Below are 115,343 nucleotides of genomic sequence, written 5' to 3'. Positions count from 1 at the left end.
AAAGGTTATATGATTAGCATCAGATATTCTATCCCATCCTCCATCATAAACATTTTCATCAAAAAGACTTTGAAAACTAAAATCAACTAAGTTTGTATCGTAACAAGGCACATCTTCCTGATTATAATATGGAATATATAAATAAGAGAATTTTGGTTCTATAATTTGTTTAAAAGACTTTTTGAATATATTCACATTGTTAATACAAAAAGCACCACCACTTAAAGAACATATTGGAACAACTCTGGATTTATAACAAGAGTTAATATTATATTCTGACAGATGTACTCCGAACTTAGGTGTTATATAATAAGAGCCATTTATTATATTATAGTGAACACTTGGGTAAAACTGTAAACGATTACCACTGTCATTTAATAAATCTCTAACATAACTAGACCTGACTAGTTTTACCATATTGATATCAAAATCAAGACCTAGCTTTTCACAAAAGTAATCATGATACCTAATAGAAATTTCTGGTAATCTTTTATAGTAAAAATTACTTTCAATCCCATCTACCAATATTTGATAAGAAGATAATTTTATATAGCTATCGAAATGATTACCAAACCAACTCAATTTACTGATTTGAGACAAATATTTCTGATCATTGTTATCTTTTATATCTATAAAGAAATAATTATCTGATGCTCTTGAAATATCAAGATCTAATATTAGGTTATCTCTTATATAAAAACAATTCCTAAATTTATAATACCAACGATTACAACCAGTTACCCTATCTTTATGTATATAACTACCATCAACCATACCATAGTAATTGTCATTTACATATCTAAACTCGCTTGAAATAATAAATCCTCGTTTACTTGAAACTCTATTATGAATAGTAGCATCGCAGTACCTAGAAATATTCATGTAATATGGGATAACAAATTCATAACCATTTCCAGATACTAAACTATAGTTTGGCATTAAAAATCCAGATTTAGGCTCATCTTTTATTGGAAAACTCATGTAAGGCATATAAAAAATTGGTATATTACATAAATATAAACGAGCATTAATAAAATGAGCTATATTTTTATCAAAATCGAGTGTTACAGAACTAGACTTTGTGTACCATGATTCATTATAGTTTTCTAGTCCTGAATAAATAACATTATATAACTTAATTTTCGATTTATTGATTAAATCAACTTTGTCTGCTTCAGCATAAGCTTCATTATAATGTGACCTAAATTTAACATTATTTATATATCCATTAATCGCATCTATATTTATAAAAGCATCAGATCCAACTAATGTGCTGCTACCCAATCTAATATAGACATTACCATCAACATATATGTTACCTTTATCACTATAAAATTTAATATAATTTCCATTTATAACAGAATCCATTCTGCGAAATTGAGCATTGCCTACTAGGCTAAATGATCCATCTTTATTATTATTTATCTGATCAGCAGTCAAAAATAATGGTAGATCGCTAGATAATGAGTCATTATAACCAATTGAATCATTATTAATTATCGAGAAAGTCTGCAAATGATTAAAATCATCAACATGTGAGTGTTCAATCTGCTTTAGATCTTTTGAAATTATAGCTGATGATGCTGCATCAAAAAAAGTTAGCAAAAATAAAAAGACAGACGCTAAACTTATAAAAAAACGCACTGATCTGAGTCGCTTAAAAATATATATAGTTTAAATAACAATCATAAATAAAGATTGGATTATGCACAGTAATAGTAGAGCAACTTTAAAAAATATAAAATGCAAATAACCATATGGTGGGCTGTGAGTGACTCGAACACTCGACCTACGGATTAAGAGTCCGCTGCTCTACCAGCTGAGCTAACAGCCCAATTTCAAGCTAAGTTCTTTAATTCTACCTAATTAATCAAATAGTTTCAATAAATTTTAGTAAGATTTATTGAAAGAAGAAAAATCAAATCTTATAAAAAATAATTTCTCTCCCCTCTTGAATAAAAAAATATAGACCATACATAGTTCATATGGCTGGTTCATAATAAGCAACCAGTAATTTTTGATTAATGTAAAATTTAAACAGGAGTTTCTTATGGCTCTACGTCCCCTACACGATCGAGTAATCGTAAAACGTTTGGACAACGAAAGAAAAACTGCTTCTGGTATCGTTATACCAGAAAGTGCGACAGAGAAACCTGATCAAGGAGAAGTACTTGCTGTCGGTCCAGGTAAAAAAACAGAAGATGGTAAAATTTTACCGGTAGATTTAAAAGTTGGAGACAAAGTATTGTTCGGTAAGTATGCTGGACAATCGGTTAAGGTAGATGGTGAAGAATTGCTAGTAATCAGAGAAGATGAAATTCTTGCTGTAATTAACTAAACCATATTTATTTAATAAATTTATTTCCGAGGAAGCTAAAATGGCTGCCAAACAGGTTTTATTTGGAGATGACGCACGTGTTCGTATAGTGCGTGGTGTAAATACACTAGCTAATGCTGTAAAAACAACCCTAGGACCAAAGGGTAGAAATGTAGTTATTGAAAGGTCTTTTGGTGCTCCTATTGTTACAAAAGATGGAGTATCAGTTGCAAAAGAAATAGAATTAAAAGATAAATTTGAAAATATTGGCGCACAATTAGTCAAAGATGTTGCATCTAAAACATCTGATAGTGCTGGCGATGGTACAACAACAGCAACAGTGTTAGCTCAATCAATAGTACAAGAAGGATTAAAGTATGTTGCTTCTGGCTACAATCCTATAGACTTAAAAAGAGGAATAGACAAAGCAGTTATAGCTGCTGTAGAAGAACTAAAAAAGCAATCCAAGCAAATAACAACAAGCAAAGAGATAGCACAAGTTGGTTCAATTTCTGCTAATAGCGATGAGTCAATTGGTGACATAATTGCAAAAGCAATGGATAAAGTTGGTAAAGAAGGCGTTATAACTGTCGAAGATGGTAAGTCTTTAGAAAATGAGCTAGATGTAGTCGAAGGAATGCAATTTGACCGTGGATATCTTTCTCCATATTTCATTAATAATGCTGACAAACAAGTTTCAACTCTAGAAAACCCTTATGTTTTAATATATGACAAAAAAGTCAGTAACATTCGTGATCTTTTACCAATATTAGAACATGTTGCAAAATCTAGTAGACCATTATTAATTATAGCTGAAGATGTTGAAGGTGAAGCTTTAGCTACTTTAGTAGTAAACAATATTCGTGGAATACTAAAGACTACTGCAGTTAAGGCCCCTGGTTTTGGAGACAGAAGAAAAGCAATGCTAGAAGATATTGCTATACTTACTGGAGGTGTAGTAATCTCTGAAGAAACAGGAATGACTTTAGAAAAAGCATCTTTAGATGATTTAGGTCAAGCAAAACGTATAGAAATTGGTAAAGAAAATACTATAATAATAGACGGAGCTGGTGATAGCAAATCCATAGAAACTAGAGTTAAGCAAATTAGAGTTCAGATAGAGGAATCTACATCTGACTATGATCGCGAAAAGCTACAAGAAAGAGTTGCTAAGTTAGCTGGTGGAGTTGCTGTTATAAGAGTAGGAGCAGCTACAGAAGTAGAAATGAAAGAAAAGAAAGCAAGAGTAGATGATGCTCTGCATGCTACACGTGCTGCTGTAGAGGAAGGAGTTGTTGCAGGTGGTGGAGTAGCTCTACTTAGAGCAAAACAAGCTATTGCAAACTTAAAAGGAGATACTCCTGATCAGAATGCAGGAATTAAACTCATACTGCGTGCTGTGGAAGAACCTCTTCGTACTATAGTTAATAATGCAGGAGAAGAAGCTAGTGTTGTAGTAAACAATGTATTAAAGGGTACTGGTAATTATGGTTATAATGCTGCTACCGGAGAATATACTGATTTAGTTGCACAAGGCGTATTAGATCCAACCAAAGTTACAAGGACTGCATTACAAAATGCAGCTTCAGTTGCTAGCTTATTATTGACAGCAGAAGCAGCTATTGCTGAATTAGTTGAAGATAAACCATCATCAGCTGCACCTTCTATGCCAGGTGGTATGGGTGGTATGGGCGGTATGGGTGGCATGGGTGGCATGGATTTTTAATTATTAAATAATCTAGCTTTTAATATACTGCTATTTTGAAACATTATGATGCAATTTTTTATTTTTAAGAAATTGCATCATTTTTTATAACCACCACCTAATTAAATAGGCAAAATGAATACTGCAATATATCCAGGAACATTCGATCCCTTAACATTAGGACATGAAAATATAATTCTTAGAGCATCAAATCTATTTGATAGAATAATAGTTGCTATAGCCTCTAGCAGAAAAAAAAATCCTTTCTTTACTGTAGAGGAAAGAGTGAATATGGCTAAAAATATATTAGAAAAATATCCAAATATCGAGGTTGAGGGTTTTAGTGGATTATTGAAAGACTTTGTTTGCAAAAAAAATGCAAAATTAATAATAAGAGGATTAAGAGCTGCTTCTGATTTTGAATACGAATTCCAAATGGCAGGCATGAACCGTCAATTAATGCCAGACATAGAAACATTTTTCATGACAACATCTCCTGAATATCAATATATTTCTGGAAGCATAGTAAGAGAAGTTGCCCAGTTTGGAGGAGATATTAGTAAATTCGTTTGTCCTTATGTTGAGAATTGTTTTCTAAAAAAACAAGAAGAATCAAACAATGAAAACGAATCTAAATTTATGAATCATATATAATCAGCACTAGACATTAAATAAGAAATTCATTATATCTCCATCTTTTACAACATAATCCTTACCTTCAGAACGAACTTTACCAGCTTCTCTAGCTTTTATTTCTCCATTATATTTGATAAAATCTTCATAAGAGATAGTTTGTGCTCTTATAAATCCTTTCTCAAAATCTGTATGTATAACACCAGCTGCTTTGCTAGCAGTAGATCCTACCGGTATAGTCCACGCGCGAACTTCTTTAGATCCAACTGTGAAATAAGTTTGAAGACCAAGAAGAGAAAAAGCTGCTCTAATTAATCTGTCTAATCCTGGCTCTTTCAAACCCATGTCTTCTAAAAAAATCTTTCGATCTTCTTCAGACATATCGGCTATATCTTGCTCAACAGATGCGCATATTGTAACCATTGGGATATCTCTACTTAGAGAAAAATTTTTTAGTTTATCTAATAAAGGATTATTCACAAAACCATCCTCACTAACATTACCTATATACATAATCGGCTTCACAGTTAAAAAAGAAAAATTTCTTAATAAAGCCCAATCATCAATAGATAAACTTAAATCTCTAAGTGATTTATTATCGTTTAAATGTTCTAAACATCTATTTAACAGATGTATTGGTACGTTAGAAGAATTTTTTTGATTTTTAGATATAATTTTTTCTATAGTATTTAAATCTGCAAGAATTAATTCTGTTTCTATTACTTCTATTTCATTTATTGGGTCTACGTATCCGCTATAATGAATAATATTTGGATCATCAAAACAACGAACCACATTTAATATAGCATCAGTCTCTCTAATATGAGACAAAAACTGATTCCCTAGACCTTCGCCTTGACTAGCTCCTGATACTAATCCAGCTATATCAACAAATTCCGCAGTTGAATATATAATTTTTTCTGGATTTGCTATATTAGCCAAATTAACTAAACGAGTATCAGGAACCTCGACAATACCAACATTTGGCTCAATGGTACAAAAAGGATAGTTTTCTGCAGCTATCCCTGCTTTCGTTAGAGCATTAAAAAGAGTAGATTTACCAACATTTGGCAGACCAATAATACCGCATTGCAGAGCCATTTAAACTCCTTTAATAATTTTATTAAATTTACTACAAATTAACATGCTTTTTAACCGATGAAATTGCTAGTGCTTCTTAAAAAGAACCATATAATAATAGCAGGAGCAGCATTAAATATAGAATGTAATGATATAGAAGGTAAGATGCCTTTAGTCAATCTAATCCATCCAAGTACAAGACTAGTACACCATTGAGGCAATACAAGCAAAGGAATTAAATACCAATTATTAAAACTATAAAAAACAAAATTATTTATGTGTAATATAGCAAATATTATATTAGAGAAATGAAATAATGCTGGGAAACAATTGTATTTAACAATTACTGGATATCTGAACGAAATTAAAAATTTACTTATAAAAAAACATATTGCTAATAGCATAACTAAAGAGGCTATTGTAAAATAACTAGGGCCCATAAACAATATGAAAATAAAAAATGGAATCACTAATAGAACATGAATAGAACTAACCATCCAATATCTAAATAACATTTCCTCAATTATAGGAGCCCATACGATAGCAAAAAACAAAGGTATACTAGATTCAATCTTATGCCTAGCACCTATGATTTTGGCAGCGCTACACGCCAATGGTCCTAATATAAGTATATTTAAAAACCACAATAAGCAAGCCCATTTTACTAAATTAGTTATTGAAAATGTTTCAATGAAATTACTTTCATTATGTAACCAACCTGTATTTTTAGATAAAACTGTACTAGGATTCCTTATAAAATAAAAGAAATCATGCAATTCTGAATTAGAAATAATATTCATATATTCATATATTCATTATTGAAATTTTAACTACCTTTTTAAATATTTTCGTAGAAAATCAAAATCACCTTTTGCGAGACTATCAATTGAATTTCTAAAACAGTCTATGGCTAATTTAATATAGGAAAATTCCTCGTTATTTGGTTTGCTAAGTACAAAATCAGAAACATCTTGTCTTGAATTGAATAATCTAGGATGCCCAACACCAATACGTATCCTCCAAAAATCACTACTAGAAATTGAGTGCTGAATAGATCGTAGTCCATTGTGTCCTGCAGAACCACCACCCTGTTTGAGACGGATATCACCTGGCAATATGTCTAGTTCGTCATGTATAACTATCAGTTGTTTCGGTAATAATTTATAAAAATTCATTACCGAAACAACTGAAATCCCAGAGTTATTCATATAAGTGACAGGCTTTAACAAAAGCAAAGTATAAGATGGAGTCTTTACTTTAGATATTTGGCCAGAGAAAGCATTTTCATGACTAAATTTCACTTGAAAATCTTCCGCTACACTATCCACAACGCTAAATCCTATGTTGTGGCGAGTACCAATATACCTTTCTCCTGGATTACCCAAGCCAACTAACAAAGATATGTTACCATTACTCATTTATAATAAATAAAAAGATATTAAAATTGGTAATATATTTTTTTATTCTCCAGAATCAGAAGACTCAGATGAAGTTCCTGATTCTAATAAACCATCATCACTGCTTATAGCAGAAGCAAGTAACGGATTAGTATCTATACTATGAGAATTATAACTAACTCCAATAGGAAGTTTGACATCAGACAAATGTACAGAATCTCCTAAACTGACACCAGATAAATCTACATTTATGAATTGAGGTAGAAGAGCAGGCATACAAGTAATATCAAGCTCTGTTATAACATGCCTAATAATAGCACCGCCAATCTTAACCGCCGGAGAAATATCTTCATTTAGAAAATGTAATGGTACTCTTGTACTTATTTCCTGATTAGACTCAACACGTTGAAAATCAATATGAAGAACTTGCTGTTTATATGGATGCCATTGAACAGATCTCAATATTACCTGCTCGGCATCTTTGCCATTTATTTTAATATTTAGTATTGAGGAATGAAACTTCTCTTTCCTCAAAGCATGGTATATTTCATTATGATCTAACTCTATGGTCATAGGTAAAGAACTACCACCATAGATTATAGCAGGAACTCCACCAACATGACGCAGGCGGCGGCTCGCACTCGTACCATGCATATCTCTCAATAAAGCGTTAATTTCCACAGGGGGTAACTCCAAATAATAATGTTATTAATAAAATAAAGTATTATGCCGCGACCAACATAATATAGAACAAAACATAGAGCTAAATTAAAAATAAAGATGCTAACGACTCAGCATTGGAAATCCTAGAAATAGTATCTCCTAAAAGAGAAGCACAAGATAATTGTCGTATTTTATTTGAAGACAACCCTTCTTCAGATAAAGGTATAGTATCTGTAACTACTATCTCATCTAATAATGATGATTCTATCGATTTGATAGCATTACCTGATAGAACTGGATGAGTGCAATAGGCATACACAGATTTTGCACCATGTTCTTTTAAAGCTTGAGCTGCTTTACACAGTGTTCCAGCTGTGTCAACTATATCATCAACTAACACACAAGATCTACCTTTCACATCACCTATTATATTCATTACTTCAGATACATTAGGAAAAGGTCTACGCTTATCTATTATTGCTAACTCTATATCTAAGTGTTTTGCCAATGCTCTAGCTCTAACTACTCCTCCTATATCTGGAGAAACAATTACTAAATCACTTAGATTTTTACTTTTAATATCATTTAAGAGAATAGGACTGGCATAGATATTGTCAACTGGAATATCAAAAAAACCTTGAGTTTGTTCTGAGTGTAAATCCATTGTCAAAACATGATCTACACCAACTATCTGTATCATATCAGCAACTACCTTAGCTGATATAGAAACTCTAGATAAACGAGATCTACGATCTTGCCTAGCATATCCAAAATATGGAAGAACTGCACTGATACGGGATACAGAAGATCGCCTTAGTGCATCTACTATTACCATTAACTCCATGAGATTGTCATTAGTTGGAGCACAAGTTGATTGAATAACAAAAATATCCCTGCCTCTGACATTTTCATTAATCTCAACCATGACTTCTCCATCTGAAAAACGACCTATAGTCATCTTTCCTAAGGAACAACATAAATGGCTAGCAACATCCAAAGCTAATTTATCATTGGCAGTGCCCGTGAAGAGCATAAAGCTACGTTTCGTCATGATAAGCACACAGTAATAGTTTTAACAATGTAACAAAATAAAGCCAACAAAAGTTGGCTGGGAAGGAAGGATTCGAACCTTCGAATGCCGGAATCAAAATCCGGTGCCTTAACCAGCTTGGCGACTCCCCAATTTTTACTTCGCAACCCAATATTTCAATGGATGTTCTATAAGACCAACACAAGAACCTGTAAAAAGTAAATTGCTAGGCTTAAGAGATCCATATACTCTGCTCATTATATTATCTATTTTGCTCAATGCCAAAACAGATTCTGAAATATTATCATACTCCATGAAAAAACAAGACCCTGAGCCTGACATTTTGAATGAGAAACCAAATTGTTTAAAAAAAACAACGGTACTGTAAATATCAGGATATCTAATAAAAACAACATTCTCTAGATCATTTTTACCAAATAAATAGCTAGGATTATTCATAAACTGGGATATTGTAACACGTCTAGTATCTCTTTTCAAAATAGAATCTGAAAATATATCTTTAGTCTTCAAACTAATACATGGTTGAATGATAAGATAAGAGTTTATAGGTAAATTAACCTTATTTAATATATCTCCTGTGCCACTAGCAAAAGCATTATCTCCAAATATAAAAAATGGAACATCTGCGCCTAAAAGGCTAGCTAAATTCATTAATTCATTTCTATTAAGACCAGCAGACCATAATTTATTTAGAGCAATTAAAGTACTTGCTGCATCACTTGATCCACCACCAAGACCTCCTCCAATAGGAATTTTTTTCTCTAAGATAATATGAGCTCCTTTACTACTTCTTATTCGAGTTTTGAGTAATTTTGCAGCTTTAATAACTAAATTTTCTTCATCTAATATATTGTTGTTATTAGACATCTCGAAACTTATAACACCATCATTACGCAAATTAAAACTCAAATTATCTTGCAAATCTATTAATCGAAATACCGTTTGCAATAGATGATAGCCGTCTAAGCGGCGATCATTTATATGCAAGAATATATTTATTTTTGCAGGAGCTTTGACATCATATAAATAGCTCAAATTAATTGCCTATATTAGAACTAATTCTTAACTATTAATTTTATGGTTATAGAACTATTTTCTTGTTTTCTTTGCAGAATTATCTTTCTAGGTCCAAATACATCGTAGCTTGAAAGAGTAACCTCCCATTCAGATACTACAAAAAAATTTGTCTTATTAAACTTGTCTTTTGATAATTTTTCAGGAACGTCATTAAAAGCAAAGTAGCCTTTCAGCCATAATCTTAAACTATTCATAGGAATTTTGTAACCTAAGAATTGAGAAACAAGACTGTCAACATCTAAAGACTGAAGATAAAAACCATCGGCGGTTCTGAGCAAAGCATTTTCACTTGAAACTTTTAGATATAACTCTCTTTTTCCAAAAAAATTTGAAAGTCCCATTTCATAATATTCGTCATAATCATTCCAAAAAAAATTACCTTGAAATGCACGTAATGTTTTAGAATTTTCTTTTTCAACTATATAAAAACTACCAGTTCTCTCAAAGGCTCTATCATTTATCAAGCTCTTGTGCACACATGAGCTTGATAATAAACATAAAGCAAACAAAGAAACTGTATAAAATAATCTAGATAACATAATGATCTCATTTAAAACTGTTTTATCTCTGCACTTAAAAGCATAAAGATAATAGCATTATAAAACATTAATTAGATTTATTTATATTTGAAATTAGGACACAAATTAAATACTATTAGGTAAAAAATAATTTGATTATAGTGATAACATTAAAAAATAATTAACATAGTTATTATTAATTAGGAATAAGAATAAAAATGCCAGAACTACCAGAAATAGAGTTGCTAAAAAGAGAGATAGATCCTAGGGTAAAAAACAGAACTGTTTTAGAGTTTAAAGTTAGAAATTATAAACTAAGATGGCCTGTACCTGAATATCTTCCAAAAATTATAACCAATAAGAATATTTTGAAATGCTCTCGCAGAGGAAAATACTTATTATTTCATTTTGAACACGGTGTACAAATTATACACCTAGGCATGTCTGGCTCGATAAGATTTATAAAGGATGAACCTCCTGGCAAACATGACCATTTAGAATGGGTTTTTAATGAATCAATAATATTAAGAATGAATGATCCTAGGAGATTCGGAGCAGTACTGTGGCATGATCTAAAAAATGATGGCCAATTACATGAAAATAAAATTTTTAAGAATTTAGGCTTAGAGCCATTTTCATTAGAATTAACAGATGAGTATCTATATAAGAAACTCTCAAACAAAAAAAAATCCATAAAACAGATTATTTTAGATGGTCATATTATAGTAGGAGTTGGAAATATATATTCCTCAGAGAGCTTATTTAAATCAAGGTTGAATCCATTAATACCAGCCTCAGAACTTTCAATGAAGGATTGTGCTAAGATGATTACATCTATAAGAGAAACACTTAATGATTCTATTGGATCTGGTGGCAGTACTATAAAAAATTATGTAAGTACTAATGGAGAAAGTGGAAATTATATAAAAAATCACGCTTCTGTTTATGGTAGAGACGGATTACCTTGCACTTTATGCAACTCTAAAATAATAAAAATAAAGCAAAATGGACGTTCTACTTATTACTGCCCTAATTGTCAAGATGTAAATAAAAAAAAATAAACAAATCAAACATCTAAAATTTTCCCTGGGTTCATTATATTATTTGGGTCTATAGCCCTTTTTATAAGCCTCATCATGGACAATTCAGCAATACTCTTATACTTAGTTAATTCCCCTACTTTAAGAACTCCTATTCCATGTTCAGCACTTATCGATCCTCCAAAATCAGCTACCATTTTATGTACTAAATCATAAATATCATTTTGTAAAGATAGTAATTGATACTCACTTTGCCAACTTGCTTTTGCTATATTGTAATGCAGATTGCCATCTCCTATATGACCAAAAATTATATGCTTCACTCCTGGAAATACAGCTTGTACTAAATTATTTGTTTGTTCAACAAAGGACGATATGTTAGATATAGGAACAGAAATATCATGTTTAATTGCTTTTCCTAGTTCCCTTTCTGCTATAGGTATGCTTTCTCTCAACAACCACATTTCTTCATTTTGTTTAGAGCTGTTAGAAACAATAGCATCAAGAATTAACCTTTTTTCTATAGATTTTTCCAAAAAACTACTTATTGAGTCAATAATTTCATGCTCATTATTATCATGAGAGATCTCTATTAGTAAATACCATGGGGCCTTATTAATAAAATTCTTTGGCAAATTGATTAATTTCTGAACAAGCTCTATGCATAGACCACTCATTAGCTCAAATGCTGTTATTTTTGAACAAAAAAAACTACGGGAGTATGAAAAAAGACTAACTGCTTGTTCCAAAGAATAAACTGAAACCAAAAAAACTTTCTTACCTAAAGGTTTAGGAAATAATTTTAAGGTAGCTGCGGTTATTATTCCTAATGTTCCCTCACTTCCAATATAAAGGTCACGTAAACTGTACCCAGAATTGTCTTTCCGCAAACATCTTAATGCATTTACTATAGTACCTTCTGCATTAACAAATTCTATACCCAATGTAAGATCTCTAATATTACCATATCTCAAAACTTGAGTGCCTCCTGCATTAGTAGCCAAATTACCACCTATAGTACAGCTACCTTCAGATGCAAGACTTAAAGGGAATATTTTATTGCAATCTAAAGCAGCATCTTGAACCTTTTTTAAAACACACCCAGCTTCTACTGTTATGGAATTATTAATTTCATCTATATTTATAATGGAATTCATTTTTATAGTAGAAAGAACTATAGCATTACCAGAGTTATCAGGTATTGCTCCTCCACATAACCCAGTATTACCACCTTGTGGTACAATTGGCACATTATAGAAAATACATAAATTAACTAATGCAGCTATATCATTAGATGTTCTAGGCAAAACTACTGCAAGTGCACTTCCCTTGTATCGCTTACGCCAATCTATCAAAAATTTCTGCATCTGATATCCAGTAATAACACTTTCATTACCAAGTAACAGTTTAATATCTCGTAAGAAGCTCATAGGTCGATTAATATTTTTCTAATTAAATAGAAATAAACAGACAGTCAACAAACAATATCGCAATAAAAAGTTAATGATATATCCAATATTAAACAATTACTATAAAATGAAAATAGATTATGGAAATAATATAAAATCACAGTTAGTATAAAAATTATTCGATGCTAAATATAATAATTTAATTCATCACATAGTAATACATAATTAATTCAAAATATTTATTTCTTTTGATATGTACTAATACTTTTAAAGCAAACAAAAAACCTAATTAATTTATATCTATAGCCAATAAGTTAACTTTGTCATAAATTTAGACATTATTTTCATAGCCATCTTGGAAAGATATGATAGATTATCTGCACCAGCAATATCAGCTACTTCTCTATGATGCATCTCATCTTTTTGCATCTGTAAAAGAATAGACCTAGATTTGGAATCAATGTATGGTATTAATTTTAGATGTTCTTCTAGATGAGCTTCAACTTGTTTCTCTGTTTCTGACATAAAACCCAAATTTATAGAAGATCCATAAAAACTAACTATAAGTCCTAATAAAAAAGAACCAGTGTACCAAAACGGTATTAATACACTAGTACGACCTTTTAGTTCCTTGATTCTATGTGCACACCATACTAAATGATCAATTTCTTCCAAAGATGCATTTATAAATAAGTTTTTAATATTTTTATCATTGCAGGCAAAAGCCTGACCTCTGTATAAAGCTTGAGCACATATTTCCCCAACATGGTTTATTCTCATAAGTCTTGATACAAATAGATTTTCTTCATCAGACAATAAATACTCATCACAGATTTTTATGGAAGGGTTCTCTCTATAAGATTGAACTTTTCCTGATAATATATTCAATGAAGATTCTATTTCACAAATAATCATATCAAGAGTGCTAATCTTACGAAGATTTATAATATTATCGTTATTACTAGATAAAATTTCTTGCATATGAAAACCTTTCTAAATAAATATTTCTAATTATCTACGATAAACATCAACTGAAACTAGGATTAGTTTTATTGTATTTAATACAAAAAAGATAAAAATATACCAATAATATCAATTATTAAAAAAACAATTACATCTCTACGTTAAAAAATCAATATAATTAGTTTACATGTAACACATAAACAATACATTAAATAATTCAGAATATATAAATGAAACAATATAAAGAATTTCTAAAATATGTCATTAACAATGGCATAGAAAAAATTGATCGTACAAATATTGGAACCATATCAGTATTTGGATATCAAATGAGATTTAATCTTTCTAATGAATTTCCTTTGATAACAACAAAAAAATTACATGTTAAAAGCATTGTAATAGAGCTATTGTGGTTCTTAATGGGAGAAAGCAATATAAATTGGCTTAGAAAACATGGTGTGACCATTTGGGATGAATGGGCAAATAGCCAAGGTGATTTAGGACCTATATATGGAGTTCAATGGAGATCTTGGCCAACTTCTGATGGAAAAAAACATATAGATCAGATATCAAATGTTATAAATGAGATAAAGAAAGATCCTAATTCTCGACGATTAATAGTTTCTGCGTGGAACGTGGCAGAAATAGACAAAATGGCATTACCACCATGCCACATATTATTTCAGTTTTATATTATTAATAATAAACTGTCATGCCAGGTATATCAAAGGAGTGCCGATATATTTTTAGGAGTACCTTTTAACATAGCAAGCTATGCCTTATTTACCAATATGGTAGCCCAACAATGCAACTTAGATTTGGGAGAATTAGTATGGACAGGTGGTGATTGTCATATATATAAGAATCATTTAACACAAGTAAAATTACAACTCTCGCGCGATGTACTGCCTTTACCTACTATAACTATAAACAGGAAGCCAAAATCTATATTTGATTATAAGTATGAAGATTTTACAATAAATAACTATAACAGCCATCCACATATAAAAGGTAATGTGGCCATATAAAACAACTATTAAGAAAATAATGGAAATAACTATTATAGTCGCTTACTCCAACAACATGGTAATAGGAAATAAAAATACATTACCATGGAAAATATCTGGCGATTTAAAATTATTCAAAGAGCATACCATAAATAATACAGTTATTATGGGTAGGAAAACTTGGGAATCATTGCCTAAAAAACCATTGCCTAACAGAAAAAATATCATCTTAACAAAAAGCAATTTAATAGAGAAAGGAGCACTAATAGCAAAATCTCTTAGTGAAGCTATAAGATTTTGCTATCCTATCAATAAAAGAATTTTCATTATAGGAGGATCCTCTATATATGAACAATTTCTACCAATAGCATCACGTATATTAGCAACAGAAATTCAATGTTCATTAAATGGAGATTCCTTTTTCCCTAAAGTAAGATCAGATATTTGGTTAGAAATTGACCGTAAACCACAACTTACAGAAAATAATTATAACTACGATTTTGTTACCTATGTTAAACAACCCAAAAACCTTATTCTCTTATAACTGAGCTAAACAATCGACATAATAATTTTTATTACTATTTTCATCAATATCTATAGTTAAGCCATGCATATAGTTCTCGAATCCTGGAAATTCATCATTAAAATCACGGACGAATTCCAAGTAATTGACTATTGTTTTATTAAAACGTTCACCTGGAATTAGCAATGGTATTCCAGGTGGATATGGTGTTAGCAACACACCTGTAATTCGTCCTTCAAGATCGGATATCTTAACTTTCTCTACTTCGCGATGAGCCATTTTAGCAAAAGCTTCTGATGGTTTCATTGCAGGTGTCATTTCACTCAAATACATTTCAGTCGTAAGATGAGCTATATCGTACTCACGATAGGTATTATGAATTTGGTTGCATAAATCTCTAATACCTAATCGCTCGTATTTTCTTTGAGACTTACAAAATTCAGGCAATATACGCCACATTGGTTGATTGCGATCATAATCATCTTTGAATTGCTGCAGAGCAGTTAATAAACTATTCCATCTTCCTTTAGTAATACCAATAGTGAATAAAATAAAGAATGAATAAAGACCAGTTTTTTCTACGACAACACCATGTTCTGCTAAATATTTAGATACTAAAGAGGCCGGAATACCAGAATCTCCAAAATTACCAGAAATACTTAGCCCAGGGGTTACAATTGTAGTTTTTATAGGGTCAAGCATGTTGAACCCACATGCTAAATCCCCAAAACCATGCCATTGATCATCAGAGTACAACATCCAATCTTCTCTATTACCTATGCCTTCCTGAGCTATTCTGTTAGGACCCCAAACTTTAAACCACCAATCATTTTTGCCAAATTCTGATTCTACTTTACGCATAGCACGTCTAAAATCCATTGCCTCTCTTATGCTTTCTTCTACTAATGCTGTCCCGCCTGGGGGCTCCATCATTGCAGCAGCAACATCACAAGAAGCTATAATCGCATACTGTGGTGATGTGGAGGTATGCATCAGATAAGCTTCATTAAAAGCCGTATGGTCAAATTTTCTATTAGCCGATTCTTGAACAATTATTTGAGATGCTTGAGATATTCCTGCTAACAATTTATGAGTTGAATGTGTAGCAAAAATCATAGAAGTATTGCCCCTAGGTCTATTTTCTCCAATAGCATGCATATCTTGATAAAAATCGTGAAATGATGCGTGTGGCAACCAAGCCTCATCAAAATGAAGAGTATCCACATAACCATCAAGATATTTTTTTATCATTTCAACATTATAAATAACACCATCATATGTACTTTGGGTAAGAGTCAGTATCCTTGGCTTTTTGTTTGCTAATCTCTTTGCTAATGGATTTGACAATATTTTCTTATTAATATTATCAGGATTAAACTCATCCAAAGGTATTGGACCTATTATGCCAAAATTATTACGTGTTGGTCTCAAGAAAACAGGAATTGCTCCAGTCATTGTTATAGCATGCAAAATAGATTTATGACAATTGCGATCCACTAACACTATATCATCATTAGCAACATTTGCATGCCATACAATTTTATTAGAAGTGGAAGTACCATTAGTAACAAAATAACAACGATCAGCATGAAAAATCCTAGCAGCATTAAGCTCAGATTCAGCAACAGGACCTGTATGATCTAATAACTGGCCTAACTCATCAACAGCATTACACACATCTGCACGAAGCATGTTTTCACCAAAAAACTGATGAAACATTTGTCCAACAGGACTTTTTAAAAATGCGACTCCACCAGAGTGTCCTGGACAATGCCAAGAATATGATCCGTCTTGAGCATATTTAACTAGCTCTCTGAAAAAAGGCGGAGCTAAAGAAGATACGTAACTATTTGCTTCTCTTATGATATGCCTAGCAACAAATTCAGGAGTGTCTTCAAACATATGAATAAAACCGTGTAATTCTCTCAAAATATCATTTGGAATATGTTCAGATGTCCTTGTTTCTCCATACAGATATATCGGTATATCTGCATTACGAAATCTTAACTCACTAATAAAGGCCCGCAATTTTTTTATAATACTCGCTACATCTTCAGGAGAATCAACATCAAATTCTTCATCATCAATAGATAATATGAATGCACTAGCACGACTTTGCTGCTGAGCAAATGAGCTTATGTCTCCATAACCTGTAACACCTATAACCTTCACACCCTGAGACTCTATAGCCTCAGCCAATGCTCTAATACCAAGACCAGAAACATTTTCAGAACGATAGTCTTCATCAATTATAAAAATAGGAAATAAAAATCTCATGTCTAGATATCCAATAATAAAGTCAATACAAAAACAAACTAAATGCAAGGAACTGTAACACCCTTTTGAAACTGATATTTACCATCTTTGTCTGCATAAGACATATCACATATTTCAGAAGCTTCTAAGAAAATCATTTGAGCACAACCTTCTCCGGCATATATTTTAGCTGGCAAAGGTGTAGTATTAGAAAATTCTAGCGTAACATATCCTTCCCACTCTGGTTCCAAAGGGGTAACATTCACTATAATCCCACATCTAGCGTAAGTGCTTTTACCTAGGCATATGGTAAGAATATTACGAGGAATACGAAAATATTCTACAGTTCGTGCTAAAGCAAATGAATTAGGTGGAATAATGCAAACTTCCCCATAAAAATCTACAAATGATTTTTCATCAAAGTTCTTAGGGTCAACAATAGCATGGTTAATATTAGTAAAGATTTTAAATTCCTTAGCACAACGGACATCATATCCATAACTACTAGTTCCATAACTTACAATGCGACTATTGTTTTTCGAATTAACTTGATAAGGTTCAAATGGCTCAATCATTCCATTTTTTGAAGCAGAACGAATCCAACTATCACTCTTAATACTCATAATAATTTCACAGTTATTTATATCTTAAGGTTAAAAGACTATCATAAAAATTAGATACATATTCAACTATTCGAAAAATGCACGACAAATAAAAGCAGCCCCATTAACAGAACCTATTTTTATATCAAATGACCAAGAATGTGATAATCTATAGCTTATTCTACCAACTGTTTCATTACTAGCCAGAGATTGCTCTATGCTCAAATCAACACCATTTGAGAATTTTTTGCTAGCAACGACAAATTGTGTAGAAAGACCATAATATTCATCACGAATTAAACTACCAACAACTGTTTGGCCTGGTAGCAGGCTATCAAAACTACCGACAGAGCCATTTTTTATGCTGACATCACTCAGACCTAATTGACGGTAGAATGAATCTCCTCTACCTAATAATGCAGTTCCAACAGAATACAATAAAGAAATATCACTGGCATTATCTTCCGGACCTCGACCTAGAATTAACCATGAAAGTTTCTCTACATCGCTAACATCAGGGTAAGATATAAGAGTAACAACAGGTTTCTGTAATGTTCCTGAAACTCTGACTCCAGATTCAATTAATTCTCCTGATTTTAGAGCTTCCACATCTATTAAAGGATTATCAAACCGTCCTTGAAAAGTAAGACTACCATGTTTTATTTTTAGCCTTTTGCCATATACATCAATGACTCCATCATTAGCTTTTAGAGTTCCTAATCCAACCATACGACCATCATCTTTCAAAGAAGTTCTGATAGAGCCAAATAATCCAGTATTTAACCCTAATACTGATATACGAAACTTGTCACCTAAATCAAATAAAAGATCAATATTTGGTAAAAAAAATGAATTATTTGACTTATTTTTTAATGAACCAAAATGCTGAACTATAACATCATCATCTAATGTGGAAGCACGAAGTATATGATCCAAATTAACCAAACCATCATCTGCTGTTAATTTGCCTCCAATAAAAAAATTAGGGAATACTATATCTACATCTATGTTTCCAGAAACTGATGCATAACGATCCAAACTCTGTAAAATTGGGAATTTATGTATATTGGAAAAAAATTTACCATTTAAATCGTCCAGGTCTAAATAACCATTACAAAGAATATAGCCATCTTTAACATTTTTATTATATAAAATAGGCTTGTTATCATAAATTTCTTTAACTTTTATTCGATTCATTGATGGAAAATTCAATTTATCTATAATAAATTTTCTTCCTTTTAAATGTGAGAATAAAGAACCATTATCTAAATAAATGCCTTTATCTAACATAAAAAATCGTAATTTATCTATAGAAATAGATCCATTAGTATTCCATTTTCCATCTTCAGAACCAATAAAACTTATAATAGAATCTAAAGATCCTCCAATCTCCAGATTATCTTTTAAAAGCTTATTTAATATAGAAAAATCTTTTATGTTCATATTAATATCTATGAAGCAGTTTTTGTCAATTAAAAAGCCAATTAGATCATTATCGAAACATAAAATTAATTTAGCATTAGTATCCATAAAACCAATAGAGGAATCTTTTAACTTTATATTAACGCTTATATCACTAAATTTATTTAACTTAGGCGTTGCTTCTAATAACATATTGAAAATAGGGGCAGATTTAGCTATAGAATCTAATATTAATTTATCGTAAGCTTTAACTTCAATATATCCTTTTAGGTTTTCAGAAAATGACATATCCCATTCTCCATATATTGGAAATGCGTTCTGCATACCAAAAAATTCTTTATTGAAACAAGTAATATCGAATTTCATACCCAATAAATTGGCTATATCTAGAAAAATTAAACTATCAGATAATAAATTTTTAAACTTTCCTTTTGTATCTAGAGTACTACGACTACCACTAGACAAGAAGTGTTCTAATATTACTTCTCCATGTTTATGTGATTTAAAAATCATACAAAATTTCCCTAAATTCCATGTAAGATTTGAAAAATCAATACCAAAACTTAAATCAATATCCAGCGACTTGTTTAAAGAAATTAAGAAGTCATCAAAACTAGCAACAATTTCATGAATGCTGAAAAGTAATAATCTATTATAGTTTTGGTTAAAGGATAGAGAAAAATAAGTTGATAAATCAACATGTTTCCATTTAGCAAAATTACCAATTTTTACTTTGTCTAATGATGTATTGAATTTCACTGAGTGATTATTTAATAAGCCATTTATACCAACATCTAAGTTAATAGAACCAGATAGCTCAGACCATATATCAGAAAGATTTGGCATTTCAGCATTAACAGATAAACAGTGTTCCGTTTCATTATAAATATTAGTTATATAAAATTTATTGTCGTTTATATTTAGTTTCAGTTCCAGAAATTTAACAAAAATATTTGATAAATAATCTATAAATTTAGGATTATTAAGATCAATATTTTTATTTTTGAAATTTAAATCTGTTTTAAAAAGACCGGATAGTTTATTATTATTCCATTTGCTATTATCTAAAATCTTAGTATTCAGTGATAATTTATAATAATTCTTTTCTAAAATTTCGAAACTAGCATTAGCAGATAAATTTAATAACAAAGAAGGAATTTTGTTATTAAATATCAAGCTAAAATCTAAATTTTCTACATTACAATCTAGAGAAAAAAAATCATAAGATGTTTTATTATTTTTTCTTGAAATATAAAAACAAGCTTCACCATTAGAATTTTTGCTATTAATACCAAAAACGCATGATAAAAGTGATAATTTATTACGCATAGAGAATACTGCTGAACTTTCAATAATGAAATCTTTATTGTTAGCCTCAATATTAAAATTTACTCTGTCTATATTGCCATCAACCTTTATATTTAGCGAACAGTTCATAAATTCTGTTCTTAATATTTGGCTAGAAGAAAAATTGTTTTTAACAATAACATTAGCACATGCGGAGAATACATTATCATCTGACAATGTATTCTCAAATATCCCATTCAAACTAGCATCGAAAAATCTGGAATGTAAATCTAATCTTTCTAATATAATACTAGATAAATTTTTTTCATTAGTAACTCTTGCTAGCAAATTATGAGCAGCAACAACAAATTTATCATTTTCATGATATATGGCTAAAGAATCGATGGTAAACAAATCAATTTTTAAAAATTTTGGAAACTTAAAATTTATATTTTTGTTATTAAGATTTCTATCAGAATCCTTAAGATGAAAAGCAGCTGAATGGACAGATAATTCGCTAGCACGCAAAACCCCTCTAAGCAATGACTCCCATTTTATATGTAGACTCAAATCATTGATACTACAATCCATATTCTTATTACTAAAATTTAAATCACCAATTCTCAAACCATTAATTATTGTACCTTGAATATTTGTCGCATTGCCATCAAATTTGCCAGCTATTAATTTTATTAAAAAACATGTCCCTTGTTGAGATGCTACACACCAAAATGTCAATCCACATATTATAGCTATTAAAATTGATATAGTCGGCAACATTACTCCTATTAGATATTTAAAATTATTATGTAAATTAATCAAAATGCAATTCCTAAAGAAAAATGCAACCGCAGATTTTCATATTTTTGCCCATAAGCAATGTCAAAAGACAAAGGACCAGCTGGAGTTTTAATACGCAAACCTATACCATAACCTACAGCAAAATTTATATCCTTAAATAGGTTAAATGCATCACCTAAATCTACAAAAGTACTAATACCTAGTCTGTCATTTACATAATGATTATATTCAATACTGAATATTGCAACAGATAATGATCCTACTACGGCTGAACCTCTATGTGCTCCAATACTTTGATAATTATACCCTCTAATAGAATTAGCTCCTCCTGCACGAAAACCAAAATCATCTGGTATTTTTACATTTTCACTAGACCAAATCTTTCCCAATTCACAACGAAATGTAAATACATCATTAGATCTAATAGGCAACCACTTCTGTAATTTTATTCTAGTACGAGCATATGGACTAATATTATCTAATGACACACCAGCACCTAATCCAATGATCAGTAAATTTCCATCATTAGGATCTAAATTATTATTTAATTTTCTTCTAACTATTTCGACTGTTCCAGTAGCAGAAGGTAATACAAAGTCAGAATATTCTCTTATCTTTATGTGATCATAAGCTAACAAAGCGCCGTAATTTGCTTCGTACCTAGCTCCTGATATATTTATGTTTTGTTCTGTGCTATTGTATCCATTACTTGAACGAGCGAAACCTATAGCAAAACGTGTTATATTTAGGCCGTGCAAATCAGAATTATCTAACGATGCTCCTATAGAGTTTTGTTTTCCATAGATATCATGTGGAAAATTAATATCCGCAAATATTTTTTGTCTTACCCTGTCTATACCTAGACCTGTAGAAAAAATGATAGGCATACTAAACGGAACATTCTTGTTATATAAGCCTTCTATTTTAATTCCAGCATTATCATCTATTCCAATAGAAGAAGCTATTTTTTTCGATGGGGATTCAGCTACAACAATATTTATAGGAAGAATACATTCATGATCACTATTAATAACTGAAGATGATAATATATTTTCTTTAGTCATCTTTTTTATAAAATTATCTGTTACAGCAGGATCAATAGTAACGAATACTCCATGAAAAAATGTCGTTGAATATAAATGCTGCTGCCAATCATTTAATTTATCCTGATCAAAAGCATCACCATATTTATACTTAATATAACTTTTTAGCAAACTCTCAGGAACTCTATTTAGACCGCTAATATTAAGAGCCCCCATAAGAACTTTAGGACCACTATCTATAATAATAGATAAGTAAGCTTGTGATTTATCTTGATCTATTATTGCTTCAGATTTGACAATTTTTGCAAAGAAAAAATCATGCGATAATAGAGCATTCAATATTTTGCTTTTTGTATTACTCCAATCACGATTAGTAAAATTCATGCCAACCTGTAATGAGCAATTATTTATAAGAAATTGAACTCTCTCTTCGAAATTTTTATCTAAAATACTACCTGTAAATAATATATCCAATTTCGCAATAGTTGTCCTTGTACCAGCGATTATAAAGATATTCCATATTTTTTGATCATGTAAACCGTATTCAATACTTAAATTCACATTTGGAGAAAAATATCCATCTGCTGCTAACAAAGATAATACAGAATCAATAACTCTTCTATGATATCTATCAATTTCTTCAGAATCATTTTCATTTATATTTTTAAGCAATGATTCAATCGATTTTGTTATAGAAACTATCAATTCTGATTGTATATCATCACTCTTAACTAAAATTTTTTGAGAAGATGCTATTGCCAAAGATGTAGCAAAAAATATATTAAGGATCAAAATCATTAAAAAAGCATTAAAACGATTCATTGTAGATATTAAACTTTTTTAAACATTATTTTAGGGAATTTTATTATATTCTCTCTTGGTAATGATGCTACTGAAATAGATATTTTTAATGCTATATCTAAATATGATTTAGCAATATCACTTAAAGGATCCTCTATGACTATAGGAAATCCAGAATCTGATTGCTTACTAATTCTGTTATCTAAAGGAATCATTCCAAGCAACGGTATATTATTTTGTTTGGCTAAGCGTTGACCACCACCTGTTCCAAATATATATTCTTTATGATTACATTTTGTACATATATTAAATGACATATTTTCTACAATACCTAATACATTAATATTAAGTTTTTTAAACATGCTTAAACATCTTCTTACATCAATCAATGAGACATCTTGGGGTGTCGTAACAACTACAGAACCAATAACAGGCACCTTACTTGCCAAGGTAATAGCAACATCACCGGTACCTGGAGGCATATCTATAATAAGATAATCTAAATTATACCATTCTGTTTGATTCACTAATTGTTCGATAAATTTTGACATAATAGGTCCTCGCCAAATTGCGGGGGAATTATGATCAAACATGAATCCTATAGAATTAGCTTGCAAACCATGTCCAACTAAAGGAGCAATATTACCATTATCTAATATGTTTGGCTTATCAAATATTCCTAACATAATAGGAATACTTGGCCCATATATATCTGCATCTAAAATGCCTACATTTGCACCTAATACACTCAAAGATAGAGCTAAATTAACAGCTAAAGTACTTTTACCAACACCGCCCTTGCCAGAAGAAACAGTAATGATATTTTTAACAGAAGGCAAAGATCTAATATTGCCACAAGTAACATGTGCTGTAATATTGGATTTAACGTTAATAACTATATCAAAATGATATTCTTGAACGCAAAATAAAACCTTCGCTTTTAATCTAGATTTAATATTATCAATGAACTCTTTACTGGCATAATAACCTAGCTCTAATTCTATAATAATTTTAGAACTATCCATCCTTATATTATAATTTTCGTAGCTGATGCTGTTGCTAGTTTTTTCTTTTTTTATATTATCTAATAAAAATTTAATCTTTTCTGAAATTTTATTCATATTTATCTAAACCTGTAATTACTAAGCATGATACACAAAAACATAAAATTCTACTTGTTACAAAAGAATTTATATAAAATGTAATATATGTTTCATCTATTTAAATAATTTTACTTAATACATATATACATAATAAGTTATATATTCCAATAAACCTTCAAATAGATATAAAATAAACCATAAACGTTTACCAGGATTTAAATTTCTACTATGCATCGAACTATATTTGTTACAACCGCACTCCCTTATTCTAATGGATCATTTCACATTGGACATATTATGGAGTACATACAAGCTGATATTTGGGTTAGATCAATGAGAATGTCTGAACACAAAATTTATTTTGTTAGTGCTGATGATGCTCATGGAGCCCCTATAATGCTTAAAGCTGAATCGATGGGAATAACTCCTAAAGAACTAACGGACCTATATAGCAAAGAAAGACCAAAATATTTAAACGGCTTTCATATAAAATTTGATCACTGGCATTCAACTGATTCAAAAGAAAACACTTTACTCTCTCATGAGATATATAAAAAACTTCAAGATCATAATCTTATAGAAAAAAAAATCATTAAACAATTATATGATCCAGTAAAACATATGTTCCTAGCTGATCGTTATATAAAAGGAACATGCCCAAAATGTAAATCTGATAACCAATATGGTGATTCTTGCGAAGAATGTGGCAGCACATATAATCCTACTGAATTAATAAATCCGCATTCTACCTTAACTGGAGCAAAACCATTATTAAGATCTTCTGAACATTTATTTTTTAAATTATCTGATCCTAGATGCACAAGCTTCTTAAGAAGATGGATAAATACTAAAAATATTAACAATAAGAATAAGCTGCAGGATGAAGTTGTAGCAAAAATAAGTGAATGGCTAGGCAAAGATGATGAAAATTCTAAATTAGAGGATTGGGATATATCCAGAGATGCTCCATATTTTGGTATAGAGATTCCAGACTTTAAAGGAAAATATTTTTATGTTTGGCTAGATGCTCCTATAGGTTATTTATCATCTTTAAAATCTTACTGTACATCAGAAGGTATAAACTTTGAAGAATTGCTTGATAAAAATAATTCCGTAGAACAAATACATTTTATAGGTAAGGACATAATTTACTTTCATACATTATTCTGGCCTGTTATGCTTAATTTCTCAAACAGAAAAACACCAGACTCTGTACATGTTCATGGTTTCGTAACCATAGACGGGAAAAAAATGTCCAAAAGCCGAGGAACAGGAATCTCTCCATTGCACTATTTAGATCTTGGATTAAATCCTGAGTGGCTAAGGTATTATTTCGCTTCAAAACTTAATTCTAAAGTAGAAGATATAGATATAAATAAAGATGATTTTATCAATAAAGTAAATAGCGATCTTATTGGAAAATATATAAATATTGCAAGCCGATCTGCTCCATTTATTACTAATTTTTTTTCTGGAAAGCTAACATTTGATAAAAATACTGAAGAATTAATGATAAGGGAAATAAAACTCAAGTTGAATTTAATAATTCAGTTATTCGAGGATCGTGAATATAATAAAGCAACAAGAGAGATAATGAGCTACGCTGATTATACAAATCAAACATTTGATATATCAAAACCTTGGGAAATTGCCAAAAAAGCAAGAAATGGTGATGCCTCTTCTATAAAAAATCTTCATGAGGTTTGCTCTTTTGCGATAGCCAGATTTAAGGCAATATCTGTAATGTTATCTCCTATCTTGCCAGAAACAGCAATGTCTATCTGTTTAGATTTTTTTAAAATCAAATACCCATTCAAATGGGATGATGCTTTAATATTGCCAGAAAAAATAGAACCATTTAAACATATGATGAGCAGAATTGATGAAAAAATTTTTTCTAAATTGTTTGAAGAACAAAAGACCAAAGAAAAGGAAAGCATAAAAATGTTAAATGATAAAGATCTCATAAACATAGAGGACTTTGCAAAGCTAGATCTTGTTGTAGCTAAAATTGTAAATTGTGAAAACTTAGAAGAGTCTAATAAGTTGCTCAAATTAACTTTGGATTACGGAGAAGAGAATTATAAAAATGTTTTTTCTGGTATAAAGAGTTATTACAAACCAGAAGATCTTATCGGGAAACTAGTAATTTTAGTTTCGAACTTAAAACCACGTAAGATGAAATTTGGGATATCAGAAGGAATGGTTTTAGCAGCTAGCAATAAAGATGATAAATCAAAGGAAATTTACTTGATAGAGCCTTCAGCATATACTAAACCAGGAATGAGAATAACCTAAAATATAATATTCGATAAATAGCAACAATTATTATCATTAAAATAAAAAATGAATGATCTATCCATCAATTTTAAAGATATTGCAAAATCATCAGAACGTATATTTGGCTATATATACAAAACCCCGATTTTAGTATCACATGAGATTAATGAAAAATTTGGAGCAAATTTTTTCTTTAAATGCGAAAATATGCAAAAAACAGGATCATTTAAATTTAGGGGAGCAATTAATGCATTAGAGCAGCTAAATGATACACAACGCAACAATGGAGTCGCTACATTCTCTTCAGGAAATCATGCTAAAGCTATAGCCCTATCATCAAAAATTCTAAATATAAAATCTATAATATTAATGCCAATTGATGCGCCGCTTGCAAAATTAGAATATACGCGTAAATATGCTAATGAAGTAATTCTCTATGATAGATATATTGATAAAAGAGAGGATTTGCTTAAAAATCTTGTAAGCAAATATGGAGTAACTCCTATTTCATCCTATGATAATTATAACGTCATATCAGGCGCAGGAACAGTCTGCAAAGAATTTCTTGAAGAAATAAAAAATCTAGATGCTATATTTGTAGGTTTAGGAGGTGGTGGGTTATTAGCAGGATCATCTTTAAGCAAAAGAGCATTAGCTAAGAATTGCAAGATTTATGGAGTAGAGCCCATACTTGCTAATGATGGTCAACAGTCATTTAAATTAGGTAGCCTGGTAAGAATAGAAACACCAAAAACAATTGCTGATGGAGCTCAAACACAATGTTTAGGTGAAAAAACCTTCAACATAATAAGAAAATATGTTGACGATATAGTAACTGTTACAGATGAACAAATAATATATAGCATGAAAATAGCTTCTAATTATTTAAAATTGATAGTTGAGCCAACTGGATGTTTAGGATTTGCTGCTGCTATAAATAATCTTAAAACACTAAATAATAAAAATATCGGAATAGTATTAACTGGAAGCAATATAGACATGAAAAATTTCTATAGTCTAACAAATGACTATAATACAACTATATAGATCGATATATTCTAAAAAATTAGAACAAATTACCTATGCTTTTAATAGATCTAAGCATCTTAGATATACCACCCTTCTGTATCTTCTTCATCATAAGTTTAGCTTTATCGAATTGACTTAGCAGTTGATTGATATCTTGAATAGATACACCAGATCCAGTAGCAATTCTCTTTTTTCTAGACGACTTTATAATATCTGATTTAGCTCTTTCTTCTTTAGTCATAGAGTTTATTATGGCTTCTGCTTTTTTAATGAAATTCTCAGATTGACCTAGATTAAACATTTTGCTGGAACGAAAGTGACTAGGTATACTATCAATTATCCCCTCTATCCCTCCTAGTTTCTTCATTTGTGTTAATTGCAAACGAAAATCATTTAAATCAAATTTATCACTAGACCTAATTTTACTTACTATGCTACCAACATCTGCTAGATTGACATTGTTTTGTGCTTTCTCAACCAAAGACAATATGTCGCCCATGCCAAGTATTCGTCTAGCCATTCTATCAGGAGAAAAAATCTCTAAACCATCTATTTTTTCAGATGTTCCTATAAATTTTAATGGCACACCTGTTATTTGTCTTGCTGATAAAGCCGCACCTCCGCGGACATCACCATCTAATTTTGTTAAAATAATACCAGTCAAAGGTAATATTTCCGAAAAAGATTTAGCTGTATTTATTGAGTCCTGGCCTTGCATAGCATCGACTACAAGTAAGGTCTCTACAGGTTTAGTAATCTTACTCAATGATTTCACTTCATCCATCATTGATTCATCGATACCTAAGCGACCAGCAGTATCTATCAGTAATATATTGTAGTAATGCTTTTTTGCGTAAGATAATGCGTCACTAGCAATAATCATAGGGTCATCACTATTATTATTGAAAAAATCAATTCCTATTTGCTGAGATATTATTCTTAACTGATCAATAGCAGAAGGACGATATGTATCTACACTAGTAATTAAAATCTTTTTTTTCCCAGTCTTTTTTCCATATTTAGTATGGTTATCATTAGATAACCAGTATGCTATTTTTCCAACGGTTGTAGTTTTACCCACACCTTGCAAACCTACAAACATAATAGTAGCTGGTGGTGATACTGATAATGATATTTCATTAGAATATTCACCAAGATCTCCCCCCATTAGAGCAGTTAGCTCTTTATGCACGATGCCTACTAGAGCTTGTCCTGGATTCAAACTATCCAGTACATCGCTACCTAAAGATTTATTTTTAAGTGCATCTATAAAATTTTTTACTAATTGAAAAGAAACATCAGCTTCTAGAAGAGCTATCCTAATCTCTCTAAACATTTCTTTTGTGTTTGATTCAGTTAAACGAGCCTCACCACGTATTTTTTTTAACACACGAGACATTTTACTTGTTAGGCTATCGAGCATATTACTCCTATGAATTTAAACGTAATGGCAGACAATTATAGAGTAGCTAAACATTATAGCTACTCTATAAATATATTATTGACTATTTAATAAAATATCATTTAATCTTTTAACAAAAATATTAGGTTCTGATAACTGACCACCACTTGTTAGAATCGCTTGATCTAACAATAAGTTAGCCCAGCTGTCAAAATTATTATCATTAATATCTTCCAATTTTTTTAAAAATTTATGATTAGCATTAATCTCAAGAATTGGTTTTGAGTCTGGTGAGTTTTGTCCGGCTGCTCTCAACATACGTACTAAGTGGGGACTTAGATCATTCTGATTTACTACTATACAAGCTGGAGAGTCAACTAGCCTTGAAGAAATTCTAACCTCCTTAACTCTTTTAGAAAGACTATTATAAAGTTTATCAATAATAGGCTTCAATGACTCTGAAGAATTATCCAAACTTGCTCTTTCTTCAGTATCAGTTATATCTTCTGAATTCAAACTATCTTTTGCTATAGATACCAAAGACTTATTTTCAAAAGACCTTAGATTGGATAACATCCATTCATCTATCCTATCCGACAACAATAGGACTTCTATTCCTTTTTTTCTAAAAATCTCTAAATGAGGACTACTTATGGCATTTTCAAAAGAATCAGATGTTAAATAATAAATACTATTTTGATTAGGTTTTATTCTTGAAATATAATCATTAAGAGAAATTGTCTGACTCTTATCATTATTATGTGTGGATGAAAATCTCAATAATTTAGCTATACGTTCTTGATTTGAAAAATCTTCACCAATTCCTTCTTTTAAAATCTGACCAAATTGATTCCAGAATATTGAGTATTTATCAGTCTCTTTGCTTGCCATATCCTCTACAAGATTTAGTATACGTTTTACAGAGGAATCACGAATACTCCTAACTTCACGACTTTCTTGTAAAATCTCACGAGAAACGTTTAAATCAATATCAGAAGAATCTATAATTCCTCGAACAAATCTTAAATATCTTGGTAGAAGCTGATCCGAATCATCCATTATGAAAACTCTACGAACATATAACTTTATGCTATTAGATTTTTCTCGATCCCAAATATCAAACTGAGCATGTTTTGGTATATAAAGTAGTTGAGTATATTCGTTAGAACCTTCTATCTTGTTGTGTGTCCATATTAAAGGATCCTCAAAATCATGAAAAACTGTCTTGTAAAATTCTTTATATTGATCTTCAGTAATTTCTGTTTTTTTACGAGTCCATAATGCATTAGATTGATTGATAACTTCAAAATCGCTTGTTTTAATATGATTTCCAGTTTTATCATCCCATTCTTCTTTAAACATAAGTATTGGTAAAGAAATATGATCTGAATATTTTCTTATTATCTCTCTTAATTTCCAACCACTTAAAAGTTCATTAAAATCTTCTCTTATATGTAATACAATTTCAGTTCCTCTGTCTGCTTTTTCCGTATTGACTACAGTAAATTCGCCTAAGCCATCTGAACTCCAACAAACAGCCTGATCAATAGGAACACCAGCGTGCCTACTAATGACTTTAACATTATCTGAAACGATAAAAGCTGAATAAAATCCAACTCCGAATTGACCTATAAGATGTGAGTCTTTTTGCTTGTCTCCACTCAAATTCTTAATGAAATCTTTAGTACCGGATTTAGCTATAGTACCTAAGTTATCTACAATCTCTTTAGCTGACATGCCTATGCCGTTATCTACTATCGATATAGTGCGTAAATTGCTATCATAAAATATCTTTATAGATAAATTATGATCATCTTCTAGTAGTTCTGGCTTGTCTATTGCTTCAAATCTTAATTTATCACAAGCATCGGAAGCATTGGATATTAATTCACGAAGAAAAATCTCTTTATTACTATAAAGAGAATGTATCATCAAATGTAACAACTGCTTTACTTCTGCCTGAAAATTCATTGTTTCAGGTTCTTGATTTTTAACTTTATTCATAATAGGATACACAAATTAATTTATAAAAATTTTACGGATATACAAAGAAGATAAAAAATTGTAAGTAATATTAGCATGGAGTCTTTATGTTATTTTTCAAGATAGTATACAATTTTGCCTAAAACATATATAATCACCTGCTATAAGCCCGGGTGGTGAAATAGGTAGACGCAGGAGACTCAAAATCTCCCGCCGAGAGGCGTGCCGGTTCGATTCCGGCCCTGGGCACCAAACTTTTCTAATTATAAAGTGTTCACTCATGCATATGTATACTAGTGCTGTGAACCCACTCCCTCCATATAGCAACTATAAGAGCCATAAAAACAGGGCCAATAAATAATCCTATTATCCCCATAGTCTGTATACCACCTATTAAACCAAAAAAAGTTGGTAAAAATGGTAGCTTAACTGGTCCACCAATAAGTTTTGGCCTAATGGTTTTGTCTACAATAAACAACTCTATTGTTCCCCACAAAAATAGACAAACTCCTGACATAGCCTTGTCAGAACCAATGAGATATAAAGATATTAATGTAAATACTATTGGAGCTCCACCAGGGACCAATGCCATAAAGCAAGTCAATACCCCAAGCAAAACAGGAGATGGAACATCAGCTATCCAATAAGCAAAACCTAGAATAACTCCCTCTCCCATCGCAATAAGAGCCATGCCTGTTACGGTAGCGCTAATCATAGCAGGAACTACTCTAGATAAACGCATCCATTTAGTTGGTATAACACTTTCCCCTAATATATCTAATTGTTTTAGCATATTTTCTCCATCTTTATACACAAAGAATAAAGTAATCAACATAAATAATAATGCCAAAAGCAAATGAAAAGCATTTCCAGTTGCAGATAAAATCATTCTATATATGTTTCCTAGGTGCTCTCCACTTACTAATTGAACCAATTTTCCTAATGCATGTGGTTCACCCAAATATAGACGCCAAAATTCTGAAAAACGATCACCAAATAACGGCATAGACAATATCCAATCTGGAACTTCTATACCATTTTTGTTAACAGCTATAGCCCATACAATAAAATTACCTGCTTCTTGTATTGCATAAGAAAATACTATAGTAATAGGAATTACTAGCAATAAAAGCACCAGAATCAATAAAACATAGGCTGACAATATAGTATGGCCGCAACACAATATTCTTATACGATTAAAAATTGGCCAACTAGATATTCCTATAACTAAGGCGGTTAGTGAAGGGACTAAAAAACCTTTAATGAAATAAATACCTATTACTATAACAATCAATAATAACCAACGAGCTATTAAAAAAAGTGGCAATACTGGCCTCATAATAGAACTCTACAAAAAGTAAGAATCATTATTCTTAAGTTATTTACAAAAGACAAAATGATCAAAATATCTAAATGTATCCAGCACAAAATAATGCCGGATACATTGCAAACAATTACTTGATAAATTTTGATACATCACGCACAGCACCACGATCAGCTGAAGTAGCTAATAATGCATAAGCTTTTAATGCAGTAGAAATCTGTCTATCTCTATTAAGAGGTTTCCAGGCTTTCTCTCCTTTCTGATTCATTAATTTACGTCTATCATCCAGCTCAATATCAGATATCACAAGACTTATTATTCTATTTGGAATATCTATAAATATATTATCTCCATCTTTTATAAGACCTATAGCTCCACCTTCAGCTGCTTCTGGAGAAGCATGTCCAATAACTAAACCTGAAGAACCACCTGAGAATCTTCCGTCTGTAAATAAGGCACAAGTTTTACCAAGACCTTTAGATTTTAAATAAGATGTTGGATATAACATCTCTTGCATGCCTGGACCACCTTTAGGTCCTTCGTATCTGATAATTACTATATCACCAGGAAATATTTCATCATCTAAAATAGCTTTAACTGCAGAATCTTGACTTTCAAAGACACGTGCTTTCCCATCGAAAATTAACTGAGATTCGTCCACACCTGCGGTTTTAACTATACACCCTTTAATAGCTATATTCCCATATAAAACAGCGAGCCCTCCATCCTTAGAATAAGCATTCTCAAAATTTCGTATGCAACCAGAAGATCTATCTAAATCAAGCGAATCAAAAAATGAATTCTGACTAAAAGCTTCAGTTGTGCTAACTCCACCAGGTGCTGATTTGTAAAAACTTGTTATTTGTTCAGAATTATTCTCAAATATGTCCCATTGTTCAATCGTCTTTCCAAGAGTCCCTCCATATACATTACCGGCAGACATATCTAATAAATTTGCCCTGCCAAGTTCTCCTAGAATACCCATTACACCTCCAGCTCTGTGAACATCTTCTATATGATATTTATCAGTAGCAGGTGCTGCTTTACATAAACAAGGGACTCCTCTTGAAATTTTGTCTATATCTTGCATTGTGAAATCGACTTTTGCCTCTTGTGCTGCAGCTAACAAATGTAGTACTGTATTTGTAGATCCTCCCATAGCCACATCAAGAATCATTGCATTATTAAATGCAGCCTTAGTAGCTATATTTCTTGGCAATATAGATGAATCCTCTTCATCATAATAACGATGACATAGATTTACTATTAGTCTACCAGCTTGCTCAAATAAAGAACGCCTATTTGCGTGTGTTGCCAACAAAGTACCATTTCCTGGCAATGCCAATCCTATAGCCTCAGTTAAACAATTCATCGAATTTGCTGTAAACATTCCAGAACAAGAACCACAAGTCTGACAAGCACTATGTTCTGTTATATCTACCTGAGCATCACTAACGTTAGGATCACCGGCAACAATCATTGCATCAACTAGATCGATTTTAAAAATCTTATCATTTGAAACAATTTTACCAGCCTCCATAGGTCCTCCTGAAACAAAAACTACTGGAATATTTAAACGCATTGCTGCCATTAACATTCCTGGAGTAATTTTGTCACAGTTTGAAATACAAACCATGGCATCAGCACAATGGGCATTTACAACATATTCTACAGAATCTGCTATAAGCTCTCTTGATGGTAATGAGTAAAGCATTCCATCATGTCCCATTGCAATACCATCATCAATAGCTATAGTATTGAATTCTTTAGCTACCCCACCGCTAGAAGCAATTTCTTTAGCTACCAATGCACCAAGATTGCGAAGATGTACGTGTCCTGGTACAAACTGAGAGAACGAATTAACTACAGCTATTATTGGTTTACCGAAATCACCATCCTTCATGCCAGTAGCACGCCATAAAGCACGAGCTCCAGCCATATTTCGGCCATAAGTAGAAGTACGAGAACGATAATGTGGCATTATATTATTTCACTCTTAAATTAGATTTACAATAGAACTGATATATTATATAAAAACATATAAACATCAGAAATGACGAAACTATTAACCTTAAGATTTTACATTAATCCATGTTTCCCATCCAGTTTTACGCAATACACATTCTGGGCAAATTCCGCATCCATAACCCCAATCATGAAAATCATCTCGGCAACCTAGATAACAAGTATGAGTATTCTCTACAATAATTCTAATAAGATCATTACCTCCGATATCCATTGCCATTTGCCATATTTCAGCTTTGGTCTTTCTCATCAAAGGAGTTTCTATGTTTATAAGTCTATCTAAGCCAAGATTTAGAGTAACTTGTTGTGATTTTACAGTACTATCCCGGCAATCTGGATAATTAGAAAAATCTACTTCACTCATGCCTCCAACTATATTACATGTATTTATGTTATAACATATTATGGCAGCTGTAGTTAGAAACAATAAATTCCTTCCAGGGACAAATGTATTTGGAACGTTATCAGAAGAGTCTATAGTTAATTTTCTTGTAAGTGCATTTTCTGTAATCTGACTTATGAATCCCAAATCCACTACATGATCATCACCTAATTCTCCAATATAATAATTATTTTCTTGAGAATTAATAATATCTAGAATTGACAATCTGCAATCTAACTCTATAGAATGTCTTTGACCGTATTTAAAACCCAAAGTGTCTACTCTTTTATAATTGTTTAATGCCCAAAACAAACATGTAGTAGAATCTTGTCCTCCAGAAAACAGAACCAAAGCTTTTTCTCTATTCTTACTGAAAATATTAGTCATTTTATCATATTATCCATAAATCTTGCATTCATACGTACTAACTAAAAAATCTAAAAATTCTATCAGCGTATTAAGCTATTTAGTACAAATCTAATATTAATTAAAATTTGCTTGAGAAGCTATAGACAATTACTATAAGATTACTTTATGTTTTTAACACTATGAATAAGTTTTTGTTTCAATACTATTAAATATAAAAAATGCAAATATCACCGCTACGTCAAGAGATTCGTTTGTTAGGAAAAATGCTAGGAGAAATTATATATAGCTGTGAAGGAAAACGTCTATTTGATATAATCGAACTAATCAGAAGATCAGCTATAAGACTTAGAAAAAACAAAAAAGATCATGACAATGAATCATTAGAAGAATATATCAGTAAGTTAGAGGGTAATGACCCAAATACAGTAGCAAGAGCTTTTAGCTATTTTATGCATCTAGTTAATATTGCAGAGGATAATGATCAAAATCGTAGACATAAAGAACATCTTTCAGAACTTGATTACCCAATACGTGGCAGTTTAAAGGATGTAATAAAAAAACTAAATTCTAATGGAGTTAATTCGTGTGCAATTAATGAATTATTAAATGAATCTTGTATAGTTCCAGTATTAACAGCCCATCCAACAGAAATACAAAGAAAAAGCACATTAGATGCTCATAGAAACATTTCAAGAAAACTTATAGAAAGAAACAGTGAAAAAGATAAAGAAAATTTAAAAGAAATTGACTTAGAGCTACTCGGTTATATTGCAATAATGTGGCAAACAAGAATACTTCGATATTCTAGCCTTACAGTAAACGATGAAATAGAAAATGCTCTATCCTATTATCGTAGTACTTTTTTATCAACAATTCCTAAGTTATACAGAGATCTCTCTAACTTATTAAACAATAGTAAAAATTCTACTAGTCTGCCATTGAAACCTTTTTTAAGAATGGGTAGCTGGATTGGTGGAGATCGTGATGGAAATCCAAGTGTAGACGAATTAACTTTAGAACAGGCTATGATTAGGCAATCTTCTGTTATATTCGAGCATTACTTAAAAGAAGTATTTGCATTAAAAACTGAGTTATCTGTTAGTAATCTATTAGTTGATGTAGACAAGGAGATATTGTCCTTGGCAGAAGAAAGCAAAGATCTATCTCCTCATTTAAAAGATGAACCCTATAGAAAAGCATTAGTAGGTATATATGCTAGATTAGCAGTAACATCAGAAAAATTAACTGGAAAAAATCTTGCTAGAAGAGCAATTCTAAACGCTTTACCATACAAAGTATCTGAAGAATTCTACAATGATTTAAATACAATATCTAGTTCACTGGAAAAACATCATGGGAATTTAATAAATTCACTAAGACTAAAAAATTTACAACAATCTGTAAAAGTATTCGGATTTCATCTAACTACTTTAGATTTGCGACAAAACTCAGACGTTCATGAAAAAATATTAGATGAGCTCTTCGCACAGGCAAACATAATACTAGATGATAAAAAAAATAAATATTCTGATTTAAACGAAGAAGATAAAATAAAAATTCTTAGGTTCGAATTAATGCAAGGTAGGCAACTGGTATCTCCATGGTTTGAATATAGTGCTGAAACAACTAAAGAATTAAAAATTTTTAGAACTGCTGCTAGAATTAGATCAGAATATGGAAAAGATTCTATAAAACAATATATAGTTTCACATACAGAAACACTAAGTGATCTTTTAGAAGTTTTAGTTATTCAAAAAGAAACTGGGTTAATTAAACCAGCATATTATCCTCAAATAGAGAATGAAGGACTAATGGTCGTACCTCTATTCGAGACGATAACAGATTTGCAAAACAGCGCAGAAATTATGTCAAGATGGATAAATTTACCTGAAGTTAGATCTATAATTAGCGATTCAAATCATAATATCCAAGAAGTGATGTTAGGTTATTCTGACAGTAACAAAGATGGTGGTTTTTTAACTTCTAATTGGGAATTGTATCAAGCAGAAAGAAACTTAGTGGAAGTATTTAGATCCAATAATATTAAACTAAGGCTATTTCACGGAAGAGGAGGCTCTGTAGGCAGAGGTGGAGGACCAAGTTTTGAAGCGATTTTAGCTCAACCACCTGGAGCAGTATCAGGACAAATAAGGCTTACTGAGCAAGGAGAAGTAGTTCATGGTAAATACAATAATGCGGAAGTAGGTAAATGGCATCTAGAACTAATAGTCGCTGCAACACTTGAATCTAGTTTGTACGTTACTACGAACAAAAAAAACATGGATAATATCTATGTGGATAAGTATGGTGAGGCTATGTCATTTATGTCTCGTCACGCAGAAAAAATTTATCGCAATCTAATATATGAAAAACCTGGATTTACAGAATATTTCTTTACATCTACTCCAATAAATGAAATAGCCGAATTAAATATAGGTTCAAGACCTTCATCTCGTAAAAATTTACAAAACATTGAAGATTTGAGGGCTATTCCTTGGAGTTTCTCTTGGTCTCAGTGTAGATTAATGCTAACAAGTTGGTATGGTGTAGGATCTGCAATTGAAAATTTCTTAGATAACGGAGCTAGTGTTATCGCAAAATCTAAAAATGATAGATTAAGCTTATTAAGAGTAATGATAAGAGAATGGCCAATTTTTAAAACCTTGATATCTAATATGGAAATGGTTCTTATAAAATCTGATCTGGGAATAGCTTCTTGCTATTCAAAATTAGTACCGAATCAAACACTAAGAAACAATGTTTTTAACGCCATAAGTTTGGAATATTACAAAACTATAGAAATGCTAAGATTACTAACGAACAGGGATCTTCTAGAAGACAATCCTACATTATTAAATGCTTTAAAAGAGCGTTTTACATATATAGATCCACTAAACTACCTACAGGTTGAGCTGCTTCGCAGACATAGATATGGTTACAATTCACTATCTCAAAGTTCCAAAGATATGACAAAAAGAGATATACATATAACTATAAACGGTATTGCTGCAGGACTTAGAAATTCTGGCTAGTAATAATCAATAAAACCATAAATAACAATTTATTTGGATTATTTTTCATGCATCTGTTTCCTAAAAAATTATCTGATGGATACTTTAGTTTTCTTTCTGCTGGATTCCATAATGAACGAAAAAAATATGAAAACTTGGCAACTTCTGGACAAAATCCAGAAATAATGGTGATAGGATGTTGTGATTCAAGAGTGTCACCAGAAGTTATATTTGATACTAGTCCAGGAGAAATATTTGTTGTTAGAAATGTTGCCAATTTAGTACCAATCTTTGAAGATGAGCATTCAGAATCTTACCATGGAACAAGCGCTGCTATAGAATTTGCCGTAAATGGTCTCAATGTAAAACATATAGTTATACTAGGACATGCTTCTTGTGGTGGTATTAAATCATTCATAGAAGATCAACATCCTCTTAGTAAGATGGATTTTATAGGAAAATGGATGTCGCAAATTGTACCCGTTGCCAATCAACTTAATATAAAAGTTGGCAATTATAAGCCTGGCGACATAAAAAAACTAGAACTTGGAGTTGTTCAGCATAGTATAAATAACTTATTAAGTTTTCCTTCTATAAGAACTAGAGTAAATCAAGGAAAATTACATATACATGGAGCTTACTTCTTAATATCCACTGGAATTTTATTTATAAAAAAAGGAACAAGTTTTACTCCATTAATTAAAAATTAAATTCCTTCCCATACCGGACCTGGAACCTCTATATTCAATAACCTCATCGCATGTATGACCGTATGGTCTACCATTTCTTCTATAGAAGCTGGTTTGTGGTAAAATGCCGGCATGGGAGGAAATATAATCCCTCCCATCTCTGTAACAGAAATCATATTACGCAAATGAATTAAATTAAAAGGTGATTCTCTTACCATAAGCACAATGGGCCTTCTTTCTTTCAAAGAAACATCTGCCGCTCTGACTATTAAATTATCAGACAATCCATTAGCTATCGCGGAAAGAGTTCTAATTGAACAAGGAACAATTAACATACCATCTGTTCTAAATGAACCACTAGCTAGAACATCACCAATATTTTTAAAATTATGAACAACACTAACCATAGAGTGAAGTTTGTTAATTCTAATACCCAACTCATTATGCAATGTTAAAACTCCTGATGATGATATAATCAAATGAACTTCAACATTAGTCAATGAATTTAACTTCTTCAGAAGCCTTAAAGCATATATGGAACCTGTGGCTCCTGTTATGCCAACGACAATTCTACGCATCATAATATCTGTTGTTTACTAGCAAAAAGTAATATTATCGATTACTGTTTTTAGCTCTCCACTAGAGTACATGTATGACACGATATCTGAACCTCCAATAAAATTTCCATCAATATATAACTGAGGAATAGTAGGCCAATCAGAATACTCTTTTATTCCTTGACGAACATTTTCATCCTCAAGAATATTGATACATAAAATATTATTACTATTTAAACCACATTCCTTAAGGATTCTAACAACTTTTCCAGAAAAACCACACATAGGAAAATTTAGAGATCCTTTCATAAATAATACCACTTTATTCTCTTTAATTATTCCATCTATATATTTTTGAATATCTTTCATATTTTTAATAAAAAATTGTAATTTGTTTATTTAAGACTACTTTAAACTATATATTGCCACCAGTTATTCTAGGTATTCCAGATAGATCTAGAAAACTTGTTATATTTCTAAATCCGGCTATTTTTAATATATTCTTGACTTTTGCAGCTTGATCCCAACCGTGTTCCATCCATAAAAAAGCTCCCTTATTCATATAATTCCTAGAATTGTAAACAATATTGGTAATATGAGACAATCCATCTGATTCATCTGTCAATGCTATCCTTGGTTCAAATCTTAGATCTCCTAATTCTAGGTGTTTATCCAATGAAGATATATATGGTGGATTAGATACTATTAGATCAAATTTTCCTATATGTATATCAAAATTATCAAACCAATTACTATTAATTAAAGTAACATTTGCTCCTAATTTTTTAGAATTTATCTCTGCCACAAGTAATGCACCTTTATCAATATCACTACCTACCACTTCAGCATCAGTCCTCATCAAACATATAGATATTGCAATTGCTCCACAACCAATACCTAAGTCCAATACTCTTGGTTTATGTAAAGTACTTAAACTATTAATAGAAACATCCACTAATAACTCTGTCTCTGGCCTAGGTATTAAGACAGAATTATTGACCAAAAATTTGTTGCTCATAAATTCTTTATAACCAACTAAATATGCTATAGGTTCGCCTTTTAATCTTCTCTTTCTCAGATCGTTATATTTGCGAAATGCAATATCAGAAATAATATTGAGATCATTAGCAATAATCCAAGTCCGTGGTTTTTGTAAAACCTTTTCCAAGAGAACAAGTATCTCTATTCTTGGTAAATTTAGATCCATCATCAAGTTTTTTATATTGACTTTCATTTTTAAAAACTAATAATTAGAATCTAAAGAAGCTAATTGTTCAGCCTTATATTCGGCTAATAATGCCTCAACAAGATCATCTAACTCCCCATCTAAAACTTGTGATAATTTATACAATGTCAAATTTATACGATGGTCAGTTATACGACTCTGAGGATAGTTATAAGTTCTTATACGCTCAGATCTATCTCCTGAACCGATAAGACTCTTACGTTCTGAAGCTTCTTTCTTTTGTTTTTCTCTGATTTCTAAATCCTTGAGACGCGCCGATAACACCTTCAAGGCTTTCTCTTTATTTCGATGCTGAGATCTGTCATCCTGACACTCAACTACAAGGCCACTAGGCAAATGTGTTATGCGTACAGCAGAATCAGTTTTATTTATATGCTGACCTCCAGCTCCGCTCGCTCTAAAAGTATCTACACGTATATCACTGGAGTCTATAGTAACATCATTAACCTCATCAGCTTCTAGCATGACAGCCACAGTACAAGCTGATGTATGAATCCTACCCTGATTTTCAGTTTCTGGAATTCTTTGCACCCGATGTCCACCTGATTCAAACTTCAATCTACCATATGCTCCATTACCCTCAATACGAATTATAACTTCTTTATATCCACCCAAGTCAGAGGAATTTGCAGATATTATTTCAACTAACCATCCCATCTTTTCTGCATAACGTATATACATTCTTAATAAATCTGCTGAGAAAAGTGCACTTTCGTCACCTCCAGTACCTGCCCTAATTTCTACGAAAAAACCTCGATCATCGTTGGTATCCTTAGGCAATAAAGATAACTGCAAATCATTCTCTAATTTTTCTATACGAATTTTAGAGATCCTAACCTCTTCTTCTGCCATTTCTTTCAATTCTGGATCTGACATCATTTCATTAGCTGTTTCTAAATCAGATTCGGATTGTAAAAATGAAGTAAACAGTGTGACAATAGTCTCTATTTCTGATCTTTCACAAGACAGTTTTCTAAGTTGGTCAATATCTGCTGCTATATCATGATCAGAGAGCAACATATCTATTTCCAACAATCTATTAGAGATTTCCTCTAAACGCATACGCATTGACGATTTCATTATTTTTTTAAACTTATTGGCATAAAACTAAAAAATTTATTAATAGGGAGTAATTTATTACTAATAATTATTACTACTGCACTTAGAAGAAATCTCCAAAATACAAGACAAAATATCTTTGTCGCAATCTACATTGTTGTTAACGAATGATATAGGACCATGCAAGAATTTCTTTGTTATTCTACGTGCCATATGTTCAAGAACTACTTCCGGAGATTCTCCAGACTTTAATGCTTTTTTAGCTAGCTCTAACTCAGTAGAGCTTATTTTATTAGCTCTACTTATTAACTCTAATATTGATGGAATACTGTCACGAGATTTCATCCATTTTATAAAATCATTTGTCTTTTTTTCAATAATTTCATTTGCATACGGTATAGTTGCACTGCGACTGGCAAATCCTTTTTTTATAACTTCCTGCAAGTCATCTACAGAGTATAAGGTTATATTCTCAAAATTTGATACTTCTGTATCTATATCCCTAGGAACAGCCAAATCAATCATAACTACCGGTTTTATTTTTTTACCATTAAAAGCATTAGTAACGTTACTTAAAGTAATGATTGGATCTTCGCTAGCAGTACATGAAACAATAACATCAAAATCATATAACTTATCATTTAAACTCTTAAATGGAATTGATTCTATAGAGAATTTTTTTGATAAATTATCCGATCTATCGGAAGTTCTATTAGTCACTACAATTTTATTGTACTTATATTTTACAAAGGACTTAATACATAGCTCAATAATTTCTCCAGCTCCTATAAATAGCACATTAAGATTTTCTAATTCTTGAAAAACTGTTTTAACTAGATCAATTGAAGCAGAAGAAATGGATATATGATTCTTGCATAAATCTGTATGCGTGCGAACTTCTTTAGAGACTGAAAAGGAATATTGAAATAATTTATATAAGTAAGTCCCTAATGAGCCAGCCTCATTAGCCATAGAAACTGATTTTTTCATTTGACTTAGAATTTGAGGCTCGCCGATTATAATGGAATTTAAACCACAGGAAACAGAAAAAATATGTCTAACAGCGATATCATTAACATAATTATAAAAATAAGTTGGATCAACTTTTCCATAACTAGAAAACCAGAGTATTAATTCTTGTATATATTCTTCATCGCAATAACAATACAACTCAGTACGATTACAGGTAGACAGAATTACAGCTTCGGAAACAACATCCCTAAATTTAGACAAAATACTAGACAACAATATGCCAACAGTATCAGTTGGCATAGACATTCGCTCTCTAATCATCAATGGAGCAGATGTATGATTCAATCCAATAACGCTTATAACAGAAGACATAAGGGCACTTTAGTGTAAAAAAACAACATTAAACCTAACAAAATGATAAAGTATATTACATTCTCCAGCATTAATTAATAACTATCAACAATTACCTTATTGTTATATATAAAATTTTTATATATAGTTAACAGTTGTGATGGCCCGGTAGCTCAGTCGGTAGAGCAGAGGACTGAAAATCCTTGTGTCGGTGGTTCAATTCCGCCCCGGGCCACCATCATTAATATCAATAATGCATCAAGATAAAATCCATATGTCATTTATGGAATATATTAAATATCAAAACACATTAGTGTCATTGGTTATAATAATCTGGAAACAACAAAAATTACTAGTCTAATCATTATCTAACATGTTCACTATTGGAATATTTTAATATGGCAATCAATCTAACAATACCTAAAATGGTGTTTGCAATAGAAGGTATAGAAATAGGAGTAACAGAGGCGGGAATAAAGAAAGAGAATAGAAAAGACTTAACAGTATTTAAACTAGATGAAGGAACCACTGTAAGTGGAGTTTTTACAAAAAATCTATTCTGTGCCGCCCCTGTTCAAATTGCAAAAAAACATTTGCTATTAGGCAAGCCTATACGAAGTTTGGTGATAAACACAGGAAATGCAAATGCAGGCACAGGACAAAATGGCTTAAAAAATGCACAAACAATATGTAGCTCATTAGGGAATTTATTAAAAATAGAGGATTGCCAAGTATTGCCTTTTTCTACAGGAGTTGTATTAGAACCACTACCAGTTGATAAAATATTAAACAACTTATATAAAGCTGTTTTAAAATCCGATAAGAATAATTGGATGGAAGCTGCATATGGGATTATGACAACTGATACGATTCCTAAAATTTTTTCAGAACAATTTACTATTGATCAAAAGGTTTTTACTATAACTGGAATTAGTAAAGGGGCTGGAATGATTCATCCTAATATGGCTACCATGCTAGGTTTTATTGGAACTGATATTGGTATTAAGCAGTCACTATTAGACAAAATAATTAAAGATCTAGCAGATAAATCGTTCAATAGAATTACAATAGACGGTGATACATCTACGAATGATTCTTTCATAATAATGGCTACAGGCAAATCAAAAATAAAATTAGAATCAGAACATGATAGTAATTATCATATAATATTAGATGCGCTAGCAAAAGCAGCTTCAGATTTGGCTCAAAAAATAGTAAGAGATGCTGAAGGAGCAACAAAATTCATTACATTACAGGTGGAAAAAGCAGCTAGCAAGGAAGAAGCATTAGCTATAGCATACTCTGTTGCTAAATCACCGTTAGTAAAAACAGCATTCTATGCATCTGATCCAAATATAGGACGAATTCTAGTAGCTATAGGATATTCAAATACAAACATACCTATAAATAAGGTAAAAATCTGGCTCAATGATTTGCTGATTGTAGAAAATGGCGAGCTTAGTAAATTCTATACAGAGGAATCTGGAAAAAAAGTTATGAAACAATCAGAAATTGTAATAAAAATATCTCTGAATAATGGTTATTTTGCAGAAAAAGTATATACCTGTGACCTTTCACATGATTATGTGACCATAAATTCAGATTACCGTTCATAATATATTTAATCGGTTAGGCTCGAATATAAGATGGAATATTAAAATGAAAGAACTTTATCAGCTAGCGAAAAGAGTCTTAAAACAAGTTAGTGCTTGGCTACCACCGGTCCCTTCTGAAACAGATTGGAATGTTTTAGCTTATAAATGGAGAAAACAAGGGTCACAAGGTTATCTACAGTCTATAAAAAATATATCAGAGATTGATTTAAATGATTTGCACCATATAGAAAGACAAAAGACTATTATTGACAACAATACAAAACAATTCATAGAAGGTAAGCCAGCTAATAACGTTCTAATGACAGGTGCTAGGGGAACTGGCAAAAGTTCATTAGTGAGATCCATGCTAGGAAAATATTCTGATAATGGACTTCGTTTAATTGAGATAGATAAATCAGACCTTTCTGATCTACCAATTATTGTAGATATAGTCAGTGGTCGTTCAGAAAAATATATTTTATTTTGTGATGATCTTTCTTTTGAAAATGGTGAAGTTAGCTATAAAGCACTAAAATCTGTATTAGATGGTTCCATTTCTGCAAAAAGTGATAATATTTTGATATATGCAACCTCAAATAGAAGGCATCTAATACCTGAATATTTTTATGAAAATCTTCAATCATCAAAAGACCACGATGGTGAAATACACCCTGGAGAAACAATAGAAGAGAAGACTTCCCTGTCTGAAAGATTTGGATTATGGGTATCATTTCATCCATTTAATCAAGATTTTTATCTTGATATAGTGAAACACTGGATCAATGAAATTCAAGGAGATTCTGTGAAAAATATTGATTTTATGGATTTTCGCAATGAAGCCATACAATGGGCAATAGAAAGAGGATCTAGATCTGGTCGAATAGCTCAACAATTTGCACGATATTGGGTTTCAAAAAACTTTACCTCTTAAAAAGAGGTATTCCAAATTGTATTCATAACAATCATCGACAGAAAGCGATTTTAAAAGCAATATAATCTTTGACAATTGTAGACTTAAAATCACTTTCTTGCTTTGAAAATCTTATTGATATCATATGTTTATTCGCACTTATCTCAGGAAATATTTCCTGTTCTTCATACAAGCATAATCTCAATAACTGATACTCTTTACCTCCCAACATTCTCTGATATTCTCCATTATTTGAAATGCATTCCACAAAGTTACCAGACTCTCTTAGCAAACTCAAAACCATTTTTAAAGATTCAAATAAAGGGTTAACGTGTGATACCCAGTTATTCAAATCTCTCCTTCTAATCAATTCATTTTTATTTTGCCAAAAATAATATGAAGGCATATCAGCTTGTGCTGCACATCCAGAAACTAATAACTTTCCTCTAAGGCTATTTAACCATTCATTTTCTCTAAGAGAATGTCCAGGTCTTCCAGAAGATATTAAAGCAGAACTCACAGCTCCTAGTTCAGAAATGGCTAGCTCCAACATTCTTTGATTGACATTCCTGTTTTTGCGCAAATTCAACAGAAATAAACGCTGTTTTTCTAAATCTTGCAAAATAGAACCCTTAACGTCAGATCTATCAATAGCGTCAATAATTTCAAATAGTGTAGATATTGCTATCTGGTGCAATCTAGTCTCACTACTCTCAATAGCAAAGAATAGTCTGTCAAAAAGATACTCTAATCGCAAGTAAATCCTAACTCGCTCATTAAATGGATATTCAAAAAAAATCACTATATTTCAAAACCTATTGTATAAGATTAAAGCGAATTAACCATATTAAAATCTCGAAGATATCATACACCAATAATCATGATTCATTTTTACTTGTTTAAATAAATCCTGCTTAGAAATGCTTTCCCCATTTATTATAATATCATCAGCAAAATTTAAACGTGTATGACGATCAGTTTGCACAGATATAATTTTCTTTATAGTATCTAAACTTAATTTTCGTTCACTAACTCTTTTTATCTGAGTATTTTCATCACAATCAACAACACATATACGATTAACTTTATCAAGCCATATTGAAGAATTTAGCAATAATGGAACGACAAAAACAACATATAATCCTGAATATTGTTTAAGCATTAGGTCAGAATAATAATTAATCAATGGATGCATTATTAATTCTAAATTGATACGAGCATTTTTATCAGAAAAAATATGCTCACGCAGCCATGATCTATCTAACTGACCGTTACTGTCAATAACTTTTTCACCAAAAACATCTATTATTTTAGGCAGAGCTTCACCACCAATATTTGTCAGCGATTTAGCAATCTCATCAGTATCTATTATGTAAGCACCTAAGTCTCTCAGAAAATAAGTGACAAGTGTCTTGCCTGAGCCTATACCACCAGTTAAACCGATTTTTAACATATTTGCTATTCTTAATACTATAACTAAGCACTATTATCATAAATTGTTTAATAAACTATAGCAAGCATATAGAGCATACAAAATTTACGTCTAAAAGATTATCAAAATTATTGAAATTGATTAATTATTGATAAATCAAAATAAAAAAGCGAAATAGTAATATGAGATTTAAAAGATAAGTATATTAAAATTAATTATATAAGCGTAAAAATACTACTATTAAATATACAACAAAAATATTTGTAATTATTGAAGATACGATAATATATCTATTATTTTTTTTAATCTTTAATAACTCCTCTTCTATTTTTATACTAGAGTTTTTATGTAATAAATAATTGTGTAATAAACGAGGTATAGCTGGCAATATAGATGGTAATTTTATAGCCTCATTTTTCAATGCGTTAGAAAAAGCATGAAATCCAACCCTATGTCGTAACCATTTCTCAAGATATGGTTTAGCTGTTTCCCATAAATTTAATTCTGGATCTAACTGAATTCCTAAGGCCTCAACATTTAATAAAGTCTTTTGAAGCAGAACTAATTGTGGTTGCACTTCCATATTAAAAGATCTAGATACCTGAAAAAGCTTTAATAATAATTTGCCAATTGATAATTCAGATAGTGGTTTACCAAAATACGGCTCACATACAGTGCGAATAGCACTTTCTAAATCTTCAACTACAGTATCCTTGGATACCCATCCAGACTCTATATGCAACTTGGCGACGCTTTTATAATCTTTATGAAAAAAAGATACTAAATTTTGTGCGAGATAACTCTTATCAGAATCTGATAAACAACCAACTATGCCAAAATCTAAAGCAATATAACTACCGAAAGTACGTCTATCATAAGATATATGTATATTACCAGGATGCATATCAGCATGAAAAAATCCATCTTCGAAAACTTGTAAAAGAAAAATCTGAATTCCTTTGGAAGCTATATCAGACGTATTCAGACCAACATTGTGTAAATTTTCTATTTGATTAACAGGAATTCCATACATTCTTTCCATTGTCAATATCAAGGAATTAGTTAACTCCCATACAATATTAGGAACAATTAACATTCCTTTTCTATTATTATTTTTCTTAAAATTAGAACTTATTTGGCTACAATTAGCAGCCTCAAATCTTAGATCAATCTCATTATGTAAATATTTGTCAAATTCATTTATTACACCTTTAAGTTTCAATCTATTAGAATCTGACCAAAAGAAATTAATAATTTTAGATAATAACCTTAGCAAAGATAAATCTCTATCAATTATTTTTAAAATACCAGGCCTTAAAACTTTTACAGCAACCTCTCTACCATCATGCATAACAGCAAAATGTACCTGAGCGACAGAAGCTGCAGCTGTTGGAATATCATTAAAACTTAAAAATAAAATATTTATTGGCTTACCAAAAGAACTCTCTATACAATTAATAACTTCACTAGAATGAAATGGTGATACTTTATCATAAAGCATGGCAAGCTCAGCAATAATATCATTTGGTAATAAATCGTTTCTATTTGATAATGATTGACCTAGCTTAATAAATAAAGGTCCAAGTTTCTCTAATGCTAACCTAAATGACTTTCCTCTATCAATATTTCTTATAGAGAAAAGAGAAATTGTTTTTATAAAAAAATTAGAAAATCTAGAGTTACTTCTACTAATTAATAATCTTGGGAGTCCATATCTTATTGAAATAAATATAATATAAATTAAACGAATAATTGAATACATTTTATCAGCAGTCGATCTTTACAATATTATCAATACTTCTACATAAATTATTTACGCGAATACGTGTTTTTTTTGTATCTATGTATATAGATTTTATATTTTTCTTAAAATCTTTATATATTATCTTATCTGCTAAAATATCAAATTCCTCACAAAAAGACCAATTAAATTCACTTGACAAATTATAACCGAAATTACATATCTTATTAAGAATCCATCTAACATTGCTCATAAGGCTTTCAATAATTTTATAAGATTCATCTTTAGGAATTAGCTCAATATTCTTTAATAAAATTGACATATCGCTCATGAACTGTAAATCTCCAGATACATGCATAAACTTAGATACAGAAGAAAAATCACAGTGATTAATAGATTTTAGTATCTCTATAATAGATTCATTACAAGTTACAATCATGCTAGGATTTTTATTGTCATATTTAGCAACTTCAAATATACCTTCATTATTAATAATAAATCTTAATAAACAATCATTAACATTGATCTCTAAGATTTTACCAACATGTTGATTCAAAATATTTGACAAATTTTTATGTTTGTTAAATAAATGGTTAATAATAAAGATTAATTTATTTATAATTATATGAGACATATTTGAAAAATTCATAAAAATACTCAATATTAATGATCAATATTTTCCTGAATCCCAGCTAAAAGCCATCCAGAAGAATGGTTTTTTTGAAAAATCCATATCTCATCAAAACTATTAACATTTGAATTAGTATTCTCTTTAATAACTCCGAAAAAACGAATATTTGCAAAAGTATTGTCATTACTCTTCTCGTATTCAGTGTTTAAAAATTCATAATATAAAGATAATACTTGGACTTCTCGATCATAATTTTTGTGTTTGAAATCATTTTCTATAATGCTGATCATTTCATCTGTTAAATAAATTTTTAACGAATCTATATCACCATTTCTCCATGATTCCTGCATATGCAAGAAAAATATTTTAGCCTGCTCTGAAAATTCTTTTGTATTGAAATTATCACAAAAAGAACTATTTTTTTCTAGCTTATTAATAAAATAACCATCGTTATTATTCTGAAAATTTTTTTGCTTTCCGCAATAAGAAATTTTACTATTTTTCATAAAAAAATAGCTAAAAATTAGATACATGGAAGATAAGATTAAAAAAATAATTATGGAAATAGAGATAAAATTTACAAAAAAACCACTTAGACCAAAGTATGATAACATTGTGGCCAAACCAAATCCTGCAATTATAGGTCCCATTATTTTAGAAAATAAATTGCCTTTATTGCTATGATTTATAGTTGTTTTTGATTCTTTTTTATAATGATTATTAGAACTTAAATCATTTTTTTTATATGGAGCTTTATAGTGTTTTCCAATATTATGACCTCCTCCAATGCGACGTGCTTCTGCATTGCAAGATAGAAACATAGCTGTAAATATAACAAATATTAAAGATAATAGAAAAAACTTACTTTTCAATGAGATGAACATACAAATACACCTTTAACTATTAAATCAATTTTATACTGGCTAATCTATCTTTATACCTTCATGCAAAGCTACTATACCAGCATTTAGATTAGAAAACTTAACCTTGCGAAAACCAGAATCAATCATCATTTGCGCTAATACATCTTGCTTAGGATGCATACGTATTGATTCTACTAGATATCTATAACTATCTCCATCTCCTGTTATCTTGTTACCAAGCCAAGGCAAGAATTTAAAAGAATAATAGTCATATAAAAATCTCAAAGGTTCAATGATTTGAGAAAACTCTAATATCAACAACTTTCCACCTGGTTTCAAAACCCTTCTCATCTCCGACATAGCTTGCATTTTATTTGTCATATTACGTAGACCAAAAGAAACGCTAATTCTATCAAAATAGGATGAAGCAAAAGGCAATGACTCGGCATCACAAGCAACGATAGGCAATATATAACCACTATTTATTAATCTATCATAACCAACATTTAACATATCAATGTTAATGTCAGTAAGCCAAATCTCAACATTTTTTATATGTTTATCAATGAACATTCTGGCCAAATCACCAGTGCCTCCAGCTATATCAAGAATTTTCATTCCTGGTCTTATATTAGCCTTACTAATTAAAAATTTTTTCCATAAACGATGAAGTCCTAATGACATTAAGTCATTCATTAAATCATATTGATCTGCTACAGAATCAAAAACCTTTGATACTAGCATTTTCTTTTCAGATGTTTCAATAAACTTATATCCAAAATGTGTAGAGTTTTCATTTTCTAAAAAATTTCCATTAGCTCCATCTTTCATATAATTTCTTCTTATCAATAAACTAAATATAATATTTAGAAAATTGATTATCCTTTTAAAAAAGTTAAAATTCATACAAATTAGGTATTCTATACTCTTTTGATAAAATGCCACTATAAAATCTTTATAAGATATAATGGGATTATTAAATATAGTTAATAGATAATAGTTATAAACTGACAAGTATTTTTTTGAATTATGATGCAATCAACTTATCAATATAAATGAAATACTAACAATGAAAAATTCAAATATGCATGACATACAACGTCTAATACCTAATAACATCAATTTACTTCAAGATATTAAAAATCTTTCTTCAAAAATCTTACGAGGAATAGAAAGAGAGGCATTAAGGGTTAATTATTACGGAGATTTGTCTAATCTGCCTCATCCACATACATTAGGATCATCTTTAACTAATAAAAATGTAACAACTGATTACTCAGAAGCATTATTAGAACTTATTACAGGAACTAATAATTCTGTTGATTCTTTGATAAAAGAACTTACTAGCATACATAATTTCGTTTATAGCTCACTGAATAATGAAATGCTATGGCACAATTCAATACCAGAACTATCTTCAAAAAAAGATAGTGAAATACCAATAGCATGGTTTGGGAAAAACAACATAGGTATGTATAAGCATGTATATAGGAAAGGCCTAGCAAAACGCTATGGAAGGAAAATGCAATGCATATCAGGACTTCATTATAATTTTTCTTTAAATAATGAAATATTAGAAAACTTAAACTGTAAAGATAAAAATCAGAAAAATTTTAATAGTCAATGTTATTTTAATTTAATGCGTAATTTCATAAGATACTCCTGGTTGATAGTATATTTATTTGGATCAACGCCAGCAATATCTGTTGATTTGATAAAAAATAACATCAATATAGATGATCTTGCTAAAATAGATAGCAAGACTGTCTATTTGCCTTATGCAACTAGTCTAAGAGTAAGCAAGCTTGGCTACTATAGCAAAGTTCAATCTAAGCTAGATATATCTTACAACAACTTGGAAGAGTTCCTTACAGGGCTATATGAAGCTATAATGAAGCCCTGGCCTGGGTACCAAAATATTGGAACTAATTACGGAGAAGATTGGATACAATTAAATACTAATATACTTCAGATTGAGAACGAATACTATTCCATGATAAGACCTAAATGCTCTATTAATAATAATGATCGGCTTATAAATGGTTTAAAACAGAATGGGGTTCAATATGTTGAAGTAAGATGTCTGGACATTGACTTAGAATCTTCTATAGGAATCAGTATAGAAACTTGTCGTTTTTTAGATTCTTTTCTATTATTTTGTGCAATTGAAGATAGTCCTATATTCATTAAAAATGAGTATAAAGAACACTATGAAAATTTTTCAAATGTCGCGTACAGAGGAAGAGAGCCAAGCTTACTAATCAAGAAGAAAGGTTCAACTGTTCCATTAAAACAATTTTCTACTGAATTAATTACTAAAATAGGAGATGTTGCTTCTTTATTGGATAAAGAAACTAATAAAAATTTACATTACGATTCAGTATTAAATCAACTTAAAAAAGTAAATGACCAAGACCTTACTCCATCTGCAAAGATTATTAGAGATCTAAGAGATAAAAAAATATCTTTGGCAGAATATTCATTAGGGATAAGTAAATATCATTCATCTGTTTTAAAAGAAAAAACAGATTCAAATCATGATAAATATAAAGAAAATGCTATTAAATCTCATGAGGATTTTTCCTCATTAGAGGGAAAAAGTGAAATAAATTTTGAGGAATATGTTAAATCTTTACAAAACGACCTTAGTAAACATTTTAATGACAATAATCGAAATTAAAAAATCAAAAATCTTTGGCGCATCCGACAGGAATTGAACCTGCATCAAGAGCTTCGGAAACTCACATTCTATCCATTGAACTACGGATGCAATAAAATAAGATACTATAAATAACTTTTATTTGTTTAAATATAATCGCATAAGAATAATGCACAAACTAATTAATATTAATATTGAAAATTTACCAGAATTATTCAAAAAAAGAAACCTGAATAGTAATAAAGGTGATCACGGGACAGTTGGGATCATTGGTGGTAGTAATGGCATGTCTGGTTCTGTATTGCTCGCAGGACGAGCTGCTCTAAAACTTGGTGCAGGCAAAGTATTAATTGGATTTGCTAATAAAAAATCACCTATATCAGTTGATTTTATGCAACCAGAATTAATGATAAATACAGCTAATTACTGGTTAAAATATCAGATCAAAGTCGATACATGGGTTGTAGGTTGCGGATTAGGACAATCTGAATTGTCACGGAAATTAATTGATGAAATATTTTTATTGAATAAAGGAGCAACAATTGTTTTGGATGCAGATGCATTGAATATGCTAGCTTGTAAAGAATTTACTATTCCAATTTCGAATTATGAAAGTAACAAAGTAATATTAACACCACACCCGTCAGAAGCTGCTAGATTATTAAATTGCTCAACACAAAGAATACAAGAAAATAGACTAGATGCAGTAAGAATATTATCTAAAAATTTTAAATCATGGGTAGTTTTAAAAGGTAAAAACACTCTGATATGTTCTCCTTTTGATCGTATAGTATTTCGCAATACAACAGGAAACCCAGGACTTGCTTCTTCCGGAACAGGTGATGTACTAGCAGGGATGATAGGTAGTTTAATATCACAAAAACTATGTTTGAAGCAAGCTATATTGGGAGCTGTTTGGCTACATGGAAAAGCATCAGAAAATCTATCTAAAGAAAATATAGGACCTATAGGATTAACTGCAAATGAAATAGCAGACCAAGCTCGAAAAATACGAAACAATATAACCTACAAGTAGTTAATTTTTACAGTAATTAAATCTCTAATGGGTCTACCTCTATATACCACTTAATTTTATTTTTATTATTTGGTAATCTACTGATATGCCTCAGCCATACTTTTAGAAAAGTTATTAATAATGATCTATGTTTCCCTTCTACTAACATCTGAGCACGTTCAATATCTGCAATACGTACTATTCTGGATGGAATTGGATCATAACAAGTTATATCTGATAAATAGTTAAACTCAAAAGAAACTTTTTCTTTTATTATATTTTTAGATTTATGCAAGAAATCCATTGCAATTCTTAGATTTTTTGACTCAACACTCAATAATGCTTGATATGAGTATGGTGGAAGATTTGCTATTGATCTTAGATTTAATGAATATTTAGCAAAACCATCATAATCTTGATTTATAACAAATTTATAGATCATATGCTCAGGGAAAGAAGTTTGTATAAGAACCTCTCCTCCATTTAAATGGCGTCCAGCTCTTCCAGAAACTTGCATCAACTGAGAAAATAAATGTTCTGGGGCACGAAAATTTTGACAGAAAATCATAGCATCAGAATTAATTACTCCTACCAAACTTACCCTTAAAAAATCATGTCCCTTTGCAAGCATTTGTGTACCAATTAATATATCGACATTGCCGTTATTTACATCATTTAATAAAGAAGATAGACTTCCTTTACATTTTGTGCTATCAGCATCTATCCTGACTATATTAGCATTAGGAAACAATCCTATTAAAGCTTCCTCCACTCTTTGAGTACCACTACCTATAGGCCTCAAATCCTGATCTCCACACTCTGGACAAGATAACGGAGATATCATACAGTAACCACAATGATGACATTGTAGCCTACTTTCATTATTTGAAGTATTATGTAAAACAGTAAAAGCTGTACATCTAGGGCACTTACTAATCCAATCACAGGAAAAGCAACAAAATACTGGTGAATAACCTCTTCTATTAATAAAAATTAAAGATTGCTCTTTCTTTTTCAAACGATCTTTTATAGCCTCTATCAAAGGAGCTGTTAAACCATTATTAGGACGAAATTTCTTGGTATTTACTAGTTTTATATCATTCTGACTGAAGTCTCTTGCTTTTTTTTTCAAATAAATACGCAAATAGTGACCTATTATTGCATTATTCCATGTCTCTAATGAAGGAGTTGCTGATCCTAAAATTATTGGAATATTTAAATGACGAGCTCTCCATACTCCTAAATCCCTAGCTGAATATCTTAATCCATTTTGTTGTTTATAAGAAGTATCATGCTCTTCATCTATAACTATTAAACCTATATTATTGAATGGAGCAAATATAGACATTCTTGTACCCAATAGAACTCTAGCCTTAGAACACTGTACTCTGTACCAAACGTCTAATTTTGATTTCATAGTAAGTTTACTATGCATTACTAATATATCTTCATAATTTACAATACCGGCAAGACTATCTCTCACAGATTTTTCTAATTGTGGTGTTAAATTTATCTCAGGAATTAAAAATAATATTTGCTTATTGGAGTTTTGCAATATATTACGAGCAGCTCTAAGATAAACCTCTGTTTTCCCACTACCTGTTATTCCATACAATAAAATTGCCTTAAATTCTTTTAATGAATTTATTATAGATACAGCCTTCTTTTGCTCATCATTTAATATTGCATCATATTTTTTTATTGATGGTAATATGATTAATGGTGACATTTTATCATCTGACTTACCTAACTTAACAATAGGACCACCTAATGTGCGTTTCCCTCTATATGAAGATAAACTTCTCAATGGTAATGGTATTACAGAGAACATAACATTTCCCAAAGGTCTTTGATAGTAATCAGCGGTGAATTCGAGCAATTTTAGCCAATCTTGAGGAAATGGAGGTAAATCATCTAAGATTTCTAAAACTTCTTTGACATAAGATGCATCTATAGAAGGTTTCTCTAGAATTTTAATTACTATTCCTATTAAAGTCCTTTTTCCAAAAGGGACAACTACTCTAGAACCTACATTAATAATGTTAATACTTTTGTAATCAAAAATGGAAAATAATGGCAAATTTAATGCTACACATAACCAATTATAAGAAATTGATAATTTATTTTGAATTGGCATTTAATTAATATAAAAGAAATAATTGATTATAAGACTTTAGAAAAATGATAATAAATCTAAATGTAGAAATTACCTAGATATATGTATTCTTCTGTGTATAACTTTGTGGAGAAGCTACTCATATCTAGGAAAAATAATCTTGAAAAAATATAGTAGAATAAGCAAAAATAATATCAAATAATTTATTTATTAAAATTCAAATCGTTATTACATTTTAAAATTTACAAGAAATAATTATATTAAACATATATATGTTTAATATCTTGTTATAAACACAACAATATTAACAATCTACACGTGGAATAATCTGCTATAAGCATGAACTTCTTCGATCAACTCTGATACAGCATATGGATCTGTATTAGGAGTTAATCCATGACCAATATTAAAAACATGACCACCATTGCCTACAAAACCAAATGATTCTATGATATTTCTAGCTTCTGATCTCAATAAACCGTGATCCCCCAATAATGCTAATGGGTCTAGATTTCCCTGCAAGGCAACAGTATCCGATATAATATGTCTAGCCTCAGACATATCAATAGTCCAATCCAATCCTATGGCATCACAACCACTTTTGACTATATCTTTCAGCCACAAAGAACCGCCCTTCGTGAAACTAACTACTGGAATCTTTTTATCTCCAACTATTCTATTTAGACTGTCAAATATTTTTTTGTTATATGCTAAGGAAAAATCTTTAAAAGCTGTGCTAGTAAGAATACCTCCCCAAGTATCAAATAGCATAACAGCATCTACACCAGCAGCAATTTGCAAATTTAGATACTGAATAATAGCGTCAGTATTTATTTCTAATATCTTATGCAATAAATCAGGTCTTGAATAAAGCATCTTTTTTATATTGCTAAAATCCTTAGATGATTGACCCTCTATCATATAGCATGCTAAAGTCCATGGGCTTCCGGAAAACCCTATAAGAGGTACTTTTTGTTTTAGTTCATTATTTACTAAATTTATAGTATCAAAAACATAACTTAAAGAATTCATATCTGGAACGGACAAAAACCTTCTTATATCATCCTCTGTTCTTATTTTGCGAGAAAAAATAGGACCTAATCCGTCAGTAAAATTCAAACCAAGACCCATAGCATTCGGAACAGTAAGAATATCTGAAAATAATATAACAGCATCCAGGTTATACCTTTTCAAAGGTTGAAGAGTAACTTCACAAGCGTATTCTGGATTGGTTAATAGATTCATAAAAGATCCGGCAAGTTCTCTTATCTTTCTATACTCAGGTAGGTATCTGCCAGCCTGCCTCATTAGCCAAATTGGAGTATACTCAACATGTTCACGGAATAAAGAACGCAATAAAATATCATTTTTCAACATATGGGAATACCACCTTTTATAAATCAATATGAAGCTAGGATTAGAATCAGTATACTCTAGCCTTACCAAACTTACGAACTGTTTTTGCCTGTACTGCAAGCATATTCAATTCCATTTCAACACTCGTGATATCGGCTCTATCCTTGATATTTCTCAAAACTTCTTCAGTTTTCTTGCGAGCTTCTATAATTTTTGCCTCGTTTAATTCTGTAGCCATAACAGCTGTGTCTGCTAACACAGTCACCTCTTTGGGCTGAACTTCTAATATACCACCAGCCACAAAAATATTATGCTCTGTATCATCTGGACAAATTACTTTTAGCATGCCCGTACGAATAAGTGATATTAAAGGAACATGACCAGGCAATACACCTATATCTCCGAATTCAGCTGGTAATAAAACAAACTTAGCCTCACCTGAAAATAATAATTCTGATAGGCTAACAATATTAACATTGATATGATTACTCATAACGAATCATCCATTTAGTAACTTTTCAGACTTTTCAAATGCTTCATCTATAGATCCTACCATGTAGAAAGCTTGCTCAGGCAAACTGTCACATTCTCCACTAACGATCATATTGAACCCACGAATAGTTTCCGACAAAGGAACATACTTACCTGGAGATCCTGTAAAAACTTCAGCAACATGAAATGGTTGAGATAAGAAGCGTTGTATTTTTCTTGCCCTTGAAACAGCAATCTTATCTTCTTGAGATAATTCATCCATGCCTAAAATTGCTATTATGTCTCGCAAATCTTTATACCTTTGTAAGGTCTGCTGAACTTGTCTAGCAACTTTATAATGTTCATCACCTACAATTTGTGGATCAAGTTGACGGCTTGTGGAATCTAATGGATCTACAGCAGGATAAATACCTAGGGCCGCAATATCTCTAGATAGAACAACAGTCGAATCCAAATGCTGAAAGGTTGTGGCTGGTGATGGATCAGTAAGATCATCGGCAGGAACATAAACAGCCTGTATGGAAGTAATAGAACCAGTTTTTGTTGATGTAATACGTTCTTGTAGTTTTCCCATTTCTTCAGCTAATGTAGGCTGATAACCCACAGCTGAAGGCATTCTTCCTAATAATGCTGAGACTTCAGTACCAGCCAATGTATAACGGTATATGTTGTCTATAAAAAATAAAACATCTCTACCATCATCACGAAATTTCTCAGCTATAGTCAGCCCTGTAAGAGCAACCCTCAATCTGTTGCCAGGTGGCTCATTCATTTGGCCAAATACCATAGAGACCTTATCTAAAACTTTTGATTCAGCCATTTCATGATAAAAATCATTGCCTTCTCTGGTACGTTCACCTACGCCTGCAAATACTGATAAACCACTATGTTGCTTAGCAATATTGTTAATAAGCTCCATCATATTAACAGTTTTTCCAACACCAGCACCACCAAATAATCCAACCTTTCCTCCCTTAGCGAAAGGACATACCAAATCTATTACCTTAATTCCTGTTTCTAATAGATCTATCGATGGCGACAAATCTTCAAACAACGGAGCATTTTGATGAATAGATCTTGTTATATCATGTACAATTGGACCAGCTTCGTCAATAGGTCTGCCTAACACATTCATAATTCTACCTAATGTTCCATCTCCAACTGGAACAGAGATATGACTATTTGTTCTACTAATTTTCATTCCACGACTTAGGCCATCACTAGAACCTAAGGCTATTGCGCGTACAATACCATCACCTAGTTGTTGTTGTACCTCTAATGTCAAGTTTTTTTCCATAAAAGAATTATTATCCATGACATTAAGCGCTTCATATATACTTGGTATATTATTTTTTGGAAACTGAATATCTACTACCGCTCCAACACACTGAACGATGATTCCATTGTTCATCATAATTCCTTACTATAAGAATATTTATACTTAAGCATAGTTCAAACAGCCGATGCACCGCTGACGATTTCAGAAATTTCTTTAGTAATCGCAGTCTGACGATTTTTGTTATATATCATTTGCAAATCGTCAATAACTCTTTTTGCATTATCGGAGGCTGCTTTCATTGCAACCATTCTTGCAGAATGTTCTGAAGCCATATTTTCAACTATAGCTTGATATAACAAACAATCTACATAACGATCTAAGAGATTATCTATTACTGTTTTAGCATCTGGTTCATAAATATAATCCCAATTATAAACGTTTGTATCAGCAATAGGAAACTGACTATCAGTTTCATGATATGGATCATATAAATTTGTTGACAATGGTAGAAGTCTCAAAAATATAGGCTCCTGTCTCATTGTATTAACAAATCTAGTTGAAGCCACATATAGAGAATCTATTTTGCCATCTATATAAGCTTTTAACTGTACATCCAGAACAGGTAACAATCTACTAATGTCAGGAATATCTCCAAGATGTGTCTCTTGTGATAATAAATTACTACCTATTCTAGTAAGCAAATTGAGTCCTTTCTGACCAAATGCAGAAGTATACACCTCTATATCGTTCTTACTAAATTCTTGAATTTTAGATAAAACTAATCTACTGATGTTAGTATTCATTCCTCCACATAAACCCTTATCTGTAGAAACTAAAATTATCCCAACAGCAGACGTTTTTCTTTCAATCAAATAAGAATGCGAATATTCAGGGTTTCCTTGCATAAGGTGAACAGCCATCCTACGCATATTACTAGCATATGGACGGAATATTTTCATTCTATCTTGAGCTTTTCTCATTTTAGAAGCAGCAACCATTTCCATGGCTCTAGTAATTTTACTAGTACTCTGCACACTCTTAATCTTACTACGAATTTCTTTAATCCCTGGCATTGATATTTCCTAATCAAAAGACTAATAAAATCAATTAAAAATTATTATGTTTTTTAAAATCTTGAATAGCCAAAGATAAGTCTTCTTCATTTTTTTGACATAAATCTTTACTATCTTCAATTCTACTAATAAGTGAAGAATAATTCTTTTCCAAGAAATCTTTTATGAATATCTCAAATAAATTAATGTCCTGAACATTGACATCATCCATAAAACCTCTATTCAATGAGAATAATAATACAGCTTGTTCCCATACTTTTAATGGATGATATTGTGGCTGTTTAAGTAATTCAACTACTCTCTTGCCTCTATCTAATTGACGACGCGTTGCCTCATCCAGATCAGAAGAAAATTGAGAAAAAGCAGCTAATTCTCTGTACTGTGCTAGATCAGTTCTGATTCCACCAGACAATTTCTTTATAATTTTTGTTTGAGCAGCTCCACCTACCCTAGACACAGAAATACCAGCGTTGATAGCTGGTCTAACACCTGCATTGAACAAATCAGTTTCCAAAAATATCTGTCCGTCAGTTATTGAAATAACATTTGTTGGGACAAATGCTGAAACATCGCCAGCTTGAGTTTCAATTATAGGTAAAGCAGTTAAAGAACCAGTTTTATTTTTAACTATACCATTTGTAAATTTTTCGACATAACTTTCACTGACCCTTGCAGCTCTCTCAAGAAGTCGAGAATGCAAATAAAATACATCCCCTGGATACGCTTCTCTACCAGGAGGTCGTTTCAATAATAATGATATTTGTCTATACGCCCATGCTTGCTTAGTTAGATCATCGTAAACTATAAGTGCATCCTCTCCTCTATCTCTAAAATATTCTCCCATAGTGCAACCTGCATATGGAGCTATATATTGCATAGCAGCAGAGTCAGAAGCAGTAGCAGCAACTATAATGGTATATGCTAAAGCACCATGCTCTTCTAATTTTCTCACAACATTATTAATCGAAGCTGCTTTTTGACCAATAGCAACATAAATACATGTAACACCACTGTTTTTCTGATTGATGATAGTATCAATAGCTACACTAGTCTTACCTGTCTGCCTATCTCCAATAATAAGTTCACGCTGACCTCTACCTATAGGAACCATAGAATCTATAGACTTAATACCTGTTTGTAGAGGTTGAGAAACAGTATGTCTATCAATAACCCCAGGAGCAACTTTTTCTATAACATCAGTAGATTCATATTTTATAGAACCTCTACCATCTATAGGTTCACCAAGTGCATTAACTACACGTCCACGCAATCCATACCCGACAGGAACCTCTAATATACGTCCTGTTGTTCTAACTACATCACCCTCAGAAATGCCAGTATAATCTCCTAAAATAACAGCTCCTACAGAATCACGCTCAAGATTAAGAGCAAGACCTATAGAATTATTAGAAAATTCTAACATTTCTCCTTGCATAACATCTGCTAATCCATAGATACGAGCAATACCATCGGTAACAGAAACAACAACACCACTTGTACGAACATCAATTTCTGAATCCATACCCTCGATACGTCTTCTTATAAATTCGCTAATCTCTGAGGGATTTAGTTGCATATTAACTCCTAAAAATTTACTATTTTACAAAGTCGTCAAGATCTCTTGCATTTTAGACAAACTATTTTTAACCGAAATATCAAATACTTTATCTTCAATAAAAATTTTGACTCCACAAATAAGTGACTCATCAACAAGAACCTTAGGTATTAATTTTAACCTAGTCCGACTCTCTAGTTTTGCAATTAAATTTTTAACTTGGTCTGTAGATAAAGAAAATGCAGTAAAAATCTTAGCTATGCCAACACCTTCATAATTATTTTTTAATTTTGAAAACTGTTCAGAAATATCAGGCAACATCAATAAATTGTTACGCTCTATAAGTAATTCTAAAAGGTTGAAAAACATTCGAGGAACTTCAGGGCTTAACAAACTTTTTAACACTTTTAGTTTTTCTAGCTTATCAACAACAGGGTGAGAAATAAATTGCGCCACATCACTGTTAGATATAATCTTAGTTGTATCATCCAGAACCGAGGACCAAAAATCCAAAGATGATGTGCTTTTATCTTGAATCACAGAAAATAATGCCTCAGCATACTTTCTAGATACTGTTGAAAACATTATCATGAAATCTATCCAAAAATTTATAATTCAGCCTTAAGACGATCCAAAATATCTCTATGCTCATTTAGACTAACTTCACGTCGAAGTATTTGTTCAGCCCCCTTTACTGCTAAGCTAGCAAGATCTTCTCTTAATGCATCTCTAGCATTACGAATAATAATATCTGTATCTTGTTTGGCTTGAGCTATAATTTTTGACCTTTCTATTTCTGCTTCAAATCGTGCTTTGTCAATAATATCATAGACCTGTCTTTCTGCATTAGCTAAACGCTCATGAGCATCTTTCTTTGCGCTCTCTGCTATTAATCTAACACGATCATTAACATTAGAAAGTTCAGCAATACTCTTATCTGCAGCTGATAAACCGTCGGATATTTTTTTGCGACGCTCATCAATTACTTTTATAAGATTGGGCCAAACAAACACCATAGTTGCCCATCCTAAAATAAAAAACACAATCATTTGAAAAAAAATCGTCGCATTTAAATTCACGGTTTAATATCTCCAATAACTGTACTTTCTGAGAAATCAATAAAGATTTTATAAATATTCTCAAATGAACTAAGCAACAAAAGGATTAGCAAAAGCAAATAACATAGCTATACCCACACCTATTAAAAACGCAGCATCTATTAACCCGGCTAATAAAAACATTTTAGTCTGTAAAGCGTTCATTAATTCAGGTTGACGAGCAGATGCTTCCAGATATTTGCCTCCCATAATAGCAATACCTATACAAGCTCCGATAGCCCCCATACCTACAATAAAGGCACAAGAAATAGCAACAAGGGCAGCATTAGTCATAATAAACTCCTCAATTACAAAATAAATAAAAGTTAAAAACCTACATAAAAACTATAAAATCTAATGACTGTCATGTGCTTGTCCAATATAAACAAGCGTTAACATCATAAAAATAAATGCCTGCAAAATTACTATTAAAACATGAAAAATAGCCCATATTGAACCAGCTAATAAATGAGCAAATCCCAACGTGTAACTTAAACTGTTAAAACCACTCCATGAGCCACCTAACAAAGCTATAAGCATAAATATTAGCTCACCAGCAAACATATTTCCAAATAGTCTCATACCTAAAGAAACTGTTTTAGCAAAATATTCTACTAAGTTTAATAGTAAATTAGCAGGAGCAATAATCAAAGACAAAAAACCATTAGCATTAAACGGAGCAAAAAATAGATCTCTAAAAAAACCATTAGCATGTTTTATTTTTATTCCATAATACAGAGTTAACAATAAAACACCCAAAGACATACCAATAGGAATATTCAAATCAGCAGTAGGAAGGACTCGATGATAGTAAAACAAGCTGTCATGATGGTTGCCAATGCCTAAAAATCTAAAGATACTTGAAAAAAGATCAACTGGAAGAAAATCCAGGGCATTCATGAAAACAATCCAAATAAAAATAGTAAGTGCTAATGGAGAAACAAATTTCCTGCTATCAGCATTATTGATAATAGACTTAGATTGTTCATCGACTATATCTACGATCATTTCAACAAATGTTTGAAAACGACCAGGGACACCACTGGTTGAACGTCTTGTTGCTAACCATAATAAAAAAACAACAGCTATTCCTGTAAATGTTGACCAAAATAATGAATCATAGTTTATTACATTAAATTGAACTATAGATTCTTGTTGTTTCCCCAAATTGTTCATATGCACTAAATGGTGCTGTATATAAGAAGACTGCGGCGATACTTCATAGGAAGGAACCATAACTAAGCCCTATTGCTCCGATTATAAAACAATATTTAACGAGTGGTTTTAGAAAGTTACATTCTACATAAATCTTTGAAAGAATAATAGTAACAAGTGACCTTTAAGAGAAAAAAACAAACCAAGCAAATAGAAAAACCATGATATATTTTCTGGAGCTATAAAAACAAAAAAATATAAAAGAAAAACAGATAAGACTAACTTGACAAAATTTCCTACTAAAAAAAAATAAGCTTGTTCCCTATAGTTAATAATATTAGATATTAAACTTAGATAGCTAGCAAAAAAAAGGTTAGGAATTAAAAATGCAGAACAACCTAAAAAAAAAGACATTCCCGTTTTATATCCTATAAGTAAACCGATAACTGAAAATACTACTGACATAATCCACTGATATATTATGACCCTAATCATAGAAGACATTCTAAATTCTCCTCAAGAAGTAACTTATTATAGTAGATAATTAGTAAACACTTAAAACATTATAAAATCTGCCAAAGTTTATCTTATACTAAACATTATAAAGTCATATACTTCACTAAAAATTGATAAACGTATAAATAAATCATATTAATCAATCAGATAATTATGAAAAAATTATTAAGATATAAATTAGATATACTTGATATTTCTTTACATAGATAAATATAGAATTCGAACAAAGAAAGATAAAATAATCGAACCAGATCTCTCTATGCCTGCCTTGATCCTAGAAGACATAGATACGGTATAATATAAATATCAAAACCAAAGATTATTTATGGGCAATAGACAAAACTGAATATAAAGTCACAGTGGAATATTACAATATATGACTTCAACAAATTAGTATATGGAACCCATTAAGATAATGAAAGAACATTTTTTAATGGATCTAGACTATTTTTAAGAGCAAATAGTCAAGAACATATTGAATGTATTCTTAAAATAAAAAAATTAATAATTGGAATATATATGTTAGTTTAATAAAATTAGAAACATTATATATTAATTAATATATAAGGTCCTGACTTTGTCTTGCTAAATGTTATCATGAACTCATAGATCATCCAGTAGAAATTTAAAATACTAGAATAAGAACTTTTTTCTATTTAGGAGCTAGAAATGAGATAATATTATATGGTAATTCGACTATGTTGGATCTAAATATAATTAATGAATATCCAAAGATAATATGTGATTCACAGATAAAATTCTTTGATCCCGTAAATGAAGTATCTACTTTTTTTTGGTAATAGCGAGAGTTTTATTTTTTATAAATACAAATTCTAATTAAAATTGGGCTTTAAAACACAGAGTATCTTCTGTTTTATTAATAGGTAAATAATAAATATACATAGTAAATCAGAAGTATCTATATATTAAAGTTTGCAGAAAACTAATCAAACATCACTATTATGGATATTTAAAGGCTTCACTTTTTATTACTATAAATTTTTATTCTTAAAACATGGTTAATCAATCAAAGACTGCATGAAGATTTGATATGCAGAAAAAGCAATAAATTCTCTCAATTGAAATAAACAAACTCTAGCACAAAATTCTTTTGATGCACGGACTAGTTACTATAAATAATATGAGTACTCTAATAACTCAATAATAAAGAAATAGCAATGATAAATATTATTTATCATATAATATAATATAAAATAGAAAAATCAACAAACATAAATACATAGATATTTATAGAGTATTATCTATAAGGACTAGTAAAATTGTTAGTACATGCTTTGCTAGTAAAATTTAAATAAACTATAATAAATATATAGAACACAATTTTACATGCAAATATTAGAAGCAAAATAATGGATTTTATTAAAAAATTAAACAGTATATAATGCTGGAAGGTCATCATAAGATTTGCTTTTAGCAGTAAATTCATAATGTTGAATAACAAAAACAATATGCAGATATTTTAAATGGATATAAAATCGGTGATTGTGTTAGCATCTGATTATTTCGTAATAAGAAATTAATCTTCTTTACTGTTCAATTTAACAGGTCAAAAAAATATATCTAAAAACTTATAACAATTAGCCATTCCATCATATGTGAATATATTAAAATAATATGGCAATTATCCAATTTCAATAGGACTTAAATAATGAAATTCTCAAGAAAAATACTAATCCATGATTTGATTATAGAATCCAGTGTAGGAATATTAGAGCGAGAGATAAATAATAAACAACAAATAAAGATTGCAGCTATTCTAAAATTAGAGTCATCTGATACTAATATAGATGATATTAAACATGTGTTAGACTACAGACAAGTAGTTGAGATAATAACAAAAATAACAACTAGCAAGCATTTTGGTCTTATAGAAACTCTATCTTACAACATATCAGATGAACTTATGAATACTTTTCCAGAAATTATATCTTTAAAAATGACAATAACGAAATTTAATGTTTTTAGTAATTGTAAAAATATCTCGATAGAGGAAAAATATTATAGATAGATATTGAAAATTAATTTTTAGAAGCAAATTTCACAATTTTTGGTTTAAGAAAAAATGCTCTGTCAATCAAAGATAACCCGTAATTGCGAGCCAATTTAATTGGAAGAGATTTACTACCAAACATTTTATGCAAACCATCAATCAAAATACTCATTAGGAATATCTGCCGACTTCTAATTTTGCTATAATTGTTCAATATTTCTGCGTCACCAAAATTTTGATTTTGCCGCTTTGACAAAAGAATATCACACAAAAACTCTGAATCGCCTAGGCCAACATTCAACCCTTGTCCTGCTAACGGATGTAATCTGTGGGCAGCATCTCCTACAAAAACCATTCTAGGAGCTATAAGCTTTGATTTTTCCAATGTTAAGTTAAATTTCAATATTTTCTTGCTCACTATTTTTATATAACCCAACCTATTACAAGTAATATCAGCTAACCTATCCTCTATGTATAGTTTTTGTTGATCAATACTCATACCATCTAAAAAATTAACGATATCTTTATTAACAGACCAGACCATTGATACCTGATTACCAAAAGACAGATCTGGTAAAGGTAACAACGCCAAAATACCGTGTTCTCCAAACCATTGAAATGCCTTACCCCTATGCTTTCCATGAGAACATAAGTTTGCAATCAAACTTATTTCATCATAATTTTTAACTGAACGAATAATTCCTACAGAGTTACGTAATGTAGAGTTAGAACCATCTGCCCCAACAAAAAGTTCTGCTGATATTCTCTTTCCTTTTTCTGTAATTAGCATGCTATTTTGATAACCAGCACAGAGATCATCTATCCATTGTATATCTGTATTAAGAATCTCTTTAACTAATGATTTTTCAATCTCCTCTGCTTCTACGATCCAAGATAGTTGAGATACTGAAGATTGCCATGCACTCAAGTCAAGCATAGATCCATAAGCATCTCCATAAATCTCCATGCCAGTCACAGATGTTAAACGGTTATTTGTTATATTAGACCAACAACCTATTTTTTCTAAAAATCTTTTGCTAGATGCTGATATAGCATATATTCTTGATCCATATTCATCCTTATGCTTAGGAATGTCGGTATAAAGAGGCGCAAGTATAGCAACATTTTGTTTTTCTTTAGCCAATGCTAAAGCAGTGGAAAGACCAACTATACCTGCCCCACAAATAACTATATCGTGTTTATTCATAATATTTAATGTTCTATTAAGATTTTGGAAGCAACACCCATATTTTACATTGATGCTTTAATCTATCAGTAGTAATAAATCCTGCATCCAGAGCACTACCGGTAAATATATCTAAACGTCCAGGACCTTTTATTGCTTATCCAGTATCTTGCGCAAATACAAAATTCTAAAATAATGAATAATCTGGAAGATTAAATGATATAAACATCATTATGCATAATTTAATAAAATTACTATTAACAGCAATGGGTCCCATTGCTGTTAACTCTATACTGTAAGCTCCTTTATGACCAATTTCTGATTCAAAAAATCACTATAAGAAAAAAACAAAGACGATAGATTTGTATTCAATAATCCAGTGATTTTACCTGGATTATTTTCAGCACAATTCTTAATAAAGTAGATAGATATCTTATATATTTCTAATTCCTCTTTCTCTACTAACCAATCACTAATTGATATGTATAAATGAGCATTATGCTCAGCAAATGATAATCTAATTACATCCCAGAAATTCTCTTAGTCCATTAAAAATATACAACCAGAACTCTGAATACCAAGAAAATAGTTATCTATCAAATTATCTGTCAAAGCTATAGTTGGAAAGCATCATTCTTTCAATATGATTTCTGATTTTTAGTAATATGGAATAACTTACCATTTAATAATTCTTCCTCTAAATATCTTACATTTAAATTCGGGATAAGCATATGACAAATCTATGCTAAGAAGATCATCTGGCAAACTAATGGCCATTGATAAGATTCAGCATGTATCTATAATAATGGCTCATAGCGACTTGTTAGCAATCTAGTAGTCAGATTATTAGCAGAATCTAGAAATATCCAAGGTTGTAAATATGATTTTAGAAAATTATTTGTTTCCTTGCTTTTAGTTGATATTTCTCTATCATATAAATTTGCAATAGAACATACTTTTTTCCGTTCTATTGACTCTGAATAATTATTATTAGAATTTGTTAATTTATGATCATTTATGCACTGACAATTCTTCAAGAACATCTTCCGAACTTGTAGAAAATTATCTTTTCCCAAATTGGTTATATTGGTCCAATCTGATTTTTGAAAATTTATCATATGTATAGATATTACATCCAAATGACTTTAACATAGTAAAGAAAAATATATTATCGATATTGAAACAATAAAAAAATTATTCTCATTTATAACTTTAAACTAATATTAAAAATTTAAAATATCCTCTTGTGAAAAATGCATGTTATTAAATCTAATTAATAACAATAGTCATACACTACAAATAATTATAAAATTAGCATCCTCAATAAATAAAATCCATTATACAAATTCTCATGAATACAAAAATATCACCAATTATAATTGCTCCTAGCATTCTATCAGCTAATTTTGCTTATCTAGGTGCAGAAATAGAAAAAGTTGTTATGTCTGGTGCTGATTGGATACATATAGATGTCATGGATAATATATATGTACCAAACTTAACCATTGGACCAATGGTGTGCGAATCCATAAGAAATATTACTGAAGTACCATTAGATATACATCTAATGGTGGAATCTCCAGATGATATTATTCCAAAATTTGCTAAAAGCGGAGCCAATATAATTACAGTTCACCCAGAAACGACAAAACACTTAGATAGAACATTATCAATAATAAGAGATCAAGGATGCAAATCTGGATTAGCATTCAATCCATCAACACCATTAAACTATCTAGATTACATAATGGATAAAGTTGATCTCATACTAATAATGTCAGTAAATCCAGGATTCGGTGGTCAAGAGTTTATACCATCTACCATCATAAAATTAAAGGAAGCTTCAGATAAAATAAAAAATTGGAAAGAAATTAGTGGTTCTTATGTATCTTTACAAGTTGATGGAGGAATTAATGCAAACAACATAAAACAAGCACACGTTGCTGGAGCTAATGTTTTTGTTGCCGGATCTGCAATATTTAACTCAAAAGATTATGCTAGCATAATTAGTTTAATGAGATCTAATGCAATGTCTGATCTATAGTTATAATTAAAAAATCTGGAATAAAGTTATTTTGTGTCAATGGATTTATATCTTATTATAGATTTATATTATGATATCTCTAAGTAGTATAAATGAGTCATAATAAAAAACTTATTGCTTAAAAATTATAAAAGAATAAATGTAGACAAAATGCAGCTTATTATTATGTGTTTTATAGTTTAAACAAGCTAAATAATAATCAATAAAGAGAATTTATAGTCAGTAAAATATACAGGGCTTACAATTTAAATATCACAAAATACTAATTTATTGCCATGATTTAAATATGTAATAGCTATTGTGATTATATATGACCAAATATTATGCCTGTGTAATTAAATGGAAATGAAAATATAACAAACTATAGCAGTAATTTCTACTATATCTGATGAATAAAATACATCATACAATATGCTAGTTTAATTTTGACATAATAATTCAAATATATATGCTATGGACTTATCATAGATAACTTGACAAAAGTTTCTAAATTGGTCCATCATTATGATGGAGCTATTTTATAGTACTTTCAAGCATTTAAATTTATTTCATATCTAATTATAAAATAATGAATTGTAACTACCTGGATAAAACACATGACGCTTTATGGCGCTGGTGGCTGATTTCGTCCGGGTAAATGATCATTAGATCATAATCAAATAGTTTGTATTAATAATCAATACTTCAATCGACCCGGAACAATTTATTATAGTTCTGGGTTTTTTATTAATAAGCATGGAAAAAGTATGACAGAAATAGAATTTAATTCATTAGTATCCCAAGGATATAATAGAATACCTCTAATATCAGAAACTTATGCTGATTTAGACACTCCCTTGTCTCTATATCTTAAGCTTGCTTACTCTAATAACAGCTCAGGAAAGATGAGTTGTCTTTTAGAATCTGTTATGGGTGGAGATCGTTTTGGGAGATATTCTTTTATAGGATTACCAGCTGAAACCATTTTGCGATCTATCGGTAAAATAACTGAAGTCATTACAAATGGTAAGATTTTAGAAACACATGAAGGTAATCCTCTAGATTTTGTAAAAGAATATCAAGATAGATTTAGGGCAGCTCCATTGCCAGGAGTATTGCGTTTTTGTGGTGGACTGGCCGGGTATTTTGCCTATGATGTTGTTAGAAACATCGAGCCTTGTTTAGGAGCAGCAGTAAAACCATTCCCGGAAGGAATGGAAGAAGGCACACCTGATATAATGTTATTACATATAGACGAATTGGCTGTTGTTGATAATCTAGCAGGACGTATTTATCTAATAGTATATGCCGATCCTAATAAACCAGAAAGCTACTCAAAAACACAAAAAAGATTGGCAGAATTAAAGACTAGATTAAAAAAACCTATAGAGACACCTTATTCTCATAACAGTATGCAAACTAATGAGAAACGAAATTTCACTAAAAAAGATTATATTTCAGCTGTAATCAAAGCTAAAGAATATATCGAAGCAGGAGATTTAATGCAAGTAGTGATTGGACAAACAATTACTAAATCATTCAGAGATAATCCTCTATCGCTGTATAGATCTTTGAGATCAATAAATCCTTCTCCATATATGTATTTCTGGAACTTTGATGATTTTCAAGTTGTCGGATCATCACCAGAAATATTAGTTAGGCAAGAAAAGATTATAACTAACGGAATAAAAAAATCACAAATTACAATAAGACCACTAGCAGGAACTAGAAAGAGAGGCGGCACTCATGAGCAAGATCTTGAATTAGAAAAATCTCTTAAATCTGACACCAAAGAAATTGCCGAGCATGTAATGCTTATTGATTTAGCTAGAAATGATATAGGTCGTGTCTCTGAAATTGGAACTGTAAAAGTTACTGATACTATGACTATAGAAAGATACTCACATGTTATGCACTTAGTGTCTAATGTTACAGGAATATTAAAATCAAATATGGGTAATATGGATGTTTTAAAAGCAGCATTTCCAGCTGGAACGCTAACAGGAGCACCTAAAATACGAGCAATGGAAGTAATAGATGAATTAGAACCAGTAAGGAGAGGAGTATACGGTGGAGCAGCTGGATACATAAGCTACAACGGAGAAATGGATGTTGCTATAGCTATACGTACTGGAATTATTAAAAATGGAATACTATATGTTCAATCTGCTGCGGGAATAGTAGCGGACTCTGATCCTGAATTAGAATGGGCTGAAACTGAAGCCAAAGCTAGAGCAATACTTAGAGCTGCAGAACAGGTACAGAATGGTTTAGATTAACATAAATTAAACTATTATAAACTTTAGGGATAAAATAATGCTTTTAATGATAGATAACTATGACTCATTCACATATAACATAGTTCAATATTTTGGAGAACTTGGAGAAGAAGTATGTGTATATAGAAACGATGAAATTAATATTCAAAGTATCTATGATCTAAAACCAGATAGAATATGCATATCTCCAGGACCTTGCTCTCCTATTCAAGCAGGAATTAGTATATCTACTATATTAGAATTTTCTAAAAAACTTCCTATATTAGGTATATGTTTAGGACACCAGGCTATAGGTGAAGCATTTGGTGGAAATATTATTAGAGCTAATAATGTCATGCATGGAAAAACAATAAAATTGTCACACAATAGTCTTGGAATTTTTAATAGTATACCATCACCATATACAGTAATAAGATACAACTCATTAACTATAGACCCTTCGACGTTACCTGAATGCCTGGAAGTTACTGCAACAGCTCCTGATGGTGATATCATGGGTGTAAGACATAGAAAACTACCAATCTTCGGTGTTCAGTTTCATCCAGAATCAATACTTAGTGAACATGGATACCAGTTATTAAAAAATTTTCTTATGATAAATTAGAATCGGAGGATAATACGTGTCTATTACTGTGACTGAAGTATTAACTAGATGTATAGAACATAGAGAAATATTCCATGATGAGATGTTCAGTTTGATGAGCATGATGATAAATGGAGAACTATCCCCACAACTATCAAGCGCAATACTTATAGGCTTAAGAGTCAAAAAAGAAACTATTGATGAAATAACAGCTTCTGCTTTAGCATTGCGAGAATTCTCTAAACAAGTGCCTATTAAAAATAGAGAAAATCTTTTGGATATGTGTGGTACTGGAGGAGATGGTAGTCAAACTTTTAATATATCTACTGCTGCTATGTTTGTTGCAGCTGCTGCAGGAGTAAGAGTAGCAAAACATGGTAATCGTGGCGCATCCTCCTCTTCTGGAAGTGCAGATGTTTTAGAAGAACTAGGAGTAAATATAGAATTAGAACCATTAAATATTATTGAGTGTATAGAAAATACAAGAATAGGATTTATGTTTGCGCCTTTACATCAAAAAGCAATGGACAATATTTCTATAGTTAGAAAAGAAATTGGTGTTCGTACAATATTTAATATATTAGGACCACTGACTAATCCAGCATGTGCAGCTAATCAACTAATGGGAGTTTTCCATCCTGATTTAGTAGGCATTCAAGTTAGAGTATTAAAAAAACTTAAATCTAGCCATGTACTAACTATATATGGTAAAGAAGGAATGGATGAAGCTGCATTGGGTAGTGCAACAATGGTCGGAGAATTAAAAAATGGGATAATAACAGAGTACGAAATTCATCCTGAAGACTATAATATACCAATGGCATCTAACCGAAATATCAAAGTATCAAACAGAGCAGAATCGGCCCAGCTTATACTAGATTCTTTAAACAATGTTGATGGATCTGCTAGAGACATTGTTGCATTAAATGCTGGACTTGCAATATATGCAGGTAATAAAGCTAATAATATTAAACAAGGTGTCTCATTAGCTTTTGAAGTCATAAAAAATGGATCAGCAAGAGATAAATTAGAAGAATTTAGAGCCTACACTAGGAAGTTCTCAAAATGAATGACATTTTAAATAAAATTGTTCTTAAGAAAAAAGAAGAAATATCAATAGCAAAACAAAAAAACAGCAGTTCTATTCTCATTGAAAAAATATGTGAGCAAGATCCAACTAGAGGTTTTGCTGATGCAATAGAAAAAAAGATTAAACAAGGATCACCAAGTATTATAGCAGAGATAAAAAAAGCTTCACCATCTAAAGGAATACTCAGAAATGATTTCGATCCAGAAAAATTTGCTATAACCTACGCTAAAAATGGGGCGACTTGCATATCGGTATTAACTGACTTAGAGTTCTTTAAAGGATGTTGTGAAGACCTTCGTAAAGCTAGATCTGCTTGTATTTTACCTATTTTGCGTAAAGATTTTGTAATAGATGAATATCAAGTTTTAGAAGCACGTTCAATAGGATCAGATTGCATATTGTTAATAGTATCTATACTTGATATGAAGCAATTAATAGATTTAGAAGCCACCGCAATGGAATTAGGGATGGATGTACTGGTAGAAACACATACAGAACGTGAAATTGATATGGCACTACAACTTAAAACAAAACTTATCGGAATCAATAATAGAAATCTTGGAAGTTTCCATACTGATATAAATAATACATTAAATCTAAAGAAGTATGTACCAAGCGAAAGAATAATAATTACAGAAAGTGGATTTTCTTCAAAAGAAGATATAGAAATAATGAGAAAATCAAATATAAATGCATTCTTGATTGGAGAAACTCTTATGAAATCCATAGATCCAGGACAGAAATTAAGTGAACTAATATTTTGATATAAATATTTACTCCACTGTTACACTTTTCGCTAAATTTCTTGGTTTATCAACATCTGTTCCACGTATGCATGCAGTATGATAGGCCAACAATTGTAATGGAATAGTATGTAAAATCGGTGATAGCATACCATAATTTTCAGGCATTCTTATTAGGTGTATGCTATCATCGTTAATCTTACTATCAGCATCGGCGAAAACATATAACTTTCCACCCCTTGCCTGGACTTCTTGCATATTGGATTTTAACTTTTCTAGCAATATATCCTTTGGTGCAACCACTACAACAGGCATATTATCAGTAACCAAAGCTAGTGGACCATGTTTTAATTCTCCAGCTGGATATGCTTCTGCATGTATATAACTAATTTCCTTCATTTTTAAAGCACCTTCAAGTGCTATTGGATAGTGCATTCCTCGACCAAGGAATAAAGCGTTTTCCTTATTAGCAAAATGATTAGCCCAACTGATTACTAAAGGCTCCAGATCTAAAACAGAAGATAAAGCCGCTGGCAAATGACGCAAAGCTTTCAAAAAGGTTATTTCGTTATCTTTACTCAAAATGGAACGATTTTTTGCAAGAGTGATAGATAACAAGAACAATACTGATAACTGTGTCGTAAAGGCTTTTGTTGATGCAACTCCAATTTCTATACCTGCTCTAGTTATGTAACAGAGCTTGCACTCTCTAACTATGGCACTGGTTGGAGAATTGCATATGGCCATATTATAATTCATACCTAAGGAAATGGAATGTTTGAGTGCTGATAAAGTATCAGATGTTTCACCGGATTGAGATATTACTAATACCAGAGACTTTGGATTCACAACACTATCCCTGTAGCGATACTCACTGGCAATCTCAACAGAAACTCTGATTTTAGCAATAGATTCTATCCAATATTTTGCAGTCATACCTGCATAGTAGCTAGTACCACAGGCAATTATTAGAACAGAATCTATATCTCGAAATATTTCTATAGACTCGATACCAAAAATATCTTCTGATAATGCATTCACTTCTTGTAAAGTATCTGCAACAGCCCTAGGCTGCTCAAATATTTCTTTTTGCATATAATGGCGATAAGCTCCTAATTCTACAACACCCATAAAGCTGCTTTTTGGATATTTTTTTCTATTTACTGGAACATTATAAGAATCTAAAATTAGAAAATTATTGCATTGTATATCAACTATATCCCCATCATCTAAGTATATTACCTCATTAGCTTTACCTGATATTGCTAGAACATCAGAAGCTAGAAAATTTTCATTATCACCTATACCTAATACTAAAGGAGCCCCCTTGCAAGATCCTATTATTCTATATGGCTCATCTGTACAAAAAACAGCTATGGCATATGTCCCAGTTAATAGTTTAGTAACTTTTTGAACAGTTCTAAAAATATCACCATCATAATTATAATTTATAAGATGGACTAAAACTTCTGTATCTGTCTGACTTTCGAAGGCATATCCAGATTTTTGTAGTTTTACTCTTAGTTCATCATAATTTTCAATTATACCGTTATGAACTAAAGCAATCCTTGGTTTTCCAGAATCAAGATTAGAAAAATGAGGATGAGCATTATGCGTAGATGGCATCCCATGTGTTGCCCATCTTGTATGAGCTAAACCAATACAACCATATAGACTGTTCTCTATTATCTGTTTACTTAAATCAGAAACTCTTTTCATGCTACGAACCCTTCTCAGGTTCTTTTTACCGTAAATTGCAATACCACAAGAATCATAGCCTCTATATTCTAAACGTGATAAACCGTCAATCAACATAGCAGTTACATCTTTACAAGAAACAGCGCTTATAATGCCACACATAATGATTACTCCAGATAATCAATATATAAAAAACCATATAATGAAATATATCATATTCAGATCTATAGATAAGGATACTATTAATAAATATAAAACAGCAATAAATATGAAAATAATATTATTTTCATATTTAAAAAATTAAAAGATTTTAAAATTAATTGCAAAGCGATGTCTTTACTTAAATAAGTACAATCATCAAGACAACAGTGAAATTAACAAACAATTATATTTTTGATTATTATAATAATAAAGCACTTCAGTTTTTCTTGAAACATATAAATATATAGTCAATATGAGAGCTAAAATAATTACTACAACACATATAAAATATATTTATATGTACATTACAAATCAATTAAGTTGTCAATTCTTCTTTGGTCTCTTCCAATTAACTACAGTTTTCTGTCTAACTCTGGCTAATGTTAACTGATCTGCTGGAGCATCATCAGTCAATGTTGTTCCTGCTCCAATAGTTGCACTTTCTCCTACTTTGATAGGAGCTATTAATTGAGATCCAGATCCTATAAAAGCATTATCTTCTATAATTGTGCGAAATTTATTTACTCCATCATAATTACAAGTAACAACTCCTGCTCCTATATTAACATTTGAACCAATATTAGAATCTCCGATATAAGAAAGATGACTAGCTTTACTGTTATTTCCAAAATTTGTATTTTTTATTTCTACAAAATTGCCTATCTTAGAGTTACTTTTTATATAGGAACCTTTACATAACTTAGCAAACGGACCTATTGCAACATTACTCTCCATAATGCTATTACTTATATGACTATAGGCTTCTATTCGAGTATTTTTCTCTATGGTTACATCTCGCAAAACACAATATGGCCCTATATGAACATCATTTCCCAATTCAACTACTCCTTCAAAAATACAGCCAACGTCTATAAAAACATCTCGACCAAATTTTAAAGAACCGCGAACATCAAAACGACGAGGATCAGATAAGGTTAATCCTTTAGACATATAATTTTTAGCTTGTTCATATTGATATATTCTTTCAATATTTGCTTGCTGAATATGATCATTAATCCCCAGAACTTCCCAAGAATCATTTGGAGAAACAGATCCGACTATTACTCCATCATCAACAGCAATTTTTACTAAATCTGTGAGGTAATACTCTCTCTGTTCGTTATTATTAAATATAATGCCTATCCACTTTTTTAGTTTCTCTGTCTGAATTGCGACAATACCAACGTTAACCTCGGTTATGGCTAGCTGTTCACAATTAGCCTCTTTATGCTCCACTATCTGAACAATATCACCAAATTCATTACGAATGATTCGACCGTAGCCATAAGGATTATCAGATATACTAGTCAGTATAGAGATACCAGCATGACAAGAGTCTAATAATGATCTTAATGTTCTAACATTAACTAATGGAACATCACCATATAAAATAAGTGTATTACTATCATCATTATCGAAGGAAGAGATCATAGGGATAGCACACATAACGGCATGAGCCGTTCCTAATTGAGATTCCTGCAACACAAAATTTAAATCATTATTTTTTATGCATGATTTAACAAGATCAGCTTCATGACCTAAAACAACTGTTATAGAATCAGGATTAAGATTTTTCGCACTTTCTATTACATACTCCAACATAGGACGACCTGCAAATGTATGTAAAACTTTAGGAATTTTTGATTGCATCCGCTTTCCAGATCCAGCGGCGAGTATAATAATATTTAGCATAAAAATCATTTAGATGGTTGATGGAGTATGAAATGATACCTAAAAATTACAGGCAATTTAAATAACAAAGTAAACGATAAATAAGCAAAATACTTACCACGAATACAATAATAAATCTATGTTAAATTATAAATATGAACAACAGATCTATCAACGAAATTAATAAGTTAAGAGATATTTTTTGTGAGCTATGTGCTCCATTAAACCATGAAAACGAGACTAACTTCCTAATTGTTACTATTAACAAAAAAGAATCAGGAATTTAACGCATGGAAACATGTGAAATATTGCAACAACACGGATTAGGTTTTATTAAAAATAATAAATTTCAAATTGGTCATGACATGATAAATAAGAATGATCTGGAAGAAGTGTTAATGAATATAACTCAAATATTAAAATCTAAATATGATATCAAAAAATGGAACAAAGAACTTTTAGATATCATAGGCCCAAATTATGAAAAATTAGGATATATAGAACGTTCTGCTGCTCGCTTGCTAGGTTTCAAGACCAGATCAGTCCATATGAATTCTTGGTTAAATAATAAGGAATTATGGATTTCAAAAAGATCTTCTAAAAAAGCTATAAATCCAGGAAAACTAGAAACAATAGTTGGAGGATTAGTTAGTAAAGGAGAAAATCTAGAACAGGCTCTATCCAGAGAATGCTATGAAGAAGCAAATTTAATTGAAAATGACATTATGGTAAAAGGAAATCTTTGTAAAATTTTCGATATAAAAAAAATCACTGACGAAGGTTATCAAGTAGAAGAACTTATAAGCAGAGCTGTTATTTTAAAAAAAGACTTTTATCCAATAAATAATGATGGAGAAGTAGATTTTTTTCAAAAAATAATGATAGAAGAAATAACCCCTAAGCTATTATCCGATAATTTTACAATAGAATCATCCATAATAATATTATCGGATATTATAAAATTTATAACGATAAAGAATTATTTAAATACTAATCTGAACTAATATTGTTATAATTGGATCTCTGCCTCCAGGTATCTATCGCTATTCTTCTCTGATTAACCACACTCTCTATACGATATCTGAGCTCTGAATCTTTTTCTAATAAAACACTAAGATCTTTAGAATTTAGCAAAAGTAACTTGCTATACCCAAGGGAAGTAACCTTTAGTACTAATGGATCTTTGCCAAATAAATCTAATTCTCCAAAAAACTCGCCACTGCCTAACTCAACAACAGTATCATCAGGCAAATGCATAACTACAGCTCCAGAAGCAACAAAGTACATTTCTCTACCTTGTTTCCCTTTTGTTATCACTATTTGATCTGGTAGAGCTAATCTAGGTTTTAATAGCCTACATATAGATTTAAGAGAATTAAGGCTAAGATCATGAAATAACGGCACTTTTTTTATTAGCTCAGCAGCACTTAACTCAATGTCAAGAGGTGGATGTCTATCTATATAATGCCAACGAGAATGTGATTTCTCCATCAAATCATCGTAAACCTCTCCGCTGATTAAGAATTTACTCAACATGTCACTATATCTTATACTCTCCAATTCCCTAGCAGCTCTTCCAAGATAAATTTCTTGTAGCCAAGTAGCATACAATGGATATTGTAAATTCATAGCTTGTAAAGCATTTTCTATAAGACCAAGTCGACGCTTATGTGCTTTTATTATAACATCGGTCGCTTCACTTCCTAAAATTGGAGAAACTTTTTCACTTGCAAACAATATCAATTTTTGTTCTATTGATCGTTTACTCATAAGATTAGCAAAGCGATAACCTAACTTCTCAGAAAGCCATTCGTTATAACCGAATATATTATGAAACCATAAAGCTACTCTAATCATTTTGGAATAACGCAAATCATTTTCGACGGCATACTCAAAACCATTTAAACCACCTATTCTAATTGCATCTTCCAAATACTCAGCACGTGATAATAGTGATTCAGCAACTCTCTCATCTACAATTTTTGCTTTTAATATGTCAAAAAGCATCTCTTCTTCTCTTTGAGCTAAAATTGCTAAACCGGCCGATACACGTTCTGATTTGCTCATTTGGGAAACAGGAACATCGTGTAATCTTGATAAACTAGACTTAAAGACAGCTTGTATGCGCTCTAAAGAATCTTGACCTATGTGCTCCGTCCTAGCAATATCTTCTATGTGAACCTGCAGCTCTTTTAATGTAACTCCTAGAACTTGATTTCTGATAGTAGTATCAATTAGAGATAGTTCATTTAGCTTTAAAACCCTTATTAAGGGCCTTAAAGTGACTCCATTAATAAATAGCGTCATAAGAACAAATCCGGTAGTAGCAATTGCAATAAAATGTCTTAATTCTTCTGGAACAGAATTATTTTCTGTAACTGCAAGAGCTAGAGCTAGAGAAACAGCACCTCTCAGCCCCCCCCATAACATCACTAACTTGTAAGGAAGATTAACTGTAGTGCCTAATCTTGTGATTCTCAGTATAGGAAGCAAGCCAAATATTACTACTGCCCTAGCAACAAGTGTAATAGCAAAAACTATAAGTATCAATATACAAGTCTGCAAGTTCAAAGTACCCATAAAACGAGGTATTAACATGGCAGAGAAAAGAAAAATTAAAGAATTAGCCCAAAAACCAAATTGTTCCCAAAACTTCGATAAATACTCAGAAGTTGTCGGAGACATTCTTGTACGGCCAGTAGATCCAACTACTAATCCAGATATAACTGTAGCAACAACACCAGAAACATTAAGATAGTGCTCAGAAATAAAAAAAGATAAATATGCTAATGTCAGTGTAAGTGTAATCTCAGCTGCATGAAAACCTCTTAGCCAAGTAAACAAGAAGCAAGCTGCTTTACCCATAACGTAACCAGCAAATCCACCACCAATAAATAGAATGACAAAATCATTTACTATATTTCTTATACACAGCTCGCCACTACCAGATAATACTGCTAATAATACTGTGTATAAAGCTATAGATGCTGCATCATTGAATAAACTTTCACCTTCTACTAATGTTGTTAGACGCTTTGGTGCTCCAACTTCTCTAAAAATACCAACTACGGCTACAGGATCTGTTGTAGCTACAATAGATCCTAGTAAAAGACATGCTACTAAACCATAAGAGGATATAGCATTAATAGTAAATCCTACTACTATAGTACAAACGATAACAGCAACAATTGCCATCATTAATATTGGGCCAATATCATCTAATAATCTTCTTACATTCATTGATAGTGCAGTCTCAAATAATAAGACAGGTAGAAAAACCATCAGAAAAGTTTCAGAAGAAATTTCTAGAGATCCTAGGGAATCTAGAAAATCAGCCACAACAAATGGGGCCCAACTATGCGGACCATAAACTAATATGCCTAAAATGCATCCAACAATCGCTAAGATAACAGAATATGGAAGCTTAATACGCACAGACAAAGGAGACAGAAAACATACTAATGTTAATAAACCTGTCAATCCAAAAACTATAAAACCAACATTCATGAACTAAGCTTCCTAACTATAAATAAAATTTTACTAAATTAGAAATTAAATAAAATGAGCATCATTTCAACAAGAAGCTTTTCATTTTTTTCATAGCAGCTGATTCTATTTGACGAACTCTTTCAGCTGAAATTCCAAACTCGTCTGCTAATTCTTGTAAAGTATGATTATTTTCGTCTTGCAACCAGCGCGATTCTACTATTTTGCGCGAACGACCATCCAAAATTTCTAACGCTTTTTTTAAGCCAACCGATTGCATAAGATCATAATTTCTCTTATGTAAAATATTATCTGGCTCATCCTTAGACTCAAATAAATATTCAGAGGGATGGTAACTATCATCTCCATCTTCTTTAGAGTCTATTGGAATATCACATCCAGAGAGACGAGTTTCCATCTCCCTTATATCCTCGCTACGAACGTTTAGACTAGTTGCTATCCTATCTATCTGGGCTGAGTCTAGATAGTTACCGTTAGATCGCATGCTACGCAAATTAAAAAATATTTTACGTTGAGCTTTTGTAGTTGCAATCTTCACTAGGCGCCAATTTCTTATAACAAATTCGTGTATCTCTGCTTTTATCCAGTGGACTGCAAATGACATAAGACGTACTCCTCTTTCCGGGTCAAAACGCCTTATAGCCTTCATTAATCCAATATTTCCTTCCTGTATCAAGTCAGCATGTGGCAGACCATAGCCTAGATATTGCCTGGCAACAGATATTACCAAACGTAAATGAGAGAGCACCAATTCTTTAGCAGCCCTCAAATCACCCGTATCTCTCAAACAGCGAGCCAATTCCACTTCGCGATCAGCTGTAAGAACAGGCATTCTATTAGCATTGGCAATATAGGCTTCTATAGTTCCAATACCGCTGAGACTGAAAGAATCTAAAGCTAATGAGGTGCTAGAAGAATGTGTTAAAAAACTACCGTTAGATTCAGTCATAATTACACCTCTAGACTAACTATAAAATTACCTAATACTGTAAATGTAGTGTACCATTGCAGATTTTAGCAGGTTTTTTACAAAACCCATATGTTTTAAATCAAGGCTAGATACCAATCAGATATAGCTGGTCAGGATACATTATTTATATAAAATTTGCAAAAATTAATAAACATTAATTCCAATCTGCTATTATTAGCTCAAAACATTAATTATATATTGTTAATTATGCATGATAGTGCCAACCTCGTTAATTAAACAATCATTAAGATTTTTATGAAAAAAGATAATGAGATTATATTATCCATACAAGACTTAACAGTTGGGTATGGAAAATCTATAATATTGAACAACATATCTATGGATATACGCAAAAAAGAAATTATTGCAATAATGGGTAGCTCTGGATCAGGGAAAACTACTTTATTTAAGTCAATAACAAATCAGATACCAATTATTAGTGGAAATATAAAAATATTTGACCAAGATATAAGTTCATTGCCAGAAAAAGATCTTAAAAATCTAAGAAAAAAAATGGGTGTATTGCTTCAACATGGAGCGCTATTTACTGATCTAAACGTATTCGATAATGTAGCATTCCCTTTAGTAGAACTTACAAAAAAATCTACTGAAGAAATAATAAATATAGTTTTAGAAAAACTGAACTCAGTTGGTTTAAGAGCAGCGGCTCATATGCCAGTAACAAATTTATCAGGTGGAATGACCAAAAGAGTTGCTTTAGCAAGGGCAATTGCATTGGACCCTTGGATTATGTTATATGATGAACCATTTTCTGGATTGGATCCAATTTCAATGGGAGTAATAGCAAAACTTATAAAAGAATTGTCTAACACTCTACAATGTGCTTCTATATTAATTACACACGAAATGCAAGAGTCTTTTAGGATAGCAGATAAAATAAATATAATTGGAAATGGCTCTATAATAGCATCAGAATCACCAGAATCGTTATCTAGGTCGGAAGATCCTTTTGTTAAACAATTTGTAAACGGATCTACTAAAGGACCGGTGCCGTTTGATTATCCTGAAACTGATGATTTCAAAGAATGGCTATTAAAACTAAGGCAACAAACATGATTCAATTAAACAAAATTATAAATCGTGCTCATGCATTTACCTTAAATACAGGAAAATTATGCTGTTTATTGTGTAAAATAGTCATCAGAAGTAATTTTACAAAAAAAAAGACAAATTTGATCATAGATCAGATTTATCTGATAGGTAATAACTCTGTTTTAATAATCTCAATTTCTGGATTGTTTGTGGGATTTGTATTAGGACTTCAAGGTTATTTGATGCTTAGTAAATTTAGAGCTGAAGATACTCTTGGTTTGATGGTAACTGTATCATTAACAAGAGAACTAGGACCTGTAGTTACAGCACTTCTTTTTGCTGGAAGGGCAGGCACATCAATGACAGCAGAGATAGGATTAATGAAATCTGGTGAGCAAATATTAGCAATGGAGATAATGGCAATTGATCCAATAGAGAGACTGTTAATTCCACGTTTTTGGGCAGGAATATTATCTATGCCAGTATTAGCCGTAATATTTTCAACGGCTGGTATTATAGGAAGTTGGTTTGTAGGAGTCATGGTTGTAGGTATAGATTCTGGTCTTTTCTGGTCACAGATTCAATGCGGATTTGATATATACTCTGATATTATATATGGAACTATATTTAAGAGTTTAATTTTTGGTCTGTCTACAGTTGCAATTTCATTAAATGAAGGATGGCAATGTAAACCTACTCCTGATGGAATCTCAAAAGCTATAACCAGGACAGTTGTAATAGGATCCCTACTTGTGTTTCTACTAGATTTTTTTATGACCTCTATATTATTCGTAAACTAACTTTTTAATTATGATGAACTCTAAAACTGAATTTTTGGTTGGTTTGTTTGTTGTTGTCGGAATAGCATCGCTATTTTTTCTTGTTCTACAAACAAATAATTTAAGAAATAAGACTTTTACATCGACCTATATAGTTAAAGCTAATTTTGACAATATTGGCTCTCTTAGAATAAATTCGCAGGTAAAAAGTTCTGGTGTCACCATAGGTAGAGTAAAAAATATATCACTAGACACAAAATCTTTTCTTGCCAATGTTACTATGAATATAAACAAGAAATATCTATTACCTGTAGATACTTCTGCCTCTATATTAACATCTGGTTTACTTGGTGAACAATATATAGATATTAATCCAGGCAATGAAGAAGAAAATATTAAACATTTAGGATGCATAGTATATACTCAGGGTTTTATATCTATCGAACAATTGATGAGCAAATTCTTATATAGTTCTAATGAAAAGAACATAATTGGATTATCTGCAAATGATTCTGAGCAGTTTGCTTATTAGTAAATATCATTTTCATAACAAAAAACTCAATGAATAAAAGAAATATCTCTGCCCTTATTGTACTATCATTTTCTCTTCTATTATCAGCTTGCAGTACAGTCACATTTAATCAGAAAAATGAATTTAAATATGAATCTTCAGAGAAGATAAATAGGTTTTTTTTTAAAATCAACCAGAATGTTGATAATTTTGTCTTTATTCCAATAGTTAGCTACTACAACTTAATCATTCCGGAAGCTATAAGAGATTGTATGCATAATGCATTGGATAACACAAATAATATAAACTCAGCTTTTAATAGTATACTTCAGGGTAACTGCCATGATGCTATTAATACATTGGGAAGGTTTATGTTTAATACAACTATGGGTATATGCGGATGTTTTGATGTTGCTTCTAAAAACGGATTAGAAAAAATACAAAATGACTTTGGAACAACCTTAGCAGTTTGGGGAGTAAAAACTGGACCTTATATTGTGCTGCCATTAATTGGTCCTAGTAATTTACGTGATAGCGCAGGAGTTTTTTTTGATTTATTATCAAATCCAATAAACATACTACCATGTGGTACATCATGTAAAATCAGCTTTGCTTCTTTACTTGCCTTAGATTCTAGGGCAAATCTTCTATACGCAACAGATTTGTTAAATAATATTGCAATTGACCCTTATACATTAATAAGAGACTCATATATGGGAAAAAGAACCATGATTAACAAATATGCAGATGATACAGATGTACCTGATTATGAGAATTGAACAAAATATTTGCTAAAAGGAAAAATACAGCATGTTTCTTTCATCAGATAAAAATATAAAAAAAATAATATTTTTTTTATATTTTATTTCAATAATATTGCTACCTAATAAATCATATTCCCAAAATAATAATGTCAACAACCCAGATAATTTTATAACTAATGTTACAAATCTTGCTTTAATAGAGATACAAAAAACAATAGAATCAGGCATAAATGATTTGGAAAGTATTAACGTGGTGGTCGATAACTATATACTTCCTCACGTTGATTTTTTTAAAACTACTAAGCTAACAGCTGGTAAAAACTGGAAAACAGCTTCTGAAGAACAAAAAAAAGCCTTGATAAAAGCATTCCGTAATACACTAATCAAAACATATAGGAGCGCCTTTAGTTTAATATCAAAAAATACAAAAATAAAAGTGTTTCCATATCGTGGAGAAGCAAAATCTAATGACGCTATAATAAAATCACTAATACAACAAAGTAATGGAAAGCAGATACAGATCAACTACAGGCTAACAAAACATGGAAATACCTGGAAGATTTATGATGTAAGTATTGAAGGAATGTGGTTGATAGAGAGTTATCGCAATCAATTTAACAATGAAATTCATAGTAATGGTATAAATGCCCTCATAGAAAAATTAAATAAAATTCATAAATAACAACAATCCTGTTTATCTATTTAAAAAAATATATGTTTTCAATATCTATAGAACAATTATGTAAGGCTTATACGCCTAAAGGTAAATCTAGCAAAAAAACTCAGGCTTTGGATAATATTAACCTACAAATCAAACCTGGGGAATTTTTCGGACTCCTTGGGCAAAATGGCGCTGGCAAAACTAGTCTTATTTCTATATTATCCGGACTTTCTTTTCCTACCTCTGGTAAAGTTAATATATACGGTCATGATGTTGTAAGAGATTATCGAAAGGCAAGAAATCTAGTAGGTACTGTCCCACAGGAATTAGTATATGATCCATTTTTTACTGTAAGAGAGACACTATTTATACAATCAGGATATTTTGGGATAAAATCAAACGAATTATGGATAGAAGAGTTACTTGATAATTTATCTCTTACTGACAAAGGAGATCATGATATGAGATCTCTATCTGGAGGAATGAAGAGAAGAGTATTAATAGCACAAGCACTTGTACATCGTCCTCCAATAATAATATTAGATGAGCCAACAGCTGGTGTAGACATAGAACTACGTCACACATTATGGAAATTTATGTCACGTCTAAATAAGGAAGGACATACTATTCTATTAACTACACATTATATTGAAGAAGCTGAGGATATGTGTAATCGTATTGCTATTCTGAAATCAGGAAATCTAATAGCGTTAGATGAAACAAAAAATATAATATCAAGATTTGGAGGAAAGAATCTTGAAGAAGCTTTTGTAAAGATTATTGATTGCAATGAATTATCATCTATCAATAAGGAAATATAAGATAGTCATGGAATTTAAATTTAAAAACCATAAAAGCAAAGATATGACAATAGAACCAAAAAAAAATATGATCGGTTTTATCACTTTATTGAAGAAAGAGATACTACGTTTTTATAAAGTCTTCTTTCAAACTGTAGCAGCACCGGTTACCACTTCGCTTTTATATTTGTTAGTGTTTAATCAAATATTACAAGATCGAGTAGCTTTCAATAATGTGCCTTATACTAGCTTCATAATCCCAGGACTAATAGCTATGAGCATGATGCAAAATTCTTTTTCTAATACATCCTCGTCATTAATCCAAAGTAGAGTTACTGGTAGTATAATTTTCATGTTACTTTCACCAATGTCTCATGTAGAAATATTTTTTGCATACGTACTCGCTGCGGTAGTAAGAGGACTAGCTGTTGGAATTTTCGTATGGCTTTTTTCTATTGCCATTCATCCTATCGGTGCTGTAAATTACATATGGATAATTATATTTGCTTTACTAACATGTAGTATAATGAGCGTTCTTGGGATGATTGCTGGTATATATTCTGAAAAATATGATCAGTTAGCTATGTTTCAAAACTTCTTAATAGTACCTTCTACTTTTCTGTCAGGAGTGTTCTACTCCGTACATACATTACCAGAATTTTGGCAAAAAATATCATATTGTAACCCTATGTTTTATATGATAGATGGATTTCGCTATGGCTTTTTTGAAAAATCTGACACTTCTCCTTATATAAGCTTCGCAATATTAATATCTGTACTTATATTTTTATCTATTTTTGCTTTACGCCTTATGTCTACCGGCTATAAATTAAGGTCATAATAATAAAGATATAGTACATTAATACTATAAATAGCCAATTTTTCGATATTAGGGCTAAGAAATAACAACATAAAAAGATTTATCATGGTTTCAATGGAAGAAGAATTACAAATCATCGGGGGCTCAGAGCTTGAAGGAGATGTGATCATCTCTGGTGCTAAAAATGCTGCATTACCAATTTTATGTGCGGGATTACTAACATCAGAAACAATTTCGCTGAGCAATGTACCTGATCTTCATGATGTCGATACAACTATTAATTTATTGAGCCATCTTGGCTCAACAACCAAAAGACATACTAAGAATGAAGTATCTATTATGTCAAATAAAATAGAAAACTTAAAAGCTCCATACGAGCTCGTTAAGGCAATGAGGGCATCTATTTTGGTTCTTGGTCCACTTTTAACTAGGTTTGGAGAAGCTATTGTTAGTATGCCAGGGGGATGTGCTATAGGACAGAGACCAGTAGATCAGCACATAAAATGTTTATCTGCATTAGGGGCTGATATACGTATAGAGCATGGCTTTGTTATAGCTAAGTCAAGAAAACTTAAAGGAACTTTGGTTCGTCCAGATGTAGTAACAGTAACTGGAACTGAAAATATCATAATGGCGGCTACTCTTGCTGAAGGTGAAACAATTATAGAGAATGCTGCTTGTGAACCAGAAGTAGTAGATTTGTCTAATATGCTCATAAAGATGGGTGCTAACATAAAAGGACACGGCACAAATAGAGTAATTATACACGGAGTTGATAGGTTATATGGAGCAAAACATAAAATAATACCTGATAGAATTGAAGCTGGAACTTTTTTATGTGCTCTAGCTGCAACAGGTGGTAACATAAAAATAAAAGGTATTAATCCTAATGATATGTTAGCTACTATAGATAAGATAAGACTATCTGGAGTTACAGTAAAACAAGATGATGGAAATTTGATATGCAGCATCAGTAAAAGACCTAAGTCTGTAGATATCGTAACACGTGAATATCCTGGCTTAGCAACTGATATGCAAGCACAATTCATGGCTCTCAATAGTATTTCGCATGGCACTTCGATGATAGTTGAAAATATATTTGAAAACAGATATCTTCATGTACAAGAACTCAATAGATTAGGAGCTGATATAACAATCAATGGTAATTTTGCTACAGTTCGTGGAGTTGATTTTCTTTCTGGAGCAACTGTAAAAGCTACAGACTTAAGAGCATCAGCAAGTTTAGTTATAGCTGGATTGGTTGCCCAAGGGAAAACAACCATAGAACAAATTTATCATCTGGATCGTGGTTATGAGAATATGGAATTGAAACTTCAAAAGCTAGGAGCTAATATTAAACGAGCTATCAATAGGAATGAAGAATGAAAGAAACTATAAACAAAAGCATTACATTGGCTTTGTCCAAAGGAAGAATCTTTGAAGACACTATGCCTCTGTTGGCAGAAGCAGGTATAAAAGTAAGTGAAAGCCCTGAGAAATCTCGTAAGCTAATAATACAAACTAGTGATACTAATCTAAGAATACTTATACTAAGGGCGTCAGATGTTCCTACTTACGTTCAGTATGGTGCTGCAGATTTAGGAATTGCTGGCAAAGATGTGCTTATAGAACACTCTGCACAACAACCGGGTGGATTATATCAACCAATAGACCTAAATATAGCTAGATGCCGCTTAGCAGTTGCTGTAAGACAAGATTTTAATTATAAAGATGCTGTTAAGCAAGGATCTAGGTTACGTGTGGCTACAAAGTACATTCAATCTACAAGAGAACATTTTGCATCGAAAGGTGTATATATTGATTTAATAAAATTGTATGGGTCAATGGAATTGGCTCCTATTGTTGGGCTTGCTGATGCTATTGTTGACGTTGTTTCGACTGGAGATACACTCAAAGCTAATGGCTTAATTGCAGTAGAAGATATAATGCCTATATCTTCTAGGCTAATAGTCAATCAAGCATCATTAAAAAATCGTAGGGAATTTTTGCAGCCACTTTTAAATGCATTTTCTCGCGCTACTAATTCGTATGAATAAATTATCCCTAATTTCTTGCTAAACTAAAAAGTATCAATAATATGAATACGATCAAACGTCTTGATTCCCTGGATAAAAATTTCAGTTCTTCTCTATCTTCTATACTAGAGTTCGAATCTAGCGAAGATGAATCAATTGAAAAAACTGTACATTCAATACTAAAAGATATAAAGAATGATGGTGACAAAGCTTTATTGAATTACACTAGAAAATTTGACAGACTTGAAGTTATTTATCCAGATGAATTAGAAATTCCAAAAGAGAAATGGATCAAAGCCCTTAATAATATTCCCAAAGAACAACGCAAAGCATTAGAAATTTCAGTTAGCAGGATTAAAGAATATCATGAAAAACAAATAGTATCTACTTGGAGCTATAAAGATTCAGATAATAATATACTTGGTCAAAAAATAACCCCTATAGACAAAGTCGGTCTGTACGTACCAGGGGGTAAGGCCTCATATCCATCGTCTGTTCTCATGAATGCAATACCTGCTAAAATAGCTGGTGTTCCGGAATTAATAATGGTATCTCCTACTCCAGATGGTCATATTAATAATATGGTTCTAGCTGCTGCTTCATTGGGCAGTGTAGATCGATTATTTGCTATAGGTGGTGCACAAGCTATAGGCGCCTTAGCATATGGCACAGAAACTGTGCCTAGAGTAGATAAAATAGTAGGACCAGGTAATTCTTACGTCGCATATGCAAAACGTAAAGTTTTTGGAACTGTTGGTATAGATATGATAGCTGGCCCTAGCGAAATATTGATTATATGCGACGGAAAAACACCAGCAGAATGGATTGCTATGGATTTATTTTCACAAGCAGAACATGATGAACTGGCTCAATCAATAATGCTATGTCCAGATTTAGATTTTATAGATGAAGTTGAAAATCAAATTAATAAACTACTTCCAAAAATGCCTAGATTTGATATCTTGAAGAAAAGTTTATCTAATAGGGGTGCACTTATTAAAGTAAAAGATTTGTCAGAGGCTTGTGATATAGCTAACATGATTGCTCCAGAACATCTAGAAATATCTACAGAAAATGCGAATGAACTAGTACCATTAATTAGACATGCAGGAGCAATATTTATAGGACGTTTTAGCTCAGAATCATTAGGCGACTATTGTGCCGGACCTAATCATGTACTACCAACATCTCGTACAGCAAGATTCTCATCCCCACTAGGATTATATGATTTTCAAAAACGTTCTAGCCTTATCAATATCTCAGAGAAGGGATCTATAAATCTAGGAAAAACAGCATCAATTCTAGCAAATAGCGAGGGATTGCAAGCTCATGCAGCCAGTGCTCAATATCGCATAGATGGAAAAAATCATGATAGAAGATAAAAAGCTCTTAGATATTATTAAAGTTACAGTTAGAGAAGATATACAAAGCATGACTGCTTACCCTGTGAGTAAATCAGCAAATTATATAAAACTGGATGCCATGGAATCACCATATGATTTACCAGAGGATATTCTTGAGCATATTATTACTAATTTAAGAAAAGTCAAACTAAATAGATACCCAAATACTGATAAATCTCAATTAATAAGAACTATAAAAAATAAGTTTAATATACCCGATGAATCTGATTTATTATTTGGAAACGGATCTGATGAGCTTATACACTTAATAATTCAAAGTTGCTGTAAACCAGGGGATACAGTTTTATCACCATCACCTTCTTTTGTATTTTTTGAAATGGCATCACAATTCAATCATGCAAAATTTATTAAGGTTAATCTTACTGATGATCTTCAATTAGATACAAGCAATATGCTAAAATCTATAAAACAACATTCGCCAAAAATTATATTTTTAGCCATGCCAAATAATCCAACTGGAGGATTATGGAATGACAATGATGTACTATCAATAATAAATATAGCTCCTGGATTAGTAATAATAGATGAGGCTTATTATGCTTTTAACAAAAAATCATGGATGAATCGCTTACATGAACTAAGCAATGTTTTAATCTTAAGAACTGTTTCGAAAATTGGTCTAGCTGGTATAAGATTCGGTTATCTAGCAGGTCATCCGAAATGGATAAATCAGATAAACAAAATACGACCTCCGTACAATATAAACGTTCTAACAGAATCGGTCATTCTTAGCATACTGGATAATAAACATATTTTAGATGAACATTCTAATCAAATTCTATTAAATAGAATAAAATTATCAGAATCATTAAAAAAACTAAATAATGTTAAAGTGTACGATTCTTATGGCAATTTTGTTTTAGTTAAATTTGATAAGAGCATATCTGCAACAAATGTTTTTAACGAATTGAAATTAAGTAACATATTAGTAAAAGATCTGTCTGATTCTCATGCTTTACTAAGCAATTGTCTGAGGTTATCTATTGGGACTAATTCTGAAAATGATCTACTAATCAAAACTATTTCGAAAATTATTTCTAAAAAATAACTATTATGCGTACAGCTCAAATTACACGCAATACAAATGAAACACAGATTAATTTATCAATTAATATTGACGGATCTGGCGATAAATCCATAGATACTGGAATACCATTCTTAGATCATATGATAGACCAAATATCTCGTCATGGATTAATTGATATAAGAATAAAATCTAATGGAGATTTACATATAGATGATCATCACTCAGTTGAAGATATTGGGATAACTTTGGGAATGGCGATTAAAAAGGCATTGGGCGATAAGGTTGGCATATCTAGATATGGTGAATCGTTTGTGCCTCTTGATGAATCACTATCTAGAGTAATTATAGATTGCTCCGGCAGGCCACATCTTGAATATAATGTTTTATTTACTAGGTCACATATTGGTAAATTCGATGTAGATTTAATAAGAGAATTTTTTCAAGGATTAGTTAACCATGCATTAATAACATTACATGTTGATAATATACGTGGTAGCAACTCACATCATCAATGTGAGTCCATATTTAAAGCATTTGGAATAGCATTGCGGAAAGCAATAACCAAAGATGCACGAATGTCTGGAATTATGCCATCTACTAAAGGCGTATTATAAATTATATAAACTTAATAAGAAACTCAAAGTGTCTAATATTGCTATTATTGATTTTGGAATGGGAAATCTTCATTCCGTAGCTAGAGCCATGCAATACGCAGCTCCAGAAGCTAAAATTAAAATTTGTAGTTCAGTTGCAGAGATAAAAAAAGCTGATAAATTAGTTCTTCCAGGTCAAGGAGCAATGCTAGACTCCATGAAAAATCTCGAAAAGCTAGATTTAATAGACTTAATTAAAAACTCTATTTCAGAAAAACCTCTATTAGGTATTTGCGTAGGTGAACAAATGCTGTTTGATTATAGTTTGGAAAATGGAAATATTAAATGTCTCGGATTATTAAAAGGATCTGTAAAACAATTTAGTGGTGAACATTTTTTCAATTCTGATAATTTGCAAGGAAAGTGCAATGCCAAACTACTGAAAGTTCCACATATGGGATGGAATAAGGTTCATCAAAAACAAGATCATTTTTTGTGGAAAGATATACCTCAAGATGTTCATTTTTACTTTGTTCATAGTTACTATGTTTGCCCAGAAGATGAAAATATCATAGTAGGAGAAACAAATTATGGTTTGTCTTTCACTTGTGCCATAGCTTCTGATAATATATTTGCAGTACAGTTTCATCCAGAAAAAAGTTCAAAATACGGGTTAATTCTCTATCGCAACTTTGCAAACTGGAAAATTTAATATTAAATTTAAAATAATATTTTTTTGATCAACTTAATTCATAGTATATATATATGTTACTGATTCCCGCTATCGATCTTAAAGACGGACAATGTGTTAGACTACGCCAAGGAAATTTGGATGATGTTACGGTATTTTCAGAAGATCCATCTATAGTAGCTAAAAGATGGCTAGAAAATGGAGCTCGTCGTATTCACTTAGTGGATCTTAATGGGGCAGTCGCCGGAAAGCCTAAAAATAGTATACCAATAAAGTCTATACTAGACACTATCAATGATGAAATTCCTGTACAAATAGGAGGTGGTATTCGTGATTTAAATACTATTGAGTATTACTTAGATTCAGGAATATCTTACGTGATTATAGGAACAGCAGCAGTAAAAAACCCAGGTTTTCTAAATGATGCTTGTGTGGCTTTTCCTGGGCATATAATAGCAGGATTAGACGCTAAAGATGGTAAACTTGCTACTGATGGGTGGAGCAAACTTACTAAACATAATTTAATAGATTTAGCAAAAAAATTTGAGAACTATGGATGTGATTCGATCATATATACCGACATAAGTAGAGATGGTATGTTATCTGGGGTGAATATAGAGGCTACTGTCGACCTTGCTAAAAATATAAAAATTCCTGTATACGCATCAGGTGGCATAGCGACTATTAAAGATATCGAGAAATTATGTCAAGTTGCTGAAGAAGGTATAGCTGGTGCTATCTTAGGAAGAAGTATATATGAAGGATCTTTAGACTTTAAATCAGCTCAACAACTAGCCGACGAACTAACAAAATTAAAATAAAATGCTAAATTTTCTAACAAAAAGAATTATACCATGTCTAGATGTCACTAATGGACGTGTAGTAAAAGGAGTGAATTTTGTTAATTTAACTGATGCAGGAGATCCAGTAGAAATAGCAAAACGTTACGATGAACAAGGTGCTGATGAAATAACATTTCTTGATATTACTGCAACTAGTGAAAAACGTGATCTAATTTTACCAATAATAGAGAAAGTTGCTTCCAATGTATTCATTCCTCTAACAGTAGGTGGTGGTGTTAGGAAAATAGCTGATATAAAAAAATTACTGAATGCTGGTGCTGATAAAGTTAGTATAAATAGCTCAGCTGTTGAAAATCCCCAACTTGTTAAAGAAGCATCTGAGTACTATGGATCACAATGTATAGTAGTAGCTATAGACGCTCGCCGTATTTCTAAATATGGCGATTCCTCTCCTAAATGGGAAGTTCTAATAAAAGGAGGCAGACAGTCTACTGGTATAGATGCTGTAGAATGGGCAAAAATGATGTCTCAATACGGTGCTGGCGAGATTTTGTTAACAAGTATGGATAAAGATGGAACAAAAACTGGATTTGATTTAGAACTTACAAGAACTATATCTGATGCTTTACCAATCCCAGTTATAGCATCTGGTGGTGTTGGAAGCCTAAAGCATTTAGCTGACGGTATAACAGAAGGCCATGCAAGTGCTGTTCTTGCAGCAAGTATTTTTCATTTCGGACTTTATACTATAAATGAGTGTAAACACTTTATGGCTAATCTGGGCATCTCTGTTAGGTAGAAATATTTCATGTTAAGTGACTCAATATCTTGGATAAAAAATCTTAAATTTGATGAAAATGGTCTATTGCCAGTAATCGCGCAAGATTATAAAACAAACTCTATTCTTATGTTGGCGTGGATGAACGATAATGCTTTATATGAAACAGTAAGAACAAAAAAAGCGGTCTACTGGTCTAGATCTCGTAATCGTCTATGGCGTAAAGGTGAAGAATCAGGACATGTACAAATTGTTCATGATATAAGTACAGATTGTGATAAGGATGCAATATTGATTAAAGTAGAGCAAACAGGAGGAATATCTTGCCATACAGGAAGAAGAAGTTGTTTCTTTTTTAGTCTAGAATATTCTAAATCAGAAGATGATATCAATGAATTAACCTGGGAAGAGACTTGTCCAATATTAAAAGACCCTAAATATATATATAAATAAACATGAATATTCTAACAAATACAGAACAAGAAGTGTTATCAAGACTAGCTGATACGCTAGAAACTAGAAAACCTAATGAAAGCAATAAATCTAGTAATAACTCTTACGTGGCAAAATTATTTACAACCGGACCAGATTCTTTTCTTAAGAAAATAGGTGAAGAAGCCACAGAATTGGTTATGGCTGCTAAAGACGGACAATCTAAATTTATTATAAATGAAACAGCTGATCTCTGGTTTCATTGTATTGTATTGCTAACATATTATAACCTTAGACCAGAAGATGTTTTAGAAGAACTTGCAAGAAGAGAAGGATTATCTGGCATAGAAGAAAAAGCTAGACGTCTTGATAAAAAGGATCCTAATGAATGATGATTGTATTTTTTGCAAAATTATAAAAAAAGATTTGCCAGCAAAAATAGTTTTTGAGGATAAAGAATTCATAGTTTTTTGCGATAAAAATCCTATTGCCAAACTTCACTTATTGCTAGTGACAAGAACACATATAGAATCGTTGCAAAATATATCTAATAATGACTCTGAATGGTTGGGTAGAATGATATCAATTATACCAAAATTAGCTATAGATAATGGATGCAAAGACGGTTTTAGGATAGTTAGCAATGCTGGAATTAATTCTGGACAAGAAGTTCCCCATTTACATTTTCATATACTTGGAGGCAGAGATTTGCATAGGAAAATGTTATAATAGTTCACTGGCAATAAAAACATAATAACATGTAATTAAAAATTGATACATGAATGCTTTGCCTATATATTTAAAAGAATATTGAATGGAATACATAACATCACAGATTTTATTAGACTGGTTAAATTCTTTGCTTGATCCTGAAAAATATAAAGATTATTGTCATAATGGATTACAAATAGAAGGAAAAGAAAAAATATATAGTGTAGCTTTAGGAGTGACGGCATGTGAATTATTTCTACAAAAAGCTATTGCTGCTAAAGCAGATGCCGTTATAGTGCATCATGGTTTGCTATGGGCAAATGATAACCTATCTATATCAGGAATAAAACGCAAACGCATCGATTTGTGTCTAAGAAATAATCTAAATGTTTTTGCATATCACCTACCTCTGGATGATCATCCAGAGGTAGGCAATAATATAACTCTTGGTTCTTTTCTTGGATTTGACAATATAAGAAAAAACATTAAAAAAGGCTCCATGTTGTGGTCAGGTATGTTAAAAAATTTATATAACATGGAGCATTTGAATGTTGTTATAAGTGACAAATTGAATCGTAGTTCATTACTTATAGGAGATCCACAAAAAAACATAAAAAATATTGTATGGTGCTCAGGAGGAGGTCAAAAGATGTTTCAAGAAGCAATTGATATTGGTGCAGATGTTTATATAACTGGAGAAATATCTGAATCAGTAGTTCACATATCTAGAGAAACAAATGTCGGCTTCATATGCGCTGGTCATCATGCAACCGAAAGGTATGGTATACAAGCTTTAGGAAATGCCTTAGAAAAAACATTTCATATTAAAGTAAAATACATAGAAATAGAAAATCCTATTTAGTAGCAATTGTAATTGTATTAATACTATATAGATTTAATTTGTATGTTATTGTCAATATCAATTTATAACAATAACAATGACTAACTTGAAGGTAATTCTTAAAAATGATGGTGCTTTACTCGGGAACAACGTGTCCCTTCTCTCAAAGATGCCGTTTTGTCTTATTTGAGAAATGGATGGATTTTGAAATACGTGATGTTGATATAAATAACAAGTCCGAAAATATTCTTACAATGAACCCCTATGGCAATGTGCCTATTTTAGTAGAAAGAGATCTTATTTTATATGAATCTAATATAATAAATGAATATATAGATGAAAGGTTCCCACATCCACAGTTAATGCCTGCAGACCCTATAACAAGGGCAAGAATTAGGTTGTTTTTGCATAATTTTGAAAAGGAACTATTCTCTCAGGTTAAAATATTAGAAAGTAAAAGTACTAAGCATGAGAATGCTGCAGTTACTGAAGCTCGTTTAAAAATTAAAGATAGATTGACATTACTTGCCCCGATCTTAGCAAAAAATAAATTCCTTCTAGGAGATGATTTTTCTATGTTAGATATTTCAATAGCACCACTACTTTGGAGATTGGAGCACTATGAAATATCTTTATCAAAGAATGCAGCTCCATTACAGAAGTATGCAGAAAGAATTTTTTCTAGACCAGCATACATAGAATCTTTAACACCTTCAGAAAAGATCATGCGTAGATAAAGGATAAATTATGCAATTAAATTCCACTAAACCTTATTTTATAAGAGCTTTGTATGAATGGTGTACAGATAATAACTATGATCCTTATATTTTAGTTAAAACTGACGATGATACTAAAGTTCCACATTTATATGTAAAAAATGGGGAAATTACTCTAAATATTAGTATGGAAGCAACAGAAAAATTGCAAATAAAAAATAGCTTTATAACGTTTCAAGCTAATTTCAATGATTCAATAGAAAATATTCTTATACCAATAAATAATGTTTTAGCAATATACTCTCCTGCAACAGGAGTAGGTATGGAATTTCCATTATTAAATAATAATGATGGAGATAAATTAAAAAATGAGAAAAGCAAGCAGTTTTCTATAGTAAAATAATTAATATACGTTGTTATTGGCTTTTTATTAAAAATTCATTACAATACAATATGTTTGTTTTTTATTGAGCCGACTTAGCTCAGTTGGTAGAGCAGCGCACTTGTAATGCGAAGGTCGGGGGTTCAACTCCTCTAGTCGGCACCACATAACGGTATTACTATATTTTAAATAATATAATTTAACTATTGACATACATCAGATTTAAAAATATCATTTAACGGTGCTGTTTTTAATTTTGAATTAGAATCACTTTTCCCTGATAGCTCAGTTGGTAGAGCGACGGACTGTTAATCCGCAGGTCGCTGGTTCGAGTCCAGCTCGGGGAGCCAAATTTTACTGTTAAATCCTTTTCTCTGGTCTTTTTTGTTTATTAGATATTTGCTAGTTAAATAAAATTATAATATTCAAAATCATTTATAAGAAAACGCAATGAAGGCTATTGCTAAAGAAGTCAAAAGAAGAAGAACTTTCGCTATAATTTCCCATCCTGATGCTGGAAAAACTACCCTTACAGAAAAAATACTTTTGTTTGCTGGAGCTATACAAATAGCTGGCAGTGTAAAATCTAGAAAATCTTCCCGTTATGCAGCTTCTGATTGGATGGAAATAGAAAAACAAAGAGGAATTTCAGTAGCGTCATCGGTAATGCAAATAGAATATAGAGATTGTATAATAAACCTGCTAGATACACCTGGACATCAAGATTTTTCTGAGGATACCTATAGAGTTTTGACTGCGGTTGACGGTGCATTAATGGTCATAGATGCAGCTAATGGAATTGAATCACAAACAATAAGACTTCTTGATATATGCAGATCCAGGAAAACTCCTATTATCACATTTATAAACAAATTTGATAGAGAAGTTAGAGAGCCATTAGAACTATTATCAGAAGTAGAGAATAATTTAAAAATAGAGGCTATACCATTTTCATGGCCTATTGGTATGGGTAAATCATTTAAAGGTGTATTTAATCTCATAGATGATAAAATACTGGTATTTAAGCCTGGTCAAGAAACATATACTAAACCTGAAAATATACTAAATAATTCAACTGACAATAAAGAAAAAGAAAGATTTGATAATTTTTTCGCACCTATATCTCAAGAAATAGATTTAATTCGTAATGCGGCTCCAAAATTTGAACAAGAAAAATTTATTAATGGAGATCAAACACCTATATTCTTTGGTTCAGCAATAAATAATTTTGGAATTCAGGAAATATTAGACTCTATAGTAGATTATTTTCCATCACCTTCCAAAGTTAACGCAATAAGTAGGAATGTATATCCAGAAGAGGAAAAATTTTCAGGATTAGTATTCAAGATCCAAGCAAATATGGACCCATCACATAGAGATAGGGTAGCTTTTATAAAGATAAATTCCGGACAATTTACTAGGGGAATGAGTCTAAAAAACATCAGAACGAAAAAAGACATAAAGACAAACAATGTTGTATCTTTTTTATCACAACGTCGAGAAATAGTAGAAGAAGCTTTTGCTGGTGATATTATTGGAATCCCTAATCACGGAACTATCCATCTAGGAGATGTTATAACAGAGGGAGAATATTTAGAATTTACTGGATTACCATTTTTTGCTCCTGAAATGTTTTGTTCTGTGGAGCCTAAAGATCCATTAAAAACAAAACAATTATATAATGGTCTACGACAACTTGGAGAAGAAGGAGCTATACAAGTATTTCAGTATTATTCAGGAGGACCGTTGCTCTTAGGTGCTGTTGGCAAATTACAATTTGAAGTTGTGGCGCATAGATTAAAAAATGAATATGGTGCTGATGTCACAATTAACAATACTAAATATAATATGGCAAGATGGGTATCATCAAGTGATAAATATATACTTGATAGATTTATCACTTCAAATATTACAAATATGGTCTTTGATATTACTAATTCACCAGCACTTTTGATTAGCTCAGGAGCTCAACTCAGGTCACTATTAGAGCTATATCCAAATATAAAATTCCATAAAACAAGAGAACATAACAAGACATTTGCGAAGCAATAAAATAGAAATGTCGAAAATAAAAAAAGTAATATTATTGTTCATATTAATATCTATGGTATTAATGTTTATTAAATTTCTTGATATATGGCTAACAAATAATAATCCATTATCTATGGAGATTTATAATAAAGAATGTGGCATCATGCGTTTAAATGCTGATGGTAAACAACATATAGCACAACCGCCACAGCCAAATTCTAATAAGTTTATAGAGAAATATATATCAGAAAAAGATAGTGTTAAAAAAACAAAAACTCCTCTAATAATGAATCATTATAAAAAAGAAATTTTGCCAGTTGACCAAGATAAAATAGAAAAAAATAAAAGAATTATATTTGATGAAATGTCAAAAAATATAAAAACTATAGATCTAACAAAATAACTAGTCTTATTATCAATCATAAAAAAAATACCAAAATATCAAAAATATAGCAGAATAATAGATATCATATGACAACAATCTTATATATTTACATGATAATATAGTCGTATGTAGATATTATAAAGATTCTAAAATTGACTCAATGATAACTAATTTATAGGTTGTGTCTATGAATCTTATATAAATAAATCAAGTGCCAAGTGCTTTTCTATAAATGCTCAGCATATATAGTTAAAAATAGTCAATGCTATTTGTCAAAATAATTTTATAATAAATGTGGATATAAACTATGATTACCAAACCAGCTACTAAATATGTGCCATTTCGCCCTTTTAAAGAAGATTACTCTGATAGAACTTGGCCTAGTAAATCTATAACAAAAGCTCCTATTTGGCTAAGTACTGATCTGAGAGATGGCAATCAAGCACTTATCGAGCCAATGAATATCGAACGCAAGATAAGTTTCTTTGAGCAATTGCTGAAAATTGGATTTAAAGAAATAGAAGTCGGATTTCCTTCTGCATCAAAAACCGAGTTTGATTTTACAAGAAAGCTAATAGAAGATGACTATATACCAGACGATGTAACAATTTCAGTATTAACTCAATCAAGGGAAGACTTAATAAGAAAGACTATAGAAGCTGTTTATGGAGCAAAACGTGCAATAGTTCATTTATACAATGCATGTGCACCTTCGTTTAGAAAAATAGTATTTAATATGAATCGAGATGAAATTAAACAAATTGCCGTAAACGGTACTAATCTTATTAAAGATCTATTTTCACAATATTCAGACAAAACACTTTGGCAGTATGAGTACTCAATAGAAGTTTTTAGCTCAACAGAATTAGAATTTGCATTAGATGTTGCTAATACTGTGATAGATATTTTTCAACCTACTGTGAATAATAAACTAATATTAAATCTACCTGCTACAGTAGAATCATCCACTCCAAATATATATGCAGATCAAATAGAATGGATGAAAAAAAATATAAATAATAGAGATAATGTTATAATAAGTGTACATCCTCATAATGATCGTGGTACCGCAGTAGCATCAGCTGAGCTAGCTATTATGGCAGGAGCTGATAGAGTAGAAGGTTGTTTATTTGGACATGGAGAGAGGACTGGTAATGTCGATTTAATAACATTAGCTTTAAACTTATATACTCAAGGCATCCATCCAGAGTTAGATTTCTCTGATATTGATGAGGTAAGAAGGTGTGTCGAACATTGTACGCAAATGATCACACCACCAAGGCATCCATATGCTGGGGATCTTGTATTTACAGCGTTCTCAGGATCACATCAGGATGCTATAAAGAAAGGAATGGCTTTACAAAAAACAGATGCAATATGGGAAGTTCCTTATCTTCCAATAGATCCAGCTGATTTGGGAAGAAATTATGATGCTGTAATACGTGTTAATAGTCAATCAGGTAAAGGTGGAGTAGCATATCTTCTGGAAAGAGAATATGGTTTAGTACTACCTAGAAAATTACAGATAGAATTCAGCAGGGCTGTTCAAAGATTTACAGATAAAACTGGAAGAGAAGTTACAGCTGAAGCGGTTTACAATATATTCAAATCAGAATACTTAGATCAAAGCTCACCATGGAAACTAATTCGCCATCGTATAGATGGTGATCCACAAGCTGCAGAAGCTAAGCATTTTGCTGTTGAAGCAGAGATAGAATGTAGCGGAGAAAAACGCATATTGCGTGGAGAAGGTAATGGAGCAATTTCTGCTTTTATATCAGCACTGGGATTGCCAGCGAGGATAATGAACTATCATGAGCATTCTTTAGGATCAAATACTAATACACGTGCTGCTTGTTACGTAGAATTGCGCATTGATCATAATAATTCTATATTTGGAGTAGGCATTGACAGGGATATTGTTACTGCATCTTTTAGAGCAGTTCTTAGCGCAATAAATAGACATCTAAAATCAGAAAAACAATCTTAAAAGGTGTATTTGCTATGAGTTAATTATGTAAACATTAACCCATAGCACAATAAAACATTAACTAAATAACATTATAGAAACATATCATGCTCTTAGGGCACAAAAAACAAATAATCTTATCTATCGAAAGTTTAATAAATAGATATTTCCCAGAAATTAATATTGAAATTTTACTAGAGAAACCAAAGATACAAACTCATGGTGATTTTTCAACTAATAGCGCAATGCGGATTTCTAAGATAAAGAAAATCAATCCAAATGATATTGCAAAACTATTAGTATCAAACTTACTTATTGATATTAATTTATCAAAAATAGTTGATAAAATTGAAATAGCTGGTCCTGGATTCATAAATTTTTATTTATCTCATAACGCTATTTTTGAAACTATACCTTTGATTGAAAAACAGAAAGAATTGTATGGCTGTAGCACTAATATAAATAAGAAAATATTAATAGAATATGTTTCAGCTAATCCTACTGGTCCTCTTCATGTTGGTCATGCTAGACAAGCAGCAATAGGAGATGCAATATGTAAACTATATAAGGCACTGGGATGGTTTGTATTTAATGAATTCTATTACAATGACGCAGGAAATCAGATTAACAACCTAGCTCTCAGTGTACAAAGAATCGCAAAAGGAAGTAGTTTTGTTGCAAATAATATAGATGATAATGATCTATACAAAGGTGATTATATTTCAGATATAGCTAATGACTTTATTAACAAAAAATCTATTCAAATAGATAAGTTAAGTCATATAATAGCAAGCGGTAATATAGAATCTTTATCAGATATAAAAGAATTCTCAGTAGCTTATTTAAGAAAAGAACAAGATTTAGATTTAAAATCATTTGGGACAAAATTTGATAGCTATTATCTAGAAAGTTCCCTATACACTTCTGGCAAAGTATCAGAAGTTGCAAAGAAAATTGACAGTAACGGTTACTCTTACGAAAAAGATGGGGCCATTTGGTTACGAACTACTGATCTTAATACAGGTGATGATAAAGATAGAGTAATGCGAAAAGGTACTGGTGAATACACATATTTTCTCCCAGACGTTGCTTATCACAAGACTAAATGGGATAGAGGATTTCATTATGCTATCAATATACAAGGTAGTGATCATCACGGGACAATATCAAGAGTAAGAGCTGGTTTACAGGCATTAAAAATAGGAATACCTAAAGATTATCCTAGCTATATCTTACATAAAATGGTTAAAATAGTTCGCAATGGGGAAGAAGTTAAAGTCTCAAAAAGAACTGGCAATTATGTTACTATGCGTGATCTTGTTGAATGGGTTGGCAGAGATGCTGCTCGTTATTTTTTAATACAAAGACGTTCTGATACTGAATTTATATTTGATATAGACCTAGCATTATCAAAATCAGAAGAAAATCCAGTATTCTATATACAATACGCACATGCTCGCATAAGCTCTATATTAAACAAAGCAAATATAAATATTGAAGATATATACAAAGCAAATCTATCATTGCTCAATAGCATAGAAGAAATAAATTTAATAAAAAGACTATCGGAATTCCCTGCTATTATATATAAGTCAGCAACTGAGCTTTCTCCTCATATTTTAGCATTTTGGTTACGAGACTGTGCTTATGATTGTCATACTTGGTACAACTCAAAGCATATTATTTCAGAACAATTAGATATAAAATTATCTAGACTACGATTAGCACAAGCTTCTTTACAAATTCTTAAGAATGGATTAGATATACTCGGAATATCTGCTCCAGAAAGAATGTAATGTTAGCATAAAAATTGCTACTGATTATATTTTGATTGTTTCTTATATATTTCAATATTGAAATATATAAGAAACAATTTACAATTATTAAAAATGGTATTTAGGTAATAGTCTTTCTACTATGAAGCTATATTTCAAAATCTCTTATGCAATGAAAAAAATTTATAAAAAATATCAACTGCTAATTAAAATTGGTTGTTTTATTATAATTTTCCTTATGTCAAATAATTGTAATTCTCAAAATAAATATGAGATACTTAAGAATAAAATCGAACCTCTTAGTAACAACAATATAGAAGTAATAGAATTCTTGTCTTATATGTGCCATCATTGCACGGCTTTAGAAAATATTCTAAATCAATGGCAATCTTCGCTTCCAGCAGACGTGACTTTGATAAAAATTCCTGTATCTTCTAATAAAAGATCTGAAGATTTACAAAAACTATATTTAACTATAAATGAGATCAATAAACCATATTTACATGGTGAGTTATTCCATATGTTTGCTAAAGAAAAGAAGTCTATAAAAAATGTAAGAGATTTAACAGATTGGCTAAAAAATAAAGATATAAATACAAATGAATTTTTGGAGCTATATAATTCATTCTATATACAGTCTAAATCAAACAGATTCAATCAATTGGCAAAATTATGCGAAATAAAAGGAGTACCTAGTTTTATTATAGGGGGAAAGTATATTACATCACCCGCTATAGCAGGTGATGAATATGAGTGCACGCTAAGCACAATAGATCATCTTATAGAAAAACTCCGAAAAGAATAATTTTTAAATTATTATCTTAATATTTTTGATAAAATACTATCTAATGTTTCTAACATTAAAGAAATCTCATTTTTTGAAACATTTAGTGCTGGCATGAATCTTAAAAGATTACATCTAGGAGCATTTAATAATAAACCTGTTGGCTCAAAATTTCTTGCAAGATCTACAATAGCTTGAGCATCATTATTATTTAGTATCAAAGCACGCAAAAGACCAATTCCTCTCTCTCCATTCATATCGTATTTATCTGATATAATAGATAATCCTTTGGATAGAAAATCAGAACTAATTCGGACATCTTCCATAAAACTAGAATTATTTATAGCATTTAGTACTGATAAACCAACAGCGGTACACAAGGGATTACCATTATATGTACCTCCTTGATCACCATGTGAGAATACACAAATACTATCTTTTGCAAGAAGAGCAGATAAAGGTACGCCACCGCCTATACCTTTACCTAAGGTCATTATATCTGGCTCTATGTCATATTGCTGATAAGCGAATAATGTACCTGTTCTGCCCATTCCAGTTTGAACTTCATCAACGATAAGAAGCAAATTATGAAGATTTGTAATATCACGTAAATCTTGCATAAATTTCTTATCTGCTGGTATTACACCTGCTTCTCCTTGAATTGGCTCAAGCATGATAGCTACTACATCGTCGTCAATTAATCTTTTTACCGATTCTATATCATTTAAGTCTGCTTTTATAAAACCTTCCATTCTAGGTGGAAAAATATTATCCCAACCTGCTTTTCCAGATGCTGACATAGTAGCTAAAGTACGACCATGAAAACTATCTTTCATGGTTATAATTTTGTATGCCCCTTTTTTATATATTTTCCCCCATTTCCGAGCTAGTTTTATTGCTCCTTCATTTGCCTCAGCACCACTGTTAGCAAAAAAAACATGATCGAAACAAGATGCATTAACAAGACTGGTTGCTAATTCTACTGATGGTTGGTTATAAAAAGCTGGTGAAGGGTTTATAAGCAATTTTGATTGTTCTGATAAAGAATTAATAACCTCCTTAGGACTATGTCCTAAGCAATTAACTGCCCAACCTTGTATAAAATCCAGGTACTTTTTACCAGTATTATCCTCTAGCCAAGAACCATGTCCACGTACAAATACTATATCTGGGCGTGCTGTTATATCCATTAATGATGACACTTTAAATTTATTTAGTCCCATAAAAATAACCACCAAAGTCAAAAATGTTAATAAAAGATCCTATGATTGATCAGTATAGTACTGCTAATAGTGAAAAACTATAAAAAAACAAATTTGTATAACCAAAAATTTATAAATATAAAACAATAGACAATTGACAATTTATTTAAAAACATCCTTAATATGATAAATTAAATAATAAAATACACAATATACGCTTAATACCTACAAAAACATGAATAAACAGCTGATAATTGCAGAAAAACCATCCGTTGCAAATGATATATCGAAAGCATTAGGAGGATTTAAGAAGTGTAATGAGCTTTACGAAAATGAAGATTATGTAATAACATCGAGTATAGGACATCTACTTACACTATCAGCACCAAATGAACCATCTAGAGGTAAATGGAGTCTTTCTAGTTTGCCTATTATACCAAGTAAATTTGAATTAATTCCTATAGACAAGAAAGCTTCAGAACGCTTAAAGATACTTAACAAAAGCATAAAACGAAAAGATATCACATCAATCATAAATGCATGTGATGCAGGTAGAGAAGGAGAACTAATATTCAAATATATTATAGAATTCTCCGGAACAAAAAAACAGATTTATCGATTATGGTTTCAATCAATGACTAAGGATGCCATACAAACTGCATTTAAAAATCTAAAAACTGATGAACAACTAAAATCTCTTGAATATGCTGCTCGTTCTAGAGCTGAGGCTGACTGGCTTATTGGTATTAATGGTACCAGAGCCATGACAGCATTTAATAGTAAAGATGGAGGTTTTTTTAAAACAACTGTTGGTAGAGTACAGACTCCTACTCTTGCTATAGTCAGCAAACGTGAGAAACAAATAAAGGATTTTATATCTAAAAATTACTGGGAATTATTAGCTACTTTTGCAGCTAATAATGGATCATATGAGTCTAAATGGATCAATCATTCTTTTAAAAAAAATGAGAATGATCCAGAGAATAAAGAATCAAGGATATGGTCTTATGAAGAAGCCTATGAAATAAAAAAAGAATGTGAAAATTCTACCGGTTTTGCTTACGATAAATCTAAAAAATCTACACAATTATCACCTACTTTGTTTGATCTTACTTCACTACAGAGGGAAGCAAATACAAAATTTGGATTCTCGGCAAAAACAACTCTTAATTTAGCTCAGTCTTTATATGAGAAACATAAAGCATTAACATATCCAAGGACAGATTCACGTCATTTACCAGAAGATTATATAACAATAGTTACAGATACAGTTCAATTGCTTTCTGATAGTAAAACTGAAATAATTGATAGTGTCACATCAAATTGCGCCAAACAGATCATTCAACACAAATGGATAACATTAAATCAAAGAATTTTTAATAATAAAAAAATTTCTGATCATTTTGCAATAGTTCCCACTCTACAAATTCCAAACAAATTAAACGAATTAGAAATAAAGATATACCTTATGGTTTTGAAAAGATTTCTAGCTGTGTTTTTTCCAGCAGCTGAATACTTTAATACTACAAGAATAACTGAGATTAACAATAATAAATTCAAAACAGAAGGAAAAGTATTGATTAATCCTGGATGGCTATCAGTATATGGTAAAGATAGCCAAAATAGTGATGTTGATCTAATTAAAATCACTAACAATGAAAAGGTTATTAATAAATCTATTATCATAAAAGATTTAAATACAAAACCACCGGCTCGTTATAATGAAGCTACTCTGTTATCGGTAATGGAAGGAGCTGGAAAACTGATAGAAGATGAAAACTTAAAAGAGGCAATTTCTGAAAGAGGATTAGGAACTCCAGCAACAAGAGCTTCTATAATTGAAGGGTTGATAAGTGAACAATATTTACGCCGTAATGGAAAGGAATTAATAACAACAGCTAAAGCAAATCAATTGATGATACTACTTTCAGGGTTAAATATAAAAGAACTAACATCACCAGAGTTGACAGGAGAATGGGAGCAAAAATTAAAAAAAATAGAGCAAAATAAACTTGAAAGCTCTATTTTTATGAACGAAATCATTGAAATGACTGAAATTATAGTAAAAAAAACGAAGGAATATGAAAACAATAATGTGCCAGGTGATTATGTTGTTTTTGAAAACCCTTGTCCGAAATGTGGTGGTGAATTTGCTGAAAATTATCGAAGATATAGCTGTCTGCAATGTGATTTTTCAATAAGCAAGCATCCTGGTAGTAGAACTTTTGAATTACAAGAGGTTGAAGATTTATTAAAAAATAAGAAGATAGGTCCTTTAGATAACTTTATCAGTAAATCATTTAGAAATTTCTCTGCAACTTTATATATTAACAATGATTGGAAATTGGAGTTCGATTTTGGACAAAGTAATGATAATATGATTTTGAATATCTCTGAAAAAGAAATATTAGGAAATTGTCCAAAATGCTCTGGTAATATTTTTGAAAATAATAACAGTTATATATGCGCAAATAATATGAGCGAAAATAAAAAATGTGATTTTCGTATAAATAAGAAAATTCTAAACCAGGAGATATCTATAGAACAAGTAATAAAATTACTAAACACAGGATCTACAAGTCTTCTAGATAATTTTATTTCTGCTAGAACAAAAAGAAAATTTAAAGCATATTTAATACTAAATAATGAAAAAATATTATTTAAATTTGAAAAAAATAAAAAAGCTAAAAGTTAGTATGATGAAAATACATTTAATGATTATTGATCCTCAAAATGACTTTTGTGATATCCCTAAAAATAAGTATCAAACCCCAACTTTACCAATATCTGGTTCTAATAATGATATGGAAAGACTTGGGAAATTTATATATTTTAATATAAATATAATATCTGAAATGACTATCACTCTAGATAGTCATTTCAGTATGGACATAGCTCATACATGTTTTTGGAAAAGAGGAGATAATGATTTAGAACCTTTTTCTAAAATTACATCAGATGAAATTATAAAAGGAAATATTACTCCTAAAACTAAATATAACAAAAAACAGATAATTAACTATTTTGAATATATAGAAGAATCTGAAAAAGAAGGACTAACTATATGGCCGGTACATTGTGAAATTGGTACATGGGGAAGTAATATTAATAATTATGTACAGGCACCTCGTAATATATGGGAAGAAATAAATTCAAAAAAAGCTAATGTCATTTTAAAGGGATTAGATCCGCTAAGAGAGCAATTTAGTGCCCTTTCCAAGGATAATAGAAAGAATAAAAAATGTATTAATAATAAATTAATAAAGTATCTGGATAAATATGATATTTTATTAATAGCAGGAGAATCTAGTAGTCACTGTGTAAAAAGGACTATGGAAGATCTTATTTATAATAGCAGTAGAAAAGATCCTCATAGCATAATGCTTCTGACTGATTGCATGAGTCCTGTTAATGGATATGAAAAAAACACGAAAGACTTTCTTTTACATATGGAAAGTCTTGGTGTAACAATAACTAATAGCACCGAAGTAATGAGTATTCTAAAATGAATCATATATTATATATCTATGTTTGATGCATATAACGCATTATTTTCAATGAACTCTCTTCTAGGTGCTACGTCATCACCCATTAATGTTGTAAATAATTGATCCGCAGTTATAGCATCATTTATACGTACTTTCAATAACCTACGAGCACTTGGATCCATAGTTGTTTCCCATAACTGATTAGGATTCATCTCTCCTAAACCTTTATATCGTTGTTTTGAAATAACACTTTCAGCCTCATTAAATAGCCAAGTCATTGCCTCTTTAAAACTAGAAATTTTCTTTTGCTTCCGTTTATCAGGCTCACCTCGATACACAACAGAATCATCTCGAATTAAACCAGAGAACTGATTACTCAAATCGCGTAAAAAGATATAGTCTGATGTTTTTAGAAAGTTTCTATCTATTATACAAATCTTTTCATTACCATGAGTCTTCCGGCTAATTCTAATTGCACAATCGTCAACAATAGAAATATTTAAGAAATCATTAGGAATTGATGATTTCATTAATATATTTAATAAATCTTCCGCAGATTTTTTGGATTCATCTTCTGTATCTATATTTATATAAACTCCGTTCATAATTGCATATAACACTGATACATCAAAACTACGAGATAATCGTCTAATAATATTCTCTGCACCAACATATTTCCGAGCTAAATCTAATAAAATATCTCCACTAATAGATATACTGTCTTTGTTAGTTATCAATTCCGCATTTTTTAGTGCTAGTTTAAGCATGAATTCCGATTCGTCATCATTATCTTTTAAGTAATATTCTTCGCGACCAACTTTCACTTTATATAATGGTGGCTGAGCAATATATATATATCCTCTTTCGATTAATTCTGGCATTTGTCTGTACAAAAATGTTAATAATAGAGTTCTTATATGTGCTCCATCTACATCAGCATCAGTCATAATTATTAAGCGATGGTAACGCAACTTTTCAATATTAAAATCTGTACCTATACTAGTTCCCAAAGCAGTTATCAAAGTAGTAATTTGCTCACTAGCAATTAATCTATCGAATCTAGCCTTTTCTACATTTAGAACCTTTCCTCTAAGTGGCAAAACAGCTTGAAATTTTCTATCTCTACCCTGTTTAGCTGATCCACCAGCAGAATCTCCTTCAACAATATATAATTCACATAAAGCTGGATCTTTTTCTTGACAATCAGCGAGCTTTCCTGGCAAACCACTTCCCTCAAGAACACTCTTCCTGCGAGTCATTTCACGAGCCTTACGAGCAGCCTCCCTAGCTCTTGCTGATTCTATTATTTTGACGCACAAAGCTTTTGCATCAGATGGATTTTCTAATAACCACGATTCTAAAGTATGAGATATAACATCCTCAACAGCAGGTCTCACTTCACTTGAGACTAACTTGTCTTTTGTTTGACTGCTAAATTTTGGTTCTGGTACTTTAACTGATAAAACACATACAAGTCCCTCTCTCATATCATCACCAGAAGTATCAACTTTAGCCTTCTTTGTGAGATCATTATCGGACATGTATTTGTTTAACACACGTGTCATAGCAGCTTTCAGGCCAGTTAGGTGTGAACCACCATCACGCTGAGGTATATTATTGGTAAAACAAAGAACATTCTCAGAATATGTATCATTCCATTGCATTGCAATTTCTACATTTACGGGGACCCCACCGGCAGATGAATCAGCTATTGTGTTAAATATATTTTTATGCAAAACAGTCTTATTTCTATTAATATACTCAACAAACCCTCTAGCCCCACCAGAAAAAGAAAAATTCTCACTTCTATTTTTAATCAAGTCTACAAGACGAATTTTGATTCCATTGTTAAGGAATGATAATTCCCTTAGCCTTTTAGACAAAATATCGTAATTATATTCTATGTTTAGGAAAACCTCTGAGTCAGCTAAAAAACAAACTTCTGTACCAGTATCTTCTGTATCACCATCAGCTGACAATGGAGAAACACAAGCCCCTCTTTTAAATCCTAATTTATATAAATGCCCATCACGGCAAATAGTCAAATTTAACCATTCTGACAGGGCATTAACACAAGATACGCCTACACCATGCAAGCCGCCTGATACTTTATAAGCATTTTGATCAAATTTTCCACCAGCATGTAACTCTGTCATAACTATCTCAGCAGCACTACGCTGAAATTCATCATCCTTGTGAACTTCAACAGGAATACCTCTACCATTATCTTTTACAGATATAGATTTATCAGAGTTGATTGTAACTACGATATCATCACAAAACCCAGCGAGAGCTTCATCTATGGCATTATCAACTACCTCAAAAACCATATGATGCAAGCCAGTCCCATCAGATGTATCTCCTATATACATACCAGGTCTCTTCCTAACCGCCTCCAGGCCTTTAAGCATCTTTATTGAACCGGCACTGTACTCACTGCTTTCTTTCATAGATTTAGTGTTTTTTTTATCTGACATTTTAAAAATAACTTTTTATTAATAGATTGACTAAAAAATATATAACCTACTTTTATATGCGCATTGGCATGACAACATATTTAAAATTAGGATCATCTGGAACTGTAATTAAGACAGAAGCATTACTATCAGGAGTTATAGACCAGATTAAATTTTCACTTTTCAAATTAGATATAACATCTAGTAAATAGTTTACATTAAAACCAACATCAAAATCATTACCTCTGTAATCTATCTCTAAATCTTCTTGAGCTTCTTCATGATCTGTGTTTGATGAAGAAACCTTAAGGTTATTAGTTTCAAAGTGAAACCTAACGCCTTTAAATTTATCGTTTGTTATAATAGCAACTCTCTGTAAACTTCCTTGAAAATATTCTCTATTAATAGGAAAACTTATAGGATAATTATTAGGTATAACTTTTCTGAAGTCAGGAAACTTACCCTCGACTAATTTAGATATAAATTCAATATCACGAAAACAAAATTTTATCTGGGAACTCGAGACATCTATACAAATAATATCGTCAGAATCCTGCAATAATCGTTGCAGTTCAAGGATTGTCTTTCTTGGTACAATAACCTCCTTGCAACCTTCGAATTCATTTGCTTCTATAGAATTATAAGATAACCTGTGTCCATCTGTAGATACCGCAAAAATACAATTATCCTTAAAAACCAAAAGCATACCATTTAAATAATAACGAATATCTTGCTGAGCCATAGAAAAATAGACCATACTAAACAAACTCTTAAGATCTCTTTGTGATAGTCTTACTGATATATCCCAGGTGTCAGGACATGACATAACTGGAAATTCTTCGGAATTGATAGTCTGCAAATTAAATCTACTTTTTGATGATTCAATATAAATTTTGTTATCATGTAACTCAACGTTAATATTACTCATATCAGGTAAAGCCTTTAATATATCCAAAAACTTACGAGCAGATACTGTAGTAGAAACTTCACTCTCTCCAGAACCACAGTTTGCATACGTAGTCATCTGAACCTCAATATCAGTAGTAATGAAGGCAACCTTATTTCCTTTATCTTTGCGAATCATTAAGTTTGACAAAATTGGCATAGTATTACGCCTTTCTACTATACCTACTATATTGGATAGTGTTTTTAATAATGATTCACGAACTACATGTAAAAACTTCATAATCATCCTTTTAAAGTTTGTTCAAGCACATGAAGATTATGGTTTAAATCGGCTTGTTTAATACGAGCATCAGAAATTTTTCTAACAGCATGCAGTACAGTTGTGTGATCACGACCACCAAATAAATCACCAATCTCAGGTAAGCTCTTTTGAGTAAGTTCTTTAGATAAATACATAGCAATTTGTCGTGGTAATGCTATATTTGCTGGTCTTCTTTTAGAGTACATATCAGCTATTTTAATTTTGTAGTAATCAGCAACAGTTTTTTGTATGTTTTCCACAGTAATTTGTCCATTGGAAACTGATAATAAATCTTTCAAAGCTTCTTTACAAACATCAACGGTTAAAACATTTCTACCATGGAAACGAACATAAGCTAAAACCTTACGTAATGCTCCCTCCAATTCTCTCACATTGCTTCTTAGATGCTTGGCTATAAAAAAAGCTACTTCTTCTGGCATTGGTAAATTCTCTGATTCTGCCTTTCTTAATAAAATAGCTACCCTCATTTCTAGCTCTGGAGGCTCTATAGCTACAGTTAAACCGGAATCAAATCTAGATATTAATCTACTATCGATCCCAGACAACTCTTTAGGATATGTATCACTGGTTATTATTATTTGTTTATGTTGGGCAACCATAGCTTCAAAAGCATAAAAAAATTCTTCTTGTGTTCTGTTTTTACCAGAGAAAAATTGTATATCATCTATAAGCAATAAATCTAGAGAATGATAATATTTTTTAAACTCATCAAAAGCTTTTCTTTGATAAGCTTTAACAACATCTGAGACATACTGATCAGCATGAACATACCTAACCTTTACATCATTACTAGCACACAACATAGAATTACCAACAGCGTGTATTAAATGAGTTTTACCCAATCCTACTCCACCATATAAAAAAAGTGGATTGTATGAGACTCCAGGATTTTCAGAAACCTGTAATGAGGCTGCTCTAGCTAGTTGATTCGCCTTGCCGGTAACAAAACTATCAAAAGTTAAAACAGTATTTAATCTAGATCTTTCATATGCAACATTAGCAACTTCACTAGATAGTGATATTTCAATCTTTGGAGTAGCATGGTTATTACTATAATCTATTTTATTATTATAAGTATAATTACCAACAAACGACTTTAATAAATCAGGTTTTTTATGAATTATCCTTTCACTATTAACTGGCAACTCGAATATAACATTCACTGACTTTTTAAACCACTCTGAAGCCAGTATCTCAATTTGACTAGCAAATTTCTTTTTAACTAAATCAAGCTTAAATCTATTTGGGGCTGATATGCGCAAAATACTTTTAGAATCATCAAAAGCAACAGGAATCAGTGGCTTAATCCAAGCACTAATTTGTTGATGGGGAAGTTCCTTTTCTAAGCTAGATATAAAAGACAACCAAAAATCTTCCAT

102 protein-coding genes and 7 tRNA genes (1 of these 109 running past the window's edge) are annotated in these 115,343 nt (G+C 31.2%); 53 read left to right on the top strand and 56 right to left on the bottom strand.

Features of this window, described 5'->3' with window-relative positions:
* A protein-coding gene (locus tag CONE_RS00540; protein ID WP_015396819.1) for an LPS-assembly protein LptD crosses the window boundary here: on the bottom strand, positions 1–1,644 show its 5' portion. Its footprint begins 624 nt before the window's first position; the window shows 1,644 of its 2,268 coding nt (coding positions 1–1,644); the start codon lies at positions 1,642–1,644; the stop codon falls past the left edge of the window.
* A gap of 114 nt (positions 1,645–1,758) precedes the next feature.
* Positions 1,759–1,834 (bottom strand) — tRNA-Lys (locus tag CONE_RS00535).
* Between the two features lie 216 nt (positions 1,835–2,050).
* Here CONE_RS00535 and CONE_RS00530 point away from each other — a divergent pair.
* From CONE_RS00530 to coaD, 3 genes are all read left to right on the top strand, one after another.
* Positions 2,051–2,338 (top strand): co-chaperone GroES, encoded by a 288-nt coding sequence (locus CONE_RS00530; RefSeq protein WP_015396818.1) that lies wholly within the window; start codon positions 2,051–2,053, stop codon positions 2,336–2,338.
* 40 nt (positions 2,339–2,378) lie between these two features.
* Positions 2,379–4,043, top strand: a complete 1,665-nt coding sequence (gene groL / locus CONE_RS00525) for a chaperonin GroEL (RefSeq protein WP_015396817.1) — start codon at positions 2,379–2,381, stop codon at positions 4,041–4,043.
* Between the two features lie 114 nt (positions 4,044–4,157).
* On the top strand, positions 4,158–4,676 hold the full coding sequence (gene coaD / locus CONE_RS00520) for a pantetheine-phosphate adenylyltransferase (RefSeq protein WP_015396816.1): 519 nt from the start codon (positions 4,158–4,160) through the stop codon (positions 4,674–4,676).
* A gap of 6 nt (positions 4,677–4,682) precedes the next feature.
* On the opposite strand, the gene ychF is transcribed toward coaD, so the two are convergent.
* The 8 genes from ychF to CONE_RS00480 all read right to left on the bottom strand — a co-directional run bounded on the left by ychF (position 4,683) and on the right by CONE_RS00480 (position 10,462).
* Positions 4,683–5,756 (bottom strand): redox-regulated ATPase YchF, encoded by a 1,074-nt coding sequence (gene ychF / locus CONE_RS00515; protein ID WP_015396815.1) that lies wholly within the window; start codon positions 5,754–5,756, stop codon positions 4,683–4,685.
* 50 nt (positions 5,757–5,806) lie between these two features.
* Entirely contained in the window at positions 5,807–6,535 is a 729-nt protein-coding gene (locus tag CONE_RS00510) for a hypothetical protein (protein ID WP_015396814.1), read from the bottom strand.
* 30 nt (positions 6,536–6,565) lie between these two features.
* Complete coding sequence (gene pth / locus CONE_RS00505; protein ID WP_015396813.1) at positions 6,566–7,153, bottom strand: aminoacyl-tRNA hydrolase; 588 nt, start codon at positions 7,151–7,153, stop codon at positions 6,566–6,568.
* 42 nt (positions 7,154–7,195) lie between these two features.
* Positions 7,196–7,813 carry a 50S ribosomal protein L25/general stress protein Ctc gene (locus tag CONE_RS00500; RefSeq protein ID WP_015396812.1) on the bottom strand — a complete coding sequence of 206 codons (618 nt, stop codon included), beginning with the start codon at positions 7,811–7,813 and terminating at the stop codon, positions 7,196–7,198.
* 82 nt (positions 7,814–7,895) lie between these two features.
* Positions 7,896–8,846, bottom strand: coding sequence for a ribose-phosphate pyrophosphokinase (locus CONE_RS00495; protein WP_041862189.1), 951 nt, complete (start codon positions 8,844–8,846; stop codon positions 7,896–7,898).
* Between the two features lie 54 nt (positions 8,847–8,900).
* Positions 8,901–8,977: transfer RNA gene (locus CONE_RS00490), tRNA-Gln, on the bottom strand.
* A gap of 4 nt (positions 8,978–8,981) precedes the next feature.
* Positions 8,982–9,881 (bottom strand): 4-(cytidine 5'-diphospho)-2-C-methyl-D-erythritol kinase, encoded by a 900-nt coding sequence (gene ispE / locus CONE_RS00485; protein WP_015396810.1) that lies wholly within the window; start codon positions 9,879–9,881, stop codon positions 8,982–8,984.
* 20 nt (positions 9,882–9,901) lie between these two features.
* Positions 9,902–10,462, bottom strand: a complete 561-nt coding sequence (locus tag CONE_RS00480; protein WP_015396809.1) for an outer membrane lipoprotein LolB — start codon at positions 10,460–10,462, stop codon at positions 9,902–9,904.
* A 197-nt stretch (positions 10,463–10,659) separates the two neighbouring features.
* Between CONE_RS00480 and mutM the strand changes: the two genes are divergently transcribed.
* Entirely contained in the window at positions 10,660–11,502 is an 843-nt protein-coding gene (gene mutM / locus CONE_RS00475; protein ID WP_015396808.1) for a bifunctional DNA-formamidopyrimidine glycosylase/DNA-(apurinic or apyrimidinic site) lyase, read from the top strand.
* 5 nt (positions 11,503–11,507) lie between these two features.
* On the opposite strand, the gene CONE_RS00470 is transcribed toward mutM, so the two are convergent.
* Together CONE_RS00470 and coq7 are read right to left on the bottom strand one after the other, a co-directional pair.
* Positions 11,508–12,911, bottom strand: a complete 1,404-nt coding sequence (locus CONE_RS00470) for an FAD-binding oxidoreductase (protein ID WP_015396807.1) — start codon at positions 12,909–12,911, stop codon at positions 11,508–11,510.
* A gap of 279 nt (positions 12,912–13,190) precedes the next feature.
* On the bottom strand, positions 13,191–13,871 hold the full coding sequence (gene coq7, locus CONE_RS00465) for a 2-polyprenyl-3-methyl-6-methoxy-1,4-benzoquinone monooxygenase (protein WP_015396806.1): 681 nt from the start codon (positions 13,869–13,871) through the stop codon (positions 13,191–13,193).
* A gap of 212 nt (positions 13,872–14,083) precedes the next feature.
* On the opposite strand from coq7, the gene CONE_RS00460 reads away from it, so the two are divergent.
* Together CONE_RS00460 and CONE_RS00455 are read left to right on the top strand one after the other, a co-directional pair.
* Positions 14,084–14,881 (top strand): thymidylate synthase, encoded by a 798-nt coding sequence (locus CONE_RS00460; protein ID WP_015396805.1) that lies wholly within the window; start codon positions 14,084–14,086, stop codon positions 14,879–14,881.
* Entirely contained in the window at positions 14,868–15,404 is a 537-nt protein-coding gene (locus tag CONE_RS00455) for a dihydrofolate reductase (RefSeq protein WP_235043365.1), read from the top strand. The genes CONE_RS00460 and CONE_RS00455 overlap by 14 nt, the downstream gene beginning before the upstream one ends.
* Here the strand turns inward: CONE_RS00455 and CONE_RS00450 are convergent.
* From CONE_RS00450 to apbC, 5 genes are all read right to left on the bottom strand, one after another.
* Positions 15,399–17,660 carry an arginine/lysine/ornithine decarboxylase gene (locus CONE_RS00450; RefSeq protein ID WP_015396803.1) on the bottom strand — a complete coding sequence of 754 codons (2,262 nt, stop codon included), beginning with the start codon at positions 17,658–17,660 and terminating at the stop codon, positions 15,399–15,401. The two genes, CONE_RS00455 and CONE_RS00450, sit on opposite strands and share 6 nt — an antisense overlap.
* A 38-nt stretch (positions 17,661–17,698) precedes the next feature.
* Positions 17,699–18,262, bottom strand: coding sequence for a dCTP deaminase (gene dcd, locus CONE_RS00445; protein ID WP_015396802.1), 564 nt, complete (start codon positions 18,260–18,262; stop codon positions 17,699–17,701).
* Positions 18,263–18,328: 66 nt separating this feature from the next.
* A complete protein-coding gene (locus CONE_RS00440) occupies positions 18,329–21,730 on the bottom strand; it encodes a translocation/assembly module TamB domain-containing protein (protein WP_015396801.1) in 3,402 nt (1,133 codons plus the stop codon).
* A gap of 38 nt (positions 21,731–21,768) precedes the next feature.
* Entirely contained in the window at positions 21,769–23,616 is a 1,848-nt protein-coding gene (locus CONE_RS00435) for an autotransporter assembly complex protein TamA (RefSeq protein ID WP_015396800.1), read from the bottom strand.
* 8 nt (positions 23,617–23,624) lie between these two features.
* Entirely contained in the window at positions 23,625–24,716 is a 1,092-nt protein-coding gene (gene apbC / locus CONE_RS00430) for an iron-sulfur cluster carrier protein ApbC (RefSeq protein ID WP_015396799.1), read from the bottom strand.
* A 210-nt stretch (positions 24,717–24,926) separates the two neighbouring features.
* On the opposite strand from apbC, the gene metG reads away from it, so the two are divergent.
* Both metG and CONE_RS00420 read left to right on the top strand, forming a co-directional pair.
* Positions 24,927–26,996, top strand: coding sequence for a methionine--tRNA ligase (gene metG / locus CONE_RS00425; protein ID WP_015396798.1), 2,070 nt, complete (start codon positions 24,927–24,929; stop codon positions 26,994–26,996).
* Between the two features lie 48 nt (positions 26,997–27,044).
* Positions 27,045–28,025: a pyridoxal-phosphate dependent enzyme gene (locus tag CONE_RS00420; protein WP_015396797.1), complete on the top strand. Its 981-nt coding sequence runs from the start codon at positions 27,045–27,047 to the stop codon at positions 28,023–28,025.
* Positions 28,026–28,044: 19 nt separating this feature from the next.
* Here the strand turns inward: CONE_RS00420 and ffh are convergent, their stop codons facing one another.
* Positions 28,045–29,430 carry a signal recognition particle protein gene (ffh, locus tag CONE_RS00415; protein ID WP_015396796.1) on the bottom strand — a complete coding sequence of 462 codons (1,386 nt, stop codon included), beginning with the start codon at positions 29,428–29,430 and terminating at the stop codon, positions 28,045–28,047.
* Positions 29,431–29,505: 75 nt separating this feature from the next.
* Positions 29,506–31,413, bottom strand: a complete 1,908-nt coding sequence (gene htpG, locus CONE_RS00410) for a molecular chaperone HtpG (RefSeq protein ID WP_015396795.1) — start codon at positions 31,411–31,413, stop codon at positions 29,506–29,508.
* A gap of 146 nt (positions 31,414–31,559) precedes the next feature.
* Between htpG and CONE_RS00405 the strand changes: the two genes are divergently transcribed.
* A tRNA-Leu gene (locus CONE_RS00405) sits at positions 31,560–31,644 on the top strand.
* Positions 31,645–31,666: 22 nt separating this feature from the next.
* Here the strand turns inward: CONE_RS00405 and CONE_RS00400 are convergent.
* The 3 genes from CONE_RS00400 to queC all read right to left on the bottom strand — a co-directional run bounded on the left by CONE_RS00400 (position 31,667) and on the right by queC (position 35,510).
* Positions 31,667–32,731: an AI-2E family transporter gene (locus CONE_RS00400; protein ID WP_015396794.1), complete on the bottom strand. Its 1,065-nt coding sequence runs from the start codon at positions 32,729–32,731 to the stop codon at positions 31,667–31,669.
* 115 nt (positions 32,732–32,846) lie between these two features.
* Complete coding sequence (gene ilvD, locus CONE_RS00395; protein WP_015396793.1) at positions 32,847–34,697, bottom strand: dihydroxy-acid dehydratase; 1,851 nt, start codon at positions 34,695–34,697, stop codon at positions 32,847–32,849.
* Positions 34,698–34,787: 90 nt separating this feature from the next.
* Positions 34,788–35,510 (bottom strand): 7-cyano-7-deazaguanine synthase QueC, encoded by a 723-nt coding sequence (gene queC / locus CONE_RS00390; protein ID WP_015396792.1) that lies wholly within the window; start codon positions 35,508–35,510, stop codon positions 34,788–34,790.
* 200 nt (positions 35,511–35,710) lie between these two features.
* Between queC and ppc the strand changes: the two genes are divergently transcribed.
* A complete protein-coding gene (ppc, locus tag CONE_RS00385; RefSeq protein WP_015396791.1) occupies positions 35,711–38,524 on the top strand; it encodes a phosphoenolpyruvate carboxylase in 2,814 nt (937 codons plus the stop codon).
* A gap of 53 nt (positions 38,525–38,577) precedes the next feature.
* A complete protein-coding gene (locus CONE_RS00380; protein WP_200858692.1) occupies positions 38,578–39,213 on the top strand; it encodes a carbonic anhydrase in 636 nt (211 codons plus the stop codon).
* Here CONE_RS00380 and CONE_RS00375 read toward each other — a convergent pair.
* From CONE_RS00375 to hemA, 5 genes are read right to left on the bottom strand one after another with little or no spacing between them, the layout of a single operon-like run.
* Entirely contained in the window at positions 39,210–39,770 is a 561-nt protein-coding gene (locus tag CONE_RS00375; RefSeq protein WP_041862226.1) for a UbiX family flavin prenyltransferase, read from the bottom strand. The genes CONE_RS00380 and CONE_RS00375 overlap by 4 nt on opposite strands.
* Before the next feature lie 18 nt (positions 39,771–39,788).
* A complete protein-coding gene (gene grxD, locus CONE_RS00370; protein WP_015396788.1) occupies positions 39,789–40,118 on the bottom strand; it encodes a Grx4 family monothiol glutaredoxin in 330 nt (109 codons plus the stop codon).
* 46 nt (positions 40,119–40,164) lie between these two features.
* Entirely contained in the window at positions 40,165–40,983 is an 819-nt protein-coding gene (gene prmC, locus CONE_RS00365; protein WP_015396787.1) for a peptide chain release factor N(5)-glutamine methyltransferase, read from the bottom strand.
* 9 nt (positions 40,984–40,992) lie between these two features.
* The gene (gene prfA, locus CONE_RS00360) at positions 40,993–42,075 is read right to left on the bottom strand and encodes a peptide chain release factor 1 (RefSeq protein WP_015396786.1); all 1,083 of its coding nucleotides are present in this window, start codon (positions 42,073–42,075) and stop codon (positions 40,993–40,995) included.
* A gap of 60 nt (positions 42,076–42,135) precedes the next feature.
* Positions 42,136–43,398 (bottom strand): glutamyl-tRNA reductase, encoded by a 1,263-nt coding sequence (gene hemA / locus CONE_RS00355; RefSeq protein WP_015396785.1) that lies wholly within the window; start codon positions 43,396–43,398, stop codon positions 42,136–42,138.
* Positions 43,399–43,539: 141 nt separating this feature from the next.
* Here hemA and CONE_RS00350 point away from each other — a divergent pair.
* From CONE_RS00350 to CONE_RS00340, 3 genes are all read left to right on the top strand, one after another.
* Positions 43,540–43,615 (top strand) — tRNA-Phe (locus CONE_RS00350).
* 160 nt (positions 43,616–43,775) lie between these two features.
* Complete coding sequence (argJ, locus tag CONE_RS00345) at positions 43,776–44,993, top strand: bifunctional glutamate N-acetyltransferase/amino-acid acetyltransferase ArgJ (protein WP_015396784.1); 1,218 nt, start codon at positions 43,776–43,778, stop codon at positions 44,991–44,993.
* Between the two features lie 43 nt (positions 44,994–45,036).
* The gene (locus CONE_RS00340; protein WP_015396783.1) at positions 45,037–45,903 is read left to right on the top strand and encodes an ATP-binding protein; all 867 of its coding nucleotides are present in this window, start codon (positions 45,037–45,039) and stop codon (positions 45,901–45,903) included.
* A gap of 31 nt (positions 45,904–45,934) precedes the next feature.
* Here CONE_RS00340 and zapD read toward each other — a convergent pair whose 3' ends face one another.
* The 6 genes from zapD to CONE_RS00310 form a co-directional block, all read right to left on the bottom strand.
* The gene (gene zapD / locus CONE_RS00335; RefSeq protein ID WP_015396782.1) at positions 45,935–46,684 is read right to left on the bottom strand and encodes a cell division protein ZapD; all 750 of its coding nucleotides are present in this window, start codon (positions 46,682–46,684) and stop codon (positions 45,935–45,937) included.
* A gap of 45 nt (positions 46,685–46,729) precedes the next feature.
* Entirely contained in the window at positions 46,730–47,335 is a 606-nt protein-coding gene (gene coaE, locus CONE_RS00330) for a dephospho-CoA kinase (RefSeq protein ID WP_015396781.1), read from the bottom strand.
* Positions 47,336–47,525: 190 nt separating this feature from the next.
* On the bottom strand, positions 47,526–49,076 hold the full coding sequence (gene ubiB / locus CONE_RS00325; protein ID WP_015396780.1) for a 2-polyprenylphenol 6-hydroxylase: 1,551 nt from the start codon (positions 49,074–49,076) through the stop codon (positions 47,526–47,528).
* 4 nt (positions 49,077–49,080) lie between these two features.
* Positions 49,081–49,704 (bottom strand): hypothetical protein, encoded by a 624-nt coding sequence (locus CONE_RS00320; protein ID WP_015396779.1) that lies wholly within the window; start codon positions 49,702–49,704, stop codon positions 49,081–49,083.
* Positions 49,705–49,718: 14 nt separating this feature from the next.
* A complete protein-coding gene (locus CONE_RS00315; RefSeq protein ID WP_015396778.1) occupies positions 49,719–50,570 on the bottom strand; it encodes a Tim44 domain-containing protein in 852 nt (283 codons plus the stop codon).
* A gap of 39 nt (positions 50,571–50,609) precedes the next feature.
* Entirely contained in the window at positions 50,610–51,380 is a 771-nt protein-coding gene (locus tag CONE_RS00310) for a class I SAM-dependent methyltransferase (protein WP_015396777.1), read from the bottom strand.
* 238 nt (positions 51,381–51,618) lie between these two features.
* Here CONE_RS00310 and gshA point away from each other — a divergent pair, with 238 nt between their 5' ends.
* Positions 51,619–53,229 carry a glutamate--cysteine ligase gene (gene gshA, locus CONE_RS00305; RefSeq protein WP_015396776.1) on the top strand — a complete coding sequence of 537 codons (1,611 nt, stop codon included), beginning with the start codon at positions 51,619–51,621 and terminating at the stop codon, positions 53,227–53,229.
* Between the two features lie 15 nt (positions 53,230–53,244).
* Here gshA and CONE_RS00300 read toward each other — a convergent pair.
* Positions 53,245–53,319: transfer RNA gene (locus CONE_RS00300), tRNA-Arg, on the bottom strand.
* Positions 53,320–53,377: 58 nt separating this feature from the next.
* On the opposite strand from CONE_RS00300, the gene CONE_RS00295 reads away from it, so the two are divergent.
* A complete protein-coding gene (locus CONE_RS00295; RefSeq protein ID WP_015396775.1) occupies positions 53,378–54,244 on the top strand; it encodes an NAD(P)H-hydrate dehydratase in 867 nt (288 codons plus the stop codon).
* A 16-nt stretch (positions 54,245–54,260) separates the two neighbouring features.
* Here CONE_RS00295 and priA read toward each other — a convergent pair whose 3' ends face one another.
* The 11 genes from priA to CONE_RS00240 form a co-directional block, all read right to left on the bottom strand.
* Positions 54,261–56,360 carry a replication restart helicase PriA gene (gene priA / locus CONE_RS00290; protein WP_015396774.1) on the bottom strand — a complete coding sequence of 700 codons (2,100 nt, stop codon included), beginning with the start codon at positions 56,358–56,360 and terminating at the stop codon, positions 54,261–54,263.
* 291 nt (positions 56,361–56,651) lie between these two features.
* Positions 56,652–57,716, bottom strand: coding sequence for a uroporphyrinogen decarboxylase (gene hemE, locus CONE_RS00285; protein WP_015396773.1), 1,065 nt, complete (start codon positions 57,714–57,716; stop codon positions 56,652–56,654).
* Between the two features lie 46 nt (positions 57,717–57,762).
* Positions 57,763–58,188, bottom strand: coding sequence for a F0F1 ATP synthase subunit epsilon (locus tag CONE_RS00280; RefSeq protein ID WP_015396772.1), 426 nt, complete (start codon positions 58,186–58,188; stop codon positions 57,763–57,765).
* 6 nt (positions 58,189–58,194) lie between these two features.
* Positions 58,195–59,598 (bottom strand): F0F1 ATP synthase subunit beta, encoded by a 1,404-nt coding sequence (atpD, locus tag CONE_RS00275; RefSeq protein ID WP_041862187.1) that lies wholly within the window; start codon positions 59,596–59,598, stop codon positions 58,195–58,197.
* A 41-nt stretch (positions 59,599–59,639) separates the two neighbouring features.
* Positions 59,640–60,539, bottom strand: coding sequence for a F0F1 ATP synthase subunit gamma (gene atpG / locus CONE_RS00270; RefSeq protein ID WP_015396770.1), 900 nt, complete (start codon positions 60,537–60,539; stop codon positions 59,640–59,642).
* A 34-nt stretch (positions 60,540–60,573) separates the two neighbouring features.
* Complete coding sequence (gene atpA, locus CONE_RS00265; protein ID WP_015396769.1) at positions 60,574–62,115, bottom strand: F0F1 ATP synthase subunit alpha; 1,542 nt, start codon at positions 62,113–62,115, stop codon at positions 60,574–60,576.
* A gap of 24 nt (positions 62,116–62,139) precedes the next feature.
* Positions 62,140–62,685 carry a F0F1 ATP synthase subunit delta gene (locus CONE_RS00260; RefSeq protein ID WP_015396768.1) on the bottom strand — a complete coding sequence of 182 codons (546 nt, stop codon included), beginning with the start codon at positions 62,683–62,685 and terminating at the stop codon, positions 62,140–62,142.
* 17 nt (positions 62,686–62,702) lie between these two features.
* Positions 62,703–63,173, bottom strand: a complete 471-nt coding sequence (locus CONE_RS00255) for a F0F1 ATP synthase subunit B (protein WP_041862186.1) — start codon at positions 63,171–63,173, stop codon at positions 62,703–62,705.
* A gap of 69 nt (positions 63,174–63,242) precedes the next feature.
* On the bottom strand, positions 63,243–63,485 hold the full coding sequence (gene atpE / locus CONE_RS00250; protein ID WP_015396766.1) for a F0F1 ATP synthase subunit C: 243 nt from the start codon (positions 63,483–63,485) through the stop codon (positions 63,243–63,245).
* Positions 63,486–63,545: 60 nt separating this feature from the next.
* Positions 63,546–64,427, bottom strand: coding sequence for a F0F1 ATP synthase subunit A (atpB, locus tag CONE_RS00245; RefSeq protein ID WP_015396765.1), 882 nt, complete (start codon positions 64,425–64,427; stop codon positions 63,546–63,548).
* A 63-nt stretch (positions 64,428–64,490) separates the two neighbouring features.
* Complete coding sequence (locus tag CONE_RS00240; RefSeq protein WP_015396764.1) at positions 64,491–64,850, bottom strand: ATP synthase subunit I; 360 nt, start codon at positions 64,848–64,850, stop codon at positions 64,491–64,493.
* A gap of 1,681 nt (positions 64,851–66,531) precedes the next feature.
* On the opposite strand from CONE_RS00240, the gene CONE_RS00235 reads away from it, so the two are divergent.
* A complete protein-coding gene (locus CONE_RS00235; RefSeq protein WP_015396763.1) occupies positions 66,532–66,891 on the top strand; it encodes a dihydroneopterin aldolase in 360 nt (119 codons plus the stop codon).
* Between the two features lie 10 nt (positions 66,892–66,901).
* Here CONE_RS00235 and CONE_RS00230 read toward each other — a convergent pair whose 3' ends face one another.
* From CONE_RS00230 to CONE_RS00225, 3 genes are all read right to left on the bottom strand, one after another.
* Complete coding sequence (locus CONE_RS00230) at positions 66,902–68,080, bottom strand: FAD-dependent monooxygenase (protein ID WP_015396762.1); 1,179 nt, start codon at positions 68,078–68,080, stop codon at positions 66,902–66,904.
* Between the two features lie 267 nt (positions 68,081–68,347).
* Positions 68,348–68,536, bottom strand: a complete 189-nt coding sequence (locus CONE_RS03845) for a hypothetical protein (protein WP_407636599.1) — start codon at positions 68,534–68,536, stop codon at positions 68,348–68,350.
* 320 nt (positions 68,537–68,856) lie between these two features.
* Entirely contained in the window at positions 68,857–69,177 is a 321-nt protein-coding gene (locus CONE_RS00225) for a hypothetical protein (RefSeq protein ID WP_041862185.1), read from the bottom strand.
* Positions 69,178–69,410: 233 nt separating this feature from the next.
* Here CONE_RS00225 and rpe point away from each other — a divergent pair, with 233 nt between their 5' ends.
* The 5 genes from rpe to trpC all read left to right on the top strand — a co-directional run bounded on the left by rpe (position 69,411) and on the right by trpC (position 74,798).
* Positions 69,411–70,103, top strand: coding sequence for a ribulose-phosphate 3-epimerase (gene rpe / locus CONE_RS00220; protein WP_015396761.1), 693 nt, complete (start codon positions 69,411–69,413; stop codon positions 70,101–70,103).
* Positions 70,104–70,849: 746 nt separating this feature from the next.
* Complete coding sequence (locus tag CONE_RS00215) at positions 70,850–72,361, top strand: anthranilate synthase component I family protein (RefSeq protein WP_015396760.1); 1,512 nt, start codon at positions 70,850–70,852, stop codon at positions 72,359–72,361.
* A 37-nt stretch (positions 72,362–72,398) separates the two neighbouring features.
* Complete coding sequence (locus CONE_RS00210; RefSeq protein ID WP_041862184.1) at positions 72,399–72,965, top strand: anthranilate synthase component II; 567 nt, start codon at positions 72,399–72,401, stop codon at positions 72,963–72,965.
* A 16-nt stretch (positions 72,966–72,981) separates the two neighbouring features.
* Positions 72,982–74,013, top strand: a complete 1,032-nt coding sequence (gene trpD, locus CONE_RS00205) for an anthranilate phosphoribosyltransferase (RefSeq protein WP_015396758.1) — start codon at positions 72,982–72,984, stop codon at positions 74,011–74,013.
* Positions 74,010–74,798 carry an indole-3-glycerol phosphate synthase TrpC gene (trpC, locus tag CONE_RS00200; protein ID WP_015396757.1) on the top strand — a complete coding sequence of 263 codons (789 nt, stop codon included), beginning with the start codon at positions 74,010–74,012 and terminating at the stop codon, positions 74,796–74,798. Before trpD ends, trpC begins: the two co-directional genes overlap by 4 nt.
* A 9-nt stretch (positions 74,799–74,807) precedes the next feature.
* Here trpC and glmS read toward each other — a convergent pair whose 3' ends face one another.
* Both glmS and glmU read right to left on the bottom strand, forming a co-directional pair.
* Positions 74,808–76,637 (bottom strand): glutamine--fructose-6-phosphate transaminase (isomerizing), encoded by a 1,830-nt coding sequence (gene glmS, locus CONE_RS00195; RefSeq protein WP_015396756.1) that lies wholly within the window; start codon positions 76,635–76,637, stop codon positions 74,808–74,810.
* Between the two features lie 363 nt (positions 76,638–77,000).
* Positions 77,001–78,368: a bifunctional UDP-N-acetylglucosamine diphosphorylase/glucosamine-1-phosphate N-acetyltransferase GlmU gene (gene glmU, locus CONE_RS00190; RefSeq protein ID WP_041862222.1), complete on the bottom strand. Its 1,368-nt coding sequence runs from the start codon at positions 78,366–78,368 to the stop codon at positions 77,001–77,003.
* 269 nt (positions 78,369–78,637) lie between these two features.
* On the opposite strand from glmU, the gene CONE_RS00185 reads away from it, so the two are divergent.
* Positions 78,638–79,351 (top strand): NUDIX domain-containing protein, encoded by a 714-nt coding sequence (locus CONE_RS00185; RefSeq protein ID WP_235043364.1) that lies wholly within the window; start codon positions 78,638–78,640, stop codon positions 79,349–79,351.
* On the opposite strand, the gene CONE_RS00180 is transcribed toward CONE_RS00185, so the two are convergent.
* Together CONE_RS00180 and rpoH are read right to left on the bottom strand one after the other, a co-directional pair.
* Positions 79,338–81,854: a cation:proton antiporter gene (locus CONE_RS00180; RefSeq protein WP_015396754.1), complete on the bottom strand. Its 2,517-nt coding sequence runs from the start codon at positions 81,852–81,854 to the stop codon at positions 79,338–79,340. The genes CONE_RS00185 and CONE_RS00180 overlap by 14 nt on opposite strands.
* Before the next feature lie 61 nt (positions 81,855–81,915).
* Positions 81,916–82,803 carry an RNA polymerase sigma factor RpoH gene (gene rpoH, locus CONE_RS00175; RefSeq protein ID WP_015396753.1) on the bottom strand — a complete coding sequence of 296 codons (888 nt, stop codon included), beginning with the start codon at positions 82,801–82,803 and terminating at the stop codon, positions 81,916–81,918.
* 276 nt (positions 82,804–83,079) lie between these two features.
* Between rpoH and CONE_RS00170 the strand changes: the two genes are divergently transcribed.
* The 28 genes from CONE_RS00170 (at position 83,080) to CONE_RS00035 (ending at position 105,611) form a co-directional block, all read left to right on the top strand.
* The gene (locus CONE_RS00170) at positions 83,080–83,901 is read left to right on the top strand and encodes an ABC transporter ATP-binding protein (RefSeq protein ID WP_015396752.1); all 822 of its coding nucleotides are present in this window, start codon (positions 83,080–83,082) and stop codon (positions 83,899–83,901) included.
* Positions 83,898–84,677 carry a lipid asymmetry maintenance ABC transporter permease subunit MlaE gene (gene mlaE, locus CONE_RS00165; protein ID WP_041862221.1) on the top strand — a complete coding sequence of 260 codons (780 nt, stop codon included), beginning with the start codon at positions 83,898–83,900 and terminating at the stop codon, positions 84,675–84,677. The genes CONE_RS00170 and mlaE overlap by 4 nt, the downstream gene beginning before the upstream one ends.
* A gap of 10 nt (positions 84,678–84,687) precedes the next feature.
* Complete coding sequence (mlaD, locus tag CONE_RS00160) at positions 84,688–85,188, top strand: outer membrane lipid asymmetry maintenance protein MlaD (RefSeq protein ID WP_015396750.1); 501 nt, start codon at positions 84,688–84,690, stop codon at positions 85,186–85,188.
* 29 nt (positions 85,189–85,217) lie between these two features.
* The gene (locus tag CONE_RS00155; RefSeq protein WP_015396749.1) at positions 85,218–85,946 is read left to right on the top strand and encodes an MlaA family lipoprotein; all 729 of its coding nucleotides are present in this window, start codon (positions 85,218–85,220) and stop codon (positions 85,944–85,946) included.
* Positions 85,947–85,977: 31 nt separating this feature from the next.
* Positions 85,978–86,613 carry an MlaC/ttg2D family ABC transporter substrate-binding protein gene (locus tag CONE_RS00150; RefSeq protein WP_015396748.1) on the top strand — a complete coding sequence of 212 codons (636 nt, stop codon included), beginning with the start codon at positions 85,978–85,980 and terminating at the stop codon, positions 86,611–86,613.
* Between the two features lie 32 nt (positions 86,614–86,645).
* Positions 86,646–87,413: an ABC transporter ATP-binding protein gene (locus CONE_RS00145; protein WP_015396747.1), complete on the top strand. Its 768-nt coding sequence runs from the start codon at positions 86,646–86,648 to the stop codon at positions 87,411–87,413.
* A 43-nt stretch (positions 87,414–87,456) separates the two neighbouring features.
* The gene (locus CONE_RS00140) at positions 87,457–88,233 is read left to right on the top strand and encodes an ABC transporter permease (protein WP_407636598.1); all 777 of its coding nucleotides are present in this window, start codon (positions 87,457–87,459) and stop codon (positions 88,231–88,233) included.
* Between the two features lie 84 nt (positions 88,234–88,317).
* Positions 88,318–89,598 (top strand): UDP-N-acetylglucosamine 1-carboxyvinyltransferase, encoded by a 1,281-nt coding sequence (gene murA, locus CONE_RS00135; protein ID WP_015396745.1) that lies wholly within the window; start codon positions 88,318–88,320, stop codon positions 89,596–89,598.
* Positions 89,595–90,269: an ATP phosphoribosyltransferase gene (hisG, locus tag CONE_RS00130; protein WP_015396744.1), complete on the top strand. Its 675-nt coding sequence runs from the start codon at positions 89,595–89,597 to the stop codon at positions 90,267–90,269. Before murA ends, hisG begins: the two co-directional genes overlap by 4 nt.
* 41 nt (positions 90,270–90,310) lie before the next feature.
* A complete protein-coding gene (gene hisD / locus CONE_RS00125; RefSeq protein ID WP_015396743.1) occupies positions 90,311–91,630 on the top strand; it encodes a histidinol dehydrogenase in 1,320 nt (439 codons plus the stop codon).
* Positions 91,617–92,720, top strand: coding sequence for a histidinol-phosphate transaminase (gene hisC, locus CONE_RS00120; RefSeq protein ID WP_015396742.1), 1,104 nt, complete (start codon positions 91,617–91,619; stop codon positions 92,718–92,720). The genes hisD and hisC overlap by 14 nt, the downstream gene beginning before the upstream one ends.
* A gap of 5 nt (positions 92,721–92,725) precedes the next feature.
* Positions 92,726–93,313 (top strand): imidazoleglycerol-phosphate dehydratase HisB, encoded by a 588-nt coding sequence (hisB, locus tag CONE_RS00115; RefSeq protein WP_015396741.1) that lies wholly within the window; start codon positions 92,726–92,728, stop codon positions 93,311–93,313.
* A gap of 28 nt (positions 93,314–93,341) precedes the next feature.
* On the top strand, positions 93,342–94,004 hold the full coding sequence (gene hisH / locus CONE_RS00110) for an imidazole glycerol phosphate synthase subunit HisH (protein ID WP_015396740.1): 663 nt from the start codon (positions 93,342–93,344) through the stop codon (positions 94,002–94,004).
* A gap of 53 nt (positions 94,005–94,057) precedes the next feature.
* The gene (gene hisA / locus CONE_RS00105) at positions 94,058–94,804 is read left to right on the top strand and encodes a 1-(5-phosphoribosyl)-5-[(5-phosphoribosylamino)methylideneamino]imidazole-4-carboxamide isomerase (protein WP_015396739.1); all 747 of its coding nucleotides are present in this window, start codon (positions 94,058–94,060) and stop codon (positions 94,802–94,804) included.
* A 1-nt stretch (position 94,805) separates the two neighbouring features.
* Positions 94,806–95,585 (top strand): imidazole glycerol phosphate synthase subunit HisF, encoded by a 780-nt coding sequence (gene hisF / locus CONE_RS00100; RefSeq protein WP_015396738.1) that lies wholly within the window; start codon positions 94,806–94,808, stop codon positions 95,583–95,585.
* Between the two features lie 9 nt (positions 95,586–95,594).
* Positions 95,595–96,017 carry a phosphoribosyl-AMP cyclohydrolase gene (gene hisI, locus CONE_RS00095; RefSeq protein ID WP_015396737.1) on the top strand — a complete coding sequence of 141 codons (423 nt, stop codon included), beginning with the start codon at positions 95,595–95,597 and terminating at the stop codon, positions 96,015–96,017.
* A 2-nt stretch (positions 96,018–96,019) separates the two neighbouring features.
* The gene (locus tag CONE_RS00090; RefSeq protein ID WP_015396736.1) at positions 96,020–96,388 is read left to right on the top strand and encodes a phosphoribosyl-ATP diphosphatase; all 369 of its coding nucleotides are present in this window, start codon (positions 96,020–96,022) and stop codon (positions 96,386–96,388) included.
* Positions 96,381–96,725 carry a histidine triad nucleotide-binding protein gene (locus CONE_RS00085; protein WP_015396735.1) on the top strand — a complete coding sequence of 115 codons (345 nt, stop codon included), beginning with the start codon at positions 96,381–96,383 and terminating at the stop codon, positions 96,723–96,725. The genes CONE_RS00090 and CONE_RS00085 overlap by 8 nt, the downstream gene beginning before the upstream one ends.
* Positions 96,726–96,810: 85 nt before the next feature.
* Positions 96,811–97,569 carry a Nif3-like dinuclear metal center hexameric protein gene (locus CONE_RS00080; RefSeq protein WP_015396734.1) on the top strand — a complete coding sequence of 253 codons (759 nt, stop codon included), beginning with the start codon at positions 96,811–96,813 and terminating at the stop codon, positions 97,567–97,569.
* A gap of 104 nt (positions 97,570–97,673) precedes the next feature.
* A complete protein-coding gene (locus tag CONE_RS00075) occupies positions 97,674–98,285 on the top strand; it encodes a glutathione S-transferase N-terminal domain-containing protein (protein ID WP_041862182.1) in 612 nt (203 codons plus the stop codon).
* A gap of 10 nt (positions 98,286–98,295) precedes the next feature.
* Entirely contained in the window at positions 98,296–98,667 is a 372-nt protein-coding gene (locus CONE_RS00070; RefSeq protein WP_015396732.1) for a stringent starvation protein B, read from the top strand.
* Positions 98,668–98,735: 68 nt separating this feature from the next.
* A tRNA-Thr gene (locus CONE_RS00065) sits at positions 98,736–98,811 on the top strand.
* Between the two features lie 109 nt (positions 98,812–98,920).
* Positions 98,921–98,996, top strand: a tRNA-Asn gene (locus CONE_RS00060).
* Positions 98,997–99,096: 100 nt separating this feature from the next.
* Entirely contained in the window at positions 99,097–100,698 is a 1,602-nt protein-coding gene (locus tag CONE_RS00055; protein ID WP_015396731.1) for a peptide chain release factor 3, read from the top strand.
* Positions 100,699–100,705: 7 nt separating this feature from the next.
* Positions 100,706–101,080, top strand: coding sequence for a hypothetical protein (locus tag CONE_RS00050; protein ID WP_015396730.1), 375 nt, complete (start codon positions 100,706–100,708; stop codon positions 101,078–101,080).
* 289 nt (positions 101,081–101,369) lie between these two features.
* Entirely contained in the window at positions 101,370–103,052 is a 1,683-nt protein-coding gene (leuA, locus tag CONE_RS00045) for a 2-isopropylmalate synthase (RefSeq protein ID WP_015396729.1), read from the top strand.
* Between the two features lie 86 nt (positions 103,053–103,138).
* On the top strand, positions 103,139–104,827 hold the full coding sequence (gene argS, locus CONE_RS00040) for an arginine--tRNA ligase (RefSeq protein ID WP_015396728.1): 1,689 nt from the start codon (positions 103,139–103,141) through the stop codon (positions 104,825–104,827).
* Between the two features lie 217 nt (positions 104,828–105,044).
* Positions 105,045–105,611 carry a thiol:disulfide interchange protein DsbA/DsbL gene (locus CONE_RS00035; RefSeq protein ID WP_235043363.1) on the top strand — a complete coding sequence of 189 codons (567 nt, stop codon included), beginning with the start codon at positions 105,045–105,047 and terminating at the stop codon, positions 105,609–105,611.
* A gap of 11 nt (positions 105,612–105,622) precedes the next feature.
* Here the strand turns inward: CONE_RS00035 and CONE_RS00030 are convergent, their stop codons facing one another.
* On the bottom strand, positions 105,623–106,813 hold the full coding sequence (locus CONE_RS00030; RefSeq protein ID WP_015396726.1) for an acetylornithine transaminase: 1,191 nt from the start codon (positions 106,811–106,813) through the stop codon (positions 105,623–105,625).
* A 214-nt stretch (positions 106,814–107,027) separates the two neighbouring features.
* Between CONE_RS00030 and CONE_RS00025 the strand changes: the two genes are divergently transcribed.
* A complete protein-coding gene (locus CONE_RS00025) occupies positions 107,028–109,487 on the top strand; it encodes a DNA topoisomerase III (protein WP_015396725.1) in 2,460 nt (819 codons plus the stop codon).
* A 1-nt stretch (position 109,488) separates the two neighbouring features.
* A complete protein-coding gene (locus CONE_RS00020; protein ID WP_041862219.1) occupies positions 109,489–110,301 on the top strand; it encodes a cysteine hydrolase family protein in 813 nt (270 codons plus the stop codon).
* Positions 110,302–110,309: 8 nt separating this feature from the next.
* Here CONE_RS00020 and gyrB read toward each other — a convergent pair whose 3' ends face one another.
* Genes gyrB through dnaA form a run of 3 tightly spaced genes read right to left on the bottom strand, consistent with a single transcriptional unit; the run spans position 110,310 to position 115,343 of the window.
* Positions 110,310–112,757, bottom strand: coding sequence for a DNA topoisomerase (ATP-hydrolyzing) subunit B (gene gyrB / locus CONE_RS00015; protein WP_015396723.1), 2,448 nt, complete (start codon positions 112,755–112,757; stop codon positions 110,310–110,312).
* A gap of 52 nt (positions 112,758–112,809) precedes the next feature.
* On the bottom strand, positions 112,810–113,922 hold the full coding sequence (dnaN, locus tag CONE_RS00010; protein WP_015396722.1) for a DNA polymerase III subunit beta: 1,113 nt from the start codon (positions 113,920–113,922) through the stop codon (positions 112,810–112,812).
* Positions 113,923–113,924: 2 nt separating this feature from the next.
* Positions 113,925–115,343 (bottom strand): chromosomal replication initiator protein DnaA, encoded by a 1,419-nt coding sequence (gene dnaA / locus CONE_RS00005; protein WP_015396721.1) that lies wholly within the window; start codon positions 115,341–115,343, stop codon positions 113,925–113,927.

Source organism: Candidatus Kinetoplastibacterium oncopeltii TCC290E, from assembly GCF_000340865.1.
Classification (GTDB): Bacteria; Pseudomonadota; Gammaproteobacteria; order Burkholderiales; family Burkholderiaceae_B; genus Kinetoplastidibacterium; species Kinetoplastidibacterium stringomonadis.
The sequence above is the reverse complement of the archived record's forward strand: the minus strand, read 5'-3'. Positions and strand labels throughout refer to the sequence as shown.

Excerpts from the sequence above, each read along its gene's own strand:
- CONE_RS00530 (WP_015396818.1), top strand. The coding sequence starts at position 2,051 with ATGGCTCTACGTCCCCTACACGATCGAGTAATCGTAAAACGTTTGGAC.
- groL (WP_015396817.1), top strand. The coding sequence starts at position 2,379 with ATGGCTGCCAAACAGGTTTTATTTGGAGATGACGCACGTGTTCGTATA.
- coaD (WP_015396816.1), top strand. The coding sequence starts at position 4,158 with ATGAATACTGCAATATATCCAGGAACATTCGATCCCTTAACATTAGGA.
- ychF (WP_015396815.1), bottom strand. The coding sequence starts at position 5,756 with ATGGCTCTGCAATGCGGTATTATTGGTCTGCCAAATGTTGGTAAATCT.
- CONE_RS00510 (WP_015396814.1), bottom strand. The coding sequence starts at position 6,535 with ATGAATATTATTTCTAATTCAGAATTGCATGATTTCTTTTATTTTATA.
- pth (WP_015396813.1), bottom strand. The coding sequence starts at position 7,153 with ATGAGTAATGGTAACATATCTTTGTTAGTTGGCTTGGGTAATCCAGGA.
- CONE_RS00495 (WP_041862189.1), bottom strand. The coding sequence starts at position 8,846 with ATGACGAAACGTAGCTTTATGCTCTTCACGGGCACTGCCAATGATAAA.
- CONE_RS00480 (WP_015396809.1), bottom strand. The coding sequence starts at position 10,462 with ATGTTATCTAGATTATTTTATACAGTTTCTTTGTTTGCTTTATGTTTA.
- mutM (WP_015396808.1), top strand. The coding sequence starts at position 10,660 with ATGCCAGAACTACCAGAAATAGAGTTGCTAAAAAGAGAGATAGATCCT.
- CONE_RS00470 (WP_015396807.1), bottom strand. The coding sequence starts at position 12,911 with ATGAGCTTCTTACGAGATATTAAACTGTTACTTGGTAATGAAAGTGTT.
- coq7 (WP_015396806.1), bottom strand. The coding sequence starts at position 13,871 with ATGCAAGAAATTTTATCTAGTAATAACGATAATATTATAAATCTTCGT.
- CONE_RS00460 (WP_015396805.1), top strand. The coding sequence starts at position 14,084 with ATGAAACAATATAAAGAATTTCTAAAATATGTCATTAACAATGGCATA.
- CONE_RS00455 (WP_235043365.1), top strand. The coding sequence starts at position 14,868 with ATGTGGCCATATAAAACAACTATTAAGAAAATAATGGAAATAACTATT.
- CONE_RS00450 (WP_015396803.1), bottom strand. The coding sequence starts at position 17,660 with ATGAGATTTTTATTTCCTATTTTTATAATTGATGAAGACTATCGTTCT.
- dcd (WP_015396802.1), bottom strand. The coding sequence starts at position 18,262 with ATGAGTATTAAGAGTGATAGTTGGATTCGTTCTGCTTCAAAAAATGGA.
- CONE_RS00440 (WP_015396801.1), bottom strand. The coding sequence starts at position 21,730 with ATGTTGCCGACTATATCAATTTTAATAGCTATAATATGTGGATTGACA.
- CONE_RS00435 (WP_015396800.1), bottom strand. The coding sequence starts at position 23,616 with ATGAATCGTTTTAATGCTTTTTTAATGATTTTGATCCTTAATATATTT.
- apbC (WP_015396799.1), bottom strand. The coding sequence starts at position 24,716 with ATGAATAAAATTTCAGAAAAGATTAAATTTTTATTAGATAATATAAAA.
- metG (WP_015396798.1), top strand. The coding sequence starts at position 24,927 with ATGCATCGAACTATATTTGTTACAACCGCACTCCCTTATTCTAATGGA.
- CONE_RS00420 (WP_015396797.1), top strand. The coding sequence starts at position 27,045 with ATGAATGATCTATCCATCAATTTTAAAGATATTGCAAAATCATCAGAA.
- ffh (WP_015396796.1), bottom strand. The coding sequence starts at position 29,430 with ATGCTCGATAGCCTAACAAGTAAAATGTCTCGTGTGTTAAAAAAAATA.
- htpG (WP_015396795.1), bottom strand. The coding sequence starts at position 31,413 with ATGAATAAAGTTAAAAATCAAGAACCTGAAACAATGAATTTTCAGGCA.
- CONE_RS00400 (WP_015396794.1), bottom strand. The coding sequence starts at position 32,731 with ATGAGGCCAGTATTGCCACTTTTTTTAATAGCTCGTTGGTTATTATTG.
- ilvD (WP_015396793.1), bottom strand. The coding sequence starts at position 34,697 with ATGCCACATTATCGTTCTCGTACTTCTACTTATGGCCGAAATATGGCT.
- queC (WP_015396792.1), bottom strand. The coding sequence starts at position 35,510 with ATGACTAATATTTTCAGTAAGAATAGAGAAAAAGCTTTGGTTCTGTTT.
- ppc (WP_015396791.1), top strand. The coding sequence starts at position 35,711 with ATGCAAATATCACCGCTACGTCAAGAGATTCGTTTGTTAGGAAAAATG.
- CONE_RS00375 (WP_041862226.1), bottom strand. The coding sequence starts at position 39,770 with ATGCGTAGAATTGTCGTTGGCATAACAGGAGCCACAGGTTCCATATAT.
- grxD (WP_015396788.1), bottom strand. The coding sequence starts at position 40,118 with ATGAAAGATATTCAAAAATATATAGATGGAATAATTAAAGAGAATAAA.
- prmC (WP_015396787.1), bottom strand. The coding sequence starts at position 40,983 with ATGAAAGTCAATATAAAAAACTTGATGATGGATCTAAATTTACCAAGA.
- prfA (WP_015396786.1), bottom strand. The coding sequence starts at position 42,075 with ATGAAATCGTCAATGCGTATGCGTTTAGAGGAAATCTCTAATAGATTG.
- hemA (WP_015396785.1), bottom strand. The coding sequence starts at position 43,398 with ATGTCTTCTGTTATAAGCGTTATTGGATTGAATCATACATCTGCTCCA.
- argJ (WP_015396784.1), top strand. The coding sequence starts at position 43,776 with ATGGCAATCAATCTAACAATACCTAAAATGGTGTTTGCAATAGAAGGT.
- CONE_RS00340 (WP_015396783.1), top strand. The coding sequence starts at position 45,037 with ATGAAAGAACTTTATCAGCTAGCGAAAAGAGTCTTAAAACAAGTTAGT.
- coaE (WP_015396781.1), bottom strand. The coding sequence starts at position 47,335 with ATGTTAAAAATCGGTTTAACTGGTGGTATAGGCTCAGGCAAGACACTT.
- ubiB (WP_015396780.1), bottom strand. The coding sequence starts at position 49,076 with ATGTATTCAATTATTCGTTTAATTTATATTATATTTATTTCAATAAGA.
- CONE_RS00320 (WP_015396779.1), bottom strand. The coding sequence starts at position 49,704 with ATGAATTTTTCAAATATGTCTCATATAATTATAAATAAATTAATCTTT.
- CONE_RS00315 (WP_015396778.1), bottom strand. The coding sequence starts at position 50,570 with ATGTTCATCTCATTGAAAAGTAAGTTTTTTCTATTATCTTTAATATTT.
- CONE_RS00310 (WP_015396777.1), bottom strand. The coding sequence starts at position 51,380 with ATGAAAGATGGAGCTAATGGAAATTTTTTAGAAAATGAAAACTCTACA.
- gshA (WP_015396776.1), top strand. The coding sequence starts at position 51,619 with ATGAAAAATTCAAATATGCATGACATACAACGTCTAATACCTAATAAC.
- CONE_RS00295 (WP_015396775.1), top strand. The coding sequence starts at position 53,378 with ATGCACAAACTAATTAATATTAATATTGAAAATTTACCAGAATTATTC.
- priA (WP_015396774.1), bottom strand. The coding sequence starts at position 56,360 with ATGCCAATTCAAAATAAATTATCAATTTCTTATAATTGGTTATGTGTA.
- hemE (WP_015396773.1), bottom strand. The coding sequence starts at position 57,716 with ATGTTGAAAAATGATATTTTATTGCGTTCTTTATTCCGTGAACATGTT.
- CONE_RS00280 (WP_015396772.1), bottom strand. The coding sequence starts at position 58,188 with ATGAGTAATCATATCAATGTTAATATTGTTAGCCTATCAGAATTATTA.
- atpD (WP_041862187.1), bottom strand. The coding sequence starts at position 59,598 with ATGAACAATGGAATCATCGTTCAGTGTGTTGGAGCGGTAGTAGATATT.
- atpG (WP_015396770.1), bottom strand. The coding sequence starts at position 60,539 with ATGCCAGGGATTAAAGAAATTCGTAGTAAGATTAAGAGTGTGCAGAGT.
- atpA (WP_015396769.1), bottom strand. The coding sequence starts at position 62,115 with ATGCAACTAAATCCCTCAGAGATTAGCGAATTTATAAGAAGACGTATC.
- CONE_RS00260 (WP_015396768.1), bottom strand. The coding sequence starts at position 62,685 with ATGATAATGTTTTCAACAGTATCTAGAAAGTATGCTGAGGCATTATTT.
- atpE (WP_015396766.1), bottom strand. The coding sequence starts at position 63,485 with ATGACTAATGCTGCCCTTGTTGCTATTTCTTGTGCCTTTATTGTAGGT.
- atpB (WP_015396765.1), bottom strand. The coding sequence starts at position 64,427 with ATGGTTCCTTCCTATGAAGTATCGCCGCAGTCTTCTTATATACAGCAC.
- CONE_RS00240 (WP_015396764.1), bottom strand. The coding sequence starts at position 64,850 with ATGTCTTCTATGATTAGGGTCATAATATATCAGTGGATTATGTCAGTA.
- CONE_RS00235 (WP_015396763.1), top strand. The coding sequence starts at position 66,532 with ATGAAATTCTCAAGAAAAATACTAATCCATGATTTGATTATAGAATCC.
- CONE_RS00230 (WP_015396762.1), bottom strand. The coding sequence starts at position 68,080 with ATGAATAAACACGATATAGTTATTTGTGGGGCAGGTATAGTTGGTCTT.
- CONE_RS00225 (WP_041862185.1), bottom strand. The coding sequence starts at position 69,177 with ATGATAAATTTTCAAAAATCAGATTGGACCAATATAACCAATTTGGGA.
- rpe (WP_015396761.1), top strand. The coding sequence starts at position 69,411 with ATGAATACAAAAATATCACCAATTATAATTGCTCCTAGCATTCTATCA.
- CONE_RS00215 (WP_015396760.1), top strand. The coding sequence starts at position 70,850 with ATGACAGAAATAGAATTTAATTCATTAGTATCCCAAGGATATAATAGA.
- CONE_RS00210 (WP_041862184.1), top strand. The coding sequence starts at position 72,399 with ATGCTTTTAATGATAGATAACTATGACTCATTCACATATAACATAGTT.
- trpC (WP_015396757.1), top strand. The coding sequence starts at position 74,010 with ATGAATGACATTTTAAATAAAATTGTTCTTAAGAAAAAAGAAGAAATA.
- glmS (WP_015396756.1), bottom strand. The coding sequence starts at position 76,637 with ATGTGTGGCATTATAAGCGCTGTTTCTTGTAAAGATGTAACTGCTATG.
- glmU (WP_041862222.1), bottom strand. The coding sequence starts at position 78,368 with ATGCTAAATATTATTATACTCGCCGCTGGATCTGGAAAGCGGATGCAA.
- CONE_RS00185 (WP_235043364.1), top strand. The coding sequence starts at position 78,638 with ATGGAAACATGTGAAATATTGCAACAACACGGATTAGGTTTTATTAAA.
- CONE_RS00180 (WP_015396754.1), bottom strand. The coding sequence starts at position 81,854 with ATGAATGTTGGTTTTATAGTTTTTGGATTGACAGGTTTATTAACATTA.
- rpoH (WP_015396753.1), bottom strand. The coding sequence starts at position 82,803 with ATGACTGAATCTAACGGTAGTTTTTTAACACATTCTTCTAGCACCTCA.
- CONE_RS00170 (WP_015396752.1), top strand. The coding sequence starts at position 83,080 with ATGAAAAAAGATAATGAGATTATATTATCCATACAAGACTTAACAGTT.
- mlaE (WP_041862221.1), top strand. The coding sequence starts at position 83,898 with ATGATTCAATTAAACAAAATTATAAATCGTGCTCATGCATTTACCTTA.
- mlaD (WP_015396750.1), top strand. The coding sequence starts at position 84,688 with ATGATGAACTCTAAAACTGAATTTTTGGTTGGTTTGTTTGTTGTTGTC.
- CONE_RS00155 (WP_015396749.1), top strand. The coding sequence starts at position 85,218 with ATGAATAAAAGAAATATCTCTGCCCTTATTGTACTATCATTTTCTCTT.
- CONE_RS00150 (WP_015396748.1), top strand. The coding sequence starts at position 85,978 with ATGTTTCTTTCATCAGATAAAAATATAAAAAAAATAATATTTTTTTTA.
- CONE_RS00145 (WP_015396747.1), top strand. The coding sequence starts at position 86,646 with ATGTTTTCAATATCTATAGAACAATTATGTAAGGCTTATACGCCTAAA.
- CONE_RS00140 (WP_407636598.1), top strand. The coding sequence starts at position 87,457 with ATGACAATAGAACCAAAAAAAAATATGATCGGTTTTATCACTTTATTG.
- murA (WP_015396745.1), top strand. The coding sequence starts at position 88,318 with ATGGTTTCAATGGAAGAAGAATTACAAATCATCGGGGGCTCAGAGCTT.
- hisG (WP_015396744.1), top strand. The coding sequence starts at position 89,595 with ATGAAAGAAACTATAAACAAAAGCATTACATTGGCTTTGTCCAAAGGA.
- hisD (WP_015396743.1), top strand. The coding sequence starts at position 90,311 with ATGAATACGATCAAACGTCTTGATTCCCTGGATAAAAATTTCAGTTCT.
- hisC (WP_015396742.1), top strand. The coding sequence starts at position 91,617 with ATGATAGAAGATAAAAAGCTCTTAGATATTATTAAAGTTACAGTTAGA.
- hisB (WP_015396741.1), top strand. The coding sequence starts at position 92,726 with ATGCGTACAGCTCAAATTACACGCAATACAAATGAAACACAGATTAAT.
- hisA (WP_015396739.1), top strand. The coding sequence starts at position 94,058 with ATGTTACTGATTCCCGCTATCGATCTTAAAGACGGACAATGTGTTAGA.
- hisF (WP_015396738.1), top strand. The coding sequence starts at position 94,806 with ATGCTAAATTTTCTAACAAAAAGAATTATACCATGTCTAGATGTCACT.
- hisI (WP_015396737.1), top strand. The coding sequence starts at position 95,595 with ATGTTAAGTGACTCAATATCTTGGATAAAAAATCTTAAATTTGATGAA.
- CONE_RS00090 (WP_015396736.1), top strand. The coding sequence starts at position 96,020 with ATGAATATTCTAACAAATACAGAACAAGAAGTGTTATCAAGACTAGCT.
- CONE_RS00085 (WP_015396735.1), top strand. The coding sequence starts at position 96,381 with ATGAATGATGATTGTATTTTTTGCAAAATTATAAAAAAAGATTTGCCA.
- CONE_RS00080 (WP_015396734.1), top strand. The coding sequence starts at position 96,811 with ATGGAATACATAACATCACAGATTTTATTAGACTGGTTAAATTCTTTG.
- CONE_RS00075 (WP_041862182.1), top strand. The coding sequence starts at position 97,674 with ATGATGGTGCTTTACTCGGGAACAACGTGTCCCTTCTCTCAAAGATGC.
- CONE_RS00070 (WP_015396732.1), top strand. The coding sequence starts at position 98,296 with ATGCAATTAAATTCCACTAAACCTTATTTTATAAGAGCTTTGTATGAA.
- CONE_RS00055 (WP_015396731.1), top strand. The coding sequence starts at position 99,097 with ATGAAGGCTATTGCTAAAGAAGTCAAAAGAAGAAGAACTTTCGCTATA.
- CONE_RS00050 (WP_015396730.1), top strand. The coding sequence starts at position 100,706 with ATGTCGAAAATAAAAAAAGTAATATTATTGTTCATATTAATATCTATG.
- leuA (WP_015396729.1), top strand. The coding sequence starts at position 101,370 with ATGATTACCAAACCAGCTACTAAATATGTGCCATTTCGCCCTTTTAAA.
- argS (WP_015396728.1), top strand. The coding sequence starts at position 103,139 with ATGCTCTTAGGGCACAAAAAACAAATAATCTTATCTATCGAAAGTTTA.
- CONE_RS00035 (WP_235043363.1), top strand. The coding sequence starts at position 105,045 with ATGTCAAATAATTGTAATTCTCAAAATAAATATGAGATACTTAAGAAT.
- CONE_RS00030 (WP_015396726.1), bottom strand. The coding sequence starts at position 106,813 with ATGGGACTAAATAAATTTAAAGTGTCATCATTAATGGATATAACAGCA.
- CONE_RS00025 (WP_015396725.1), top strand. The coding sequence starts at position 107,028 with ATGAATAAACAGCTGATAATTGCAGAAAAACCATCCGTTGCAAATGAT.
- CONE_RS00020 (WP_041862219.1), top strand. The coding sequence starts at position 109,489 with ATGATGAAAATACATTTAATGATTATTGATCCTCAAAATGACTTTTGT.
- gyrB (WP_015396723.1), bottom strand. The coding sequence starts at position 112,757 with ATGTCAGATAAAAAAAACACTAAATCTATGAAAGAAAGCAGTGAGTAC.
- dnaN (WP_015396722.1), bottom strand. The coding sequence starts at position 113,922 with ATGAAGTTTTTACATGTAGTTCGTGAATCATTATTAAAAACACTATCC.
- dnaA (WP_015396721.1), bottom strand. The coding sequence starts at position 115,343 with ATGGAAGATTTTTGGTTGTCTTTTATATCTAGCTTAGAAAAGGAACTT.